Here is a 114,419-nt window from a genome sequence, read left to right as displayed (position 1 = left end):
TGGGCCGCCACGTCTTCCGGGGAAAAGCCTTCACGGGGGTCGAACCCGGCGCCGAGGCTGCGCTCCCAGCGGACTTTGCCCATCCAGCCGCCGCCCACTTCAAACAAGCCGGAGGTTTCCTGACAGTTTTCGCTGGCGAGATACACCACCAGCGGGCTGACCAGTTCCGGTTTGAGTTGTTCGAAGACTTGCGGCGGGATCAGGCCTTCAGTCATGCGCGTGCCACCGGTTGGGGCAATGGCGTTGACCAGGATGTTGTTCTTGCGGCCTTCAATGGCCAGGGTGCGGGTCAGCCCATACAGGCCGAGTTTGGCCATGCCGTAGTTGGACTGGCCGAAGTTGCCGTAGATGCCGGAGGTCGAGGCCGTGAAGATGACCCGGCCATAGCGTTGCTCACGCATATGCGGCCAAGCGGCGCGGGTGACTTTATAGGCACCTTCGACATGCACGCGGTAAACCAGGTCCCAGTCGCTGTCGTCCATTTTGTGGAAGGTTTTGTCCCGCAGGATTCCGGCGTTGTTAACAACTACGTCAACGCGGCCGAATGCATCCAGAGCGTTCTGGACGATTTTGTCACCGTCGGTGACCGAGTCGTGGTTGGCCTGGGCGATACCGCCGGCTTCACGAATTTCGGCCACCACCCGGTCAGCCGCTGAAGCGTTGGCGCCTTCGCCCTGTGCCGAGCCGCCGAGATCGTTGACCAGCACTTTTGCGCCATGTTTGGCGAACAGCAGTGCGTGAGCCCGCCCGAGGCCACCGCCTGCACCGGTGACGATCACGACTTTATCTTCGAAGCGCACAGACTCATTCATACGGAACTCCAGCAGGCCAATGGACAATAGGTTGAGTGTCAGGCACAGGCTTGCTGGTCACAATAAACACGGCGCGGGCTGAATGGTGCGTAATAAGGCAGGGGGATGATGGCCGCCAATAGAGAAAAACGTCGAACGGTTACGCGAACCGTAGCAGCTGCCGAAGGCTGCATTCGAGCTGGGCCGCATCCGGACGTAGCGGTCGCAATCCAGCCGCCGCATTGCACCTGACCCACCGCGGTGGCAGGTTTCGCGTCTGCTGCGCAGACGAACGCAGGCTTCGCCAGCTGCTACGGACGGCGTCGTCGCCTTAACTAACTGACATCAAGGTTTGCCCACGAAAGCTATTTCAGGAACAGGCCATTTTCCGGGGCGAGGAAATAAGCTGATCACGAAAATCCAGATAATGTTTGAGCACCTGCACCGGTGCTTCGGTCTGCGGGTAATGACCGATGCCCGCCAGCAGTACGGTGTCCGGCTCGGGGATCAGTTGCCGATAGCGCTCGACCATGTGCGCACCGGAAATCGGATCTACCTCACCATCAATCACCCGCAGCGGCACGTCACCACGTTGCATGGCACTGACCCAACGCACGCGCTGCACCCGACGCTCCGGGATGTAGCCGATCAATTTGTGCAGAATTCGAGGCCCATGGTTGTTATCGATCAGGCTCCAGAAGTCATCCAGCGCACTTTCGCTGGGTCGGGTTTGAGGACCGAAAATCTGACTGAAGCTTTTAACCAGCGCGTCACGACTGAACGCCCGACCGATCATCCAGCCCAAGGGGCTGAGTAAGAGCTTTTGCATCAACACCGGACGATGGGTTTCCGGAAACAGGCCACCGTTGAGGAACACGCAACTGGCGATTTGGATACCGGCTTCGTAATGGCGGGCGAGCAGTTCCTGGGCAACGCTATCGCCATAATCGTGGGCCAGCACATGCACCAGCTGCTCGATTCCCAAATGCTCCAAAAACGCCTGTTGCAGGTCAGCCTGCTCCAGCAGACTGTATTCATGATCCAGCGGTTTGGCCGAGTCACCGAAGCCAAGCATGTCGCAGGCGACCACCCGGTAGCGCTGAGCGAGCGGCTGCCAGAGATAATGCCAATCCCAACTGGCGGTCGGGAAACCATGAATCAGCAACAGCGGTTCACCCTGCCCCGCCATCCAATAGCGAATAGTCTGGCCGCGAAACACAAAGTTCTGCCCATGCTTGCGCCAGACACAAAGAGGGATCTCGGCGAGTAACATTAGAGTTTGTACCCCGAGTCTTGTTTATCGAGTTTGCGTAGCAGCGCTGGCCAGGCCAGTGCGCCACCCATCCCTTGGGCGCTTTTTGTAACCCCGGCGATCATGGCCTTGGCCCCCGCCAGAATCTGCGGCTCGATGGTGATCAGTTCCGCTGCGCCGCTCTGCGCCAGCACCTGGATCTCACAGGCTCGCTGGAAGGTGAACATCATCAGGAAGGTATCGGCAATTGTGCCGCCACAGGTCAGCAGCCCGTGGTTGTGCAGCATCAGGAAATTGTTCTCACCGAGATCGGCTTGCAGTCGCGCTTTCTCTTCATGGTTCAGCGCAACACCTTCATAGCCGTGATAGGCAAGGCTTGCGAGCACGAACAGCGATTGCTGGCTGATCGGCAACACACCCTGCTTCTGCGCCGAAACCGCCACGCCAGCGGCGGTATGGGTATGCAGGACGCACACCACATCGTGACGCACTTCGTGTACAGCACTATGGATGGTGTAGCCGGCGGGATTGATCTCGTAAGGGCTGTCCATCAGCTTGTTGCCCGCCTGATCGACCTTCACCAGACTGGACGCGGTGATTTCGTGAAACATCAAACCAAAGGGATTGATCAGAAAATCTTCAGTGCCCGGCACCTTGGCTGATATGTGAGTGAAGATCAGATCGTCCCAACCCTGCATCGCCACCAGCCGATAGCAGGCTGCCAGATCCACCCGGGTCTGCCACTCAGCAGCACTGACCTGATCTTTCATGCTCGGTGTCGATTGTACGGCTGATGCACTCACGGCAATGACCTCGGCAAGTTTTGATTTTTATTATTTTGCTAACGTCCTACCAGTCTAGTCAGCCCCTCGCATTAGGGTAGTTGCATTGGCAGCCAGCTTACTGGCCGAGCGAGTCAGAGCTGAGTTTCGTACTCATCAGTCCAACTTAGTATCAAAGCGTAGACGCCAACAAAGGCGCCGCGAACAAATTCAACAGCCCGGTGAGCACCATAACCAACCCAGCCACCGAGCCTTCTTCGCCACCCACTTCATGGGCGCGACTGACCCCTGCGCCGTGAGCGCCGACGCCAAACAGCGCGCCACGCGCCAAGGCACTGCGCAGCGGCAGCCACTTGAGCAGAACACCACCGAGCATGGCACCGAAGACGCCGGTAAACATCACGAACACCGCCGTCAGGTCCGGCACGCCGCCCAGTTCATGGGCCAATGGCATGGCGAAGGGCGTGGTGATCGAGCGCGGCACCAGCGACATCGTCACCGAGCTGTCCAGCGCCAGCGCCTTCGCCAAGCCATAGGAACTGCCGATGGACGCGATGCTGCCGGCCAGCATGCCGAGCAGTAACGCCGACCAATGGCGAATCAACAACTGCCGCTGCTGCCAGATTGGCACAGCGAAAGCGACCGTTACCGGCCCCAGGACTAACATCAGCCAGTGAGTGTTACTGGAGTATTCGGCATAGGCCGTGTGCAACGGGACGGCAGTCGCCAGAAGCAGCGCGGGAACCAGAATCAGCGGCGACAGCAGGTAGCGACCCGTGCGCCGATAGAGCCAGCGACTGAACACATACGCCGACAGCGTAAAAGCCAGCCAGAACATCGGCATCAGCTCAAGCTTCATGGCGCACTCGCAAGCGGCAGACCAGCTCCACGGTGAACGCCGTAACCAGCATCACCATCAGCGTACTGACACCAATCACCAGCAGGATTCGCCAACCGTCCTGGCGCAACAGACCGCCGTAATCGAGCAGGCTCATCAACGCCGGAATAAAGAACAAGAGCATTTCTGCCATCAGCAGGCCAGCGCCCAATTGCAACGCTGCCGGTTTGACCCAGCCGAAGGCAAACGCCAGCAGCAGTAGTGCCAGCCCAATGACCCCGCCGGGAATTGGCCAGGACAACCAGAGCGCCAGTTGACAGCCCAGCAGATAAATAGCCAACAGAATGAGCAGTTCGGACAACAGTCGGCCCACATGTTTCAAGGCGGGGTGTTTCAAGGTGGGATGTTTCAAGATGGAACGTTTCATTTTCATTCGCTCCTCGCAGGCGTTCATTTTAGAGACGCACCTACTATCCCCGAAGCGAATTGTTATACTGGACACTATTCCAAACTGGAATCATGAACATGGAATTCAAACAACTGCGCAGCTTCGTCGAAGTGATTCACCAAGGTGGGTTCACCCAAGCGGCCAAGACCTTGCACATCAGTCAGTCGGCCGTCAGCAAACAAGTCGCACACCTGGAACAAAGCCTCGGCACGCCGTTGCTGGAGCGGCTGGGCTCGCAGATTCGCCTGACCGCTGCCGGCAACGTGGTCCTGCAGCGCGCAGAAGGCATGCTGCGTCTGCGTAACGAGTTGCTCAGCGAGCTGGATGATCTGAGCCAATTGGCTCGGGGGGAGTTGCGACTGGGACTGCCGCTGCTTGGCAGCGACGCGCTGTTCGCCGGCCTGTTTGCCGAATACCGACGGCGTTACCCGAATATCACCGTGCATCTACTTGAAGGCGGCAGCCTGAACATCGAGCAGGCAGTAATGAGCGGTGAACTGGAACTGGGCGGCAGTCTGCTGCCCAAGGATCCGCTATTTGCCTTTCAGCCATTCTGCGACGAACCGCTGGACGCGCTGTTACCGACTGATCATCCACTGGCCATGAAGGCAGAGATTGGTCTGGAAGAGTTGGCGGACACGCCGTTTCTGCTCTATCAACGCAGTTTTGTGCTCAACGACCGTTTGCTCCAGGCGTGCCAGCAAATGGGCTTCACGCCGAAGGAAGGCGGACGCAGCGGTCAGGCGGACTTTCTCGCGGCGCTGGTGGCTGCCGGTCAAGGTGTGGTGTTGCTGCCCAGGGTCGTTGCGCGCGGGTTGGTCAGGCCAGGCGTCGTGCGCCTGACGCTGAAGGCGCCCAGCTATCTACGCTGGGACATCGCCTTCATCTGGCGTCAGGGCGCCTATCTATCGAAAGCCGCACAGGCCTGGCTGGCGCTGCTGCGCGAGCGCCCGGTCAGCCGCGCAGAGTGCTAGCGAACTGCGCCAGCCACGGCTCGGCGTCGGTTTCCGGGGTCACGCTTTCGCTGGCGTCCAGACGCAGCATGTCCTGGACCTCACGCAGACCCAGTTCGGCGAACAGCTCACGCATCTGCTCACCGCCACCGCAGAAGGTATCGCCGTAGCTCGCATCGCCCAAACCGATCACCGCGCAAGGCAGGCCGCGCCAGGCTGCAGGCAACTGATCACGAATCATCGAATAGAGCGGTTGCAGGTTATCCGGCAACTCACCCATGCCGGTGGTCGAGGTCACGGCAAGAAACGCTTCGGGGCCGAAAGCCAGAACGTCGGCCAGGCTCGCACGCGGGTTGTGCCAGGCCTCGAAACCCTCTGCATTTAAAAGGGTTGCGGCATGCCGGGCGACTTCTTCGGCCGTGCCGTACACCGAGCCGGAAAGGATGGCGACTTTCATCAATCTGATCCTGAAGCTGAGTAAAAGACCGGGATATTAACAGCACAAGCAAAAAACCTGCGATTGCCTCTTAATGACCGCTGGTGCCAAGTGAACAGCTGGAAAAACAATTAGCCGAGATGCATGCGGAACTCCAGGCATTAAAAGCGACGAACGGTTCAAACGAATCGTCGAGTTAATTGTCATTAACTACAATCACCAATGACTTTGTAACTATTTTTTTTCGAGCAAATCATGCACCGGAACACCCTCCTCACTCAGGATGAGCTGGATTTCATCCAGACCATGCAGCACAACCCGCAACTCAATGTGCGTGATGCGACGTCGAGCCTGTTGGTAAACGGTGGCTCACAGATTCGCGATCTGCTCACCCGTCTGGCTGCCCATGAGCAAGTCACCATCCAGGCACAATTCGAAAACCAGCAAATGACGTTTCCGCTGCATCTGGTGGAAGACGAGTTTCACGCGTTGCATCTACGCCTCGGCGTACCCAGCATTTATGAAGACGGGCCTATGGTTCGGCCATGGCGCTTGATGCTGGAGGAGCCGGTTGCGCTGGAAAACGCCAAGGGCCAACCCGGCACGCTGTGGGTCCACGAAATATCGTTCAAAGGGGTTTTGCTGGAAATTCGCAACCGAACCAAACCACCGAAACATTTCGCCCTGTGGTTCAGCCCTTCCGGTTACGAGCGCATTGCTTTGCGCGGCACCTTCGAACGGGAAACCGAGCACGGCTACTACGCGTATCGTCTAAGCCAGAGCGACAAGGATGAAACCGAACGCCTGCGTCAGTTCATCCTTCAGCAGCATCGCCTGACCCATCCCGCAATGCACGCCTGACGGCTTTTAGGTATCCAGCGCACCTGCCAGGAATCGCTGCAGGCGCTGCTGCATCAATTGGCCCTCGCTGCCCAGGCACCCAATCGACGAACCCGCCAGACTCTCTTGCGCCAGATCTGCCGCATCACCAGCCAGCATTACCGGGCAATTGAGGGTCATGGCCAGACGATTCAAGCGTCTTGGCAGCTCTGGTGCGGGTGCCTGGTTGGAGAACAGCACCAGCGCCAGGGGTTTGATTTTTTCGCAGACCAGGGTCAACTCTTCGAACGGCTGCCCTATCGTCAGCACCCTGACCTCAACCTGTGCACTGCCCATCAGCAAGGCTGCCACCAGCAATTCCAGCTCGCGGCACTGGCCAGCAATAGCTGCCAGCACTATGCGTTGTGGCTGAGAGCCGCGTAGCAACAGCAGCCGTCGCACGACTGTGGCACGCAGAAAGCCATCCAGAAGCAGCCATTCGCTGGTTTGACCAAATATCTCCTGCTGTTGCAGCAGCTGTTTCCAAAGCGGCATCAGAATGTCCTGGAACACGACATTCAGTGCGTAACTTGAAAACATTTGGCCGTAGACCCGCTCCAGCTGCAGGACATCAAACTCGCTGATCGCAGTCTTGAGTTGCGGCTGCCATTGCGCATATTCGTTGTGGACGATTTGACCAGGGATGGCGTTCGACAGAGCCTGAACTGTACTGATTTTGGCCAGGATCTTGCCGACTTTACTGACCGCAACGCCGCGCTCGATCCAACTGAGAATGTGGCGCACCGTCTCGATATCGGTCATTGAATACAACCGATGCCCACTGTCGGTGCGTGCGGGAACAATCAAACCGTAGCGACGCTCCCAGGCACGCAGGGTCACCGGGTTGATGCCCGTCAGTCGCGCCACTTCCCGGATCGGGAACAATTCTTCTTGTTCAAACGGGCGGGTGGTCAGCGAGGCGTGGGTACGTTCAGTTGTGGCGGGCATCAAAGCATAAACTTCCGATGTTTAATTGGATCCAACTATACACATCATCAGTACCGCTCATCCAAGATGCTGATAGTCGACCAATGTCGCTGGTGTATTGGATGAAATCAGGAATAATCCTTGCTTGTCCTTAAACGCAGCCCATCACCCCGGAGCTGCGTGCAGTGCGCCCCTTATCCTGGGGCTGCGCGCCTGTAATATGGAGATACACAATGTCTACCTCACCCGTCACTCTGATGGTGGCGCGTCGCGTCGCCAACGGTCGTTACCAGGACTTGATCGCCTGGCTTCGCGAAGGCGAATTATTGGCCACCGACTTTCCGGGCTATCTCGGCTCTGGCGTGCTTGCTCCGCCGCCCGATGATGACGAATTCCAGATCATCTTCCGCTTTGCCAATGAACAGACCCTGCATGCCTGGGAACACTCTGCTTCACGCAGTGCCTGGCTGGCGCGGGGCAGCGACCTGTTCGCTCATCCTTCGGAACATCGGGTCAGCGGCATCGATGGCTGGTTTGGCGCCGCCGGCCACCGCCCTCCCCGGTGGAAACAAGCCGTGGCGATCTGGCTGGCGTTCTTTCCGGTCTCGCTGCTGTTCAACCTGCTGCTGGGGCCTTTGTTGGGCGAATTCAGCCTGTTAAGTCGGGTGTTTTTCAGCACCCTGGCCTTGACGCCATTGATGGTGTACTTCTTTATTCCACTGTCGACCCATCTGCTGTCCGGCTGGCTGAACAGCACGCCAGTACGATCACTGCCTGCTCCCACCAACTCATAGGCTCCATGGCTGTACACCCATGGTCGCTGGTATAGTTTTTCCCTTACCAGCGAGCCGAGCCGTCAATGAACCTTTCCCCTGCCCCGATCCTGATCACCGGCGCCGGCCAGCGCGTTGGCCTGCATTGCGCATTGCGGCTGCTGGAGGAAGGTCATCCGGTAATCATCAGCTACCGCACTGAGCAGCCCGGCGTGCAGGCCCTGCGCGAACGCGGCGCCATTGCGCTGTTTGCCGACTTCTCCAGCGAGGCCGGCATCCTGACGTTCATTGCCGAGCTGAAATCTCACACCAGTAGCTTGCGAGCAATTGTTCATAACGCTTCAGCCTGGCTGGCCGAAACACCTGGCAGCGAAACGGCCGCATTTACCCAGATGATCAACGTGCATATGCTTGCACCCTATCTGATCAACCTGCATTGTGCTGACTTGCTGGAACGTTCAAGCCCCTCGGACATTGTGCATATCAGTGACGATGTAACCCGCAAGGGCAGCAGCAAGCACATCGCCTACTGCGCCAGCAAAGCCGGGATGGAAAGCCTGACCTTGTCCTTCGCGGCGAAATACGCGCCGCGAATCAAGGTTAACGGCATTGCCCCGGCCCTGCTGTTGTTCAACCCCGAAGATGACGCGGCGTACCGCGCCAAGGCCCTGGCCAAGTCCGCACTGGGTATCGAACCCGGCAGCGAAGTGATGTACCAGAGTCTGCGTTATCTGCTGGACAACCCTTATGTCACCGGCACGACCCTGACCGTCAACGGCGGACGGCACGTCAAATAAGCCGCCCCGCGAGGATGTTGTATGACGCTATCCCTGCCCCAAAATTACCGGGAAATCCTGATAGGCCTGGGTGAAAACCCGGATCGCGAGGGTTTGATCGAGACACCCGCCCGCGCAGCCAAGGCCATGCAGTACCTCTGTCATGGCTATGCGCAAAGCGTCGAGGAGATCGTCAACGGTGCACTGTTCGACTCTGATAACGACGAGATGGTGATCGTCGACGACATCGAACTCTACTCACTCTGCGAACACCATCTCCTGCCCTTCATCGGCAAAGCTCATGTGGCTTATATTCCAACAGGCAAGGTTCTGGGACTGTCGAAGATCGCGCGGATTGTCGACATGTTCGCCCGCCGCCTGCAGATCCAGGAGAATCTCACCCGGGAAATTGCCGAGGCGGTTCAGCAAGTGACCCAGGCCGCCGGTGTTGCGGTGGTGATCGAGGCCAAGCATATGTGCATGATGATGCGCGGCGTCGAGAAGCAGAATTCAACCATGAACACCTCGGTTATGCTCGGCGCCTTCCGCGAGTCGAGCACCACCCGCCAGGAGTTCTTGCAATTGATTGGACGGAGCAAGTAGCAATGCCACAACTTCAGCCAGGAATGGCACGCATCCGGGTCAAGGACCTGTGCTTGCGTACCTTCATCGGAATCAACGAGGACGAAATCCTCAACAAGCAGGATGTGCGAATCAATCTGACCATCCTCTATGCCGCGCAAGACGCCGTACGCGACAACGATATCGACCACGCACTGAATTATCGCACCATCACCAAAGCGATCATTGCCCACGTCGAAGGCAATCGTTTTGCCTTGCTCGAACGCCTGACCCAGGAATTGCTCGATCTGGTGATGACCAACGAATCGGTGCTGTACGCCGAAGTCGAAGTCGACAAACCCCATGCCCTGCGTTTCGCCGAGTCGGTGTCGATCACCCTTGCCGCGAGTCGGGCTACTTTGTAGCAGCTGCAAGCTTCAAGCGGTAAGCTTCAAGTCACCGCAATCCATCTTGCAGCTTGAAGCTTGTCGCTTGAAGCTGTCTCAGAGAGACCCTATGACCGAGCAACAACGCCTGGAACTCGAAGCCGCCGCCTTCCGCCGCCTGGTCGCGCACCTGGACAGCCGCAAGGATGTGCAAAACATCGACCTGATGAACCTCGCCGGCTTCTGCCGTAACTGCCTGTCCAAGTGGTACAAGGCCGAGGCCGATGATCGCCAGATCGAAGTCAGCCTCGACGATGCCCGCGAAGTGGTTTACGGCATGCCGTACGCCGAGTGGAAAGCCCAATACCAGCAAAAAGCCAATGCCGAACAACAAGCGGCGTTTGCCAAAGGAAAAACCCATGACTGATCTGAACACCCTGCGCGCCAGCCTTAAAAGCGGCGAACACGCCTTCGCCGAGACCCTGGCGTTTATCGCTGCTGGCTACGATTACCAGCCACAGGCCTTCAACAACGGCGGCGTAGACAATGCTGCGGGGCAGAACGAAGGTTCGTGCAAGACCCTGGGCCTTGCGCTGCTGGAAGGCTTGAGCGACGAGGAAGCCTTGCTGGCGTTCGGCGAGCATTACCGCTCGGTGGTTGCCACACCAGAAGGCAGCGATCACGGCAATATCCGCGCGTTGATTGCTCATGGTTTGGCGGGTGTGAAGTTCGAAGCACAGCCATTGCAGCGCCGTTGATCCCCTGTGGGAGCGGGCTTGCCCGCGAATGCTGACTGACATTCAACATTGATGTTTGCTGATCCACCGCTTTCGCGAGCAATCGAGCGTCGACCGGCTGCTCCCACATTTGAGCTTCATCGCCCGTGATATCGCGCGCATAAAAAAACCGGCTTTCGCCGGTTTTTTATTCCATCAGACTCAGAACTTAGCGTTCTGCAGATCGTCCAGATAACGCTCTGCGTCCAGTGCAGCCATGCAGCCAGCACCCGCCGAGGTGATCGCCTGACGGTAAACGTGGTCAGCCACGTCACCCGCCGCAAAGATACCCTCGAGGCTGGTCGCGGTGGCGTTGCCTTCACTGCCGCTTTGAACTACCAGATAGCCGTCTTTCAATGTCAGCTGGCCTTCGAACAACGAGGTGTTCGGCGTGTGGCCGATGGCGATGAACACGCCGTCGACTTTCAGCTCGTCGAAGCTGCCATCGTTGTTCTTCAGGCGTGCACCGGTCACACCCATATTGTCGCCCAGCACTTCGTCGAGGGTCGAGTTCAGCTTGAGGACGATCTTGCCCTCGGCAACCCGAGCGTGCAGCTTGTCGATCAGGATCTTCTCGGCGCGGAAGGTTTCGCGACGGTGGATCAGCGTGACTTTGCTGGCAATGTTGGCCAGGTACAGTGCTTCCTCAACAGCGGTGTTGCCGCCACCGACTACTGCAACTTCACGGTTGCGGTAGAAGAAACCATCGCAGGTAGCGCAGGCCGAAACGCCTTTACCCATGAAGGCTTCTTCCGAAGGCAGACCCAGGTAACGGGCACTGGCGCCGGTGGCGATGATCAGCGCGTCGCAGGTGTAAGTGCCGCTATCACCGGTCAGGGTGTAAGGCTTGGCCGCAAAGTCGACGGCGTTGATGTGGTCGAACACGATTTCGGTTTCAAAGCGCTCGGCATGAGCTTTCATGCGGTCCATCAGCGCCGGGCCGGTCAGGTCATGGACATCGCCCGGCCAGTTGTCGACTTCGGTGGTGGTGGTCAGCTGGCCGCCGGCCTGCATGCCGGTGATCAGCAGCGGCTTGAGGTTGGCGCGAGCGGCATAGACCGCAGCGCTGTAACCGGCAGGGCCGGAACCGAGAATAATCACTCGCGAATGACGTACATCAGACATGACTCACTCCTATTGACCGGCCCTGGGCATCTGGCGCGGAATGCCGGAATACCGGCTGGAATAAAAAAGGACTGCCAAATCACTTGGGGAAGCGAGACAGCCCTGAAAATATGGGTGCAGCGTATCGAGGAGGCGAAGATTAAGGAAATACGGATTAACAATCCAGCTCATAGGCGGTCTCTATCCCTGTGAGGCTGATTTAAGGACGCCTTTGTTACAGTTAATGTCGACGTCATTACTGCGCTTTCGCCTGTAGGGCAAAGCCGTTAAGGTCGGCGAGTTTTCTCATCGCAAGGAACACGTTATGCCCGCCCCCGTTCTGTCTGGCCCGCAATACCTGCGCGAAGGCCTGAAGCTGGTGCTCAGCCCAGGCCTGCGTTTGTTCGTCCTGTTGCCGCTGGCGATCAACCTGGTGCTGTTCGTCGGATTGATCTACCTGGCCGGCCATCAGTTCAGCCAATGGGTTGATACCTTGATGCCATCACTGCCGGATTGGCTGAGTTTTCTCAGCTACATACTCTGGCCGCTGTTCGTCGTATTGGTGGTGCTGATGGTGTTTTTCACCTTCACCATGCTGGCCAACGTCATTGCCGCGCCATTCAACGGTTTTCTCGCGGAGAAAGTCGAAGTGGTGGTGCGCGGCACCGACGACTTCCCGACGTTCAGTTGGGGCGAGTTGATCGCCATGGTCCCGCGCACCTTCGGCCGAGAAATGCGCAAACTCGGTTATTTCCTGCCGCGGGCCATTGGCCTGTTCATCCTCTCGTTCATCCCCATGGTCAACCTGATCGCCGCGCCGCTGTGGCTGCTGTTCGGGGTGTGGATGATGGCGATCCAATACATCGACTACCCGGCGGATAACCACAAACTGGGCTGGAACGAAATGCTCGCCTGGCTGCGCGCAAAGCGCTGGCAGAGCCTGAGCTTTGGCGGGAGTGTTTATCTGGTGCTGCTGATTCCGGTGGTCAACATCCTGATGATGCCGGCGGCGGTGGCCGGTGCGACGCTGTTCTGGGTGCGTGAGCGCGGGGCGGAAAACCTGGTGGCCAAGCAAGGTTCACCCACTGTCACAAATCCATCATCGCGATGACACAATGACGACATGGCCTCAGCCGACACTGAGGTCATGACGACAGCTCTGCGTATTACCCTGATTACCGAAACCTTCCCTCCGGAAATCAACGGCGTGGCCAATACCCTTGGCCGCTTTTACGATGGATTGCGCGCGCGTGGGCATCAGGTCGAACTGATCCGACCGCGTCAGGGCAGCGACCAAAGCCGACCGAATGACGAGCACCTGCTGCTCTGTCGAGGTTGGCCGCTACCCGGCTACCCCGGCCTGCAATGGGGGCATTCCTCGATGCACAAATTGCTGCGCCGCTGGAAGCGCCAGCGTCCCGATGTGCTGTACATCGCCACCGAAGGTCCACTGGGCTTGTCTGCACTGCGGGCCGCTCGACGCTTGGGCATCTCGGTAGTCAGTGGCTTTCATACCAATTTCCAGCAGTACTCCAACCAGTACGGCCTGAGCCTGTTGACCCGGTTGCTGACCCATTATCTGCGCTGGTTTCATAACCGTTCAAAATTGACTCTGGTGCCCAGCGCCAGCCAGCGCATGGAGCTGGAACGTCGGCACTTCGAACGCCTGGCGTTGCTTTCTCGTGGCGTGGACAGCCAGCTGTTTCACCCGGCCAAGCGCCTGAACGCATTGAGAGAAACCTGGGGCCTGGATGAGGATGATATTGCCGTCATCCACGTAGGACGCCTCGCGTCGGAGAAAAACCTCGGATTGCTCAAGCGTACCTTTACGACCTTGCAGACAACTTATCCACAGCGACGGATGAAATTGATCGTGGTCGGTGATGGGCCGCAACGCGCAGCACTGGAGAAGGAATTGCCGGAAGGGATTTTCTGCGGCTCACTGCGCGGGGAAGCGTTGGCCAGCCACTATGCGTCGGGGGATCTGTTTCTGTTTCCGAGCTTGACCGAGACTTTCGGCAACGTGGTACTCGAAGCCCTGGCGTCCGGATTGGGCGTGGTGGCTTACGATCAAGCGGCGGCGGCCCAGCACATTCGCCATGGTTACAACGGCGTATTGGCCATGCCCGGCGACGAAGACGCGTTCTGCGATGCCGCGTGTTGGTTGCTGGAGGAGCGGGAAAGCCTGCGTCGGGTACGACTCAATGCCCGCCAGCATGCCAGCCGACAAGGCTGGGCAGCGGTCATTGAGCAGTTTGAAGGTCAATTGCGTGGGGCTTGTGTTGGGGAGCAGGTAGCGCCGAATGCACCGACCTTGTCCTGAATCTTCGGTGTTTTTTAGCCAGCCATCGCGAGCAGGCTCGCTCCCACATTCAACCGTATTTCTCTGAAAGAACCCGGTCACCTGTGGGAGCGAGCCTGCTCGCGATGGCGTCAGTGCAGTAACCGCTTAAACCAGACTCATCAACGCATCACGGCTGAACGGCAGGATGTCCTGTTCGCGGCCTTCGCGGACCTTCAACGCCCAGTCCGGGTCGACCAACAGCGCTCGGCCGACGGCCACCAGATCGAACTCATCGTTGTTCAGACGCTCCAGCAGTTTTTCCAGGCTGGCCGGTTGCGCGACTTTGTCGGTGTTGACCATGAACTGCAGGAATTCGCCATCCAGGCCAACGCTGCCTACCGTGATGGTCGGTTTGCCCGTGAGCTTGCGGGTCCAGCCGGCCAGGTTCAGCTCGGAACCGTCGAACTCAGGCTCCCAGAAACGTCGCGTCGAGCAATGGAAGATATCCACACCGGCGTCGGACAGCGGCTGGAGGAACTCACCCAAGGCTTGCGAGGTGTGTACCAGGCGCGCGGTGTAATCCTGCTGCTTCCACTGGGAAAAGCGAAAAATGATCGGGAAACCCGGGCCGACCGTAGCGCGCACGGACTGGATCAGCTCGATGGCGAAACGTGAACGATTGGCCAGGCTGCCACCGTACTCGTCAGTGCGCTGGTTGCTGCCTTCCCAAAAGAACTGGTCCACCAGATAACCGTGGGCACCGTGAATCTCTACACCGTCCATACCGATGCTCTGAGCGTCTTTGGCGGCCTGGGCGAAGGCGGCAATGACCTCCTGGATATCTTGCTGGGTCATGCCGTGAACGACGACCTGACCGTCCTTGAGTTTTTCCGATGGGCCATAGCCCGGCACACTGGCGTCCGGCTCGGTGCCGATCCGCCGAACGCTACCGACATGCCACAGCTGCGGAACGATCTTGCCGCCTTCAGCGTGCACCGCATCGACGACTTTCTTCCAGCCGGCCAGCGCCGCTTCGCCATAGAAATGCGGAACGTTGGGGTAACCGTTGGAAGCCTTGTGAGCGACGGTGGTGCCCTCAGTGATGATCAGGCCTACGCCAGCAGCGGCACGACGACGGTAGTACTCGATCACTTTCGAATTCGGCACGCCACCCGGAGAAAACGAACGGGTCATCGGCGCCATCACTACACGGGTCGGCAGCTCCAGGGTCCCGAGCTGAAACGGTTTAAACAAGGCTTGAACAGGCATGCGGCACTCCACAGGGAAAGGGGCTCGAAGGGATGACAACTTTGGTGCACAGGCGACGTGCGAACCAACGCTTTATGACAGGCATAATATTGAGACTGCGGTGGATTGAATAGCACTATTGATTGCGGTGATTAAGGCTTAAAAGTCAGGGAGGTGAGAGGTGTATGCGCCAGGAGAAAGTCAAAAGATCGCAGCCTGCGGCGGTGTCCACAGGCACGTAGGAGCTGCCGAAGGTTCGGGCCGCGTTCGGACGATCTTTTGATCTTGATCTGAGTTTCAGCTCAGGGCTTTCTCGATTGCCTGTACAACTGCCGGATCATCGGGCGTGGTACGTGGCGAGAAGCGCGCCAGAACACGTCCGTCTTTACCCAGCAGGAATTTCTCGAAATTCCAGGTGATGTCACCCGGGAACTCCGCACCCTCGCCCGCCAGCAGGCGATACAACTGATGGCGATCATGACCGTTCACTTCCAGCTTGCTGGACAATGGAAACGTCACGCCATAGTTGAGGCTGCAGAACTCCTGGATCTCCTGCTCAGTACCAGGTTCCTGCCCGGCAAATTGATTGCACGGCAAACCCAGCACACTGAAGCCTTGATCCTTGTAGCGCTGATAAAGCGCTTCAAGTTCTTTATATTGCGGCGTCAAACCACATTTTGAGGCGACATTGACCACCAGCACGACATGCCCTTTGAAGGGCGCGAGAGGTAGGTCCTGGCCATCCAGAGCTTTCAATTTCAGGTCGTGAAAAGCACTCATGACGAACTCCAAATTTCCCGTGTTGTTCTCGAAACAGGCACTCGACAGCAAAACCGCTCTGCAGTCAGAAACAGCCGCGGACTAAAAAGGCGCCCTTGGGCGCCTTTCCAGCTATCTGAGCTTAGCGCAGAAAATCAGTGGTGATGGCCACCTTCGCCATGGACGTGGCCATGAGCGATTTCTTCCTGACTGGCGTCGCGGATATCAACGATTTTGACCTGGAAGGTCAAACGCTGGCCAGCCAACGGGTGGTTGCCGTCGACGGTAACGTCGTCGCCGTCCAGATCACGGATGGTGACGATCTGCATTTGGCCGTCCGGAGCGGATGCGTGGAACTGCATGCCCACTTCCAGTTCGTCGACGCCTTCGAACATGCTGCGGCTCAGGGTGCTGACCAGTTCTGCAGCGTATTCGCCGTAGGCATCTTCAGGTTCTACGGAAACAGTCAGTTCGTCACCGACTGTTTTGCCTTCCAGAGCCTTTTCCAGGCCCGGGATAATGTTACCTGCGCCTTGCAGGTAGACCAGCGGCGCGCCGCCGGCAGAGCTGTCGATGACCTCACCAGCGTCGTTGGTCAGGGTATAGTCGATGGAGACAGCCTTATTGGCGGCGATCAGCATGGGGGCGAGACCTTTTGCAAAAGAATGATGAATGGTCAAGTTTAGCGAAGCAAACGCCCGAAAGCGAACAGAACCCGGACGGACGGGTCGCTTCGAAAGGCTCGACGATCACCGGCTTTCGTCAAGATGAAGACGGACACTGGATTGCCGAGCTTTCCTGCGGCCATACCCAGCACCTGCGCCACCAGCCACCGTGGCAATCCCGGGCCTGGGTGACAGATCCTGCGCAACGTCAGAAAAAAATAGGCCAGCCCTTTGACTGCGGTTGGTGTGCTCAAGGCTCGGTTAGCGATAACCTTAGGGATTGATATCCGGTAGAGGGCCAGCCATAAGCCGTCACCCTTGCGCACATTCTGAGAATCTCGCATGCAAACTTTTTTTATCGCGCCCACCGATTTTGGTGTGGGTCTGACCTCCATCAGCCTCGGGCTGGTGCGTACCCTTGAGCGAGCCGGGCTGAAAGTCGGCTTTTTCAAACCCATTGCCCAGCCGCACCCCGGCGACACCGGACCTGAGCGCTCCACCGAGCTGGTGGCCCGCACCCACGGTTTGAAACCGCCTCAGCCGTTGGGCCTGGCCCACGTCGAGCGGATGCTCGGCGATGGCCAGCTGGATGAGCTGCTGGAAGAAATTATTACTTTGTACCAAGAAGCGGCCATCGGCAAAGACGTGCTGATTGTCGAAGGCATGGTCCCGACCCGTAGCGCCAGTTATGCGGCGCGGGTCAATCTGCATTTGGCCAAAAGCCTCGATGCCGACGTGATTCTGGTCTCGGCACCGGAAAACGAAGTACTGACTGAACTGTCCGGCCGGGTGGAATTGCAGGCGCAATTGTTCGGCGGGCCGAAAGACCCGAAAGTGCTGGGCGTGATCCTCAACAAGGTCAAGACCGACGAAAGCATGGAAGCCTTCGCCTCGCGCCTGAAGGAGCACTCCCCGTTACTGCGCAGTGGTGACTTCCGTCTGCTCGGCTGCATCCCGTTTCAACCGGAACTGAACGCGCCGCGCACCCGCGATGTGGCCGATCTGATGGGCGCTCAGGTACTCAACGCCGGCGACTACGAAACCCGGCGCATGACCAAAATCATCATCTGCGCCCGGACCGTTCGCAACACGGTCGAGTTGCTCAAGCCCGGCGTGCTGGTGGTGACCCCCGGTGATCGCGACGACATCATCCTCGCCGTCAGCCTCGCGGCCATGAACGGCGTGCCGCTGGCCGGCCTGTTGCTAACCAGCGACACCCTGCCCGATCCGCGCATCATGGATCTGTGCCGTGGTGCCTTGCAGGCAGGCCTGCCAGTGTTGTCGGTGAGCACCGGTTCCTACGACACCGCCAATCAGTTGAACGGCTTGAACAAGGAAATCCCGATCGATGACCGCGAGCGCGCGGAAATCATCACCGATTTCGTTGCCAGCCACCTGGATGCGAAATGGCTGCATCAACGCTGCGGCACGCCACGGGAAATGCGCCTGACCCCGGCGGTGTTCCGTTATCAATTGATCCAGCGCGCCCAGGCCGCCAACAAGCGCATTGTTCTACCAGAAGGCAGCGACCCTCTGACCGTGCAGGCCGCGGCCATCTGCCAGGCCCGCGGCATTGCCCGCTGCGTACTGCTGGCCAAGCCCGACGATGTGCAAGCGGTGGCACGCGCCCAAGGCATCGAGTTACCGGAAGGCCTGGAGATTCTCGATCCTGACCTGATTCGCGGACGCTATGTCGAACCGATGGTAGCCCTGCGCAAAACCAAAAGCCTTAACGCGCCGATGGCCGAGCAACAACTGGAAGACACCGTGGTAATCGGCACCATGATGCTGGCGCTGGACGAAGTTGATGGCCTGGTCTCCGGGGTCATTCACTCCACCGCCAACACCATCCGCCCGGCCCTGCAACTGATCAAGACCGCACCGGGCTGCACCCTGGTTTCATCGGTGTTTTTCATGCTGTTCCCGGAGCAGGTGCTGGTCTACGGCGACTGTGTGATGAACCCGCACCCAAGCGCCACCGAACTGGCCGAAATCGCCTTGCAAAGCGCCGATTCGGCGGCGGCATTCGGCATCACCCCGCGGGTGGCGATGATCAGCTACTCCAGCGGTGAATCGGCCAGCGGCGAAGAAGTCGAGAAGGTCCGCGAAGCTACACTCCTCGCCCACGAACAGCAAAATTCGCTGCTGATCGACGGCCCGCTGCAATACGACGCGGCCGCCAACGAAATCGTCGCCCGGCAACTGGCGCCCAACAGCCAGGTCGCAGGCCGTGCCACGGTGTTCGTGTTCCCGGATCTGAACACCGGTAACACCACTCATAAGGCGGTGCAGCGCAGCGCCGATTGCGTCAGCCTCGGACCGATGCTGCAAGGCCTGCGCAAACCGGTGAACGACCTGCCGCGCGGTGCACAAGTTGACGACATTGTTTACACCATCGCCCTGACTGCGATTCAAGCCGCCAACCGACCTATGGATCTTTAAATGCTGGATTTTCTACCTGCACCCATGCGCGGCGTGGTCGCCTCGCTGTTGTTGGCGCTGAACACTATCGTCTGCTGTACCCCGCTATTTATCGTGGCGATCTTCAAACTGCTACTGCCATTCCCGACCGCCCAACGCTTCACCGACTGGCTAATGGGCCACATCCACGAAGCCTGGATCAGCAACAACAAAGCCTGGATGAACCTGTTGCGCCGGACTCGCTGGCACCTCAGCGGCCTTGAAGGCCTGGACTATCAGCACTCGTACCTGATCACCAGCAACCACCAGAGCTGGGTCGACATCATGGTGCTGCAATACGTGCTCAACCGGCGTATCCGTCCGCTGAAGTTCTTCCTCAAGCAGGAGCTGATCTGGCTCCCGGTGATCGGTCTGGCCTGGTGGGCGCTGGGTTTCCCGTTCATGAAGCGTTACTCAAAGGCCTACCTGGCCAAGTACCCGGAGAAGAAAGGCAAAGACCTGGAAACCACCCGCAAGACCTGCGCGAAGTTTCGCAATAATCCTGTCGGGATTTTCAACTTCGTCGAAGGCACGCGCTTCACCAAAGGCAAACACGCGCAGCAAAATTCACCATTCCGCTACCTGCTCAAGCCCAAGGCCGGCGGCATCGCTTTTGTCCTGGATGCCATGGGCGAACAGCTGGAGTCGATCGTCAACGTCACCATCCACTACCCGTCCGGACGGCCGGGTTATTGGGATTTGCTGTGCGGCAAGGTGAACAACGTTGTGGTGCATTTCGAGGAATTACGGATTCCACCGCAATTCATCGGTAAAAACTACGACCAGGATGATAAATACCGCCTGGAGTTTCAGCAGTGGATCAATGTGTTGTGGGAAAACAAGGATGCATTGCTGGCGCAGATGCATCGGGAGTATCCAGCCGAACATAAAACGCACTGACGACGCAGTTCTGAATGTGGGAGCAAGCCCGCTCCCACATTTGAATATCGTCGTTCACTGGTTCGGTGAACACAAAAAAGCCCGCCGTTGATCACTCAACGGCGGGCTTTTTATTTGCAGCTAACGCTTAGATCGCGCCGCGCTTACGCAGCAGCTCCAGCACTTGCTTGACGCTTTCTTCCAGCGACAGCGACTGGGTGTCGACCACAAGGTCGGCGTTCAGCGGCACGTCGTACGGGAAGGAGTCGCCAGGGATGTTGTCCCCGCCCGCTGCGTACAAACCTTGCGGATCACGTTCGGCGCAGACCGTCGGCGAGGCCTGGACGTAGACCGTCAGCAGACGCTCCTTGCCGATCAGGTCCCTGGCCTGCTCACGACCTTCGGCACTCGGCGCAACGAAGGCTGCCAAAGTCAACAGACCTGCTTCGTTGAACTGACGCGCGACATGAGCCGCACGACGCCAGTTCTCGGTACGCCCGGAACGATCACTCGGCAGACCTTTGTTCAGGTCATGACGCAGGTTCTGGCCGTCGAGTACGAACACTGCACGGCCCATGTCGAACAACTTGCGTTCAACCGCATAAGCCAGAGTGCTTTTGCCCGCGCCGGACAAACCGCTGAACAGCACGGTAGCCGGTTGCTGGCCAAAACGCTGTGCGCGTTCTTCAGTCGCAACGTGTGCCAGCTTGCCGTGGTGAGTAACGCTGTCGTGAGCCAAAGGCTGGGCGATGATCATGCCCGCCGCGACAGTGCCATTGGTCAAACGGTCGATGACGATGAACGAACCGGTGGTGCGGTTGCTGTCGTAACCGTCCAGTGCGATAGCAGCATCGAGGCTGATCTTGACCCGACCGATCTCGTTCAGCTGCAACGCGCTGGCAGGACCTTCAGCCAAGGTGTTCACATCGACGCGATGGACGATGCTGGTGATCGAACCCGGCACGTAGGTGGTCGCGCGCTTGATGTCGTATTTCTTGCCCGGCAGCATCGGTTCTTCAGCCATCCACACCAACATGGCGTCGAAGGCGTCGGTCACTTGCGGCACATTGTCGGCATGCACCAGCAAGTCGCCACGGGAGATATCGATCTCGTCTTCAATGGTCAGCGTCACTGCCTGGCCTGGACCTGCGTGTTCCAGCTCACCGTCGAAGGTGACGATGGATTTGACGCGGCTGCTCTTGCCCGACGGCAGCACCACGACTTCATCGCCTTTGTGCACGATGCCGCTGGCCAGAGTACCGGCGAAACCCCGGAAGTTCAGGTTCGGACGGTTGACGTACTGCACCGGGAAACGCAAGTCGGTGTAGTTGCGGTCGTTGGCGATTTCGACGGTTTCGAGAATCTCCATCAGCGACTGACCGGTGTACCAAGGCGAGCGCTCGCTCTTGTTCACCACGTTGTCGCCCTTGAGCGCCGACATCGGAACGAATGCCATGGTGCTCGGCTTGAACGCAATGCCTTCGGCGAATTTCAGGTAATCGGCCTTGATCGACTCGAACACGTTTTCATCGAAACCGTTGAGGTCCATCTTGTTGATGGCGACGACGATGTGCTTGATGCCCAGCAGCGAGGCGATAAAGCTGTGACGACGGGTCTGGGTCTGCACGCCGTAGCGGGCGTCCACCAGAATGATCGCCAGGTCGCAAGTCGATGCGCCGGTGGCCATGTTACGGGTGTACTGCTCATGGCCAGGGGTATCGGCGATGATGAATTTGCGCTTGGCGGTCGAGAAGTAGCGGTAGGCGACATCGATGGTGATGCCCTGCTCGCGCTCGGCCTGCAAGCCGTCAACCAGCAACGCCAGGTCGATATCATCGCCCGTGGTGCCGACTTTCTTCGAATCGCGGGTGATGGCTTCCAGATGATCTTCGTAGATCATCTTGGAGTCGTGCAGCAGGCGCCCGATCAGGGTGCTCTTACCGTCATCGACGTTGCCACAGGTGAGAAAGCGCAGCATTTCCTTGCGTTCGTGCTGGCCCAGATAGGCGAGGATGTCCTCGCTGATCAATTCAGATTGATGCGACATGACAACCCCTTAGAAATAGCCCTGACGTTTCTTTTCTTCCATGGAACCGGCGCCATCGTGATCGATGACCCGGCCCTGGCGTTCGGAAGTTCGCGTCAGGAGCATTTCCTGAATGATGTCGGTAAGGCTGGTGGCCTCGGACTCGACCGCGCCCGTCAACGGGTAGTCGCCAAGTGTGCGGAAGCGGACTTTCTTCTTGACGATGCGCGCCTTGTCTTCATCGCTTAGATGATTGAGCAGACGCTCGTCGTCGATCATGATCCAGGTGCCGTTCATCTCGATGACATCGCGCTCGGCAGCGAAGTACAGCGGCACGATCGGGATGCCTTCAAGGTAGATGTACTGCCAGATGTCCAGCTCGGTCCAGTTCGACAGCGGGAATACCCGGATCGACTCGCCTTTGTTGACGTTGCCGTTGTAGACGTTCCACAACTCGGGGCGCTGGTTTTTCGGGTCCCAGCGGTGCTTGTTGTCACGGAAGGAATACACGCGCTCTTTGGCACGAGACTTCTCTTCGTCGCGACGGGCGCCACCGAACGCAGCGTCGAAGCCGTATTTGTCGAGGGCCTGTTTGAGGCCTTCGGTCTTCATGATGTCGGTGTGCTTGGCACTGCCGTGGGTCAGCGGGTTGATACCCTGCGCAACGCCCTCGGGGTTGACGTGTACCAGCAGGTCCAGGCCGAGCTCTTCGACCATGCGGTCGCGGAACGCGTACATTTCCTTGAACTTCCACTGGGTGTCGACGTGCATCACCGGAAACGGAAGTTTGCCGGGGAAGAATGCCTTACGCGCAAGGTGCAGCATCACGGCGGAATCTTTACCGACGGAGTACAGCATCACCGGGTTATCGAACTCGGCGGCGACCTCGCGGATGATGTGGATGCTTTCGGCCTCCAGCTGTTTCAGATGCGTCAGTTTGTCGACCATGGCTACTCACGAAAACGATCTTATGGACGGCCAGCGGGCCGTGTTCGAGCGAGGCATGCTAGCACAGCATCCTCTTCTATTGAGGGGCCCAAATAGATCGAAACGGTATATGAATATACCCCCGCGTTTGGGTGCCGGGACCGTAGCAGCTGGCGAAGCCTGCGTCCGGCCGCGCAGCGGTCGTAATCCATCCGACTGCGTCAATCTGATACGCCGCGTTCTGCATTCTACGACCGCTTCACGGCCGGACGCAGCCTGGCGGCAGCTGCTACGGGTTTTGCGTCAGTGCACCGGCTGATCTTTAAATCGGATTCGGGCAATCAATAAAGATGTGCTCGAGGGCAAAGCGCCGCGCCAGGTAATCCCCCAGCGCCTGCACACCATAACGCTCGGTGGCGTGGTGACCGGCGGCGATGAAACTGATGTCATTTTCCCGGGCGCTATGGAAGGTTTGCTCCGAGGCTTCACCGCTCAGGTACAGATCGACACCTGCTAACACGGCCTGGTCGATATAGCCCTGGCCGCCACCCGTGCACCAGCCGACACGACGGATCATCTCGCTGCCTTCAATCAGCAGTGGCTCGCGCCCCATCACTTCCTGTACACGACGGGCAAAGTCGCGCGGTGTCATGGGTTCGCTCAATGACCCCACCAGGCCGACTACCTTGAGGTCATTGGAGTCCAGCGGACCTTCGACAGTGATATCCAATTGGCGCGCCAGCTGCACGTTGTTGCCGACTTCGGGATGCAAGTCCAGTGGCAGGTGGTACGCCAGCAGGCTGATGTCGTGCTTGAGCAAGGTTTTCAGCCGACGCTGCTTCATCCCGGTAACGCACGGATTCTCGCCTTTCCAGAAGTAACCGTGATGCACCAGCACCAGATCAGCCTTGGCCTCCACCGCTGCGTCCAGCAACGCCTGGCTGGCGGTGACGCCGCTGACGATGCGCATGACCTGAGGCCGGCCTTCAACCTGCAAGCCGTTGGGGCAGTAATCGGCAATCCGCGAACTGTTGAGATAACGGTCCGCTTCTTCTACCAGTGTGCTCAGGGCAACGGCCATAAAAGACTCCTAAATATCCCGTTCAGACACGCTCGCGCGCCTCTATAATGCGCGACATTATGGGCCGTACGCGGTCCTTCGTAACCTCTCAGGACTTGCTTAATGCTCAAGGCGCTGCGTTTTTTTGGTTGGCCGCTGTTGGCCGGCGTGCTTATTGCGTTGCTGATTATTCAGCGTTACCCACAATGGGTCGGGCTGCCGAGCCTTGACGTCAACATGCAGCAAGCCCCGCAAACCACCACGTTTCAACAGGGACCGGTGTCTTACGCCGATGCCGTGACCATCGCCGCACCTGCGGTGGTCAACCTGTACACCACCAAGGTGATCAACAAACCTGCTCATCCGCTGTTCGAGGATCCGCAGTTCCGGCGCTTTTTTGGGGATAACTCGCCCAAGCAGAAACGCATGGAGTCCAGCCTCGGCTCGGGTGTGATCATGAGCCCAGAAGGCTACCTGCTGACCAACAACCACGTCACCACCGGCGCTGACCAGATCGTAGTGGCGCTCAAGGATGGCCGCGAAACCCTGGCCCGGGTGATCGGCAGCGACCCGGAGACCGATCTTGCGGTCCTGAAAATCGATCTGAAAAATTTACCCTCGATCACCGTCGGCCGCTCCGACAACATCCGCATCGGTGATGTTGCGCTGGCCATCGGCAACCCATTCGGCGTCGGCCAGACCGTCACCATGGGTATCATCAGCGCCACCGGACGTAACCAGCTCGGACTGAACAACTACGAAGATTTCATCCAGACCGACGCCGCGATCAACCCAGGTAACTCGGGCGGTGCACTGGTGGACGCCAATGGCAACCTGACCGGGATCAACACGGCGATTTTCTCCAAGTCCGGCGGCTCCCAGGGCATCGGTTTCGCTATCCCGATCAAACTGGCCATGGAAGTGATGAAGTCGATCATCGAGCATGGCCAGGTGATCCGTGGCTGGCTCGGCATCGAAGTGCAGCCTCTGACGCAGGAACTGGCAGAATCCTTCGGCCTCTCCGGACGTCCAGGCATTGTGGTCGCCGGAGTTTTCCGTGACGGCCCGGCGCAGAAAGCCGGCCTGCAATTGGGTGATGTGATCCTCAGCATTGACGGCGAACCGGCCGGTGACGGGCGCCGCTCAATGAACCAGGTGGCACGGATCAAGCCAACCGACAAGGTCACCCTTCAGGTCATACGCAACGGCAAAGAGCTCAAGTTCACGGCGGAAATCGGTCTGCGTCCACCGCCAGCACCTGTCAAAGAGGAAGAATAAGCCCTGGCGGCTAATGATCGTTATGATCGTTCCCATGCTCTGCGTGGGAATGCAGCCCGTGACGCTCCGCGTCACAACGCAGACGCAGAGCGTCCAGTGAGGCATTCCCACGCGGGAGCGTGGGAACAATCATCAAACAAACAGAATCAACTACAGGTCGCCGAGACCGTCGAGCAATGCCTGATTCTGCTCCGGCGTGCCGATGGTGATGCGCAGGAACTGGGCAATCCGTTCCTGTTTGAAATGGCGCACGATCACTCCCTGCTCCCGCAGTTTGGCTGCCAGACCGGCCGCGTCGTGTTGCGGATGACGGGCGAAGATGAAGTTCGCCGCCGACGGCAGCACTTCAAACCCCTTCGCTTGCAGTTGCTCAACCACATGCTCACGACTGTCGATGACCCGCTTGCAGGTCTTGTCGAAGTACTCACGGTCCTCGAACGCGGCTGCCGCACCGACGATCGCCAGACGATCCAGCGGGTAGGAGTTGAAACTGTTCTTGATTCGCTCCAGCGCCTCGATCAGGTCTGGATGACCGACCGCCAGACCAACCCGCAGCCCCGCCAGGGAGCGCGACTTGGACAACGTCTGAGTCACCAGCAGATTCGGGTAACGATCCACCAGACTGATCGCCGTCTCGCCGCCGAAATCGATATAAGCCTCGTCGACAACCACAACTGAATCCGGGCTTGCCTTGAGGATTTCCTCGACCGCGTCCAGCGCCAACAGGCAACCGGTGGGTGCGTTAGGGTTGGGGAAAATAATCCCGCCGTTAGGCTTGGCATAGTCCGAGACGCGAATCTGGAACTGCTCATCCAGCGCGACCGCTTCGAACGCAATGCCATACAGGCCGCAATACACCGGATAGAAGCTGTAACTGATGTCCGGAAACAATAGCGGTTGACCGTGTTGAAGCAAACCGTGGAAAACATGAGCCAGTACTTCATCGGAGCCGTTGCCGAGGAACACTTGGTTGCTCTGCACGCCGTAGTACTTGGCAACGGCCTGCTTGAGCAGATCGCTGTTCGGATCCGGATACAGACGCAGATTGTCGTTCAGCTCGGTCTGCATCGCCGCCAACGCTTTAGGCGACGGGCCATAAGGGTTTTCGTTGGTGTTGAGCTTGACCAGTTTCGCCAGCTTCGGCTGCTCACCCGGCACGTAAGGCACCAGATCCTTGACGAAGGGACTCCAGAATTTACTCATGCTTTTTCCCCCTGCCCTTCAATAGAGAGCTCGGCAATAATTCGGTATTCCGCGCTGCGGGCGTGGGCGGTCAAGGATTCGCCGCGAGCCAACACTGAAGCGGTCTTGCCCAGTTCGGACGCGCCCTGCTCCGAGCAAAAAATGATCGACGAACGCTTCTGGAAGTCATACACCCCCAGCGGCGATGAGAAACGCGCGGTGCCGGAAGTCGGCAACACGTGGTTGGGACCGGCGCAGTAGTCACCCAAGGCCTCCGAGGTGTGACGGCCCATGAAGATCGCGCCTGCGTGGCGGATCTGCGGCAGCCAGGCCTGCGGATCAGCGACCGACAATTCCAGGTGTTCCGGCGCGATGCGGTTGGCCACTTCAATGGCCTGCTGCATGTCGCGGACTTGAATCAGCGCACCGCGGCCATTGATCGAGGTCTCGATGATCTCGGCGCGGTCCATGGTCGGCAGCAGTTTGGCGATGCTCGCCGCCACCTTGTCGAGGAACTCGGCATCCGGGCTGACCAGAATGGCCTGAGCATCTTCATCGTGCTCGGCCTGAGAAAACAGGTCCATGGCGATCCAGTCCGGATCGGTCTGACCATCGCAGACCACCAGAATCTCGGACGGGCCGGCGATCATGTCGATACCGACCTGACCGAAGACGTGGCGTTTGGCGGTGGCCACATAGATGTTGCCCGGGCCAACGACTTTGTCGACCTTAGGCACGCTTTCGGTGCCGTAAGCCAACGCAGCGACAGCCTGAGCGCCACCGATGGTGAACACCCGATCGACACCGGCAATGCAGGCTGCGGCCAGCACCAACTCGTTGATTTCACCGCGCGGGGTCGGTACGACCATGACCACTTCGGTCACGCCTGCGACCTTGGCCGGAATTGCGTTCATTAATACCGAAGACGGATAGGACGCCTTGCCTCCGGGTACATACAGACCCGCGCGATCAAGCGGCGTGACCTTCTGGCCCAGCACCGTGCCGTCGGCTTCGGTGTAGCTCCAGGAATCCTGTTTCTGTTTTTCGTGGTAGCTGCGCACCCGCGAAGCGGCTTTTTCCAGGGCTTCACGCTGGGGCACGGTGATCCGGGTCAGGGCCAGTTCCAGGCGCTCGCGGGGCAGGATCAGATCCGCCATCGACGCCACTTCAAGGCCGTCGAAACGCTGGGTGAATTCCACCAGCGCCGCATCGCCGCGTTCGCGCACGGCTTTGATGATATCCAGCACCCGCTGATTGACCGAGTCGTCAGACACACTTTCCCAGCTCAGCAGATGATCCAGATGATGCGCGAAATCCGGGTCAGCAGCGTTGAGTCGGCGAATTGCAGTCGGTGCGGTCATAGCGAGAGCCTCATAGGAATGGCGAAAACTCAGGTACCCGAAGCTACCATCCATCCGCTTGGGCACCTGAGAATTCTGGCTATGAGGCGGATAGACGGGCGCGACTTAACGTCGCGCTGGTGAATCAGCCGCGGTGTCGAGACTCCACTGCTTTGCGCAGGGTGTCGATCAACGCCTGGATACGGGCGTGCTGCATTTTCATCGAAGCTTTGTTAACGATCAGCCGGGAGCTGATGTCGGCAATGAAGTCCTGGGGTTCCAGGCCATTGGCGCGCAGCGTGTTACCGGTATCGACGACGTCGATGATCTTGTCCGCCAGACCGATCAGCGGTGCCAGCTCCATCGAGCCGTAGAGCTTGATGATGTCGACCTGACGGCCCTGCTCGGCGTAATAACGCTTGGCGACGTTGACGAACTTGGTCGCCACTCGCAGGCGGCCCTTGGGCTCGACGTCACCAATACGACCGGCGGTCATCAGCTTGCACAGGGCAATTCGCAGGTCCAACGGCTCGTACAGGCCTTGGCCACCGTACTCCATCAACACATCTTTACCGGCCACGCCGAGGTCGGCAGCACCATGCTCGACGTAGGTCGGCACATCGGTGGCGCGCACGATCAGCAGGCGCACATCGGCCTGGGTCGTGGGGATGATCAGCTTGCGGCTCTTGTCCGGATTCTCGGTCGGTACAATGCCTGCTTCAGCCAGAAGCGGCAGGGTGTCGTCGAGGATGCGGCCCTTGGACAGTGCGATGGTCAACATGGGAAACGTAAGTCCTTATCAGGATACTTATGCCCGGTCGCAAACGGCGCCGGACAAACATCGAGCCTGAACATTACGGGCTCGACTTGAAACGAAACCAACTGTCGGGCACATCCTTGTGCCCATGACGCCAAAACTAGCCCGGTACGCGGCGGATCTTCGCGCCGAGCATCTGCAGTTTCTCTTCGATGCACTCGTAACCACGGTCGATGTGGTAGATGCGATCGATCAGCGTGTCGCCTTCGGCGATCAGTGCCGAGATGACCAGGCTGGCCGAAGCCCGCAGGTCGGTGGCCATAACTGGCGCGCCTTTGAGTTTCTCGGTACCGGTAACGATTGCGGTGTTGCCTTCGACCTGGATCTTGGCGCCCATACGGTGCAATTCATACACGTGCATGAAGCGGTTTTCGAAGATGGTCTCGATCACCGCGCCAGTACCTTCGGCAATCGCGTTCAGCGAGATGAACTGCGCCTGCATGTCGGTCGGGAACGCCGGGTACGGAGCAGTACGCACATTGACGGCTTTTGGCCGCTTGCCGTGCATGTTCAGCTCGATCCAGTCTTCACCGCAGGTGATTTCGGCACCTGATTCCCTGAGTTTTTCCAGTACGGCTTCAAGGATGGTCGGATCGGTGTCCTTGACCTTCACACGGCCGCCAGTTACAGCGGCCGCTACCAGGTAGGTACCGGTTTCGATGCGGTCCGGCATCACTTTGTAAGTCGTCGGGTGCAGACGCTCCACGCCATCGATGGTGATGGTGTCGGTGCCGGCACCAGAGATCTTGGCACCCATGGCGATCAGGAAGTTCGCCAGGTCGATGACTTCAGGCTCGCGAGCGGCGTTTGCCAGAACACTGCGGCCCTTGGCCAGAGCGGCTGCCATCATGATGTTTTCGGTACCGGTCACGCTGACGGTATCAAAGAAGAAGTGTGCACCGCGCAGGCCGCCTTCAGGCGCCTTGGCCTTGATGTAGCCGCCTTCGACATCGATGGTCGCGCCCATGGCTTCGAGGCCACGGATGTGCAGGTCGACCGGACGCGAGCCAATGGCGCAACCGCCAGGCAGTGCGACTTCGGCTTCACCGAAACGGGCAACCATCGGGCCCAGCACCAGGATCGAGGCACGCATGGTTTTCACCAGTTCGTACGGGGCGATCAGGGTTTTGATGGTACGTGGATCAATTTCGACGCTGAGTTTTTCGTCGATCACCGGCTCAATGCCCATGCGGCCAAACAGCTCGATCATGGTGGTGATGTCGTGCAGGTGCGGCAGGTTAGCGACCGTTACAGGACCATCGCACAGCAAGGTTGCAGCCAGAATCGGCAGGGCAGAGTTCTTTGCCCCGGAGATGCGAATTTCGCCATCAAGACGAATGCCGCCGGTAATAATCAATTTATCCATAAGAATCTCGACGCCCTTGGGCTCAGGTGCGCTCGGCCCAGGCCGCGCTGCTGAAAAATTTCATAGTGACCGCGTGGATGCTGCCATCAGCGATCCATGGGTTCAAATGGGCATAAATGCTCTGCTGACGCTTGACCGGGCTCAAAGCCACCAGTTCGTCACTAATCACGTTCAGCTGAAAGTTGCAGCCTTCGCCCTCAACTTCTACCTGCACTGATAGAAGAGTCTCGGACAGCTTTCCTTCAAGAAAGCTCTTCACTTCGTTGGCCTGCATGCTCAACCTCAATCGGCGCCCTGTGCGCACGGGTCGGACATCATACAAAAAAGCCCCGCGCCTGCGAACCCCGCTAAGCAGGACTCTGACGGGGGGCCTCTTTATAGATGATAGTTAGGGATGCGCCAACAGCTCGGTCAAACCTGAAACCTGAGCAATTTCACGCATGTCATCGGGCAGCGCACGAATGCTCAGCGCCTTGCCTGCAGCCGCTGCATCACGCATGAAGGCCAACAGCAGCGACAAACCGACGCTACTGGACTTCACAACCGCAGAGCAATCGACCACCAGCGCAGTCGCAGTGCTGGATTTGATCAAAGCCTGGCCCTCTTTGCGCAGCCCAGGGCCGGTGCGGAAATCCAGCACGCCACTGAGCAACAATTCACCGGCTTCGCCCAAAAGGACGGCCGACTCACTCATTGTTGCGACGCCTTATCGCCAGCTTCGGCGGTTTTTTCCTTGGCTTTGGCGACTTCACCGGCCCAACCATTAATGGTCTTGTCCAGGTCGTTGCCATTGCGCTGCATCGCGTCAGCGAACTGATCGCGGAACAGCTTGCCAATGTTGATGCCGTTGATGATCACGTTACGGACTTTCCACTCCCCCTGGATTTTGGTCAGGGTGTAGGAAACCGGATAGATCGAGCCGCTACTGCCTTTGACCTGCATATCAACAGTGGTGCGGTCCTTGCCTTCATCCTTGGCAGGGGAAACGGTAATGCCCTGGTTATTGTATTCGAGCAGGGCATTGCCATAGAACTGCATCAGGCTGCGCTTGAAGTTTTCCTGAAAGCGCGCCATCTGCTCCGGCGTAGCTTTACGCGAGAACTTGACGGTCATGATGCTGCGCGAAATACCGTCGGCATCGACCACCGGGCCGACGATACCGTTCAGGGCATCGTAGAACGCACTTGGGTTTTGCTTGTACTTCGCTTTGTTAGCCGCCAGATCGGCAAGCAACCGGTTGGTGGTGTCCTGTACCAGATCGTGCGCGGAGGGCGCAGCCACGGCGTTAGCCATCAACGGCAGCGCCGCGAGTAATACCAACAGGCCACGTCGCAAGGTAGAGATCATGAAAAAACTCCTCATTTGGCTTCTTTGCTAACGGTATTGAGCAGGAACTTACCGATCAGGTCTTCAAGCACCAGCGACGACTGGGTGTCATGGATGGTGGAACCATCCTTGAGCAGGGTCTCCTCCCCGCCCACGCTGAGGCCAATGTATTTCTCGCCCAACAGGCCAGAGGTCAGGATAGATGCAGTGGAGTCAATTGGCAGATTATCTACCCGCTTTTCCAGCTGCAGCGTGACTCTCCCTGTGAAACTGTCGCGATCCAGATCTATAGCCGTGACCTTGCCGATGGTCACACCGGCCATGGTCACTTTGGATCTGACAGTCAAACCGGCAATATTGTCGAAATACGCATAAAGTTTATAAGTGTCGCCGCTCGCGGCCGGGGACAGTCCACTGACCCGCAAGGCAAGCAGCAGCAAAGCCAGAATGCCAGCCAGCAAGAAAAGGCCGACACCGATTTCCAGGGTGCGGTTTTGCATCAGAAATCTCCAAACATCAAGGCAGTCAGAATAAAGTCGAGGCCGAGAATGGCCAATGAGGCATACACCACGGTCTTGGTGGTGGCACGACTGATCCCCTCGGATGTGGGCTCACAGTCATAGCCTTGAAAAACAGCAATCCAGGTCACTACAAAAGCGAAGACGATGCTTTTAATGATGCCATTGAGCACGTCACCGTTGAACGTCACGCTATTTTGCATGTTCGACCAGTAGGAACCTTCATACACGCCAAGCCAGTCGACAGCCACCCAGGAACCGCCCCAAATCCCCACCACGCTGAAAATCATCGCCAGCACCGGCAGGGAAATGAAACCCGCCCAGAGGCGCGGGGCGATGATGTACTTGAGCGGGTCCACGCCAATCATTTCCAGACTGGAGAGTTGCTCGGTGGACTTCATGTTGCCGATTTCGGCAGTCAAGGCCGAACCCGCACGCCCGGCGAACAGCAAGGCCGTAACCACCGGCCCCAGCTCACGCAGCAACGTCAGCGCAACCATCTGCCCGACCGCCTGCTCCGAACCGTAACCGGACAGGATATTGAAGCCTTGCAGCGCCAGCACCATACCGATGAATATCCCGGAGACCACAATGATCACCAGGGACATCACACCCACCGAGTGCAATTGCTTGACCAGCAAGCCGAAACTGCCTCCAATGCCGCCACGACCGAGCAGAGCATGAAACAGAAACAGCGTCGAACGCCCCAACACCTCGACAATGTCGATAGCTGAGCGACCGAAGAGGCGAACCCTCTCTATTAGTGATTTCTTGCGCATCAGCGCTTCCCCAGAAGATCTGCGCGGTAATCCGGCGCCGGAAAGTGGAACGGTACCGGGCCGTCCGGATCGCCTTTCATGAATTGACGAATGCGCGGGTTGTCGGTGTTCATCAACTCCTCAGGAGTCCCCTGCCCCAACACCTGTCCATCACCGACCACATACAGGTAATCGGCAATGCTCGCGGTTTCGGCCAAATCGTGGGAAACCACAATACTGGTGATCCCCAGCGCGTCGTTGAGCAGACGGATGAGGCGCACCAGCACGCCCATAGCGATAGGGTCCTGCCCGACAAAGGGCTCGTCATACATGAGAATTTGCGGATCGAGGGCAATGGCTCGCGCCAATGCGACGCGACGCTTCATGCCGCCCGACAATTCGTCGGGCATCAGATCGATGGCACCCCGCAGCCCAACCGCCTGCAATTTCAGCAGAACGATGTCGCGGATCATTTCATCGGGTAATTGGGTATGAACGCGCAACGGAAACGCGACGTTCTCGAAAACGTCCAGGTCCGTGAACAGTGCACCGCTCTGAAACAACACGCCCATTTGCTTGCGCGCGTCGAACAGGTCGCTACGCGAAAGCTTCGGCAGATTCTGCCCATTGACCCAAACTTCGCCGCCACTGGGCCGCAACTGCGCACCCATCAGGCGTAACAGTGTGGTTTTGCCGCAGCCGGAAGGTCCCATGATGCCGGTGACCTTTCCCCGCGGAATACGAATATCAACGTTATTGAAGATGCTGCGCGTACCGCGCTTGAAGGACAGTCCCTTCAGCTCGACCGCGTAGGCGTTATCGGCACTCATCTAAACTCCTTGCGATGCAGCCTCTCACTCGGACGCCTGGCTCCCTACCGGAAGCACATACATCCTGGGCAGGCCGAACTGGCGGCGAACTATATCACTGCTGATGCGGAGCGCCCAAGGCCGAAGCCGTGCCAGTTCAGGGTCAAGACAGGCGAAAAGCAGGCAAATAGAACGGTTCAAGGAGTTGTAGCAAAACAATGCCTGACGAACTAGCGTGAGGGAATTGATCATTACCGTTATAATCGCCGCCTTTTCACCAGGGTATACGACTTCTGTCATGAGCCAATCCAGTGACCTGATTCAATCAGCACAACGCACAGTCCGCCTCGAGCTGGAGGCCGTAGAAGGCTTGCTGGCCCATATCGATGCAGACTTCGTACGCGCTTGCGAGATGATTCTGGCCAGCAAAGGCCGCGTGGTTGTGGTCGGCATGGGTAAGTCCGGGCACATCGGCAACAAAATTGCTGCGACTCTGGCCAGCACCGGCACCACGGCATTTTTTGTCCACCCGGCAGAAGCCAGCCACGGTGACATGGGCATGATTACCCGCGATGACATCATCCTCGCGTTGTCCAACTCCGGCTCCACCAATGAAATCGTCACCCTGCTGCCGCTGATCAAGCGCATGGGCATTCAGTTGATCAGCATGACCGGTAATCCTGATTCAGTGCTGGCCAAGACCGCCGAGGTCAATCTAAATGTAAATGTCGAGCACGAAGCCTGCCCGCTGAACCTGGCTCCGACGTCCTCGACCACCGCCGCCCTGGTAATGGGCGACGCATTGGCGGTCGCCTTGCTTGAAGCACGGGGTTTTACCGCCGAAGACTTCGCCTTCTCCCACCCGGGCGGCGCCCTGGGTCGTCGCCTGTTGCTGAAAGTGGAAAACGTCATGCATGCAGGCACGGAACTGCCTCAAGTGCAGCGTGGCACCCTGCTGAAAGAAGCATTGATGGAAATGACCCGCAAAGGTCTTGGCATGACAATGGTGCTTGAGGCCGACGGACGTCTGGCCGGGATTTTCACTGACGGTGATTTGCGTCGCACACTGGATCGCTCCATTGACATCCACAGCGCCACCATCGATGAAGTGATGACCGCCCACGGCAAGACCGCCCGTGCCGAAATGCTCGCAGCCCAAGCCCTGAAGATCATGGAAGACAATAAGATCAACGCACTGGTGGTGGTCGACAGCGATGATCGCCCGGTTGGCGCTTTGAATATGCATGACTTGCTGCGTGCGGGAGTAATGTAATGAATACCGATCTGTTGCAACGCGGCAAAAACATCAAACTGGCGGTTTTCGACGTCGATGGTGTGCTGACTGATGGTCGCCTGTACTTTCTCGAAGACGGCAGCGAGTTCAAAACCTTCAACACCCTCGACGGCCAAGGCATCAAGATGCTGATGGCCACGGGTGTGCAAACGGCTATTATCAGCGGCCGCAAGACCCCAGTGGTCGAGCGTCGCGCGAAAAATCTCGGCATCCCCCATCTTTATCAGGGCCGCGAAGACAAACTGGTCGTACTCGACGAGCTTCTTGCTCAACTCAACCTAAGCTATGAACAAGTCGCCTACCTCGGTGACGATCTGCCCGACCTGCCGGTGATTCGTCGCGTCGGCCTGGGCATGGCTGTTGCCAACGCCGCCAGTTTCGTCCGTGAACATGCGCACGGCATTACACAGGCCCGTGGTGGCGAAGGGGCGGCACGCGAATTTTGCGAGTTGATCCTGCGCGCCCAAGGCAGCCTTGAAGCGGCCAACGCCGCCTACCTGTAGAGTCCCTATGTCGATCAAAAAGATTCGCAACATTTTGATTTTCGGAGTCATCGCCGCCCTGTTCGCGGCCGTTGGCTACTGGAACATCAGCCCGGAACGCTTTATGGAGCGGCCGACGGCGGTCGTCGACGAAAGCGCCATTGACTACTACGCCATCAACGCCCACAGCGTACAGTTCCTGCCCGATGGCAAGTTGCAGTACGAAATGACTTCCGACAAGGTCGAACACCTGAAAGCAACTGAAGTGACGTTGCTGACCAAGCCCGACCTGCAAATGTATCGCGGCACGACATTCCCCTGGCACGTCCAGAGCGAACGCGGCGAGGTCAATCCGGACGGCACTGAAGTTGAATTGATTGATTCAGTACGTATTGCACGTACCGATGAGAAAAACCGCGCGACGATTATTACCAGTAGTCGTATGACTGTATTCCCTCAGAAGCAATATGCGCAGACCGAGCAAGCCGTTAGAATCGACGGCGCCGGTGGCGTGTCTACGGGCAAGGGAATGAAAGCGTATTTGGAAGAAGGCAGGATGCACCTGCTATCGAACGTAAGAGGACAGTATGAGGCTCGTTAAAACCCTCCCTATTTTGCTCAGCCTGAGCGCAGCACTGGGAAGCGTGAGCGCCTGGGCTCTGCCGACTGATAGCCAGCAACCCATCCGCATTCAGGCCGACGACGCCCAACTCGATGACAAACAAGGCATAGCCACTTACAAAGGCGACGTCATCATCACTCAGGGTTCGATGAAGATCACCGGCAATACCGTGACCATCACCCGCACCCCGGCAGGCGAAATCGACGTGGTGACCTCGGTGGGCAACCTGGCTTACTTCGAACAGCTGCAGAAGGCGACAGATCCAAAGCCTGTCCAGGGTTATGCCGTGACCATTCAGTATCACGCCGCGCAAAACCGGATCGTGCTGATCGACAGGGCCAAGGTGATCAACGAAGGCAACACCACCGAAGGCGAAAAAATCGTCTACGACACCGTCAAGCAGGTCGCTAACGCCGGCCGCGCCACCGGCACTTCGGTCACGGCTCCACGCCCGCGGATCGACATGGTCATCCAGCCGAAAAAGAAAACCGACGAGCAGAAGGCCCAGTAATGGCAACTCTGAAAGCTCAGCATTTGGCCAAGAGCTACAAGAGCCGTCAGGTCGTGCGCGACGTCAGTCTGTCCATCGACAGCGGCCAGATCGTCGGCCTGCTCGGCCCTAACGGCGCCGGCAAGACCACCTGTTTCTACATGATTGTCGGACTGGTTCAGGCCGATCAGGGCCGCGTCCTGATCGACGACCTGGATGTCAGCCACCAGCCGATGCACGGTCGTGCACGGGCAGGTATCGGCTATCTTCCGCAAGAAGCATCGATCTTCCGCAAACTGTCGGTAGCCGACAACATCATGGCCATTCTCGAGACCCGCAAGGAGCTCGACAAGGCCGGCCGTCGCAAGGAGCTGGAAAGCCTGCTGCAGGAGTTCCACATCAGCCACATTCGCGACAACCTCGGCATGAGCCTCTCCGGTGGTGAACGCCGCCGCGTGGAAATCGCCCGCGCCTTGGCCACCGCACCGAAGTTCATCCTGCTCGACGAACCTTTTGCCGGTGTGGACCCGATCTCCGTGGGCGACATCAAGCAGATCATTTATCACTTGAAGGCCAAGGGCATCGGCGTACTGATCACCGACCACAACGTCCGTGAAACCCTGGATATCTGCGAGACCGCTTACATCGTCAATGACGGCCAACTGATTGCCGAAGGCGATTCAGAAACCATCCTGGCCAACGAACTGGTCAAGGAAGTGTATCTGGGCCATGAGTTCCGCCTGTAAGCGTTGAGGTGCCTGGCTAGTCGCCAGAGCGTCGGTAGCAATAAGATCCTTTAAAATTTTATTGTTACAGCGCTCTAGGCAAACACTCCAGTTTCAGGCATATAATTTGCTTATGTTTGGCGCTTCGGCGCCCTGTAGTGGATGGCGCATGCGCGCCGGCGAATAAGGTGTTAAGCCCCTGCCATGAAACCATCGCTAGTCTTGAGAATGGGCCAGCAGCTGACGATGACACCGCAGCTGCAACAGGCCATCCGCCTGCTCCAATTGTCGACCCTGGACCTGCAACAGGAAATTCAGGAGGCACTGGAGTCCAATCCGATGCTCGAACGCCAGGAAGAGGGCGACGACTTCGATAACACCGACCCTCTGGCCGACAACGTCGAGCAGAAACCCAACGCAGATGTTCAGGAACCTTCCTACCAGGAATCCGCCCCGACAGTGGATAACCTCGAGGAAGGCGACTGGAACGAGCGTATCCCTAACGAACTGCCGGTCGACACTGCCTGGGAAGATGTCTACCAGACCAGCGCCAGCAGCCTGCCGAGCAACGATGACGACGAGTGGGACTTCACCACCCGCACATCGGCTGGTGAGAGCCTGCAGAGCCATTTGCTCTGGCAACTCAACCTCGCGCCTATGTCCGACACCGATCGCCTGATCGCCGTAACCCTGATCGACTGCATCAACAATCAGGGCTACCTGGACGAGACCCTCGAGGAAATCCTTGAAGCCTTCGACCCGGAACTGGACATCGAACTAGACGAGATTGAAGCCGTCCTGCATCGCATCCAACAATTCGAGCCGGCCGGCATCGGTGCGCGCAACCTGGGCGAGTGCCTGTTGCTGCAACTGCGCCAATTGCCAGCCAAAACACCTTGGCTGACTGAGGCAAAACGCCTGGTCATCGACTTCATCGACCTGCTCGGTAGCCGCGACTACAGTCAGCTGATGCGCCGCATGAAGCTTAAGGAAGACGAGCTGCGCCAGATCATCGAGCTGGTGCAAAGCCTCAACCCGCGCCCGGGCTCGCAAATCGAGTCCAGTGAAGCCGAATACGTCGTCCCTGACGTGATCGTGCGCAAGGACAACGAACGCTGGCTGGTAGAGCTTAATCAGGAATCCGTGCCACGCCTGCGGGTCAACCCGCAGTACGCCGGTTTCGTGCGTCGCGCCGACACCAGCGCCGACAACACCTTCATGCGCAACCAGTTGCAGGAAGCCCGCTGGTTCATCAAGAGCCTGCAAAGTCGCAACGAAACCCTGATGAAAGTTGCCACCCAGATCGTCGAGCATCAGCGCGGCTTTCTCGAGTACGGCGATGAGGCGATGAAACCGCTGGTGCTGCATGACATCGCCGAGGCGGTCGGCATGCACGAGTCGACGATTTCGCGGGTCACCACGCAAAAATTCATGCATACCCCGCGCGGTATCTACGAACTGAAATACTTTTTCTCCAGCCACGTAAGTACCTCTGAAGGCGGTGAATGCTCGTCCACGGCGATCCGCGCGATCATCAAAAAACTGGTTGCCGCGGAAAATCAGAAAAAGCCGTTGAGTGACAGCAAGATCGCTGGTTTACTGGAGGCACAAGGCATTCAGGTAGCCCGCCGCACCGTCGCCAAGTACCGCGAATCCCTTGGAATCGCGCCTTCGAGCGAACGCAAGCGGTTGATGTAACGGGCCACGCCACAGCGTTCCAGGGTGTGTTTGAAAACCCAGAAAGTTTTCGGACACAGCCTAGTGGCAGGCAAACCAGCCTGCCGCCTTATGCACTGGCAACGAAGGAGAAGCTGTATGCAAGTCAACATCAGTGGACACCAACTGGAAGTGACCGAACCTCTGCGCGCCTACATCGGCGAAAAGCTTGAGCGATTGGAAAGGCATTTCGACAAGATCACTAACGTGCAAGTCACGATGACGGTCGAGAAGCTGAAGCAGAAAATCGAAGCTACCTTGCATATCCCCGGCAATGAAGTGGTCGCCAACGCCGAGCATGAAGACATGTATGCGGCGATCGACGCACTCACCGACAAGCTGGATCGCCAACTCAAAAAGCATAAGGAAAAGACCCAAAGTGTCCTCCAGGGCGCAACAGGTCGTTAACACTCCCAACCCATGATCCGACTTGAAAACATCCTGACCCCCGGCCGTTCTTTGGTGAACGTGCCGGGCGGCAGTAAAAAGCGCGCCCTTGAACAAATTGCCAACCTGATCAGCCGCGAAGTGCCGGATCTGGAGATGCAAGATGTCTTCGAGAGTCTGATTGCCCGTGAAAAACTCGGTTCCACCGGTTTTGGCAACGGCATCGCCATTCCCCACTGCCGCCTCAAAGGCTGCGAGTCGCCCATCAGTGCCTTGATGCACCTGGACGCCCCCATAGATTTCGACGCCATCGATGGTGCCCCGGTCGACCTGCTGTTTGTCCTGCTGGTCCCGCAAGCCGCTACCGATGCGCACCTGGAACTGCTCCGGCAGATTGCCAGCATGCTGGACCGCAAGGAAGTGCGCGAAAAACTTCGCAGCGCCGCAACCAATGAAGCCCTGTACCAGGTTGTCCTGGACGAGCAGAACGGTCACTAATCATGCGCTTGATCATCGTCAGTGGCCGCTCCGGCTCGGGTAAAAGCACCGCCCTCGATGTATTGGAGGACAACGGTTACTACTGCATCGACAACCTGCCAGCCGGCCTGCTTCCGGAACTGGCCGAACGCGCGTTGATTCACACTGAACTGGCACAACCGCTGGTTGCGGTTTCCATTGACGCCCGTAACTTGCCCAGCCATTTGTCGCGTTTTCCCGAACTTCTGGAGGAGGTGCGCAGCCGGCACATCCAATGCGACGTGCTGTATCTGGACGCCGACGAAGAAACCCTGCTCAAGCGCTTCTCGGAGACCCGTCGACGCCATCCCCTGAGCAACGCCAATCGATCTCTCGCCGAAGCCATTGACGATGAAACCAACCTGCTTGGGCCGATTGCTGACCTCGCTGATCTGAAGGTCAACACCACCCATCTGAACCTGTATCAGCTGCGCGACACTATCAAGCTTCGCCTGCTGAACCAGCCGGAGCCCGGCACAGCATTTCTGGTCGAATCTTTCGGTTTCAAGCGCGGTATGCCGGTCGACGCCGACCTGGTGTTCGACGTGCGTTGCTTACCCAATCCGTACTGGAAACCGGAGTTGCGCGATCAGTCCGGGCTGGATCAGCCGGTTGCCGACTATCTGGCCGCACAACCGGACGTCGAAGAAATGTTCCAGGATATCTCTACCTATCTGCTGAAGTGGCTGCCCCGTTTTGCCGCCAGCAACCGCGCTTACGTCACCATCGCCATTGGCTGCACCGGCGGGCATCACCGCTCCGTCTACCTGACCGAACGTCTGGGCCAGGCTCTGCAAAAGTCCCTGAAGAACGTCCAGGTTCGCCACCGCGACCTAAGCTAAAGGATCCACACCGCGATGCCCGCTCTGGAAATTGAAATTATCAACAAGCTGGGTTTACATGCCCGAGCATCTGCCAAGTTCGTCGGCGTCGCCGGTCAGTTCAAGGATTGCACGATCAGAGTAGGACGCACGCCCGATTCCACGGTCGACGGTAAAAGCATCATGGCCATGATGATGCTGGCTGCTGGCAAAGGCACCAAAATCCATCTCCTCACTGAAGGTGAGCAAGAGCAGGAAGCGTTAGACGCGTTGGTCGATTTGATCAACCGCTACTTCGACGAAGGCGAGTAAAAGTAGGCTCGCCCTTGTCTACGCAACGCTCCACTACGCCAACGCTGTATCCATCACCATCATCAAACAAAACCCGATGCACAGACCTCCAACAAAAAAAGGCGCGTCACCCATTGGATGACGTGCCTTTTTTTGAAGCTGTGGCCGTTTAGCTACCGGCGACAGTCATCCGCTCGATTAACACCGAACCCGTGCGGATATTGCTGCGCAGTTCCAGGTCATTACCGACCGCGACAATCTGCTGGAACATATCGCGCATGTTGCCGGCAATGGTCACTTCCTGCACAGCGAACTGGATCTCGCCGTTTTCCACCCAGAAGCCCGCAGCACCACGGGAATAATCGCCGGTAACCATGTTCAAGCCCTGGCCCATCAACTCAGTGACCAACAGACCGCGTCCCATCCGACGCAACAACGCAGCCTGGTCTTCGTCGCCATGGGTGACGAACAGGTTATGTACGCCGCCAGCGTTGGCGGTGCTTGGCATGCCCAGTTTGCGACCGGAGTAAGTGCCCAGCACGTAAGAAACCAAATGGCCGTTTTCAACGAAAGGCTTGGCGTAAGTCGCCAGACCGTCGCCATCGAACGCCGAGCTGGCCAGGCCACGCATCAAGTGCGGGCGCTCATCCAGGGTCAACCATTCCGGGAACAACCGCTGACCCAGTGTGCCTTCGAGGAACGACGATTTGCGGTACAGGTTGCCGCCGGAGATCGCCCCGAGGAAGCTGCCGAACAGACCACCGGCCAGTTCTGCGGAAAACAGCACCGGCACTTCGCAGGTGGGAACCGGACGTGACCCCAGACGGCTCGCCGCCCGTTGCGCAGCACGCTGGCCGATGCTGACCGGATCCGCGAGCAATTCGCCCTGGCGATTCACGTCATACCAGTAATCACGCTGCATCTGACCGTCGGCTTCGGCGATCATCACGCAGCTCAGGCTGTGTCGGGTCGACGCGTAACCGCCGATAAACCCGTGACTGTTGCCATACACACGGCAGCCCTGATGGGTGCTCAGGGTGGTGCCATCGGCGTTCTTGATCCGGCTGTCGGTGGCAAACGCTGCCGCTTCACAGGCCAATGCCTGCTCGATGGCTTGTTCCGGCGTGATGTCCCAGGCATGGAACAGGTCGAAATCCGGCAAGTCCTTGGCCATCAAGGCGGCATCAGCCAGACCCGAGCTTTCATCTTCCGAAGTGTGTTTTGCGATGGCCAGAGCGGCGGCGACGGTTTCGCGAATCGCCTCCGGACCGCTGGCCGAGGTGCTGGCCGAGCCTTTGCGCTGGCCGACATACAAGGTGATGCCAAAGCCCTGGTCACGGTTGAACTCAACGGTTTCGACTTCCCGCTGGCGAACCGAGGTCGACAGACCCTGCTCCAGAGACACTGCGACTTCGCAGGCGCTGGCGCCCTGGCGTTTAGCCTCGGCGATGATCTGCTCGACTTGTTCCTGCAGTGCCGGCAAAGCTTGTGGGCCGACGCTTTCTGCTGCACTCATGGTGTTCTCCACTCAAATTCTGCTTTCGGTTAAGGCCTTCGAGCGACCGGGCCGGACAAGCGGCCCCCGACTGGTTATCATGGCGGCGTTTCTTTGCGGACTGCCACCATGGTTGATTCTTACGACGACTCCCTCGACGGGGGAGAAAAAAGCAAATCCCAGGTCAAACGTGAGCTGCATGCTCTGGTTGATCTTGGCGAGCGCCTTACAACACTCAAGCCTGACTTGCTGGCAAAACTACCATTGACCGACGCCTTGCGCCGGGCTCTGAACGATGCGCCCAAGCACACCGCGAATATCGCGCGTAAACGGCACCTCATGTTCATCGGCAAACTGATGCGCGATCAGGACACTGACGCCATTCTGATGTTGCTTGATCAACTCGATGCCTCCACTCGGCAGTACAACGAACGTTTCCACGGCCTTGAACGTTGGCGCGATCGCTTGATCGCGGGCGATGACGGCGTCCTGGAGAAGTTCGTCATCGACTACCCGGACGCGGATCGCCAGCAAATGCGTTCCTTGATCCGTCAGGCCCAGCATGAACTTGCGCAAAGCAAGCCACCTGCTGCCAGCCGAAAAATCTTCAAGTACATCCGTGAGCTGGACGAGACACAACGCGGTCTGCGTTAGTCTTCGACCCCGGGTGGGTTGTACCGCAATGCGGTTCGCCCACCCAAGGCTCCCTCTCAAGCGCCCGTGCCACCCACGGTGATCGCGTCGATTTTCAATGTTGGCTGGCCGACACCCACCGGCACCGACTGCCCATCCTTGCCACACGTCCCCACACCACTATCCAGCGCCAGGTCGTTACCGACCATCGACACTCTGCTCATGGCTTCCGGACCGTTACCAATCAACGTTGCGCCTTTGACCGGCGCGGTAATTTTGCCGTCTTCGATCAAATAGGCCTCGCTGGTGGAGAACACGAACTTGCCGCTGGTGATGTCCACCTGACCACCGCCGAGGTTGGCGCAGTAGATGCCCTTTTTCACCGAGGCAATGATTTCGGCCGGATCGCTTTCGCCCGCGAGCATGTAGGTGTTGGTCATCCGCGGCATCGGCAAGTGCGCGTATGACTCGCGACGGCCGTTGCCGGTACGGGCCACGCCCATCAGGCGGGCGTTGAGCTTGTCCTGCATATAGCCTTTGAGTACGCCGTTTTCGATCAGCGTGGTGCACTCAGTCGGAGTGCCTTCGTCGTCGATGCTCAAGGAGCCACGGCGACCCGCCAGGGTGCCGTCGTCGACGATGGTGCAGAGCTTGGAAGCAACCATTTCGCCCATACGCCCGCTGTAAGCCGAGCTGCCTTTACGGTTGAAGTCGCCTTCCAGACCGTGACCTACCGCTTCATGCAACAGTACGCCAGACCATCCAGAACCGAGAACTACCGGCAAAGTGCCGGCCGGTGCCGGGATCGCTTCGAGGTTGACCAACGCCTGACGCAGCGCTTCACGGGCATAGCCCATGGCGCGGTCTTCGCCGAGGAAGTAACGGTAATCGGTACGCCCGCCACCGCCGTGACCACCGCGTTCGCGGCGACCATTCTGTTCGACGATGACGCTGACATTGAACCGCACCAATGGACGCACGTCAGCCGCCAGGCTGCCGTCGGTGGATGCCACCAGAATCCGCTCCCAGACCCCGGCCATGCTCACCGTGACTTGTTGAATGCGCGGGTCCAGCAACCGGGTCGCAGCATCAACGCGCTTGAGCAACTCAACCTTTTCAGCGCGGCTGATGACCTCCAGCGGATTGTCCGGCGCGTAGAGTTGAGCGACGTCCTGAGTACTGAAAGCCTGCACGGTGCCATTCTGCCCGGCACGGGAGATCGAACGGGCGGCACGGGCGGCCAGGCCCAGGGCTTCGAGGGTGATGGCGTTGCTGTAGGCAAAACCGGTCTTCTCACCCGATTGCGCGCGCACACCAACCCCTTGGTCGAGGTTGAAGCTACCTTCCTTGACGATGCCGTCTTCCAGCGCCCAGGACTCGGAAATCTGCCCCTGGAAATACAGGTCGGCGGCATCGATGCCCGGCCCAGCCAGGTCGCCGAGCACGGCTTGCAGGCTTTCGATGGTCACGCCGCCGGGCGCTAAAAGGTGTTCACTGACTGAGGACAACAACTCGCTCATATGCTTTGCGCCTTAAATTCATTGTTCTGAGACAGGTCGCTGCGCGCCCTGTGAGAAAAAGCGCCGATGGCTCGCCACCGGCATCCGCGCCCTGATGGACGCCTGTTCGCTGCTATCGCGTTCGGCCAGCAGCACGGCCTCGCCTTGATCCTGTTCAGCCAGCACACGCCCCCAAGGGTCGATAATCGCAGCATGACCAAAGGTTTCTCGCGGTCCCGGGTGAGTCCCACCCTGGGCGGCCGCCAACACGTAACACTGAGTCTCGATCGCCCGTGCGCGGATCAGCACTTCCCAATGAGCCGCACCAGTCACCGCAGTAAACGCAGAGGGTGCGGTAATCAACTCGGCACCGGCTGCGCGCAACTCGCTATACAACTCCGGGAAGCGCAAGTCGTAACACACCGTCAGGCCCACTCGGCCGACTGGCGTGTCCGCAACCACTACCGCGTCTCCATGAGCATAGTCATCCGACTCACGATAACGACCGCGATTGTCGGCAACATCCACATCGAACAAATGCAGTTTGTCGTAACGCGCTACCGCCTCACCGTGTTCGTCGATCAACAAGGAGCAAGCGTTGACCTTGCCGCCGGGTTGATCCTTTGGAGGCAACGGCAAAGTGCCTGCCACTATCCATAAGGTGAGGTCACGAGCGGTCTGTTTCAACCAGGGCAGGATCGGGCCGTCACCCAGCGCTTCGGCACGCCCAATGTCGGCGATATCCCGACGGCCCATGGCCGCGAAGTTTTCCGGCAGCACCGCGAGCCGGGCGCCGCCAGCCGCTGCTTGCTCGAGCAAGCGCCGGGCCTGGGCCAGATTGGCCAGCACGTCGCTCTGGCTGACCATTTGAATCACCGCAAGAGACATGGAGCACTCCTTGAAAGGGATGCAGCCATGCTACTCCATAGGCTTGTATCGTGGTTTTTCAAAAAGGCTTGTCGTAGGTGATTTTCGGTTCTTTCCACGGACCCTTGACGTTGTATTTCACGCTGGCGAAACGCGCGACGCGATCACCGATCAGCTTATCGATGAGAAACAACGCACCGCCAATCGCCGGCGCACCGACGATCAAAGCGGCGATCGGCAGGTTGTTGGTCACCGGCAATGTCACCAGCAGCTTGGCATCGACCTGATCGGCGACCAGGTCCAGCGTGCCATTAAGCTCCAGATTGCTCGACGGCCCGGTCAAAGTGATCGGTTCACGGGTCACATACACCCCATTACTGGCCACCAGCAGACCTTTTACCCGATCGTAGCTCAAGCCTTTGCCGAACAGGTCAGAGAAGTCCAGGCGCAAGCGCCGACCGATCGAATTGAAGTTGAGCAGGCCAAACACCCGCAAGGCCTGGGCACCGCCTTCGACCTCGACGAACTGACCTTTGCGCAAGGTTGCATTGAGACTGCCGGAAAAACGCTTGAGCCCGACCCAGGCCGGTGAACCGGGCCAACGACCGTCCACATCCATATGAAATTCTTCGCTGGTCACGGTAGGCGCAAAGCCCCAGCCCTTGAGCACATCTGCAAGATTTTTGCCGCCCAAACGGCCTTTGTACCAACTGTTGCTGGCCCCAGGCAGGCCTTCCCAGCCACCGGTACCCTGCAACACCATGCCCTTGAGGCCCAGATCCAGGTTATTGAGTGCGATACCTTTGGCGGTTGGACGCACCTTGAGCGACCAGGCGCCGATTAGATCATTACCCTGGAACAACTGGCCGATTGAGATATCCAGCGCCGGAATTTTCGTAGGATCGACTGACGCCAGAGGGTCTGGAGAGTTTTCGTCGGCCTGAACCGTCGGATCTACTGCAGGCAAACGTACATATTGCAAATTGATCGCCACTGGCGCGGCCTTGGCGTCGGGGATGCCGACACTACCTTTGGCCTGCTGGCTATCGATCTGCAACGCCCAAGCGTCCGCTTTTCGATTCAACTGCAGCGAAACCTTATCGAGTGTGGTGCCAAATGCGATGAGCTTGCCCACCTGAAAGTCGGCACTGCTCAGCAGTTGCTTGGCGCTGCCACCGGGGTCTTGCCCGGCATAGCGATCGACCAAGGCTTTCCAGGGTTCTACATCAAGCTCGGACAGCGTGCCGCGCACCCGCAAGCCTTTAGCATCCGGCAACACCGCATTGCCAGCGCCCAGAAACAGCTCGCCCCGACCATCGGCAATGCCGCCGCTCGGCGCAGCAAAGGTAAAGTTGGCGAGGTCGCCGTAGTTGACCCAGTAACGCCGCTCAGGCCCTTGCAGGGTCATGCGAAACATGGTGTCTCGGCCTTCACTGGCCTGCATGCCGAAAGGTGCAGGCAAATCCACCGCGACACCTTTGAGACTGGAATTGACCGCGAGCTGGCTTTCAGCTCCGTTGAGCGTCAGCTGCAATTGATAAGGAATGTCGCCGGAAACTGGCAACGGTTGGCTGACTTTCAGCCAGTCAGTGAGTGTCTTCACCGCCACCTGGCCCTTGGCGACGACACGGGTGTTGAGGCTGCCCTCTCTGCCATCAGCAAAAATCTGCGCGGTAATGGGCCGTTCGAAGGCTTGCGCAGTGATGCCCTGCCCACTCAAGCCTTTGCTGCTGTCAAAGCGGAAATCACCCTTGAGCTGAGTCAGCTCAAGCTCTGGCTCGCTCAGCTTCAGGCGTGCCTTGGCGGTTTTGAAGTCCACGAGGATTTTCGGCAACTCACCTTTGGCCAGCGGAATATCCAGTTTCAGCTTGCCCTGCAAATCACCCTCGCCCTGCCAACCGGCAAAGGTCGAGGCGGTACCGATCGGCGCTTCCTGCAGAATTTTCAATCCGTCGCCCAGGCCACCCGCGAATTCGCCATCGAGAAACAGGCGACTGGTTTGGCCAGTGGGCACATGGGGAATATTGACGTAGATATCGCGAACCTGAGTGTCGAGCAATTGCCCCTTGCTGGCCAGGATCCGTACGCCGCTGCCCTCAATGAACACTTCACCGCTGACCTTACTGACGTGCGGCCAACCCGGTTGGAACGCCAATTCGGCGTCATGAACCTTGAAGAACAGGCTGATGCTGCGCGCCCCATCAGGGGCGCCATGGTGCAGCGAGCCCTGGTACTGAAAGAAACCTTCGTCTACCGCGCCTTTGAGAATTGCCGTGCGCAACCACTCATCCAGGGCCGGGCTGAGGACTGCGGGAAGGTACTTGGCGGTATAGCGGCCATCGCCGTCGACCAGGCCGACCCGCAGATCCATGTAGTCTTCCTGGGTGTGATCGAAATGCAGGCGGATCAAAAAATCGCCGGCAATCTTGCCCTCCTCGCCCAGCACTTTCAGGTACGGCGCGATCAGGGTGAAACCTTCTTTGTCGAGCTTCCAGGTCAGCCGCGCATTGGCTTGAATGTACTGCCATGGTTTGGCGAAGAGCGGGTCCAGATGCAAGGAAAAGTCCTTGCTGTCCATGCGCAGCTCGCCTTGCCCCAGATCACCGCTGATGCTGCCACTTACGTTTCGAGCCGCCGGCGCGCCGTGGTAGGCGTTGAAGCCGACCCGATCAAGATTGGCGGCAAAGCTGACGCGCTGGTCGTCGGTCGCCTGCGGGCGGTAGTCGAGCAGCACGTTGCGCAGGATGCCGGTGACTTTAAGATTGTCGATGACCACCGCGACTTTTTCCGGCACCGGTACCAAGGCGTCCAGAACCGGTGTGATCGGGGTGAGATCAAGGCGATCGGCCTGAACATGCCAGCGTTCCTGGGCTTTGTCAGTGGCCGCGAACTGTTGGAGCTGCAGGTGCGACTCCCAGCGGGTTTCGCCAAGGTTCATGGCCAGCGAATCGAGCGACACGTTAAAACCTTCATCGCTGCGCTGGAACCAGGCGTTGAGCGCCAGATTCTCTATCTTGATGGGTTTGCGCTCGGCATAGGCGCCTTTCATTTGTGGCGCATTGAGGCGCACGGCAGCACTTTGCACAGCGCCCTTGCCCCAGCTCAACCAAAGTTCACCACCGGCCTTGAGCTCGGAAAACTTCCACTGCCGGGTCAACCGCATCGGCAGCCAGCGCGACCAGTCACTTTGCGGCAGGCTCAGGTAAGCATCCGCTCTACCCTCGCGCCATTGGCTGGCGCGCAGACGAGTGCGCAAGCTCAGGGCCATGGGCTGGCCGTCAGGCAGGGTCAAACGAGCGTCTAGACGCTGGCGAGATTCGCCGGTTTTGAGGTTCAGGCCGACATACGTCAGGGTCAGCGGGGTGTCATTGAACGGCTGCAAGGTGACCTGGCTGTCCAGTACCGACAGCTGAGTAATCATTTGCATGCGATTGAGCAATTGCTCGGGATCGAAGGACTGATCCTGCTGAACCGGCAATCCTTCAAGCGCCCAATGGCCGTCCTGGTCTTCCTTCAGGCTCACTTTCAGACCGTTGAGTTCGAGATGGGCGATACGGACTTCGCGCGCCAGCAGGCTGGCCCAGACATCCGGCACCACCCGCACGCGATCCAGGCGCAACGCATTGGCGCCCTCGCCGACCATCACATCACGGGCAAGAAGAATCGGCGCCAGACCACTCCAGCTGCCTTCAAGGCTGCCGATGCTCAATGGCATATCCAATGTGTCGCGTGCCTTGGCCTCGACCTCACCGCGATACTCGGCGACCAGCGGAATGAATTCACGGCCAAGGCTGACGTACAGCGCAGTCAACACCAACAACAACGCGCAAAGCCCCAGACTCCAGCGGGTCAAAGCAACGAAAAAGCGTATCAGACGCTCCATGTCAGGTGACCCCCAAAGCGATAGTCATGCAAAACGCTGAAGCCAGCCGCTTCCAATAAAAGTAAAGCATGCCGTTTCAGAGCAGCACCACGTCATATTGTTCCTGGGAGTACATGGTCTCGACCTGGAAGCGGATGGTCCGCCCGATAAACCCTTCCAGTTCCGCGACGTTCCCCGACTCTTCGTCGAGTAACCGATCAACCACTTTCTGATTGGCCAACACTCTGTAGCCCACGGCCTGGTATGCCCGAGCCTCACGCAGGATCTCGCGAAAAATCTCGTAGCACACGGTTTCCGGGGTTTTCAACTTGCCGCGGCCCTGACAACTGCTGCACGGTTCACACAGCACCTGCTCGAGGCTTTCACGGGTACGCTTGCGGGTCATCTGCACCAGGCCCAACTCGGTGATACCAATGATGTTGGTCTTGGCGTGATCACGTTCCAGTTGTTTCTCCAGCGTACGCAACACCTGACGCTGGTGTTCTTCATCTTCCATGTCGATGAAGTCGATGATGATGATTCCGCCCAGATTACGCAGACGCAGCTGGCGGGCAATCGCCGTAGCGGCCTCAAGGTTGGTCTTGAAGATCGTCTCTTCGAGGTTGCGATGGCCGACAAAAGCCCCGGTGTTGACGTCGATGGTGCTCATGGCTTCCGCCGGGTCGACCACCAGATAGCCGCCGGATTTGAGCGGTACTTTGCGCTCCAGGGCTTTCTGGATCTCGTCTTCGACACCGTACAGATCGAAAATCGGCCGCTCGCCGGGATAGTGCTCAAGGCGGTCTGCTATTTCCGGCATCAGCTCAGCGACGAACTGTGTGGTTTTCTGGAAAGTTTCCCGGGAATCGATGCGGATTTTCTCGATCTTAGGGCTGACCAGATCGCGCAAGGTGCGCAAGGCCAGACCCAGATCTTCATAAATAACGCTCGGCGCGCTGATGGTCTTGATCTGCTCTGCAATCTGATCCCAGAGTCTTCGCAGGTAGCGGATGTCCATCAGGATCTCATCGGCCCCGGCGCCTTCAGCGGCCGTACGCAGGATGAAGCCACCGGCTTCCTTGATGCCTTCCTTCGCCACGCAGTCGCTGACCACCTGTTTCAGACGCTCGCGCTCGGCTTCGTCTTCAATCTTCAGGGAAATGCCGACGTGAGCGGTACGCGGCATGTACACCAGATAACGCGACGGAATCGACAGTTGGGTGGTCAGGCGTGCACCTTTGGAACCGATCGGGTCCTTGGTGACTTGCACGACAAGGCTCTGCCCTTCATGGACCAGGGAGCCGATGCTTTCCACCGCCGGACCTTCACGCATGGAGATTTCCGAGGCGTGAATAAATGCAGCGCGATCCAGGCCGATATCGACAAATGCCGCCTGCATGCCCGGCAAAACCCGGACCACCTTGCCTTTATAGATGTTGCCGACGATCCCGCGTTTCTGGGTGCGCTCGACATGGACTTCTTGCAGAACACCGTTTTCGACCACCGCCACGCGCGATTCCATCGGCGTGATGTTGATCAGAATCTCTTCACTCATGGCAGGGTCTCGCTCAAGCATATTCACGATAATGGCCGCGTCATTCAGGTACGGCGCTTAGCGCACTGTAAGGTTTTGCCAACAGGGTATGCCGAAATGGCCGAGCAGTTCTGCGGTTTCGCACACTGGCAGGCCAACGACCGCTGAATAACTGCCATTGAGCCCTGCGACAAACACCGCACCCAACCCCTGAATCCCGTAACCACCGGCCTTATCCTGCGGCTCGCCGCTGGCCCAGTAGGCCGCAGCCTCTTGGCGACTGATCGACCGAAACCGCACCAGGCTGCGGACCACCCGCGACTCACAACGCTGGCCGTCGAGTACGGCTATTGCGGTCAGGACCTCATGCTCACGATCGGACAAGGCCATCAGCATGGCCAGAGAGTCGGCTTCATCAACCGGTTTGCCGAGAATGTTCCCATCCAGTACCACGGCGGTATCGGCACCCAACACACAAATCGGTGCGCCGGATTCGCTGACCGCAAGCTTGGCGCGCCCGGCTTCGGCCTTGCCGCGCGCCAGACGCTCGACATAGGCCGCTGGGGATTCGTCAATCAGAGGAGTTTCATCGATGTCCGCACTGATGGCGGAAAAAGGCACGCCGATCTGCGTTAGCAGTTCACGTCGACGTGGTGAGCCGGAAGCCAGATAGAGCGGGTTCATCAAGACATCTCCCTGTCGAGGTATGCGTAGCGTCTGTTGACGTTTGGTGACGAACCGCCCAGCGTCAACAGACCCTAAGCCTGACCGGATCAATTGATTTTGTAGCGGCGACTCAACCCACGCAAACCGAAGCTGACCCACGGCCAGAGCAAGGCGCTGACCAATGCGGGCAATACCAGCGCCAACGTCGGTTGGCGGTTACCGGTCAGCGCACTGAGCCACAACTGAGCCAGTTGAGCCAGACCGAAGATCACCAGTATCACCAGGCTTTGCTGCCACATCGGGAACATGCGCAAACGCTGTTGCAACGACAACACCAGGAAAGTGATCAGGGTCAGAATCAACGCGTTCTGCCCCAGCAACGTGCCGTACAGCACGTCTTCCGCCAGACCAAGACACCAGGCAGTGACCATGCCGACTTTCTGCGGCAACGCCAATGCCCAGAAGGCCAGCAACAATGCCAGCCACAGCGGACGCAGAATCTCCATGAACTGCGGCAACGGCGAAACACTGAGTAACAGGCCAATGGCGAAGGTCAGCCAGACCATCCAGCCGTTGCGCGAATGAACTGCCATTATTGCCTCTCCCGAGTGGTAGTCGCCGGTGCCGCCGCAGGCGGTTTCGCCGCTGCCGGGGTGGCCGGTTTAACGGGACGCGAGCGGGTATGAGCAGCCGGTTTGGCGGGCACGACAGCAGGCGCTGGCGTTGCAGCAACCGGAGCCGGAGCCACCGCAGGCGCTGGCGGCGTGACAGTTTTGGGGACGGTTGCCGGAATAATCGGGGCTGCGCCGTTTTGCTGATCCTGCGCTTCCTGAGCCTGCGCAGCGTCGTTGGCACGTTCTTCGGCAGTACGGTTATCGCTGAACACCAGCAACAGATAACGGCTACGGTTCAGTGCGGCAGTTGGAACGGCCCGGACGATAGCGAATGGCTGGCCAGAGTCATGAATCACTTCCTTGACCGTGGCCACCGGGTAGCCCGCCGGAAAACGCTGCCCCAGACCAGAGCTGACCAGCAGGTCGCCTTCCTTGATGTCCGCGGTGTCCGCCACATGGCGCAACTCCAGGCGTTCCGGATTACCGGTTCCGCTGGCGATGGCGCGCAGACCATTACGGTTCACCTGAACGGGGATACTGTGGGTGGTGTCGGTCAACAGCAGCACACGAGAGGTGTACGGCATCAACTCAACCACCTGCCCCATCAGGCCGCGAGCATCGAGCACCGGCTGACCGAGAACCACACCGTCGCGCTCACCTTTGTTGATGATAATGCGATGGGTGAACGGATTGGGGTCCATGCCGATCAACTCGGCCACTTCGACCTTCTCGTTGACCAATGCGGAAGAGTTGAGCAACTCGCGCAGCCGAACGTTCTGCTCGGTCAAGGCAGCCAGTTTTTGCATGCGGCCTTGCAACAGCAGGTTTTCAGTCTTGAGTTTTTCGTTTTCGGCGACCAGTTCGGTGCGGCTGCCAAATTGGCTGGCCACACCTTGCCATAGCCGCTGCGGCAGGTCGGTGATCCAGTAAGACTGCATCAGCACCAGCGACATTTGGCTACGCACTGGTTTGAGCAGTGTGAAGCGGGCATCGACCACCATTAGCGCGACCGATAGCACGACCAGCACCAACACGCGCACGCCCAGTGAGGGGCCTTTGGCGAAAAGCGGTTTAATAAGCCGCTCCTCCCAGGCAAATGTTCTCGTTATTCATACGGCATCAAACCGGCCTGGAGCAGATTGACAGAAGATAAACGCCAACAGGCAGCACTGCAAAGTGCTGCCTGAGAGCGGAACAGCATAGAAGCTCTTGGCGAAATTACTCGCTGGAGAGCAGATCCATGGTGTGTTTATCCATCATTTCCAATGCACGGCCACCGCCGCGAGCAACACAGGTCAGCGGGTCTTCGGCGACGATTACCGGCAGACCGGTTTCCTGAGCCAGCAGTTTGTCCAGGTCACGCAGCAGTGCACCACCGCCGGTCAGTACCAGACCACGCTCGGCAATATCGGAAGCCAGTTCAGGAGGCGATTGCTCCAGAGCGCTTTTCACGGCCTGAACGATGGTTGCCAGAGACTCTTGCAGAGCTTCCAGTACTTCATTGGAGTTCAGGGTAAATGCGCGTGGAACGCCTTCAGCCAGGTTACGGCCGCGAACATCGACTTCACGGACTTCGCCGCCCGGGTAGGCAGTACCGATTTCCTGCTTGATGCGCTCTGCGGTGGACTCACCGATCAGGCTGCCGTAGTTACGACGCACATAAGTGATGATCGCTTCGTCGAAGCGGTCGCCGCCAACCCGTACGGATTCGGCGTAAACCACACCGTTGAGGGAGATCAGTGCGATTTCAGTGGTACCACCACCGATATCGACGACCATCGAACCGCGGGCTTCTTCAACCGGCAGACCGGCACCGATCGCAGCAGCCATTGGCTCTTCGATCAGGAACACTTCACGGGCACCGGCACCGAGGGCCGATTCACGGATGGCACGACGCTCAACCTGGGTGGATTTGCATGGAACGCAGATCAGTACACGAGGGCTAGGCTGCAAAAAGCTGTTTTCGTGAACCTTGTTGATAAAGTACTGCAGCATCTTTTCGCAAACGCTGAAGTCGGCGATCACGCCGTCCTTCATCGGACGAATGGCAGCAATATTGCCCGGTGTACGGCCGAGCATGCGCTTGGCCTCGGTGCCGACAGCAACGACACTTTTCTGGTTACCGTGCGTCCGAATGGCCACAACTGATGGTTCATTCAGGACGATTCCGCGCTCGCGCACGTAAATAAGGGTGTTGGCAGTGCCCAGGTCAATGGAAAGATCGCTGGAAAACATGCCACGCAGTTTCTTGAACATGGGGAAAGGACCCTAGGCAACGCGTGGGTAAAAAAGTGCGGCAAACTCTAACAACGACAGGGATTTTGGGCAAGGCGCCAATATGTTAAATTGACCGCTTTTCTGTGCACCAACCCCCACAATCGCGGCCTTATGACCGTAGAAATGCGGTAGTGTTCCGACAATCTAACACACGGACAGCATCCGTTCTGTTTTCCACTGGAGAATCCCATGGCGCTTGAACGCTCCGACGTGGAAAAAATCGCTCATTTGGCCTGCCTTGGCCTCAATGATGCCGATCTTCCACATATTACCTCCGCCCTGAACAGTATTCTCGGCCTGGTCGATGAAATGCAGGCTGTGAATACCGACGGTATCGAGCCTCTGGCCCACCCACTGGAAGCCAGCCAACGCCTGCGCGCAGACGTCGTGACTGAATCCAATCATCGCGAGGCCTATCAGTCCATCGCACCAGCGGTCGAAAACGGCCTGTATCTGGTTCCGAAAGTCATCGACTAAAGGGAAAGAGCCTGCAATGCATCAATTGACTCTGGCCGAGATCGCCCGCGGACTCGCCGACAAAAAGTTTTCTTCCGAAGAGCTGACCAAAGTGTTGCTGGCGCGTATCGCCCAGCTCGACCCTCAGCTCAACAGTTTCATCAGCATCACCGAAGATCTCGCGCTGACGCAGGCCAAGGCCGCAGACGTACGCCGCGCGAACGGTGAGAGCGGCACCCTGCTCGGCGCGCCGATCGCCCATAAAGACTTGTTTTGCACTCAGGGCATTCGCACCAGTTGCGGCTCGAAGATGCTCGACAACTTCAAGGCGCCGTACGACGCCACTGTGGTCGCCAAGCTGGCCGCTGCCGGGGCTGTGACCCTGGGCAAGACCAACATGGACGAATTCGCCATGGGCTCGGCCAACGAATCGAGCTACTACGGCGCAGTGAAAAACCCGTGGAATCTGGAACACGTTCCAGGCGGCTCGTCCGGCGGTTCGGCCGCAGCGGTTGCCGCTCGTCTGTTGCCTGCGGCGACCGGCACCGACACCGGTGGCTCGATCCGACAGCCGGCAGCACTGACCAACCTCACCGGCCTGAAACCGACGTACGGTCGCGTTTCGCGCTGGGGCATGATCGCTTACGCCTCCAGCCTCGATCAGGGCGGCCCGTTGGCGCGCACCGCTGAAGACTGCGCAATCATGCTGCAAGGCATGGCCGGCTTCGACCCGCAGGATTCCACCAGCATCGACGAGCCAGTGCCCGATTACAGCGCCAGCCTCAACGGTTCGCTCAAAGGTCTGCGCATCGGTGTGCCGAAAGAATACTTCAGCGCCGGTCTCGACCCGCGCATTGCCGAGCTGATCCACAACAGCGTCAAAGAGCTGGAGAAGCTCGGCGCGGTGATCAAGGAAATCAGCCTGCCGAACATGCAGCACGCGATCCCCGCGTACTACGTGATCGCCCCGGCGGAAGCGTCCTCCAACCTCTCGCGTTTTGACGGCGTGCGTTTCGGCTATCGCTGCGAAGACCCGAAAGACCTGACCGACCTTTATAAGCGTTCGCGCGGTGAAGGATTCGGTGCGGAAGTGCAGCGCCGGATCATGGTCGGTGCCTACGCGCTGTCGGCCGGTTACTACGACGCCTACTACCTGAAGGCGCAAAAGATTCGTCGCCTGATCAAGAACGACTTCATGGCGGCCTTTAATGAGGTCGACATCATCCTCGGCCCGACCACGCCTAACCCGGCCTGGAAAATCGGCGCCAAGAGCAGCGACCCGGTCGCTGCATATCTGGAAGATGTCTACACCATCACCGCCAACCTCGCCGGTCTGCCGGGCTTGTCCATGCCAGCCGGTTTTGTCGACGGCTTGCCGGTCGGCGTGCAATTGCTCGCCCCGTATTTCCAGGAAGGCCGCCTGCTCAACGTTGCGCACCAGTACCAGTTGAACACCGACTGGCACACGCGCACCCCAACAGGCTTCTGAGGAGAAACACATGCAATGGGAAGTCGTGATCGGGCTGGAGATTCATACCCAGCTCGCCACCCAATCGAAGATTTTCTCCGGTAGCGCCACCACGTTTGGCAACGAGCCCAACACCCAGGCCAGCCTGGTAGACCTGGGGATGCCCGGCGTTTTGCCGGTGCTGAACCAGGAAGCGGTGCGCATGGCGGTCAAGTTCGGCTTGGCCATCGATGCCGAAATCGGCCAGCACAACGTGTTCGCCCGTAAAAACTACTTCTACCCGGATCTGCCCAAGGGTTATCAGATCAGCCAGATGGAATTGCCGATCGTCGGCAAAGGTCATTTGGACATCGCGCTGGAAGACGGCACGGTCAAACGTGTCGGCATCACCCGCGCGCATCTGGAAGAAGACGCCGGCAAAAGCCTGCATGAAGAGTTCAACGGTGCCACCGGCATCGACCTGAACCGCGCCGGCACGCCGCTGTTGGAGATCGTCTCCGAGCCGGACATGCGCAGCGCCAAGGAAGCCGTGGCTTACGTCAAGGCGATCCACGCGCTGGTGCGTTACCTGGGCATCTGCGACGGCAACATGGCCGAAGGTTCGCTGCGCTGCGACTGTAACGTCTCGATCCGCCCTAAAGGCCAGGTTGAGTTCGGCACGCGCTGCGAGATCAAGAACGTCAACTCGTTCCGCTTCATCGAAAAGGCGATCAACACTGAAGTACGTCGTCAGATCGAGCTGATCGAAGACGGCGGCAAGGTCATTCAGCAGACCCGCCTGTACGATCCGAACAAAGACGAAACCCGCGCCATGCGCAGCAAAGAGGAAGCCAACGACTACCGTTACTTCCCCGATCCGGACCTGTTGCCGGTGGTCATCGAGGATTCGTTCCTCGCCGACATCCGCGCCACCTTGCCGGAATTGCCACCGCAGAAACGCGAGCGCTTCCAGGAACAGTTCGGTCTGTCGGTCTACGACGCCAGCGTATTGGCTACGAGCCGTGAGCAAGCGGATTACTTCGAGAAAGTCGTGAGCATCGGTGGCGACGCCAAACTGGCGGCCAACTGGGTCATGGTCGAGCTGGGCAGCCTGTTGAACAAACAGGGCCTGGAAATCGACGAAGCCCCGGTTTCGGCCGAGCAGTTGGGCGGCATGCTGCTGCGCATCAAGGACAACACCATCTCCGGCAAAATCGCCAAGATGGTCTTTGAAGGCATGGCTAACGGCGAAGGCAGTGCGGACGAAATCATCGAGAAACGCGGCCTGAAGCAAGTGACCGACAGCGGCGAAATCTCCAAAGTGCTCGACGAGATGCTCGCGGCCAACGCCGAACAGGTCGAACAGTACCGCGCGGCTGATGAAGCCAAACGCGGCAAGATGTTCGGTTTCTTCGTCGGTCAGGCCATGAAAGCCTCGAAAGGCAAAGCCAACCCGCAACAAGTCAACGAACTGCTGAAAAGCAAGCTCGAAGGCTGACCAGTATGGGGCCAGAACTAAAGCCTGGCTCAACCCCTGTGGGAGCGAGCTTGCTCGCGATAGCGGTTTGGCATTCAACATTAATGTTGGCTGTCAGGGCGCCATCGCGAGCAAGCTCGCTCCCACATTCGTTTCGGGAGCTCCTCTCTATGAAGCGTCTACTTAGCGCTTGTGCCCTGCTCTCTCTGCTGGCCGGTTGTGCCAGCCATGACATCGATCCGCGCGGCTATGACGAAACGGGCAGCGCGTCCTACTACGGTGCCAAACATCAGGGTAAACGTACCGCCAGTGGCGAGCGTTTCAACCAACATTCCTTGACCGCCGCCCATCGCCAGTTACCGTTCGGCACGCGGGTGAAGGTCACCAATCTGAGCAACGACAAGACCGTGGTGGTACGCATCAACGACCGTGGGCCGCATACCCGCGGCCGTTTGATCGACCTGTCACACGAGGCCGCCGAACAACTGGGGATGCTGCGCAACGGCACTGCCCGGGTTCGTGTGCAAAGCCTCAGCGATTGACCCTGGAGCCCCGACCATTTTCGGATTAACCGGCTTACCGCTGCTCAGCGTGATTCAGTTACTCAGCGGCCTGGTGTTATTGATCGCTGGTGCCGAGCTATTGGTGCGCGCCGCCGTACGCCTGGCCGCTCGACTGAAAGTTCGTCCGCTGATTATCGGCCTGACCATCGTCGCCTTCGGCAGCAGCGCACCGCAGATGGCTGTGAGCTTGCAAGCGACCCTCTCGGAAAACACCGACATCGCCGTCGGCAGCGTAATCGGCAGCAGCATCTTCAACGTCCTCGTCACTCTGGGCCTGTCGGCACTGATCGTTCCTCTGCGGGTTTCCCGGCAACTGGTGCGGCTGGACATCCCGCTGATGATCGGCGCCAGCCTGTTGGTATTCGTACTGGCCTACGACGAAGAGCTGACGCCACTCGATGGCCTGGTGCTATTGACGGCACTGGCGCTGTATCTCGGGTTGTTGCTGCGCCAGTCGCGGCATTCCGCCCGCCCTCAGCAAAGCCACGACGACGGTACCGCCAAGGCTCGCGCGCCGTGGTTGCGCAGCCTGGTAATCATGCTCTGCGGCTTGGCGCTGCTGGCGTTTGCTGGCCATCTGCTGCTCGGTGCTGCGGTCGAAGTGGCTACCAACCTTGGGTTATCAGAACGGATCATCGGGCTGACCATCATTGCCGTCAGCACCTCACTGCCGGAACTTGCCACCTCGCTCATCGCGGCCGTGCGCGGTCAACGCGATATTGCCGTGGGCAATGTGATCGGCAGTAACCTGTTCAACCTGCTGGGGGTTCTGGGTATCACCGCGCTGGTGGCGCCAACACCATTATCCGTGTCGCCCAATGCGCTGGATTTCGACCTGCCGGTGATGCTCGGGGTCTCCGTACTGTGTCTGCCGGTGTTCTATTCGGGCTATCGGATTACCCGCGCGGAAGGCTTGCTGTTTCTGAGCTTGTATCTGGCCTATGGGCTGCATGTGGTGTCGTTCACCACCGGCATGCCGCTGGCCGGCAAGCTGGAACACTTGATGCTGTTTTTCGTTCTGCCGGCGCTGGTGGCGTTTTTGTTGTTCACGTCACTGCGCGCCTGGCGTCGCCAACACAAGAGGGAATCGCAATGACCGATAACAAGCCTGCACCTTCAAGAACGGCCGGCGTTGAAATGCGCCGCCAAGTGATGGGCGATGCCTTCGTCGACCGTGCACTGGGCAATGCCACTGAGTTCACCCAGCCACTGCAGGACTTCGTCAACGAGCACGCCTGGGGCAGCGTTTGGAACCGCGAAGGCTTGCCGCTGAAAACCCGCAGCCTGATCACCCTCGCCGCCCTCACCGCGTTGAAGTGCCCGCAGGAATTGAAAGGCCACGTGCGCGGCGCACTGAATAACGGCTGCACCGTGGAAGAGATTCGTGAAGCGCTGCTGCACTGCGCGGTGTATGCCGGTGTGCCGGCTGCAATCGATGCATTTCGTGCGGCACAGGAAGTGATTGATAGCTATCAAAAGCCTGAGTAACAGGCTGGCATTTGTGCTGGATGTAACATTGCTATCGCGAGCAAGCTCGCGATTGGATCTAAAGAACAATGAAGATCCGAGGGCTTAAATCCACCCACCCCACTGCAACAAGAAGATCCCGATATTGGTTGTCACCGCCGCCATCAGCGTGGTGATCACAATAATCGCGGCCGCCAACTCGTGATTGCCGTTGGCCTGCCGGGCCATGACGAAGCTGGCGGCGGCAGTCGGGCTGCCGAAGTACAGAAACAGAATCCCCAACTCCGACCCGCGAAACCCGCACAACCAGGCGCCGAATGTCGCCAACACCGGCAAACCGATCATCTTCACCAGGCTTGCGCTCAACGCCAGCTCACCACTTTTGCGCAATGCCGCCAGCGATAGCGTGCCACCGATGCAGATCAGTGCCAGTGGCAACGTCGTCTGCGCCAGATACCCGCCGGAGGTTTCCAGCCAGTGGGGCAATCCAATCTGGAACCAGGCAAAGGGCGCGGCGGCAAACACGCTGATGATCAGCGGGTTACTGAGCACGCTTTTAAAGATGCTCCACGGATCAGACTTGATCACCGGGCTGTAGACCGCCAGCACAATGCTCGAGAGGGTGTTGTAGAGCAGGATCACCAGCCCTGCGAGAATCGCCCCGAGGGAAATCCCATTGTCGCCATACATGCTCGCAGCCAAGGCGAGACCGATGACGGCGTTATTGCCGCGAAAAGCGCCCTGCGTGTAGATCCCGCGATCTTCCAGTGGGCAACGCCAGATCGCCCAGCCCCATGCAATGGCAAAACCGATCAGCGTAGCGATGGCGAAATAGATCAGTAATGACGGCCGCAACGCTGAGTGCAGATCAGCATGCAGGATGCCCAGAAACAACAACGCCGGCATGGTGACGTTGAACACCAGGGCCGACGCGGTATGGATAAAATTGTCGTTGATCCAGTCAATGCGCTTGAGCAGCACACCCAAAAACAACATGGCAAACACCGGCGCGGTGATGTTCAGCGTTTCGAGAAAGATTGCCAGCATGCCTGGTGAACCTTGTGCCTGTCGTTAGGGGGCTAATGATAAGCCAGCAAGGACGCTTGCGTCTGGTAGACCGCTATCGTCGGAACGCCGCCCGGAGCAAGCCCGCTCCCACATTAAATCTTCGGTGTGCACACAATTTGTGCCCAAAGCAGATCGAGTGTGGGAGCGGGCTTGCTCGCGATGCGGGCGACCCGGTCTCAGGTAATCGGCGCGGGATTAAACAGCGTGATGTCGTTGTGCAGTTTGTGCTGTTCAGCCCAGGTCTGTTTCTTACCGCTGGCCACATCCAGATAGAAGTGGAACAACTCCCAGCCGAGCTCTTCAATAGAAGCTCGCCCCGTCGCAATACGCCCGGCATCGATATCGATCAGGTCTGGCCAACGCTGAGCCAGTTCGGTGCGGGTCGAGACCTTCACCACTGGCGCCATGGCCAGACCATAGGGCGTGCCGCGCCCGGTGGTGAACACATGCAAGTTCATCCCGGCTGCCAGTTGCAAGGTACCGCAGACAAAATCACTGGCCGGCGTCGCACAAAAAATCAGCCCTTTGCGCTTGAAGCGTTCTCCAGGGCCGAGCACCCCGTTGATCGCGCTGCTGCCGGATTTGACGATGGAGCCCAACGACTTCTCGACGATATTCGACAACCCGCCCTTCTTGTTGCCCGGCGTGGTATTGGCGCTGCGATCCGCTTCACCCTTGGTCAGGTAACGGTCGTACCAGTCCATCTCGCGCACCAGCTCTTTCGCCACTTCCTCGGTTTCCGCGCGCGAGGTCAACAAGTAGATGGCATCGCGCACTTCGGTCACTTCGGAAAACATCACCGTCGCACCCGCTCTTAACAGCAAGTCCGAGGCATAACCCAGCGCCGGATTGGCGGTGATCCCGGAAAACGCGTCACTGCCGCCACACTGCATGCCGAGAATCAACTCGGATGCCGGCACAGTTTCGCGGCGACGTTGATCGAGCTTCTTCAAACGGATTTCGGCCAATTCCATGATCTGTTCGATCATCTCGGTGAAACCGTGGCTGGAGTCCTGCAGGCGATACAACCATGGCTCACTGAGGTCCACCGAGCTGTCGTTGTCGTGCATCACCTGGCCGGCCTGCAATTTCTCACAGCCAAGGCTGATGACCAACGCTTCGCCACCCAGATTCGGGTTGCGCGCCAGATTACGCACAGTGCGGATCGGGATGTAGGCATCGGTGGCGGTAATGGCCACACCGCAGCCGTAGCTGTGGGTCAGCGCCACGACATCATCGACATGCGGATATTTGGGCAACAGCTCATCGCGGATACGCTTGACCGCATGGTTCAGCACGCCGGTCACGCACTGCACGGTGGTAGTGATGCCGAGAATATTGCGCGTGCCGACAGTGCCATCGGCGTTGCGATAGCCCTCGAAGGTGAACCCCTCCAGTGGCGCCTGCGCAGCCGGCACATCGGTGGACAGCGGCAGGCTGTCCAGCGGTGGCGCAGTGGGCATGCGCAGTTGATCTTCCTTGACCCAACTGCCGCGCGGGATTGGCTGCAAGGCATAGCCGATGGTCTGGCCGTAACGAATCACCTGACCACCTTCGGGAATGTCCACCAGCGTCACCTTGTGGCTCTGCGGGACGAAATCCACGGTGACCAGGCCGTCCGGGAACTCGGTCCCGGCCGGCACACCCTGGTCGTTGACCACAATCACCACGTTATCCAGCTCGTGCAAACGGATGTAGCGCGGCGAGTCGGAATGTTCAATCAACTGCATGACGCCGCTCCTCAGGAGTGAGCTTGAGAAAGTTTGGTAAGTTCCGGACCGTTACTCGGCGGCTCTTTGAGCACCACACGCTTGATCGGGCCGACGATCACCAGGTAACTGAACACCGCCACCAGCGCGTTGCAACCGACAAACACCAGCGCCCATTTGAACGAGCCGGTAGAGCTGATGATGTAGCCGATCACAATCGGCGTGGTGATCGAAGCGATGTTGCCGAACATGTTGAACAGGCCACCACTGAGGCCGGCGATCTGTTTCGGTGAGGTGTCGGACACCACCGCCCAACCGAGCGCGCCAACGCCTTTACCGAAGAACGCCAGAGCCATGAAGCCCACCACCATCCATTCGATGTCGACATAGTTGCAGGCGACGATACTGGTGGACAGCAGCAAACCGCCAATGATCGGTGCCTTGCGGGCGAAGGTCAGGGAATGGCCCCTGCGCAGCAGGTAGTCGGAAATGATCCCGCCCAACACGCCACCGATAAAGCCGCAAATCGCCGGCAAAGAGGCAATGAAACCGGCCTTGAGAATGGTCATGCCGCGCTCCTGAACCAGGTACACCGGGAACCAGGTCAGGAAGAAGTAGGTGATGCCGTTGATGCAGTATTGGCCCAGGTACACGCCGAGCATCATGCGGTTGGTCAACAACTGACGCATGTAGTCCCATTTCGGACCGTCGGTGCGCTTGCCCTTGTCCTGATCCATGTCGACCAGGCCGCCGTTGTCGGCGATGTGCTTGAATTCGGCTTCGTTGATCATCGGGTGCTGGCGCGGGCTGTGGATAATTTTCAGCCAGACCAGCGAGAACACGACACCGATCCCGCCCATCACCACGAACACATGCTGCCAGCCGAAGCGGTAGACGATCCAGCCCATCAGTGGGGCAAAGATCACCGTGGCGAAGTATTGCGCCGAGTTGAAGATTGCCGACGCCGTGCCGCGCTCCGCCGTAGGAAACCAGGCGGCGACAATGCGTGCGTTACCGGGGAAGGATGGCGCTTCGGCCAGGCCCACCAGAAAACGCAGCATGAACAGCGCAACGATCGCGGTGGAAACACCGAACTCACCGACATAGCCTTGCAGCACGGTGAACAGTGACCAGGTGAAGATGCTCAGGGCATAGACTTTTTTCGAGCCGAAACGGTCGAGCAGCCAGCCGCCGGGGATTTGCCCGGCCACGTAGGCCCAGCCAAACGCAGAGAAGATATAGCCGAGAGTGACCGCGTCGATGCCGAGGTCTTTTTGCAGGCTGGAGCCCGCGATGGCAATGGTGGCGCGGTCAGCGTAGTTGATCGTGGTCACCAGAAACAGCATGAGCAAAATCAAATAGCGGACATGCGTCGGCTTGGTCGCTTGCATGTAGATGTACTCCCACTGATTATTTTTATGCGCGGGTGAATCTTGTATTGTGGGAGCGAGCTTGCTCGCGATGGTCGTCAACGATAACGCGGGGCATCAGGAGTACCGCGGTGCTTTTGAGTACATCGCGAGCAAGCTCGCTCCTACAGGGTCGTGCGTGTTACAAACCGACGTAGCTGGTTTTCACCACGGTGTAGAACTCCTGCGCATAGCGACCTTGCTCACGCGAACCATAGGATGAACCTTTTCGACCACCGAACGGTACGTGGTAATCAACGCCAGCGGTCGGCAGATTGACCATCACCATCCCGGCCTGGGAGTGGCGTTTGAAGTGGTTGGCGTACTTCAGCGACGTGGTGGCAATGCCCGCCGACAGACCGAATTCGGTGTCGTTGGCCATGGCAAGTGCCGCTTCGTAATCCGCCACGCGGACGATGTTGGCCACCGGGCCGAAAATCTCTTCACGGCTGATGCGCATCTCGGCTGCGCTGTCGGCAAACAGCGTCGGTGCGAGGAAGTAGCCTTCGGTATCGCAGGTCACCAAGCCACCGCCGCTGACCAGTCGCGCACCTTCGGACTGGCCAATGTCGATGTACTTCATGTCCTGTTCAAGCTGTGCTTGCGAGACTACCGGACCGATATCAGTCCCGGACTTCAACGCATGGCCGACCTTGATCGAACGCATGCGCTCGGCCATGGCGTCGACGAACGTGTCGTGAATCCCTGCGGTGACGATAAAGCGGCTGGACGCTGTGCAACGCTGGCCGGTGGAGTAAAACGCGCTCTGCACCGACAGCTCGACCGCTTGCTTGAGATCAGCATCGTCGAGAATGATCTGCGGGTTCTTGCCGCCCATTTCCAGCTGCACTTTGGCCTGACGCGATACGCAATTGACCGCGATCTGCCGACCCACACCCACGGAACCGGTGAAGCTGATGCCGTCGACTTTCGGGCTATTCACCATGGCATCGCCGATCACGCGGCCGCTGCCCATCACCAGGTTGAATACGCCGGCCGGGAAGCCTGCACGGGAGATGATTTCCGCCAACGCCCAGGCACAACCCGGTACCAGCTCGGCCGGTTTGAGTACCACGCAATTGCCGTAGGCCAAGGCAGGGGCGATCTTCCAGGCGGGGATTGCAATCGGGAAGTTCCAAGGCGTGATCAGACCGACCACACCCAACGCTTCGCGGGTCACTTCAACGTTGACGCCCGGACGCACTGACGGCAGGTAGTCACCCGACAAACGCAGGCATTCACCGGCAAAGAACTTGAAGATATTGCCGGCGCGAGACACTTCACCGATGGCTTCGGGCAGGGTCTTGCCCTCTTCCCGGGCGAGCAGCGTGCCGAGTTCTTCGCGACGAGCGAGGATCTCACTGCCGACTTTATCCAGCGCATCACTGCGCGCTTGAATGCCGGACGTCGACCAGGCCGGGAACGCAGCGCGGGCAGCGTCGATGGCGGCGTTCACCTGAGCCAAATCGGCCTTGGCGTACTCGCCGATGACATCCGTCAACTCGGACGGATTGATATTGGTCGAGTAGTCGGCACCAGCGATCCATTGGCCGCCGATGTAGTTATCGAATCGTTTGGTATCTGACACGAGCAATCTCCTTACGCGAAGGCCGCTGATTGCTCGGCGGCCCTGGTGAATTATTTACTGCGGACCTTGCTTGTCCATCAAAGCAGCCAATGCTTCGAATTCTTCTGGCAGCAGATCAGTCAGCGGGGTGCGCACAGGGCCGGCGTCGTAGCCGGCAATTTTTGCCCCGGCCTTGACGATGCTCACCGCGTAACCGGCCTTGCGGTTGCGGATGTCCAGGTACGGCAGGAAGAAGTCATCAATGATCTTGCCGACGGTGGCGTGATCTTCGCGGGCGATGGCGTGATAGAAATCCATCGCAGTTTTCGGGATGAAGTTGAACACCGCCGAGGAGTAAACCGGTACGCCCAGTGCCTTGTAAGCGGCAGCGTAGACCTCAGCGGTCGGCAGGCCGCCGAGGTAACTGAAGCGATCGCCGAGGCGACGACGGATCGACACCATCAACTCGATATCGCCCAGACCGTCCTTGTAGCCAATCAGGTTCGGGCAGCGCTCAGCCAGGCGCTCCAGCAGCGGCGCGGTCAGACGGCAGACGTTGCGGTTGTAGACAATCACACCGATTTTTACCGATTTGCACACGGCCTCAACATGGGCGGCAACGCCGTCCTGGCTGGCTTCGGTCAGGTAATGCGGCAACAGCAGCAAGCCTTTGGCGCCCAGGCGCTCGGCTTCTTGAGCGTATTCGATGGCCTGGCGAGTGGCACCGCCGACACCGGCGAGGATCGGCACGCTGGTCGCGCAGGTGTCGACAGCGGTCTTGATCACTTGCGAGTACTCGCTGGCTGCCAGGGAGAAGAACTCACCGGTGCCGCCCGCCGCGAACAAAGCCGAGGCGCCATACGGGGCCAGCCATTCGAGACGTTTGATATAGCCCTCGCGGTGGAAATCACCCTGGGCATTGAAATCGGTTACCGGGAAAGACAGCAGCCCGGAGGAGAGGATGGACTTCAGTTCTTGTGGATTCATTATTCGAACACCCTGGGAAGCACGTTGTGATGAAAAAGTACGTCAGCCTTGGCTGATGTCGTACGTCATCGTACAACTAAAATTATAATCGTCAACTGCATTTCATCGTCGAAGCTGAGATCCGGGCAGGAACTGCTTTCCAATGGCGTTCCCGATTGCCAAGGGCGACACAAGGGGCGTGTGGTGTTCTAGGCCAAGCCAGGCGCAGGGCCATTGGCGGGTGAGAGCGGACCGTTCGATACTGAGGACTGGCTGACGCTATTGCTTGATGGCTGCCGGCCCCATCGCGAGCAAGCCCGCTCCCACACTAAATCTGCGTTTGGTCACGATAAGGTGATCGACGCAGTTCAAATGTGGGAGCGGGCTTGCTCGCGATGGCGGTCTGCGAGGCGACAAATTTCTTGCGCCTTGACCTCCAAAACCTACCCCCGCTGCGCCTCTGCCTCTTCATGGGCATGGCGCAGACGTTCACGGCTGTTGGTCAGGTGCAGACGCATGGCCGCACGGGCTGCGTCCGAATCCTGGCGGGCAATCGCTTCATAAATTTCTTCGTGTTCACGACTCAAACGACTCATGTAGTGCTGCTGGTCATCATGGGCCAGACGCGCTGAGTTGAGCCGGGTGCGCGGAATGATACTGGTGCCCAGGTGAGTCATGATGTCCGTGAAGTAGCGGTTGCCCGTGGCCAGCGCGATCTGCAAATGAAACTGAAAGTCCGACCCCACTGCATCTCCGGCACGGGCCGCACTTTCATTCAACGCATCCAGCGCTGCCCGCATCAACGCCAACTGCTCGGCACTGCGGCGTTGCGCTGCTAATCCAGCGGACTCCACTTCCAGGCTGATGCGCAGCTCAAGAATCGCTAACACATCGCGCAAGGTCACCACGGTCGCCGGATCGATACGGAAGCCGCTCGGGCTCGGTGTGTCCAGCACAAAGGTGCCGATACCGTGGCGAGTCTCGACTTGCCCTGCGGCCTGCAAGCGGGAAATCGCTTCGCGCACCACCGTGCGGCTGACGCCATGAGCCTCCATGATCGCCGACTCGGTGGGCAACTTGTCGCCACGTTTGAGCAAGCCATCGCGAATCTGCTCGGACAGTACCGTCACCAGCTCCTGCGCAAGGCTGCGGCGCTTGCGTGGAAGGCGTGGCGCGTCGATCTGGTTTTCCATGGTGAACATCTTTCTCGGCAAACGGCTGAACCCGCATCATAGCTCAACCGGGTTGTACGATCACCGCCCCCGTGAACCATCCTCCCTACGCCGTCACAGTTTGCTCGACCAAGTGACCACCTTCGATGCGCACATGCCGTGGGTGGAAACGTTTGAGACTGCTGCGATGCCCGACGCTGACGATGCTCAAGCCCGGCAACTGATGAATCAAGGCTTGATAGAGCGCCGCTTCGTCCTCTTCGTCCATCGCCGAGGTGGCTTCATCCATGTACAACCAATGCGGTGCATAGAGCAGCACACGGGCAAAGGCCAGACGTTGCTGCTCGCCCGGCGACAACATGCGCTGCCAGTGATTGCTCTCATCCAGGCGCGGAATCAGGTGCGGTAAACGACAAGTCTCTAGCACTTGCACATAACGCTCGTGAGGATAAACGTCACCCGGCTGTGGATAACTCAGGGCATCACGCAGGCTGCCAATCGGTAGATAAGGCTTTTGCGGCAGGAACAAATAACGCTGAGCCGGCACACGGATACTGCCGTGGCCGTTGGGCCAAAGATGCCCCATGGCCCGCAGCAAAGTACTTTTGCCGCTACCGGAACGACCGCTGAGCATCAGACGCTCACCGGCCGCAACGCTCATATTGGCGCCGGCGAGCAAGTGACGGCCATCAGCCAGGTCCAGCCCCAGGTTATGCACTTTCAGCTCATCGCCCTGGCTCTGCACATCGATTGCCGGCGCCCGCTCTTCGTTTTCGGTCATGGCCTGATGGAAGCTCAGCAACCGGTCACAGGTGGCGCGCCACGCCGCGAGATCGGAGTAAGCGGTAATGAACCAGCTGAAGTTCTCCTGAACGTTGCCGAACGCCGAGTTGATTTGCATCAGCTCGCCGAGCTCGATCTTGCCGGTGAAGTAGCGCGGTGCCGCGACAATGAACGGGAAGATAATCGCGATTTGCCCATAGCCGGCGGTGAAGAATGTCAGGCGTTTGGACACCCGCATGATGTCCCAGAAGTTGTGCCAGACCATGCCGAAGCGGGTACTCAGCCGCTTGTTCTCGTTCGGTTCGCCGTTATACAGCGCAATGCTCTCGGCATTTTCACGAACCCGGACCAGGGAAAAACGCAGGTCGGCTTCGAAGCGTTGTTGTTGGTTGTTCAAGCTGATCAAGCGCTTGCCGATCAGGTGGGTCAGCCAGCTGCCGACCACCGCATACACCAGCGCACACCAGAACATGTAGCCGGGAATCGTATAGCCGAAGACCTCGATACTGCCCGACACTCCCCAAAGAATGATCGAGAACGACACCAGACTGACCACAGTGCGGATCAACCCCAACCCAAGGCTCAGTGTGTTGGTGGTGAAACTGTTGAGGTCTTCGGAAATCCGTTGGTCCGGGTTATCGGTGTAACCACCCTGCTCCAACTGGTAGTAGTTCTTGTCGCCGAGCCAGCGGCCGAAATGCTGTTCGGTCAGCCAGGCCCGCCAGCGAATGGTCAGCATTTGGGTCAGGTACAACCGATACACCGCCCCCAGGATCGCCACTGCGGCGATCCCGCAGAAATACAGAATCAACTGCCAGAACGCCGCGTCGTCTTTCTTTTGCAGCGCGTTATAGAAATCTTTGTACCAACTGTTGATCCACACCGAAATCGCCACGCTAAACAGCGACAGCGCGATGACGGCTATTAACAGCGTCCAGGCCTTGCCCTTCTCCTCACTGCGCCAGTACGGCGTAGTCATGCGCCAGACCCGGCGCAGGAATTGCCCACGCACGGCATCATTGACCGCGGAATATTCAGCGTTCTGATTCATTGTTCAGGCTCTATAGGGAAAAGAACACGCGTCGAACCGATCATAGATGATCGGCCCGGGTTATCGCGAGTCTGAAGATAGTCGTTCAGCGCCCGTTCAGCGACGAACGGGACGTTTCTGCAGTTTGCGCTGCAGGGTGCGACGGTGCATGCCCAAGGCGCGGGCTGTGGCGGAGATGTTGCCTTCGTGTTCGGTCAGCACGCGCTGGATGTGTTCCCATTGCAGGCGGTCCACCGACATCGGGTTTTCCGGCACCAGGGTGTCGAGGTCGGCATGCTCGGAGAGCAGCGCGGCCAGCACGTCATCGGCGTCCGCCGGTTTGCACAGGTAATTGCAGGCACCGCGCTTGATGGCCTCGACCGCGGTCGCGATGCTCGAATAACCGGTCAGGATCAACACACGCATTTCCGGATCGAGTTCGAGCAGCTTGGGCAGCAGCACCAGTCCTGAGTCGCCGTCCATTTTCAGGTCCAGCGCAGCGTAGTCCGGAATGTCCTGCTGGGCGATGGTCAGACCTTCTTCTGCGGAACCGGCAGTGCTCACGCGAAAGCCGCGGCGGCTCATGGCGCGCGCCATGACGCGGGTGAAGGTAGCGTCGTCGTCTACCAGCAATAAATGCGGCAGTTCTTCGCCTTCGACTTGGATCTCGTCACTCATGTTCGTCTCCTCGGGCGACACGAGGCAGGCGCAGCTCGGTGAGCGTACCGCCTTCCTCATGACTGTAGAGTTTCACTGAGCCGCCGGCGCGTGTCACGCTGGCCTTACTCAAAAACAGGCCCAGGCCGAAACCTTTGCCCTTGGTGGTAAAAAATGGCTTGCCGATTTGCTCGGCAATCGCCAGCGGCACGCCAGCGCCGTGGTCGCGAATGCTGATGGTGAGGTTCTCGGCATCCCAATCCAGATGCACCTCCAGCCCTTCAGGGCAGGCATCGGCGGCATTGTTCAGGAGATTGAGCAAGGCCTGGGTAAGGTCTGGTGGTGGCGCCAGACGCGGCACCTCGCCTTGGCCCAAGCGCTGAAGGCGATAACTGGCCTCCGGGCGCATCAGGTGCCAGCGGTTCAGCGCTTCATCGAGCCAGTCGGTGACGTCCTGCATGTCCACCGCCAAGCGGCGATTGGCTTCAGCGGCGCGGACCAATTGCTGCAAGGTCTCTTTGCACAACTTGACCTGGTCCTGGAGTACGCTCAAATCGTCCTGTAACAGCGGGTCGTGATGATCCTGACGCATCTCCTTGAGCAGCACGCTCATGGTTGCCAGCGGCGTGCCCAATTCATGGGCGGCCCCGGCGGCTTGCGTGGCCACAGCCAACAATTGCTGATCGCGCAGGCCTTCTTCGCGGCGGATCGCTCGCAACTCTTCCTGACGACGCAATTCTTCGGCCATTCTCGCGGCGAAGAAGGTAATCACTGCCGCGGCCAACGCGAAACTCAGCCACATGCCGTAAATCTGCATTTTTTCCCGAGCGATCGGGAAGGTCTCCAGCGGGTAGAACTGCGCCAGCAGCAAGGTGTACATCGCCAAGGCGATGCCGGAGAGAATCACCGAATAGCGCCAAGGCAAGGTCACGGCGGCAATAGTCAGCGGCACCAGGTAATAGGAAACGAAGGGGTTGGTCGAGCCACCGGAGAAATACAGCAAGGCACTGTGGATAAACAGGTCGCAGGCCAGTTGCACGGCGTACTCCAGTTCCGTCACCGGCCACGTGGTGCGCAGGCGAATGGCAGTGAAAGTACACAGCAACATCGAGCAACCGAGGGTCGCCGCCAGTTGAAACCAGGGTAACGGCAGCAGATCGAACCAGTAGGCGAGCCCCACCGAACCGGCTTGGGCGGCCAGTACCAGGGTGCGGATGAAGGTCAGACGCCAAAGGTTCTGGCGAGTGGCGGAAAGTAGTTGAACGGGGGCGAGCATGAGCTCTCCTGATGAGCGCTCCAGGCGGATCGCGACGAGTATAACCAAGCCGCGCCTTCCACAGGCAAACTGCGGCAAACGGCCACATGGCATATTCGTTCCCCTGTGGCGAGGGAGCTTGCTCCCTCGCCACAGGGGAACGATCGGCCGTTGCTACTTGTATAGAAGTTGTAACCAGGTGAACCGGATAATAAAAGCTACAGTCTGATGGTTTCACGCAGGCCCGGACCCTAATCCCTGCGGATCGCACTCAAGGAGTTTTCATGCATACATTCAGCCGCAGCGCCGCCCTTCTCGTCCTCAGCGTTGGCACCCTCGCCAGCCTACCGGCCCTGGCCGCCGATGAGCTTCATTACAACCAGATTTCCCTGCGCGCCGAAGTCAGCCAGGAAGTGGCCCGCGACCTGATGATCGTGACCCTCTACACCGAAGAACAAAACACCGACCCGGCCAAACTCGCCGCTGACGTCAGCACCACCATGAACAAGGCGCTGGCCCAGGCCAAACAGGTCAAGGACATCACCCTGCGCCAGGGCAGCCGCAACAGCTACCCGATCTACGACACCAAGGGCCAGAAAATCACCGGCTGGCGCGAACGTGCCGAACTGCGCCTGGAAAGCTCGGACTTCGCCGCCCTGTCGAAACTGACCGGCGAACTGCTGACAGACCTGAAAATGGGCGGCATGGACTTCGCCATCGCCAACCCGACCCGTAAGGCCAGCGAAGATGCGTTGCTCAAAGAAGCCGTCGGCGCCTTCAAAGCCCGCGCACAATTGGCCACCGATGCGCTGGGCGGCAAAAGCTACAAAATCGTCAACCTGAACCTCAACACCAGCGGTTACCCACAACCGTACATGCGCGCCCCCATGATGATGAAAGCCGCCAGCATGGATTCAGCGCCTGTGACCCCGGAAGTCGAAGCCGGCACTAGCCAGGTCAGCATGACGGCCGATGGTGCGATTGAAGTGTTGATGCCTTAAACGCCATCCATTGATCGTTCCCACGCTCCCGCGTGGGAATGCAGCCCGTGACGCTCTGCGTCACAGTCGAAGCGATTGCTGCACGTCCAGTCTGGCATTCCCAGTCTCGCGCTACGGACTAACCCGGTACGTCTGATCCACCTGATCCAGCGCTTTATCCACCAACAACTTGCTCAACTCGATCATCTGGTAAATCCCCAACACCACACTGCGTTGCGAGCCTTCGAGATCGAAGGCCAGGTCGCAGGCGATAGCATTGGCGCTGGCGAGCGTCTCGGAGGCGTTGGTCAGTAGCATTTCGGTGTCGAGGTTGGAGGCTACGGTGAAGATATTCACCGGCTGGGTGTCAGGGCGTCTGGGCTTGTCGAGTGGTGGCGCCAGGTAGTGATCAAGGGCTCGATCCGCAGCGGCACGGTCCTTGAGCAGGTCTTCGGCGCTCAGGGCATCGCAAAGGGGTGTAGTTTTATTGAAGGTTTGCTCTGGAATTATCTTGTCCATGTATCTGCTCCTAATCTAAATGGAGCCGTCACTTGCCGTTATGGTGGTGAGGCTATGCCCCTACTGATTTCAGGATCCCACGTCTGATCGCCGACCTGCAGCGACGGCCAAAGATTAGACGCCCGCCCAAAACCAACGCAACCGCCAAAACTCGTCGGAAAATCCCCCACCGTGGCCTCGGCCGACAGCACTTTCTGTAGGAGCTGCCGAAGGCTGCGATCTTTTGATCTTCGTTCACGCAACAACTTCGGTGCCTATGAAACAGCCAAAATCGCAGCCGTCGGCGGACCCTCCTACGGGGGGAAATGCGTACACCCTACAGACAGGCCGGCCGGTAGGCCGCCGTGATTTTGATCTGCCCGCCCCTTCGGAAGGCCGGAGCAAGGGAACGCCGAGCCTTAGCGAGGTGCCGTACGCTCGGGGCGAAGCGTTTTGCTTACTTTTGGGCGTCTGCAAAAGTGAGTTGCTATAAAAGCGAACCCTAAGTGGCCGTTACCGCAGGAATGGATATGTACGCCAGTCAAGAGATAGGCCGGCTGTCAGGCCGCCTTCGCGGGCAAGCCCGCTCCCACAGGGTATAAATAAGTAACACCCTAGCCCCAACCGGGTGCACCAAACGCCCCCGACTGCCCTCATCCGGTGCACCCAACGCACCGAAAAAATAGCTCGCAAACGGTCAAATGCGTCAATACTTATACGAATGCGACATTCGTGTACGTTCGTTCCACTGTTTAAGGCTTGTGGCCTCCGAGGATCTTGCATTGGGTACGGGCCCTGCATAAGTATCCGCAAGTCGACTCACGAGGTCGTCCTATAATTCCAAAAATGACAACAAATCATGAGGCAACCATGCTCAAACACGCGGTCATTCCGTTTTTAGTCGGCGCAAGCTTATTAGCTAGCGCACCTTTCGCCCAAGCGGCGACTAACCTGGTGTTTTGCTCCGAAGGGAGCCCGGCCGGTTTTGATCCTGGCCAGTACACCACCGGAACCGACTTCGACGCCTCTGCAGAAACCATGTTCAACCGTTTGAGCCAGTTCGAACGTGGCGGCACCGCCGTTGTTCCTGGCCTGGCCACCAGCTGGGACATTTCCCCGGATGGCCTGACTTACACCTTCCATCTGCGTGAAGGCGTCAAGTTCCACACCACCCCGTATTTCAAGCCAACTCGTGAGTTCAACGCCGACGACGTGCTGTTCACCTTCAATCGCATGATTAACAAGGATGACCCGTTCCGTAAGGCGTACCCGACCGAATTCCCGTACTTCACCGACATGGGGATGGACACCAACATCACCAAGATCGATAAAGTCGACGATCACACCGTCAAGTTCACCCTCAAAGAAGTTGATGCCGCGTTCATCCAGAACATGGCCATGAGCTTCGCTTCGGTCCAGTCCGCCGAGTACGCTGCCCAGCTGCTCAAGGAAGGCAAAGCCGCCGATATCAACCAGAAGCCGGTCGGCACTGGTCCGTTCGTATTCAAGAGCTACCAGAAAGACTCCAACATCCGGTACACCGGGAACAAGGACTACTGGAAGCCTGACGACGTCAAGATCGACAATTTGATCTTCGCCATCACCACCGACCCGTCGGTGCGTATTCAGAAGCTGAAAAAGAACGAGTGCCAGATCACTCTGTTCCCACGCCCGGCCGACCTGAAGGCGCTGAAAGAAGACAAGACTCTGAAGGTGCCTGACCAGGCTGGTTTCAACCTGGGTTACATCGCCTACAACGTGATGGACAAGATCAAGGGCAGCGATCAGCCGAACCCGATGGCTCAACTGAAAGTGCGTCAGGCATTGGACATGGCCGTCAACAAGCAGCAGATCATCGACTCCGTGTACCAGGGCGCCGGCCAACTGGCGGTCAACGCCATGCCGCCAACCCAGTGGTCTTACGACACCACCATCAAGGATGCGCCGTACAACCCTGAGAAAGCCAAAGAGCTGCTCAAGGAAGCCGGCATCAAGGAAGGCACCGAGATCAACCTGTGGGCGATGCCGGTGCAGCGTCCGTACAACCCGAACGCCAAACTGATGGCTGAAATGCTGCAGTCCGACTGGGCCAAGATCGGTATCAAGGCCAAGATCGTGACCTATGAGTGGGGCGAGTACATCAAGCGCTCCAAAGGCGGCGAAAACGGCGCGATGCTGATTGGCTGGAGCGGCGACAACGGGGACCCGGACAACTGGCTGAACGTGCTGTTCGGCTGCGATTCGCTGCAGGGCAACAACTTCTCCAAGTGGTGTGACAAGAAGTTTGACGGCATCGTGAAAGAAGCCAAGCGCACCACCGATCAGGCCAAGCGCACCGAACTGTACAAACAGGCGCAACACGTCCTCAAAGACGCCGTTCCAATGACACCTATCGCTCACTCGACGGTGTTCCAACCCATGCGCGACAACGTGCAGGACTTCAAGATCAGCCCGTTTGGCTTGAACTCCTTCTACGGCGTCAGCATCAGCAAATAAGGTCTGGCAACGGCGGCGTCCCTGACGTCGCCATTGCTTTACCTGCCGGGACCGAAGAATCCGCCTACATCCGAAACCGCTGCGTACTACAGCAGCGGCGCTAGGACGTATTGCCTTTTCCTACGCGCCTATCAGGCCTTACGCATTTACTGCCCAGCCTGCGACTCATACCGTCGAGGTACGGCAGTTCTGCGATTTTGGCCGGCACTGCTGCACGCGATGGTTTGGGATCAGTGATACCCGCACGTCCCATGGACGGGACGATTGCTCGCTGATCAAGACACTAAAAAGAGAGGGAGCGTCATGCGCCATACCTTGGTTTTATCCGCATTGCTGGGCACCGGTCTGTTGGCCGGTACCTCGATCAGTCAGGCCGCCGGCAATAGCCTGGTGTTTTGCTCGGAAGGCAGCCCGGCTGGTTTTGATACCGCGCAGTACACCACTGCGACCGACAACGATGCCGCCGAGCCGATCTACAACCGGCTGGCCGAGTTCGAAAAAGGTGCCACCAGCGTCGTACCTGGCCTGGCGACAAGCTGGGATATTTCCGAGGACGGTCTGAAATACACGTTCCACCTGCGCGAAGGGGTGAAGTTTCATACGACCCAGTACTTCACACCGAGCCGCGATTTCAACGCCGATGACGTGCTGTTCACCTTCAACCGCATGCTCGACCCCGAGCAACCCTTCCGTAAGGCTTACCCCACCGAATTTCCGTACTTCAATGGGATGAGCCTGAACAAGAACATCGCCAAGGTCGAGAAGACCGGGCCGCTGACCGTGGTGATGACGCTGAACTCGGTAGACGCCGCGTTCATTCAAAACATCGCCATGAGTTTCGCCTCGATCCTCTCGGCCGAATACGCCGACCAACTGCTCAAAACCGGCAAGCCCAGCGATATCAATCAGAAGCCGATTGGTACCGGGCCGTTCGTGTTCCAGCGCTATCAGAAAGATTCGCAGATCCGTTACGCCGGCAATAAACAGTACTGGGACCCAAGCCGGGTCAAACTCGATCAGCTGATTTTCGCGATCAATACCGATGCCTCGGTGCGCGTGCAGAAGCTCAAGGCCGGTGAATGCCAGGTCACCCTACACCCGCGCCCGGCCGATGTCGACGCGCTGAAAAAAGACCCGAAACTGCAGCTCATCGAGAAGCCCGGGTTCAACCTCGGCTACATCGCCTACAACGTTCAGCACAAACCTTTCGACCAGCTCGAAGTGCGCCAGGCTCTGGACATGGCGGTGAACAAGCAAAGCATCCTGAACGCGGTGTATCAGGGCGCCGGTCAACTGGCGGTCAACGCCATGCCGCCAACCCAATGGTCCTATGACGACTCCATCAAAGATGTCGCCTATAACCCGGAAAAAGCCAAAGAGCTGCTCAAGGCCGCCGGGGTCAAGGAAGGCACTGAAATCACCCTTTGGGCCATGCCGGTGCAACGCCCTTACAACCCCAACGCCAAACTGATGGCTGAAATGCTTCAGGCCGATTGGGCGAAGATTGGACTCAAGGTCAAGATCGTCAGCTATGAATGGGGCGAATACATCAAGCGCACCAAGAATGGCGAGCACGACATCAGCCTGATCGGCTGGACTGGCGACAACGGTGACCCGGACAACTGGCTCGGCACCCTTTACAGCTGTGACGCGATTGGCGGTAACAACTACTCCATGTGGTGCGATCCCCAATACGACAAGCTGGTCAAGCAAGCCAAGATCGTGACTGATCGCGAGCAACGCACGGTGCTCTACAAACAAGCCCAGCAACTGCTCAAGCAGCAAGTACCGATCACCCCTATCGCCCACTCGACGGTCAACCAGCCGTTGAGCGCCAAAGTCGAAGGCTTCAAGGTCAGCCCCTTCGGCCGCAACGTCTTTTCGGGTGTCGGCATCACTCCATAAATAACTAACCGGATCCAAGGAGAGCGGATTTCGCTCTCCCGCAATCGTGTTGCCTGAAATCGGCGAACCAGCCTCCAGCAAACGTTTGCGATGCCTTGATTGAGTTCAAAACCAATAGCCGGATCACCAAAAAAGACCGGCATTAAAAAAAGAAAGTAAGGAGCTTCACCCATGAAACTGAGCAGCACCGCGTTACTGGCCTTGGCCATCAGCAGCGTAACCGCCACGGCTTACGCAGAAACCCAGAGCCAGGAATTCACCCCGGTTACGGTCAACACCAGCAGCGCTCAAGCCGACGCAACAGGCTTTGTCGAAGGCTCGAAGGTCGACGGCACCACACGTAACTGGTACGCCAACGAACAACTGAAACGTGGCGGCAAGTTCACCTACCGCAAAGACGGTGTGGCGACGCCAACCGACCGCCGTATCAACTGGGTTCAGGGCACTATCGTCAAGTACAACTCCGGCTTCACTCAAGGCACCGTCGGTGTCAGCACTGAAGTGGCCGCCTACAACGCCGTAGCACTGGAGCGCGATCGCAAGGATCTGGCGTCCAACAACGGTGGCGCACCGGGCTCTCGTCCAGGCGCGGGCAACAACCGTACCCTGACCACAGAAGGCGGCGATGCCCAAGGCCAGTGGAGCAAACTAGGCCTGGCCAACGTCAAGTTCCGCGTATCGAACACGACGCTGACCGCCGGTCGCCAGAACTTCAGCACCCCGATTGTCGACACCATCGGTAACCGTGCATTGCCTTCGAGCTTTGAGGGCGTGACCCTGCACAGCGAAGAGCTGAACAACCTGTCGTTCGACGCGGGTTCCTTCGACCGCGTATCCCCGCGGACCGAAGAGAGCCTGTCGAAATTCCGCACCGAGTACACCAACAACAACGCCGAAACCGATCGCGTGAACATCGTTGGTCTGAACTACCAGCCGTTTAAAAGCCTGAAGACCAGCCTCTACGCCTCCAACGTTGAAGACTTCTGGAACCAGTACTACTTCGGCGCCACTCACGAACTGGGTGACAGTTCTGTCCTGAGCCTGACCACCGGCCTGAACTACTACAAAACAGTCGACACCGGCAAAAAAGAGATGGGTGAAATCGACAACGACACCTACTCCCTGTCGTTTGGTCTGACTCACCAGGCTCACAGCCTGACCTTCTCGTACCAGGAGGTGGCCGGTGACGAGTACTTCGACTACCTGCACGAAACCAACGGTATCTACCTGGCTAACTCCTTGCTCTCGGACTTCAACGGCCCGAACGAGAAGTCCTTCCAGATCGCCTATGGCCTGAACATGGCTGAATACGGCGTGCCAGGTCTGAAGTTCAACATCTACCAGGCTCGCGGCTGGGGCATCGACGGTACTCACTACACCGGCACCGCCTACGACGTTAAAAACATGGATGGCGAGAGCCACTATGAATACGGCATCGGTGCTTCGTACGCCGTACAGAGCGGCCCGCTCAAGGCCACCGCCATCCGCGCAACCTACACCGCGCACCGTGCCACCCAAAACCAGGCTGACGGCAGCCTCAACGAGTTCCGTCTCGTGACCACCATCCCGTTCAACATTCTGTAAAAACACTGCCAAACGGCTGACTCACGGCGAGTCGGCCGTCTGGTTTTTTCCTGTTCAAGCGATTGCAGAGGGCTCTTGATGAAAATGCTTCCCCTACGTGCGGCCATCGCCGCCGCGTTGCTGAGTGTCGCTGTCGGCGCCTCGGCCAAACCCTTGGTGGTCTGTACCGAAGCCAGCCCGGAAGGCTTCGATATGGTCCAGTACACGACTGCAGTCACAGGCGATGCGGTGTCCGAAACCATCTTCAATCGTCTGGTGGACTTCAAACCGGGTACTACCGAAGTGATACCGGCCCTTGCCGAGTCGTGGGAAATCAGCCCGGACGGACTGAGCTACACCTTCCACCTGCGACCAGGGATCAAGTTTCACACCACCGATTACTTCAAGCCGACCCGTGACATGAATGCCGACGACGTGGTCTGGAGTTTCCAGCGTCAGCTGGACCCGAAGCACCCGTGGCATGACAAATCCAGCGTGGGCTTCCCGTATTTCGAAAGCATGGGCTTCAAGGAATTGCTGAAAAGCGTCGAGAAAGTCGACGACAACACCGTTGTATTCACCCTGACCCGCCGTGAAGCGCCATTCCTGGCCGACCTGGCCATGGCCTTCTCCTCGATTTTCCCGGCGGAATACGCTGACCAGTTGCTCAAGGCCGGCAAGACCAACGACCTGAACAGTAAGCCGATTGGCACTGGGCCCTTCGTCTTCCAGCGCTACAACAAAGACGCCCAGGTGCGCTTCAAGGCCAACCCGGATTACTTCCGTGGCAAACCACCGGCCGACACACTGATCCTGGCCATCGCCACCGACAACAACGTGCGTTTGCAGAAGCTCAAGGCCAACGAGTGCCAGATCGCGCTGTATCCAAAACCGGATGACATCCCGAGCATCAAGGCCGACCCGAACCTGAAGGTCGACGAACTGGCGGCCATGACCACTAGCTATACGGCCATGAATACCACCCGCAAATACATGAGCGACGTGCGAGTCCGGCAGGCCATCAACATCGCCTTTGACAAGGAAGCCTACGTCAACAGCCTGTATGGCAAGGGCAATGCGGTCGTTGGCACCGGCCCTTATCCGCCAACCCTGCTAGGCTTCAATGACACATTGAAGAACCCGCCTCGCGACCTGGACAAAGCCCGTGCGTTGCTCAAGGAAGCCGGTATGCCCGAAGGGACGGCCCTCACCCTGTTCACCCGCAACGGCGGCGGCCCGACCAACCCCAACCCGTTGCTCGGTGCACAGATGATGCAGTCGGACCTGGCAAAGATTGGCATCAAGCTCGACATCCGCGTCATGGAATGGGGCGAAATGCTCAAGCGCGCCAAGAATGGCGAACATGACATGGTCTCGGCCGGCTGGGCTGGCGACAACGGTGACCCGGATAACTTCCTGACCCCGAACCTGAGTTGCGATGCAGCGAAAAACGGCGAAAACTACGCCCGCTGGTGTAACAAAGCGTTTCAGGATTTGATCGACAAGGCCCGCGCTGGAACTGAACCGGTAGAACGTGCGGCACTTTATGAAAAAGCGTTGGCGACGTTCGATCAGGACCAACCATGGATCCCCATGGCTTACCCGAAAATGTTTACCGCAATGCGCAAGAACGTAGAGGGCTATCACATTAGCCCCCTCACCACTAATAACTTCGCTACCACCCAAGTGAAGTAGATAAGAAACTCCCGGCATCGTTGACCCCAATGATGCCGGGCACGCCTAACCGGCTGATGAGGTACACCACAAGATGTTTAGTTTTATTGCCCGCCGCGTGGGGTTGTTGATACCCACCTTTTTCGGCATCACCTTGCTGACATTCGCTTTGATTCGCATGATCCCCGGCGACCCCGTGGAAGTGATGATGGGTGAACGTCGGGTCGACCCTGAGATGCATGCCCAGGCAATGGAACGCCTTGGATTGAACAAACCGCTCTATGCCCAGTATCTGGACTACATCGGCAAACTCGCCCACGGCGATCTTGGCGAATCTCTGCGTACCCGTGAGAGCGTCTGGACCGAGTTCACCTCACTGTTCCCGGCAACTCTGGAGCTGTCCTCAGCTGCCCTGCTGTTCGCCGGTGTCCTTGGGCTGCTGGCCGGGGTCATTGCTGCCTTGAAGCGAGGATCCCTATTCGACCATGGGGTGATGGGCATCTCCCTTGCGGGCTATTCGATGCCGATCTTCTGGTGGGGCCTGATCCTGATCATGTTCTTCTCGGTATCCCTGGGCTGGACGCCCGTCTCCGGGCGGATCGACCTGCTGTACGACATCGAGCCGAGAACCGGCTTCATGCTGATCGACACCTTGCTGGCCAATGACACCGGGGCCTTCTTCGACGCCCTGCATCACTTGATTCTCCCAGCCATCGTGCTCGGCACCATTCCACTGGCGGTGATCGCCCGGATGACCCGCTCTTCGATGCTCGAAGTACTGCGTGAAGACTACATCCGCACCGCCAGGGCCAAAGGCCTGTCGCCGTCGCGCGTGGTATTCATTCACGGCCTGCGTAACGCCTTGATCCCGGTGCTGACCGTGGTCGGCCTGCAAGTCGGCACCCTGCTGGCCGGTGCAGTGCTGACCGAAACCATCTTCTCCTGGCCCGGCATCGGCAAATGGCTGATTGAAGCCATTGGCGCCCGGGACTATCCAGTGGTGCAAAACGGCATCCTGTTAATCGCCTGCCTGGTGATCATGGTCAACTTCGTGGTGGACATCCTCTACGGCTTTGCCAACCCACGCATCCGTCACCAGCGCTGAGATCTTACTAATGAGCACTCTAACTACCTCAGTAGCAGTCGACCAAAGCCTGCTTTATCCATCGCCGTACAAAGAGTTCTGGCAAGCCTTCTCGAAGAACAAAGGTGCCGTCGCCGGCCTGCTGTTCATGATCATCGTGGTGTTTTGCGCGCTGTTCGCACCCTGGGTTGCCCCACACAACCCGAGCGAACAATTTCGTGACTTCCTGCTGACCCCGCCCGCCTGGCTCGAAGGCGGCCAGCTGCAGTTCCTGCTCGGCACCGATGAGCTAGGGCGTGACCTGCTGTCACGGCTGATCACCGGTTCACGCCTGTCGCTGCTGATCGGTCTGTCGTCGGTGGTCATGTCGCTGATTCCGGGCATTCTGCTGGGGCTGTTCGCCGGGTTCTTCCCGCGCCTGCTTGGCCCGACCATCATGCGTCTGATGGACATCATGCTGGCCCTGCCGTCCTTGCTGCTGGCTGTGGCGATTGTCGCCATCCTCGGCCCTGGCCTGATCAACACCGTCATCGCCATCGCCGTGGTTTCTTTGCCGTCCTATGTCCGTCTGACCCGCGCAGCGGTAATGGGCGAGCTGAACCGCGACTACGTCACCGCCGCACGTCTGGCCGGTGCCGGTCTGCCTCGTCTGATGTTCATCACCGTGCTGCCAAACTGCATGGCACCGCTGATCGTTCAGGCGACCTTGAGCTTCTCCTCGGCGATTCTCGATGCCGCAGCCCTGGGTTTCCTCGGCCTTGGCGTACAACCGCCAACCCCTGAGTGGGGCACCATGCTGGCCTCGGCTCGCGACTACATCGAACGCGCCTGGTGGGTGGTGAGCCTGCCTGGTTTGACCATTTTGCTCAGCGTGCTGGCAATCAACCTGATGGGCGACGGTCTGCGCGATGCGCTGGACCCGAAACTCAAGAACGCCGCCTGAGGAGATTCCCATGTCACTGCTAGAAATCAAGAATCTCAATGTCCGCTTTGGCGACGCCAATGCCGTACCGGTGGTCGACGGTCTCGACCTGTCTGTGGACAAAGGCGAAGTACTGGCCATCGTGGGCGAATCGGGTTCCGGCAAGTCCGTGACCATGATGGCGCTGATGGGGCTGATCGAGCATCCCGGCATCGTCACTGCTGACTCGCTCATCTTCGACGGCCAGGACATGCTCAAGCTCAGCGCTCGCCAGCGCCGACGCATTGTCGGTAAAGACCTGGCCATGGTTTTCCAGGACCCAATGACCGCGCTGAACCCGAGCTACACCGTCGGCTTCCAGATCGAAGAAGTGCTGCGCCTGCACCTCAAACTGTCCAGCAAGGCCGCCCGCAAGCGCGCCATTGAGCTGTTGGAAAAGGTCGAAATTCCTGGCGCCACCAGCCGTATGGATGCCTATCCGCATCAACTGTCCGGCGGTATGAGCCAGCGTGTGGCGATTGCCATGGCGATTGCCGGTGAACCGAAACTGCTGATCGCTGACGAACCGACCACCGCCCTGGACGTGACCATTCAGGCCCAGATCATGGAGCTGCTGCTCAACCTGCAACAAGAGCAGAACATGGGCCTGGTGCTGATCACTCACGACCTGGCCGTGGTGGCCGAAACCGCACAACGAGTGTGCGTGATGTACGCCGGCCAAGCCGTAGAGGTGGGTCATGTTCCTCAGCTGTTCGACATTCCGGCGCACCCGTACAGCGAAGCGCTGCTAAAGGCCATCCCGGAACACAGCCTGGGTTCAGACCGTCTGGCGACCTTGCCGGGCATCGTTCCGGGTCGCTATGACCGTCCGCAAGGTTGCCTGCTGTCACCACGTTGCCCGTATGTGCAAGACAACTGCCGCCAGCAACGTCCAAGCCTTGACCCTAAAGCCAACAGCCTCGCCCGCTGCTTCTACCCCTTGAATCAGGAGGTGGCGTAATGAGCGTCGTTCTCACCGCCCGCGACCTTACCCGTCACTACGAAGTTTCCCGCGGCCTGTTCAAAGGCACCGCCCTGGTTCGCGCCCTCAACGGCGTGTCGTTCGAACTGGAAGCCGGCAAGACCCTCGCTGTCGTAGGCGAGTCGGGCTGCGGCAAGTCGACCCTGGCCCGCGCCCTGACGTTGATCGAAGAGCCCTCCTCCGGCTCGCTGAAAATCGCCGGCCAGGAAGTGGCCGGCGCCAACAAGGCCGAACGCAAGCAACTGCGCAAAGACGTGCAGATGGTGTTTCAAAGTCCCTACGCCTCGTTGAATCCACGGCAGAAAATCGGCGATCAGCTCGCTGAACCGCTGCTGATCAACACTAAGCTGAGCGCCTCCGAGCGTCGCGAGAAAGTCCAGGCGATGATGAAGCAGGTGGGCCTGCGTCCTGAGCACTACCAGCGTTATCCGCACATGTTCTCCGGCGGTCAGCGCCAGCGGATTGCCTTGGCTCGGGCAATGATGTTGCAACCCAAAGTGCTAGTGGCAGACGAACCGACTTCAGCCCTCGACGTGTCGATTCAGGCGCAGGTACTCAACCTGTTCATGGATCTGCAGAAAGAGTTCAACACCGCCTATGTGTTCATCTCCCACAACCTTGCGGTGGTGCGTCACGTCGCCGATCAGGTGCTGGTGATGTACCTCGGCCGTCCGGTGGAAATGGGCCCTAAAGAAGACATCTATACTCGTCCTCTGCACCCTTACACCCAGGCACTGCTGTCGGCTACGCCAACGATCCACCCGGATCCGACCAAGCCGAAAATCAAGATCGTCGGCGAACTGCCCAACCCACTCAACCCGCCGTCCGGCTGCGCCTTCCACAAGCGCTGCCCGTACGCCACCGAGCGGTGCAGCACCGATGAACCTGCACTACGCTCACTCGACAACCGCCAGGTGGCCTGCCATTACGCCGAGCAATTCGTCGTTTAATCAGGGCATAAAAAAAACGCTCCCGGGATTTATTCGGGAGCGTCTTTCACGCGTTAACCAACCCTTGCTGCCGGATTGCGCATCAGTCCGGCAGCAAGGGTTTTCTTTTAGCTGAAACTCAGTAGATCAACCCTGGGTATCGTCCTCCTCGTCGCCTGAATCATCCCCGCCCTCGGTACCACTCTTGCCTTCGTCCTGGCCCTTAGGATCGGAGTCATCTGCGTAGATCGCATGAAACCCACTGCCCGCCATGCCCGTCGAGAAGCCCGCGCCGTGATCCTGCGCCGGATAACTGGCCCATGCCGCTGAAGTACCCAGCGAAAGCATGACCAGCACTTTGATCAGCAACACAATGCGTTGAAAGATTTTCATAGCCGATTCCATCCTTTCGTAGGTGAATCACTGATGGCTACAGGCCTTGATTGCAACAACCGTAGCGCTGTCTGAAAACTAGCCCCGTTACGCGGAGTTTTCCAGATAGGCAGCTACCAATAGGCCGAAACACTCCGATGCAGATAGACCGGTTTCGACTAACGGTTAAACCGAAAAACTCTCTCTAGTCGCTCGCGATCAAAAAAAAGGCGAAGCCCGAAAGCTTCGCCTTTTCTGTACTTACTGCCTCAACCCTTAATGATGCTCTCGGGTCGCGCGGAATTTCACATCCGGCCAGCGCTCTTCCATCAGGGCCAGGTTGACCCGGGTAGGGGCCAGGTAGGTCAGGTGACCGCCGCCGTCGATCGCGAGGTTTTCCACGGCCTTGACGCTGAACTCTTCAAGCTTCTTCTTATCGCTGCAATCGATCCAGCGGGCGGACCACACGGTGATCGGCTCGTAAGCGCACTCGACCTTGTATTCCTCTTTCAGACGGCTGGCGACCACATCGAACTGCAGCACACCGACGGCGCCAAGGATGATGTCGTTGCTGCGTGTCGGGAAGAACACCTGGGTCGCGCCTTCTTCGGCCAGCTGTTGCAGGCCCTGGCGAAGTTGCTTGGACTTGAGCGGATCCTTCAGGCGCACGCGACGGAACAGTTCCGGGGCGAAGTGCGGGATGCCGGTGAAACCCAGTGCTTCGCCTTCGGTGAAAGTGTCGCCGATCTGGATCGTGCCGTGGTTGTGCAGGCCGATGATGTCGCCGGCGAAGGCTTCTTCCAACTGCTCACGCTCGGAGGAGAAGAAGGTCAGCGCATCGCCGATCCGCACGTCTTTACCAGTCCGTACGTGGCGCATTTTCATGCCCTTGTCGTACTTGCCGGAGCAGATACGCATAAAGGCAATCCGGTCGCGGTGTTTAGGGTCCATGTTTGCCTGGATCTTGAACACGAAGCCGGTGAATTTATCCTCAACCGGTTCAACCGTACGCTCGTTGGCCACACGGGCCAGCGGCTTGGGTGCCCAGTTGACCACGGCGTCGAGCACGTGATCGACACCGAAGTTGCCCAGCGCGGTCCCGAAGAACACAGGAGTCAGTTGGCCGTCCAGGAATTCCTGTTGATTGAATTCGTGGCAAGCGCCCTGCACCAGTTCCAGTTGATCGACGAAACGGTCGTACTCATCGCCCAGATGCGCGCGGGCTTCATCGGAGTCGAGCTTCTCGATAATTTTCACATCGGTGCGCTCGTGGCCGTGGCCTGCGGTGTAGACAATGATGTAGTCGTCGGCGAGGTGGTACACGCCCTTGAAGTCGCGGTAGCAACCGATCGGCCAGGTGATCGGCGCAGCTTTGATCTTCAGGACTGCCTCGATCTCGTCGAGCAGTTCGATCGGGTCACGGATGTCCCGGTCGAGTTTGTTGATGAAGCTGACAATTGGTGTGTCACGCAAACGGCAGACGTCCATCAGGGCGATGGTCCGTGGTTCAACGCCTTTACCGCCGTCGAGCACCATCAGCGCCGAGTCCACCGCAGTCAGGGTGCGGTAGGTGTCTTCAGAGAAGTCTTCGTGGCCCGGGGTGTCGAGCAGGTTGATCATGTGATCGCGATACGGGAACTGCATGACCGACGTGGTAATGGAAATACCACGCTGCTTTTCCATTTCCATCCAGTCGGAGGTGGCATGACGGTCCGACTTTCGGGATTTCACCGTACCGGCAATAGCAATGGCCTTGCCCATCAGCAAGAGTTTCTCGGTGATGGTGGTTTTACCCGCATCCGGGTGGGAAATAATGGCGAAAGTGCGGCGTTTCGCGACTTCGGCGGCCTGTTTGGTCATGGGAAATCGCCTGGCAGGTGATTCAAAAAAGGGCGGCGATTATAGCCCAAACTCAGTCCAGAACCGAACCATTGAGCGCATTAAGAGAGGCTAAATGCCGCACATGATGGGAACCTTTTAGACCGTGGAGGCGTCCACTCCCCTGTTACCAGCTCGTCTCAGGGGCTGAAATATCAGCAAGCTGGTCTGACGAGGCTGCGCTTATGGCTCGACTTCATGCCGCTTTGCCGGCATTTACGAGCTGCTTTTCGCGAACATATCTTCCGGTAGCCAGGAATGGTCACACACCACACGGGAATATGTCCGCCGACGAAATAAAGGAGTCCGCCTGTGGCTATTCGCTATGGCAAAGGGCTGATGGGGTGCGCGGTTGTCATCGCCCTCCTGGCCCTGCTGGTCCACTGGATCGGCATTAATACGATCGAACACTACCGCGACGATTTGTTGTTTTACCTGCAAGCTCATCTGATTCTCGTCCTCGCCTCCATGCTGGCCGCCCTCGTCACAGGCATCCCCGCCGGTATCCTGCTCAGCCGACCGAACATGGTCGGGCGCGCCGAACGCTTCATGCAGATTTTCAACATCGGCAACACCGTCCCACCTCTTGCCGTACTGGCCATCGCCCTGGGAGTTCTCGGGATTGGCAGCGGCCCGGCGATATTCGCGTTGTTCCTCGCCTCCCTGTTGCCCATCGTGCGCAACACCTACGAAGGCCTGAAAAACGTTCAGGGCTCACTCAAGGAAGCCGCCGTCGGCATTGGCATGACCCCAGGCCAGGTGCTTTGGCGGGTCGAATTACCGAACGCCGTGCCGATCATCATGGGGGGTGTTCGAGTCGCGCTGGCGATCAATGTCGGTACCGCACCGCTGGCATTCCTGATCGGCGCCAACAGTCTGGGCAGCCTGATTTTCCCCGGCATTGCCCTGAACAATCAGCCGCAACTGCTCCTCGGCGCGGCCTGCACCGCCCTGCTGGCACTGCTGCTCGACGGTTTGGTGACACTTGCCAGCCGCCTCTGGCTCGAACGCGGCTTGCGCCCGTCTTAAGCCTCGGCAAAGGAATATTCATGAAGAAATCAAGTCTATTACTAGGCTGCGTCCTGCTGTTCGCAGGAATCGCCCAAGCCGCTGAAAAACCCGTGATCCGCATTGGCGCTCGCGTCTTCACCGAGCAAACCCTGCTGGCGGAAATCACCTCCCAATACTTGCGCACCAAGGGCTATGACACCCAGGTCACTGGCGGTCTGGGCAGTAATCTGGCTCGCAGCGCTCACGAAAGTGGCCAACTGGACATGCTCTGGGAATACACCGGCGTCTCGCTGGTGGCCTACAACCATGTGACCGAAAAGCTCGACAGCGAACAGTCCTACGCTCGGGTTAAAGAACTCGATGGGAAAAAAGGCCTGATCTGGCTCACGCCGTCGAAGTTCAGCAACACCTATGCCCTGGCCCTGCCAAAAAACATCGCCGACCAATACCCGCAGATCAACACCATCAGCGAGCTGAACACCGTGCTCACGGCGCAGGCGAAGAAAAACCATCTGGTGGCGCTGGACACCGAGTTCGCCAACCGCTCCGACGGTCTGGAGGGCATGGTGAAGAGGTACGGTATGAACCTCACCCGTCACAACATTCGCCAGATGGATGCGGGGCTGGTCTACACCGCGTTGCGTAACGGCCAGGTGTTCGCCGGATTGGTCTACACCACCGATGGGCGACTCAACGCCTTCAAGTTGAAGCTGCTGGACGACGACCTGCATTACTTCCCGGACTACACCGCCGCCCCCGTGGTGCGCCAGGCCTACCTCGACGCTCATCCACAACTGGCGGCCGAGCTCAAACCGCTGGCCGAACTGTTCGATAACCAAACCATGCGCCAGCTCAATGCGCGGGTCGACGTCGACCATGAAAGCCCATCCGCGGTTGCCGCAGATTTCCTGCGCCAGCATCCACTGCCTCCCATTCAATAAAAGAGGAGAAGACATGGAATTCCTGAACGCCTTTTCCCATCTGGACTGGCCGCTCGTCCTGCACCTGACCTGGCAGCACATCACCCTGGTCGGGATCGCCGTGACCCTGGCGATCCTCGTCGGCGTGCCGCTGGGCATCCTGATGACGCGCTTCCCGACCCTGGCAGGTCCCCTGCAAGCCAGCGCCACGGTGCTGCTGACCGTCCCGTCGATCGCGCTGTTCGGCCTGCTGTTGCCGTTCTACTCCAAATTCGGCCAGGGCCTTGGGCCGATGCCGGCGATCACCGCGGTGTTTCTCTATTCCCTGCTGCCGATCATGCGTAACACCTACCTGGCCCTGACCGGCGTCGAACCGGGCATCCGCGAAGCCGCTCGCGGCATCGGCATGACCTTCGGCCAGCGCCTGCGCATGGTCGAGCTGCCCATCGCCGTGCCGGTGATCCTCGCCGGAGTGCGCACCGCCGTGGTGATGAACATTGGCGTCATGACCATCGCTGCGACCATCGGCGCCGGTGGCCTCGGTGTACTCATTCTCGCTTCCATCAGCCGCAGCGACATGTCGATGCTGATCGTCGGCGCCATGCTGGTCAGTCTCCTGGCCATCTTCGCCGACCTGCTTCTGCAATGGCTGCAACGCACGCTGACTCCAAAAGGACTGCTCAAATGATCGAACTTCAAAACCTCAGCAAGACCTTCCAAAGTAACGGCAAAGATGTGAAAGCCGTGGACTCGGTAAGCCTGACCGTCAACGAAGGCGAGATCTGTGTGTTCCTTGGGCCTTCTGGTTGCGGCAAAAGCACCACGCTGAAAATGATCAACCGCCTGATCAAACCGACCTCGGGCAAAATCCTGATCAACGGCGAAGACACCACCGACCTCGACGCAGTAACGCTACGCCGCAACATTGGCTATGTGATCCAGCAGATCGGTCTGTTCCCGAACATGACCATCGAGGAGAACATCACCATCGTTCCGCGCCTGCTCGGTTGGGACAAACAGAAATGCCACGACCGCGCCCGCGAATTGATGAGCATGATCAAGCTTGAGCCCAAGCAGTACCTGAGCCGCTACCCGCGTGAATTATCCGGTGGCCAGCAGCAACGTATCGGCGTAATCCGCGCATTGGCGGCGGACGCTCCGCTGTTGTTGATGGACGAACCGTTCGGCGCGGTCGACCCGATCAACCGCGAAATGATCCAGAACGAGTTCTTCGACATGCAACGGGCGCTGGGTAAAACCGTGATCATGGTCAGCCACGACATCGACGAAGCGATCAAGCTCGGTGACAAGATTGCGATCTTCCGTGGCGGCAAGCTGATTCAGTTCGATCACCCGGACACCCTGCTGGCGCATCCGGCGGACGACTTCGTCAGCAGCTTCGTCGGCCAGGACAGCACCCTCAAGCGTCTGTTGTTGGTGAAAGCCGAAGACGCGGCGGACAACGCGCCGTCGGTGAGCCCGGAAACGCCAGTGGCCGAGGCCCTTGAGTTGATGGACGAACTGGACCGTCGCTACGTGGTGGTCACCTGCGCCGATAATAAAGCCCTGGGCTACGTGCGTCGCCGCGACCTGCACCGCCAAACCGGCACTTGCGCGCAATACCTGCGCGAGTTCAACGCCACTGCGGCCTACGACGAGCATTTACGCATCCTGTTGTCGCGGATGTACGAGTTCAACCGTTCGTGGTTGCCGGTGATGGATGCCGAACGGGTGTTCCTTGGTGAGGTGACGCAGGAGTCGATTGCCGAGTACCTCAGCTCCGGACGTTCGCGCGGCGGCAAGACCAGCATCGTTTCGCCCGCCGAGACAGCGGCGGCCTGAATAAAGCCTCAAGCAAGTTGCCTTGTTCCCTGTGGCGAGGGAGCTTGCTCCCGCTCGGCTGCGTAGCAGTCGCAAAACGGCGAGTGCGGTGTGCCTGACAAGATGCGGTCGCAGATTTCGGGACTGCTTCGCAGTCCAGCGGGAGCAAGCTCCCTCGCCACAAAAGCTGCATAAATCCCGCCGAAAATCCTCGATCGGGGAACATCAGCCTGTCATCTGGGTCGGTTACATAAGTGGCTGACCGAGGCCACGCGACGGACGTGTGCAAAAACGCGACATTTTTTGTTGATCTCAAGCCCCTCACGTCCTAAAGTTCGCGCCGAACGTCCATGCTGGAAACGATCCATCCGGCTCAAGTACTGACGACGAGACAGCAAGGTCACCCGTAGCGCTCTGCACGGTTGACCTTTTTGCTTTCGGCGGACATGCCTTGGGAAGTAGGCGAACCAAAGTGGGGATACGGAGGACGTTCATTTGCACCCATTGTTTAATTTAGTTTGCCAGTAGGAGTTCCCAGCATGTCGATCCAGGTCGAAGACTATTACGCGCGCGAAACCTTCGAGAAAATGAAGGCCTTCGCCGACACGCAAGAAACTCCATTTGTGGTCATCGACACCGCGATGATCAGCCAAGCCTACGACGACCTGCGTGCAGGCTTCGAATTTGCCAAGGTGTATTACGCCGTCAAGGCCAACCCGGCCGTTGAAATCATCAACCTGTTGCGCGACAAAGGCTCGAGCTTCGACATCGCTTCGATCTACGAGCTGGATAAAGTCTTGAACCAGGGCGTCAGCCCGGATCGCATCAGCTACGGCAACACCATCAAGAAATCCAAGGACATCCGCTACTTCTACGAGAAGGGCGTGCGCCTGTACTCCACCGACTCTGAAGCCGACCTGCGCAACATCGCCAAGGCAGCCCCGGGTTCGAAAGTCTATGTGCGGATCCTCACCGAAGGCTCGACCACCGCTGACTGGCCGTTGTCGCGCAAATTCGGTTGCCAGACCGACATGGCCATGGACCTGCTGATTCTCGCTCGCGACCTGGGCCTGGTGCCTTACGGCATCTCCTTCCACGTCGGTTCGCAACAGCGCGACATCAGCGTCTGGGACGCGGCGATCGCCAAGGTCAAAGTGATTTTCGAGCGTCTGAAAGAAGAAGACGGCATTCACCTCAAGCTGATCAACATGGGCGGTGGCTTCCCGGCCAACTACATCACCCGCACCAACAGCCTGGAAACCTACGCTGAAGAAATCATCCGTTTCCTCAAGGAAGACTTCGGTGACGACCTGCCGGAAATCATCCTCGAGCCAGGCCGTTCGTTGATCGCCAACGCCGGCATTCTGGTGAGCGAAGTGGTACTGGTCGCACGTAAATCGCGCACCGCCGTCGAGCGCTGGGTCTACACCGATGTGGGCAAATTCTCCGGTTTGATCGAAACCATGGACGAAGCCATCAAGTTCCCGATCTGGACCGAGAAGAAAGGCGAGATGGAAGAAGTGGTCATCGCCGGTCCAACCTGCGACAGCGCCGACATCATGTACGAGAACTACAAGTACGGCCTGCCACTGAACCTGGCCATCGGCGACCGCCTGTACTGGCTGTCCACCGGCGCCTACACCACCAGCTACAGCGCTGTTGAGTTCAATGGCTTCCCGCCGCTGAAGTCGTTCTACCTGTAAACGCTGATCGCACAAGCAAAAAGCCCATGACTCGTCATGGGCTTTTTGCTTTGTAAGCTCGATCATCAGGCTGAGATGCTATCGATCTTCACGCACATGCCACAGTCGCAAAATGTAGAGCGTGGAGCCCTGGATCTCGTAACGCATCTCGTAGTGACCGACTAAAAGCCGTCGCACATCTCGAGGCTCAAACTCTTCAAGTCGCTCACCGATACGCGGGTTACTCAACAAGGTTACCGGTGCCAGAGAGAGCGACTGCACTGTGCGCGCAGCCGCGACGCGATTTACCACTGCCAGGAATTCGAAGAGCCGAGTCAGATCCGACAACGCTTTACTTGTCCACTTCAACTCCATCAATGCGGCACCGGCAACGGATTGTCGGTACTCAAACTATCCGCCCATGCCTGAACAGCCTGCTGGTCGATCACTCGCCCAGCATCAACATCCGCCATAGCCTCGCGAGTAAGACGGCTTCGTTCTTCTTCCTGATCCACCCAGTCAGCAAGGGCTTGCTTGACGATCCAGCCACGTGAACGCTCCATCCGAGTCGCCATTTGATCGATTTTGTTGGCGAGCTCCATCGGTACGTGTGCCGTAAGTACTTTGGTTTCGGCCATGATTTTCGTCTCCACAAGCAGTGTGCGGCGAGATGATGAGAAATGATTAAGTTCCAATCATTATGATTTAACCACAGCGACAAGCTCTGCCACATCCCGCTCATCGCCCAATTGCATTGCTCGGCGGTGATAATCCTTGGCCAAACCTCGAATCTGGGGATGGGTGGCATTTAACAGGGTCTTGCAAGCAACTCGCAGGAAATTCAGATTTCCGCCCACCAGAGCCTTACGCAGCCACACCAACGCTTCTTCGACTCGCCCATCATCGGCCAGAACAGCCGCATAACTGAACTGCCCGCGAAAATCCCCACCCTCAGCCGAACGCCGATACCACTCAAAAGCTGCAACCGGATCAGCCGGACAAAACCGTCCTTCTTCCAGATAACGCCCCAGCAGATTCATTGATTTTGCATGTCCGAGTTCAGCGGCGCGCCGATAGCAAGCCAGCGCTTGCGCCTGATCCTCGACCACGCCACGACCGGTGGCGAGTAGGTTGGCGTAGTTGTACAAACCCCAATCCAGCCCGGCATCAGCAGCCTGACGGTAGTGCGACGCCGCGACAACCGTATCGGCCGTGCAACCCCAGCCATGCTCGTGACAACGACCGAGCATGTTGCGCGCCATCAGATGCCCGCCATTGGCCGCGATCTCGAACCAGCGCAGGGCCAGTGTCTGATCTTGAGCGATTCCCAGTCCATCCAGAAGTATCTGCCCGAGCAAGGCCTGAGCATCGAGGACACCTTCTTTGGCCGCGATCAAAATGGCCTGGGCCGCGCGCGCCGGGCTTTCTTCGAGCATGGCCTTGAGCCGATCGCCATCGAGGATTTCTTCGCGATGCAGCAAATGAAAACTCACGGTTTACACCTCGACCCAGCGACGCAACAGGTTGTGATAGGTGCCGGTAAGGCGGATCAGCGACGGGTGATCCGGCATGTCCTGGGTCAGTTGCTGGATCGCGCCATCCATCTCGAACAGCAACGCACGCTGGCTGTCTTCGCGCACCAGGCTTTGCGTCCAGAAGAACGAGGCGTAGCGCGCGCCGCGAGTGACGGCGTTGACTTTGTGCAGGCTGGTGCCGGGGTACAGCACCATATCGCCCGCCGGAAATTTCACCTGACGAGTGCCAAAGGTGTCCTGAATTTCCAGCTCGCCGCCGTCATATTCGTCCGGATCGCTGAAAAACAACGTGGACGACAAATCAGTGCGCACACGTTCAGCGCTGCCCTTGGGTTGGCGCACTGCGTTGTCGATATGAAAGTCGAAACTACCCCCGGCGGTGTAGCAGTTCAGCAGTGGCGGGAACACTTTGTGCGGTAACGCCGCTGACATGAACAGCGGATTTTTCCACAGGCGGTCCAGCATGGCGGCGCCGATTTCCTGCGCCAACGGATGCCCTTCCGGCAACTGCAAATTGTGTTTGGCCTTGGCCGATTGGTAGCCGGCAGTGATCTTGCCGTCCGCCCAGTCCGCCTGCTCCAGGGCCTCGCGAATGCGCAGCACTTCTTCACGGGAGAACAAGCCGGGAATATGCAGCAGCATGAGGCGATACCTGAGAGCGAAAGGATCGCAATGATATTGATTCTTATTGTCTCTGTAAAACCCGAGCGACGAATGAGACCGTAAAAACCGTAAAGATAAAGTGTAAAGAATGTAAATTAAGTACGAATAGAAATATTTCGCAATTGATACAGATACGTATTTACCCTATATTCCGCGGCCTCAAATCCCTGGGGAGGGGAATTCACATGTCGCGCCAACCATCACAGTTACCTGTCAGCTCACCGCGTTTGCTCGCGTCTGCAATTGGCGTGGCCATCACCGCCGCCTCCGCAGCCCACATGGCTCACGCGGCTGAAAAAACTGACGAAAAAGCACCGCGTAATGCTATTTCGCTGGACGCTACCAGTGTCACCGGCGAGGCCCAGGACCAGACCTCCTATCAAGTCGAGAAAGCCTCTTCGCCTAAGTACACCGCACCGCTGGTAGACACTCCGCGTTCGGTAACGGTGATTCCACAGCAAGTCCTCAAGGACACTGGCGCCCTTTCCATGCAGGATGCGCTGCGCACCGTGCCTGGCATTACCTTCGGCGCCGGTGAGGGCGGCAATCCACAGGGTGACCGACCGTTCATTCGTGGCTTCGACGCGCAAGGCGACACCTATCTGGATGGCGTGCGCGACACTGGCTCCCAGAGCCGCGAGATATTTGCCGTTGAGTCGATTGAAGTCAGCAAAGGCCCGAACTCGGCCATGGGCGGTCGTGGCGCCGCGGGCGGCAGCATCAACCTGGTGAGCAAAAAGGCTCACTTGGGCGACTCGTTTGATGGCGGCTTTACCTGGGGTTCGGATCAAACCCAACGCTACACCCTGGACAGCAACTATCAGTTCAGCGACAGCGCCGCCGGCCGTCTCAACCTGATGAGCCATGAAAGCAATGTCGCCGGGCGTGACAAGGTCGATTACGACCGCTGGGGTATCGCTCCGTCGCTGGCGTTCGGGCTGGGCACCGACACTCGGGTCAACCTCGATTACTACCACCTGGAAAACAACGACTTGCCGGACTCGGGCATTCCGTACACGGTGCCCACCTCAGGTCTGACCGCCGATCGCACCAAAAACAATCCGGACAAACCCAACGCCGGCGGCAACAGCAGCAACTTCTATGGCCTGACTGACCGCGACTTCCGTAAAGGTCGTACCGACACCGCGACTTTCGCCATCGAGCACGACCTGACCGACTCGCTGACCGTGAAGAACACCTTGCGCCACGGAACCAGCATGCAGGACTACATCCTGACCCAGCCGGACGACAGCAAGGGCAACGTCAACAACGGTAGCGTCTGGCGTCGAGCCAACACCCGGGTCAGCAACACCGACACCACCACCAACCAGACCGATCTGTTTGGCGATTTCTACGTGGCCGGGTTCAAGAACAGCTTCTCCACTGGCGTCGAGTTCAGCCGCGAAAAAAGCAAAAAGTCTTCGTACAACGTCAATACCGATACCACGCCAGGAACAGCCGCCGCGACCACCAACTGCACGCCATCCATGATCGGTGCACCGAGCGGTTACAACTGTACCTCGCTGTCCAATCCGAATCCTGATGATCCGTGGAATGGTGCTATTTCGCGCAACTACGCCGGTACCGACACCTCCGGAACCACCCGGGCGCTATACGTGTTCGACACCCTGGAACTGTCGCCTCAATGGCTGGTGAACATGGGCCTGCGCTACGACCACTTCGACACCAAGTTCAAGACCTTCGACGCTGCTTCCGTCACCACCGCCAAAGGCGACGACACCAGCGAGTTCGTCACCGGTCAGCTGGGTCTGGTCTGGAAACCGGCGGAAAACGGCAGCATCTATGCCTCCTACGCGACGTCCGCCATCCCGCCCGGCGCCGTCCTTGGTGAAGGCGTGGACGGCAATCCGCTGTCCGGTACGAAGGATCGCAATGGCAACCTGCTGAGCAGCGACATGGAGCCGGAAGAAACCACCAACTACGAAGTCGGCACCAAGTGGGATCTGCTCAACGATCGTCTGTCACTGACCGCGGCAGTGTTCCGCACCGAGAAGGAAAATGCCCGGGTTCAGGTCGACACCACTTCCTTCCAGAACGTCGGCAAGACCCGTGTTGACGGCTTCGAACTGTCGGCCACCGGCAAGCTCACCGACAAGTGGCAGGTCTTCGCCGGTTACAGCTTCCTCGACGGCAAGCAAGTGGATGGCGGCCCGCTGAACAAGGCCACCGATGGCAATCAACTGCCTAACACCCCGAAAAACAGCGCCAGTGTGTGGACAACTTACGCCGTCACTCAGAAGCTGACCGTTGGCGGCGGCGCGTTCTATGTCGACGAAGTATTCGGCAGTGTGGCCAACACCACCATGGTTAACTCCTACGTGCGCTACGACGCTATGGCCAACTACAAACTGACCAAAAACGTCGACCTGCAGCTGAACGTGCAGAACCTGACCGACGAGACGTACTACGACAAAGCCTTCCAGAACCACTTCGCCAACCAGGCGCCAGGTCGTACGGCATTGCTGAGCACCAACTTCCACTTCTAATAGAGTCGGGAGTTCAAGAAGCCCTGCTCATGTTCATGAGCGGGGCTTTTGCGTGTAATAACGAATGCTTCTCGACAACACACGGCATAATGCGCGCCGTAATAATTACTTATGAATGAGGAAGGCGGTCGACGTGTTGAAGAAAACACTGTTCCAGCTGCACTGGTTTTTCGGCATCAGCGCCGGACTAGTCCTGGCCCTGATGGGTATCACCGGAGCCACGGTGTCGTTTCAGGACGAGATCCTGCGCGCGCTCAACCCGTCGGTGCTGCACGTCGAGAAGCGTACTGCCGGTGTGTTGCCGCCTGCTGAGCTGGTGGAAAAAGTCGAAGCCGCTGAAGGCAAAAAGGTCTCGATGCTCTGGGTAGATACCGACAGCGGCAACGCCGCGCGGGTGTTCTTCACTCCACCGCCCGGAGAGCGTCGCGGCCAGATGCGCTACTTCGACCCGTACACCGGCGACTTCATGGGTGATGCCACGGGTCAGGACTTCTTTGGCCTGATGCTGCGGTTGCACCGCTTTCTGGCGATGGGCGATACCGGTCGGCAAATCACCGGCGCCTGCACGCTGATTTTGATTTTCTTCTGTCTGTCCGGCCTCTATCTGCGCTGGCCGCGTCAGGTCGCCAGCTGGCGCGCCTGGCTGACCTTCGACTGGGCCAAAAAGGGCCGCAGCTTCAATTGGGACCTGCATTCGGTGGCGGGTACCTGGTGCCTGATTTTCTATCTGCTGGCAGCATTGACCGGGTTGTCCTGGTCTTATGAGTGGTACAACAAAGGGCTGAACAAGCTCCTCTCCGACGCGCCGCAAAATGAGCGGGTCAAAGGGGGGCGCGGTGCCCCGCCTTCAGGTCCGGCACCGACCGCCGATTACAGCGCAATGTGGAGCAGCATCTACAGCGCCGCCGGCCCTGGTTTGAGCGCCTACAACATCCGCATGCCGCCAGTGGCCGGGCAACCGGCGACAGTGTTCTACCTGCTGAAGAACTCACCTCACGACCGTGCGCTGAACCAGATCATCCTCGATCCGGCCAACGGCACCGTCAGCCGCCATGATCGCTACGCCGACAAGAGCTTCAAGGCGCAACTGCTGACCAGCCTCTATGCGCTGCATGTCGGCAGCTACTTCGGGATTGTCGGGCGCATTCTGCTGACCCTCGCCGCCCTGACCATGCCGCTGTTCTTTATCACCGGCTGGCTGTTGTACCTGGATCGTCGACGCAAGAAACGTCAGGTGAGGGACGCTCGCACAGCTCTGGAAAAAAACAGCAGCGACGCACCGGCATGGCTGATTGGTTTTGCCAGCCAGAGCGGCTTTGCCGAACAACTCGCGTGGCAGACCGCCGGCCAATTGCAAGCAGCGGGGGTGCCGGTCAAGGTGCAGCCGCTGGCGGATGTCAGCGAGCAGGACTTGTGCGAGTCAAACCACGCCTTGTTCGTGGTCAGCACCTTCGGCGACGGCGAAGCGCCGGACAGCGCCCGCGGCTTCGAGCGCAAATTGCTGGGGCGTGCGTTGACGCTGGACGGACTCAAGTACGCGGTGCTGGGCCTCGGCGATCGGCAGTATCAGCACTTCTGTGGGTTTGCTCGCCGTCTGCACGCCTGGCTCGCAGAGCATGGCGGCACCACGTTGTTCGCTCCGATTGAAGTCGACAGCGGCGATCCCTATGCCCTACGACACTGGCAGCAGCAACTTGGCCAACTGACCGGGCATGCACCGGTGGACACCTGGCAAGCTCCGAGCTTCGACAACTGGACGCTGAGCCAGCGCAGATTACTCAACCCCGACAGCAGCGGTTCAGGCGTGTACTTGCTCGGCCTGACCGCACCAACCGCCAGCAGTTGGTTGGCCGGTGACCTGGTGGAGGTACTCCCACGCAACAGCAGCGCTGCCATCGAGTATTTTCTGAAGGGGCTGGGCCTCGCGGCGACCACTCCCGTACAACTCGATGGTTTGCAGGAAACCCTGGCGCAGGCATTGGCGGGTCGCCAGTTACCAGAGAATCGTACCCATCTGGTCGGCCTGCATGCCCAAGCATTGGTCAATGCGCTGGTGCCGCTGGCCATGCGCGAATACTCGATTGCCTCGATCGCCAGCGACGGCCTGTTGGAACTGATCGTGCGTCAGGAACGTCACGCCGACGGCAGCCTGGGCCTGGGCTCTGGCTGGCTGACCGAACATGCGCCGCTGGGCGCGGCGATCAGCCTGCGGGTGCGGCGCAACAGTGGTTTCCACCTGCCTGCCGAGCCTCGGCCGATGATCCTGCTGGGCAACGGCACAGGACTGGCGGGGTTGCGCAGCCTGCTCAAGGCACGAATCGCCGACGGCCAGCAACGCAACTGGCTGCTGTTTGGTGAGCGCAACATCGAGCATGACTTCTATTGCCGTGACGAGCTGCACGAATGGCTGGCGTGCCGCGATCTGGTACGTCTGGACCTGGCGTTCTCGCGGGATCAGGCAGAGAAGATCTACGTGCAGGATCGACTGCGTAATGCCGCCGACGAATTGAAAAAATGGCTGGCCGACGGTGCCGCGATTTATATCTGCGGCAGTTTACAGGGGATGGCGGCGGGGGTGGATCAGGTGCTCAATGAGGTGCTGGGTGTTGAAGAGGTTGAGAGGTTGATTGAGCAAGGGCGTTATCGACGGGATGTTTATTGATTATCCAAGCATAGATGATCGTTCCCACGCTCCCGCGTGGGAATGCATCCCGTGACGCTCCGCGTCACATCCAAGGCGGACGCGGAGCGTCCATGGCGGCATTCCCACGCAGAGCGTGGGAACGATCATCCATCAAACCGGCTGCAGCTTCTGCTCAAACACCGCCACCCCATCCAGGTCACGCAAGATAACGCTCATCTCGCCACTGCGCCCCTCGATCTGCACTTCACCAAAGAACTGAAATCCGGCAAACGGCGAGGCGTTCTGCACTGGAGCGGCTTTTTCGAAGATCACTTCGGGGCCAAAAGTCTTATCCAGCGAATCGGGACCAAAACTCCCAGCGTTCAAGGGACCTGCGACAAACTCCCAGAACGGTTCAAAGTCCTGAAACGCCGCGCGGTCCGGGTGGTAATGGTGAGCCGCGCAGTAATGCACATCAGCCGTCAGCCACACGTAATTGCGCACCTGCTGCGCCCGTAGAAAGCCCAGCAGCTCAGCGATTTCCAGCTCTCGGCCCTGAGGTGGCCCCGGGTCACCGTTGGCCACCGCCTCCCAGCGCGGCACACCGGGGCTGACTTCACCGTCTGGCGCACCAAGGCCGATCGACATGTCGGCGGCGATGACTTTCCACTGGGCGCTGGAGCCCTTCAACTCGCGCTTGAGCCAGTCCAGTTGCTCGCGACCGAGAAAGGGCTTTTCGCCGCCGAGATTGTCGTCGTTGGCACCGCGATAGCTGCGCATGTCCAATACGAACACGTCCAGCAACGGCCCATAACTCAACTTTCGATAGATCCGCCCGCCTTCATCAGCGCTTTGTAAACGCATCGGCGCGTATTCGAGCCAGGCCTGACGGCCGCGCTTTACCAGGCTGTGGATATCTTTGTCTTTGTAGCGCTCATCCAGTTGCTTGCCCGGTGACCAGTTGTTGACCACTTCGTGATCATCCCATTGCCAGATCTGCGGGACTTCGGCGTTGAAGCGACGAATGTTTTCATCCATCAGGTTGTAGCGGTAGTTGCCGCGATATTCGTCGAGGGTTTCAGCGACTTTGCTTTTGGCTTCAGTGGTGAGATTGCGCCAGATACGACCGCTCTCGGTGGTGATTTGCGCCGGCACCGGGTTATCGGCATAGATGGTGTCGCCGCTGTGGATAAAAAAATCCGGCAAGCGCAAGCGCATGGCTTCATAGATGCGCATGCCGCCGATATCGGGGTTGATGCCGAAACCCTGGCCAGCCGTATCACCACTCCAGACGAAACGAATATCGCGCCGCAGCTGCGGCACGCTGCGCAGGTGGCCAAACCAGGGTTCGCTGGCGACACCGGTCTGGGCATCTTCGAAAAACACCCGATAGAAGATTGCCTGATCAGCGGGCAATCCGCTCAGTTCGACACGGGCGGTGAAGTCGCTACGGGCGTCGGCCAGTGGCGAAACGAAGCGTCGAGGGTTGCTGAACAGGCTGCGCGTGTCCCACTCCACCACCATCCGCGCCGGGCGGTCGCTGCGGCTCCAGATCATCGCCCGGTCACCCAGCAAGTCACCGGACTGCACGCCATCGGTGAGTTGCGGGCGATCCTTGACCGAGGCGATCACCGCCGGCGCCAGGCCGGGCAACAAGAGTCCGGCACCCACGGCCTGCATCACCCGACGGCGGCCCGGATCGAATTTGCTCATGGTCTTCTCCCTGAAAGGGAAACTTAATCATGAGCATATTAATGGGGTGTGACAAGAACCTGTGGGAGCGGGCTTGCCCGCGAAAGCGATGGTCGCCCCAATACATCTATCGCCTGAGATGACGTCTTCGCGGGCAAGTCGGATCGCCGCACCGCTGCTCCCACATTTTGCTTTACGCCTTGACCGGCTCCAGCGCCAACTCGACCACTTCAGGCCGTTTGATCAGCGCATACGTCACTGCCGTCACCACACTCCCCGCAACAATCGCGAACAGATACAACAACGCATGGTTGATCGCATTCGGGATCAGCATCACAAAGAGCCCACCGTGGGGCGCCATCAGCTTGCAACCGAAGTACATCGACAGCGCGCCGGTCAATGCCCCGCCGGCGATGCTCGCCGGGATTACCCGCAACGGATCCTTGGCGGCAAACGGAATCGCCCCTTCGGAGATAAAGCACAGGCCCAGCACGAACGCCGCTTTGCCGGCTTCACGCTCGCTCTGGGCAAACTTGCGGCGGGCGATGAAGGTGGCGATGCCCATACCAATTGGCGGCACCATACCGGCAGCCATGGTCGCGGCCATCGGTGCATAACTTTGCGACGCCAGCAGACCGACAGAGAACGCATAGGCGGCTTTGTTGATCGGCCCGCCGAGATCGACACACATCATGCCGCCGAGCAACACACCGAGCAGAATCGCGTTGGTAGTGCCCATGCTGTCGAGGAAGTGAGTCAGGCCTGTGAGCATCCCGGCAACCGGTTTACCCACCACGTAGATCATCACCAGACCCGTGAACAGGCTCGCCAGCAAGGGGATGATCAGAATCGGCTTCAACGCTTCGAGACTTTGCGGCAATCGTGCCCAGCGATTGATCGCCTGAGCGGCGTAACCAGCGATGAAACCGGCAATGATCCCGCCGATAAAACCCGCCCCCAGGGTGCTGGCCAGCAAGCCGCCAATCATCCCCGGCGCCAGGCCCGGACGGTCGGCGATCGAATAGGCGATGTAACCCGCCAGGAGCGGCACCATCAGTTTGAACGCGGTCTCGCCACCAATCTGCATCAGCGCCGCGGCCAATGTGCCGGGCTCTTTGAACGCGGTGATACCGAAGACGAACGACAGCGCGATCATCAATCCGCCGGCCACCACCATCGGCAACATGTACGACACGCCGGTCAGCAGGTGTTTGTAGGCGCCCGTCTTCTCTTGCTTGGCCGGGCCCTTGGCGCCAGTCGAAGCACTTTCCTGTTTACCTTCAGCCAGAGCTTTGTTCAGCGTGGCTTCGGCCTGTTTCAAGGCGATGCCCGTGCCGCAGCGGTAAATCTTCTTGCCGGCAAAACGTTCGGTGGCGACCTCGATGTCCGCAGCCAGCAACACCACATCGGCGTCGGCAATTGCCGCCGCGCTCAAGGGAGTGCGCGCACCGACCGAGCCCTGGGTTTCCACTTGCAGGTCATAGCCAAGACGCTTGGCTGCTTGCTGCAAGGCCTCGGCCGCCATAAAGGTGTGAGCGACGCCTGTCGGGCACGCAGTCACCGCAACCAGGCGCGGCGCGTTTTTACTGACGGCAGCAGGTTGGGCAACCACTTCGGGCGCAACATAGATCTGCGCCTCCTCGGCACCGCGTCGCAACACGGCTTCGACGTCTTGCAGGGCTTGAGCCGGGGTACTCTGGAACACCCGCTTGCCGACGAAACGCGACATATCCACAGGCGTACTGCTGACCACCAGCACCCACTCGGCGGCTTCGATAGTCACGGCCGACAACTGGCGCTCCGGATGCGCAGCATCGTGCACTTCGACGCTGGTGCTCCAGCCCTGGCGTTGCGCTGCAGCATCGAGCAAACGCGCGCAGAGCACACTGGTGACCATGCCGTTCGGGCAGGCTGTAACAATGGCTAATTTCATTACAAACCCTCTTATTGTTCTGTCAGGGGGTGAACACGTACACCCTGTTCGAGCTGCGCCAATTGCGCGGCGTCGCTGATTCCGAAGCCGATCTGGGTCACGGCCATAGCGGCGATAGCCGTGGCCGTGCGCAAGGTCCGTTCAGGGGTATGAGCACTGAGCAAACCATGCAGCATCCCTGCCAGCAATGAATCGCCGGCACCGACAGTACTGGCGACGCTGACCTTCGGTGGCAATGCCTGTAAGGCCGTACCAACGCTGAACCAGTTCACCCCGTCGGCGCCGTGGGAAATCACCACATGCTCGACGCCTTGAGCCCTTAACCGGCTCGCTGCCTGGGTTTGTGCTACCACCGAAACGACCGGGTTATCCAGCGCTTCAGCCAGTTCTTCGGTATTGGGCTTGATCAGCCATGGACCCGCCGCAAGCCCTGCCCGCAAGGCTTCGCCGCTGGTGTCCAGGGCAACTTTCAAACCGAGGTTCTTCAGGCGGATCAGCAACGCTTGAAACCACTGCGGGCTGACACCCTGCGCCAGACTACCGGCGACCACCACTGCGTCATGCCCGGCGGCGATTTGATCGAGACGATCAAGCAGTGCTTGTTGAGCGGCTTCGCTGACCCGCGGGCCCGGGCCGTTCAGGTCGGTGATACGCCCATCGCTTTCCGCCAGTTTGATATTGCTGCGGGTTTCTCCAGGCACGCGAATGAACGCATCGACAAAACCACGCCGGGCAAACAGCGCTTCGAAAGCCTGTGGATTGTCTTCACCGAGAAAACCACTGACGGTCAGCTGATGCCCGAGATCCGCCAGCACCTGCGCCACGTTCACGCCCTTGCCAGCGGCATGGGTGTGCATCGCGTCGCTGCGGTTGACCTGACCTGGTTCCAGGCGCGTCAACTGGACGGTGAGGTCCAGCGCCGGGTTCAGGGTCAGGGTAAGAATCCTCGCCATTACAACGCCTCCACTAATGCGCGCACTTCATTGGCGCTGCCCACGGCCAAGGCCTGCTGAGCAAGAATTTTAGTCTGGTTCAAGCTGAGCTCGCGAACCCGCGCCTTGACCTCGGGAATGCTGCGCGCCGACACACTCAACTCATCCACGCCAAGGCCAACCAGCACCGGCACAGCCAACGGATCAGCCGCCAGCTCGCCGCAAACGCCGACCCATTTGCCATGGGCATGGGCCGCACGCACGGTGATGTCGATCAGTTGCAAGACCGCTGGATGCAAGCCATCGGCTTGAGCCGACAAGGTCGGATGACCGCGATCGATGGCCAGGGTGTATTGAGTCAGGTCGTTGGTGCCGACGCTGAAGAAGTCGACTTCCTTGGCCAGTACCGGAGCGAGCAGCGCTGCCGACGGTACTTCGATCATGATCCCCAGTTGCAGATCGGCCACCGGAATTTCCAGACGCAGGCGTTCGGTCATGTCCCGGGCCTGACGCCACTCATCGACGCTGCCGACCATCGGGAACATGATCCGCAACGGCCGGTTGTCGGCGGCGCGCAACAAGGCACGTAACTGGGCTTCCATGATGTGTGGACGTTGCAGCGTCAGACGAATGCCGCGAACACCGAGGAAGGGGTTTTCTTCCTTGGCGATCGGCCAGTAAGGCAATGGTTTGTCGCCGCCGACATCCAGCGTGCGCACCACCAATGGCCGGCCGGCCAAACCATCGAGCACGCGACGGTATTCAGTTTCCTGGGTCGCCTCATCCGGCGCTTGCGTGTGGGCCATGAAAATCAGTTCGGTACGCAACAGACCAATGCCTTCGGCGCCCTGCTCCACTGCGCTGACAACACCTGCGCTTTCGCCAATATTGGCGAACACTTCGACGGCGTGGCCATCGGTGGTCAGCGCCGGTTCGTGACGTTGGGCTGCTGCGGCTTGCAGACGTTGTTCGCGGGTGTCGCGCTCTTCGATGGCGCGCTGCAAAGTCGCCGTATCGGCGTCCACATGCAGGCGACCGCGCTGACCGTCAAGCAACAGCGGCGTGCCCGGCGCCAGCAGCAATACCGCAGCGCCAGCACCGACCAGCGCCGGAATGCCCAAGGCCCGGGCGACAATCGCGCTGTGGGCGGTGGCACCACCCCGAGCGGTCAGAATGCCTGCAACCCGCGCGGGATCGAGACGCGCCACGTCCGAGGGGCCGACCTCATCCATCACCAGAATGTACGGTTGCTCAGGTTCCGCCGGGGTTTCGACACCACACAGCTGCGCCAACACACGACGACCGACATCCCGCAAATCCGCCGCACGCTCAGCCAGCAAGGCGTCATGCAGCGATTCCTGTTGTTTGGCCGCGGCCTCGACCACCGCCATCCATGCAGCCTCGGCGCTTTCGCCTTGCTTGAGACGGGTGTCGACTTCGTCGGTCAGCTCCGGGTCGTCGAGCATTTCCTGGTGGGTGATGAAAATCTCGCGGATCGCCTTGGCCTTGCTGCGCTGGATCAGCCCTTCGATGTCGCCACGAACATCAGTCAGCGCCTGTTTCAGACGCTCGCGCTCGATGGCAGCGGACTCACCACGCAGCGGGTAATCGATCGGCTGCAGCACATGAATGTGGGCCGGGCCAATGGCAATCCCGGGCGATGCGGCAATCGCCTGAATCAGGCTTCCCGAAGCTGGAGCCACCAGCACCTGTGCGACTTCAGCAATGACTTCACGGGGTGCACTGACCGCCGGCAACGGCTCGACCTCTTCGCCAAGCCCCTCTTCAATGGCCGCCAGCAAGGCTGGCAAGGCGTCAGCAGCGATGCTCGGTTCAGCGATGAGCTCCAGAACCTGGCCGCGACGGGCACCCAGGCTGAGCAGCTTGCTCAGGCTCTTCACCGACACCGCACTGTCCTGACCATCGACGATTCGCACGCGAATTTCGCCTTCAAAACTTTTCGCCAGTTGCGCCAGAATCTTCGCCGGCCGCGCATGCAAGCCGTGGGCGTTGGCCAGTGCGATCCGGGCACTAGGCCAGTCGGCCGGCAGTTCACCGCCCAGCACTTCCAGCACCGCACGACTGCTGGTGGCGCGACCCAGTTCATGGCCGCGACCTTCAATCAGCAAAGCGCAGAGGCGTTCGAGCAAGGCTTGATGAGCCTCGCCCAGACTGGCCAGACAGAACAGACCGCTCAGCGGTTGGCCCAGGTAGCGGATCGGCTTGTCCGGTGTAACGAACGCCAGACCCGGACGCTTGACCGTCTGTTCGCTGTGCAACCACCACAGACCATCGCCCAGCGGCAGTGCATCAACCTGCTGCAATACCGCAGAAAACCCATTGCTGACGCAGTCGGCCTGACGCAGCAACCGCGCGCCACGCCAAACCAATTCTTCAAAATCGTCGGCGGACACGCCCAACCCGATCATCTGCGCATCCAGCGCCAACTCTTGCGGCGCGCCTTGCAGCAGCTTCAGCAAGGCTTCGGCGGAGCTGGCGCGGCGCAGGGCCTGGCCCAGATCGGTTTCACCGAGGGCGCGGGTGAGTAATTGCAGCAAGCGCAGGTGTTCATCGGATTTGGCGGCAATGCCGATCGCCAGATAGACGATCTGACCATCGCCCCAGTCCACCCCTTCGGGAAACTGCAGCAGACGCACGCCGGTGGCGAATACCTTATCGCGGGTTTCGGGAGTACCGTGGGGAATCGCAATACCTTGACCGAGAAAGGTCGAGCCCTGGGACTCTCGCGCCTGCAAGCCACTGAGGTAACCCTCTTCGACCAGGCCATCAGCGACAAGATTTTCGGCGAGCAGGTGCAGTGCCGCGGACTTATCCACAGCCGACTGGCCCATGGATATCTGCTCTATGGTGAGCTCGAGCATGCTTTCTCCTATTTAGCGCAATTTTGCGCTAGGTATTGTTTTGAATGAATCAGCTTAGGCTTATTGTCAGAACAGCCTCGGGCGGCTTCTCGGCAGAACCGGCCCAGTTCCTTTATACCCCTGAAAATACGCTTGCTGAAACGTTTAATCTAGAATGTTTGGCACGTTACTCGATAATCGCTCATCCTTGAAGCCCTACCCGTCGATTGCAGTTACGACAAGGGTCCTCTCCCCATATCGGTTACGATTGGACAAAATGTCGGGGCAAGCTCCAAAACAACAAGGAAATCCCGGGTTGAAACTCAGTGATATCGCCCAACTGGCCGGTGTGTCTGTTACCACCGCCAGCTATGTCATCAACGGCAAGGCCGAACAACAACGGATCAGCCGCAGCACCGTCGAGCGTGTGCAGGCGGTGGTCGAACAGCATGGCTTCACGCCTAACCCACAAGCGGCCGGGCTACGCAGCCGGCACACCCGCACACTGGGTTTCATCCTGCCGGACCTGGAAAACCCCAGTTACGCGCGGATAGCCAAACTACTTGAACAAGGCGCTCGCGCTCGCGGCTATCAATTGTTGATCGCCAGCTCCGACGATGCGCCGGACAGCGAGCGGCAATTGCTGCAGCTCTTCCGCGCCCGGCGTTGCGATGCGCTGTTCGTCGCCAGCTGCCTGCCGCCCGATGATGACAGCTATCGTCAGCTACAGGCCAAGGGCTTGCCGATCATCGCCATCGACCGGGTCATGGAGCCTGAGCATTTCTGCTCGGTGATCAGCGATGATCGAGAAGCCAGCCTGCAACTCACCCGCAGCCTGCTGCAGCCCGTGCCTCGGCAGATTGCGCTGATCGGTGCACGGCCCGAGCTGAGCATCAGCCAGGAGCGTGCTGCAGGCTTCAAACAGGCTTTGTCCGGGTTTGAAGGCCAGATTCTGATCGAACAGGGCGAAGCCTTCAGCCGCGACTGCGGACGGCAATTGATGGAAGAGTTACTCCAACGTCTCGGCCACTTGCCGGATGCGCTGGTTACCACCTCCTACGTGCTGCTTCAGGGCGTGTTCGATGCCCTGCATGACTTCCCGCTCAAATCCCGACCGCTGCGCCTCGGTACGTTCGGTGACACACAGTTGCTGGACTTCCTGCCGCTGCCGGTGAACGCCATGGCCCAGCAGCATCAACTGATCGCTGACAAAGCCCTGCAGCTGGCCCTGGCGGCCATTGAAGAACAGCATTACCAACCGGGCGTACAGGCCATCGCGCGGACCTTCAAGCAGCGCATTCACGAGGCGTGAACGTGGAGCTGATCGACAGCCACACTCATCTGGATTTTCCGGATTTCGACGACGATCGCGAGGCGCTGTTGGCTGACAGCCGCGCCCTCGGGGTGCGGCGAATGGTGGTGTTGGGGGTTTATCAGCGTAACTGGCAGCGGGTATGGGATCTGGTGCAAAGCGACCCGGACCTGCATGCCGCGTTCGGCCTGCATCCGGTCTACCTCGATGAGCATCGCCCGGCGGACTTGACTGAACTGGGCGACTGGCTGACGCGTCTGGCCGGTCATCCACAGCTGTGCGCAGTAGGCGAGTTCGGGCTGGATTATTTTCTCGAACAGCTCGACCGCGAGCGCCAACAAACGCTGTTTGAAGCACAATTGAAACTGGCAGCGGACTTTCAGTTACCGGCGCTGCTGCATGTCCGTCGCAGCCATGCAGCCGTGATCGCCACACTGAAGCGTTTTCGGCTCAAACGCAGCGGCATCATCCACGCCTTCGCCGGCAGTCAGGAAGAGGCCCGCGAATACATCAAACTCGGTTTCAAACTTGGGCTGGGTGGCGCCGCGACCTGGCCTCAGGCGCTGCGCATGCACAAAGTGCTGAAAGAGTTACCACTGGATGCCGTAGTGCTGGAAACCGACTCGCCGGATATGGCGCCCGCCATGTATCCCGGTCAACGCAACAGCCCGCAACATCTGCCGGCGATTTGTGCTGCACTGGCCGACATCATGGCGGTCAGCCCCCAGCAACTGGCCACTGCCAGCACCGCCAACGCCTGTGAGTTGTTCAACTGGTAATCAGTCGGCATGAGCCTTGGCCGCTTGCAGGATCAACGTCATGCGCTGCCTGTGCCGGGCGAAGCCCAGGATGATGAAGTAGAGAAAGACGGCGATCAGCGAAAAGTTGAGCTGTTCCACCACACTGATCACCCCCACCCATTCCATCACCAACGCCACCAATAAGGTCGTTGAGACCAACAGGATCATGCTCGCTCGCAGCATGGTCAGCGAATCCAGCGACTTGAGGCGTTTGAGCTGTTTCGGGCAACGGAGCTGCAAGGCTTTCTGGCAGTGCGCACAAGCGAAGGCTTCATTGATCGCGATGGCATTCAGTTGCCACGGTTTGAGCGCCAGTGTGATCTGGCAATGGGCGCATTGCCCTTTGATTCCGATGATTGCAGAAGTCATAACCTGGTTCCCTCAGGGGTACGGCGGGCATAGCCGGCGGGTCAAGAGGTGCGAATCTTCCCCCATTGCAGAGGAAAAATCAGGCCGAGGAGGAAAACAGGAAATGTCTCACTGGAAAAGAGAAAAAGCCCGACAGATTATATTTACAAAAGCTGCCTTCTGCTGCTCAGAAAAAACCCACTGAACGTGGGCCTTTCCCTGTCAAACCCGGAACGCGCTGATCAACTGCTTCAGCTGTACCACCTGCGCCGACAACTGACGACTGGCATCTTCGGTCTGGTGCGCGCCTTCGGCAGTACGCTCACCCGCGCGATTGATCTCGACGATATTCTGATCGATATCGTGGGCCACCGCGGTTTGCTGCTCGACTGCCGCAGCGATTTGCTGGTTCTGATCGACGATCATCCCCACCGCGCCGAGGATGTTTTCCAGCGCCTGCTGAACCTTTTCTGATTGGCTGACCGTACCACTGGCCATCTGGTGGCTGACGCCCATGGCTTTCACCGCCGCGCCAACACCGCTGTGCAGCTTGGCAATCATCTGCTCGATTTCTTCAGTCGATTGCTGAGTTCGCTTGGCCAAGGTGCGGACCTCATCGGCCACCACCGCAAAACCGCGTCCCTGCTCACCGGCACGCGCCGCCTCGATGGCGGCGTTGAGCGCCAACAGGTTGGTTTGCTCGGCGATGCTTTTGATCACGTCGAGAACGCGGCTGATGGACTGGCTGTCACTGGCCAATTGATTGATCACCAACACTGACTGGTCAATCTCGCCGGCCAACTGGGCGATGCTGCCCTGTTGCGACGCCACCAGACCACGGCCGCTGACCGTTTCGTCGTTAACGCTGTGAGCGCTACTGACCGCCGCTGCCGCGCTACGGGCCACTTCCTGGGCAGTCGCCGACATCTGATTCATCGCGGTGGCAACTTGCTCGATCTGGCTTCGCTGACTGGCCACCGCCTGATTGCTCTGAGCCGATACCGACTCCACCTGACCTGCCTGACGCTCAACTTCAGTGACAGTCTTGCCCACCAGTTCAATAAGGTCATGGATCTTCGCCACGGTGCCATTGAACACATTGCCCAACTCACCCAACTCGTCACGACTTTGAGCCGTGAAAGAGACGGTCATGTCCCCCGCAGCTACCTTGTCCATCACCTCACCCAGGCGTTTGAGGGTGGTTCGGGTCGACGCGTAGAAACCGCCGTAGAGGTAAACGATCAACAAGAACACCGCCGCCAGCGCCATCACCAACAACACCATGTGCGTGCGGTTCTGCTCCAGACGTTGCTGCAATTGCACGCCTAGAAACGTCAACGTGGCCTCATTCAGTTGGTAGGTTTGCGCCATCAAACCGCTGACCTGATCGTAAAAAGCTTGCCAGGGCGCATCCAGGGTATCGGCCATCACCACCTGTTCTTCGAACAGTTCGCTGGCCTGTTTGAGCGTGCTTCTACTGGCACTGGCCAATGGATCCAGAGCGTCGTGAGCCGCTTTGCTCGAGCCCAATGCATCCTGCAACTTCAAGCCGTACTCGGCCTGGAGCTTTTCAATCTGCTGTAACAGCTCATCGAAGCGAGTGCTCGAGGTCGAATTGAGGAAACCGAGCCCCAACGAATAGCTGCCAATGGCCCGGCCTTCGCCCAGAATTTGCGTAACGCGCGGGGTGACACTGGTGATCAGCTCACTCAACTGGCGCATGTCACTTTGATTGTCTCGACTCAAGCCGGACTGGCTGGCGACGATCTGGCTGAAAATTTGCGCACTGCCGAGTAACTTGCCGATCAACGCACTTTTGCTTTGCACAGACTTTTCGGCTTGCTGAGCCTTGAAGGCCGCAATCATTTCATCGCGCTTGCCATCGAAAACGCTGACCTGCTCAGGGTCGATAATCACAGCCGCCAGCCCTTGCATGCGCTCCAGGACGCTCTGTTCGAGGGCGCTGATCCTCGGCTCGACATCCCCCGCTTTGCCGGATTGGCCAAGGCTGACGTTAATCTGCACCAGGTTATTCAGGGTTTCCAGATCACGCCGAAGCGTCAGACTGCTGCCCAACAGGTCAAGGCTTTGCAATTCGACCTGAGTGCCCTGGAATTCGCGATAGGAGTCGCGGACCAGATAGAAATTGGTCACCAGCATCGGCAGGAAAAACAGAACACTGATCAGGCTGAACTTCATCCCGAAGCTCAGGCGATTCATCAGTGCGACGGCGGGATAGAGCAAGCTCTTCACTGGAAGTCTCCCTTTTCTTTTATTTTTATTGGCAGGCACGCGAAGAAAGCAGATAGCCACTATTCGGCGCTACGCCTGTATAGCTCAAATCAAAGGGAGGTTTTGTAACTTAAAGTTAACCGCAAAAAGATCGCAGCCTACGGCGGCGATCTTTTCAGGCTGCACACTGAACTCAATTGACTATGGCAACACCGTCCACAGCGCAAAACCCGCATACCAGAGCACCGCAGCACGGAGCAGCAGGTCCCACAACCGGTCCAGACTGGTAATGCCATCAGCGCCGACCATCGGTGCAGGGATCTCACTGGCCACCAGGCCGACTTTTTCCACCAATTGCGCAGCGCCGATGTTCCAGTTGAGCAACTCATGCAACATCACACGGCTGACTGCTACAAAGTTGCCGACCAACGCAAAGCTTGCCGCCAACAACCGCACGGGTAACCAATCGAAGGCATGACGCAGTTGCGCGGCGCGCTCGACCAGCGCCGGGTTTTTGCTGTGTTCAGCCGCCAACGCCAGCAAGCGATAGCTCAACGCAGCGACCGGACCCAGAAGGAAGTACCAGAAAATCACCGCAAAAAAGCTCTGATAGGCCTCCCACAGCAAGTGTCCTTGAACCCGTTCGAGCAACTGCTCACCGCTATCGGCGCAGATATCCAGGTCACGCTTGGCAACGTGAGCGGCGGCCTGCAGGTCTTCACGGCGCCAGGCATCGCGAAACGGCCCCAGACCGGCCAACAAGTCACCGCGTCCCAGGCTGTAAATCACCACCAACAGATGGACAGGCAACGCCAACAAACCGTAGGCCACCGGTTCCAGCACCACCAGCAGCAACCCCAGCACTGCGACGGGCAGCAGAACCAGCAGCGTCAGCACAAGCCAAGGCCGGTTCGAAAATCGTGGACTGGCCTCGAGTTTGGCCAACTCGCGCAACCATCCGCTGTCGCGTTGGACCCGGTGACGCAAGGCCGAGAACTTCTCGATCCAGACCGCCAGCAGTAACACCAGAAAACTCATTGTCCTTCCCCTTTTTCCAAGGCCCCGCGAAAGCGTGCCCAGTCGAACTCCGGCCCCGGATCAGTCTTGCGCCCGGGTGCAATATCGCTATGGCCACAGATGCGTTGCACAGTGATCGCCGTGAAGGCCTCCTGCAATTGCCGGGTCAAGGCAATCAACGCCTGATATTGAGCATCGGTGAACGGCAGATCGTCAGTGCCTTCCAATTCGATGCCCAAGGAAAAATCATTACAGCCTTCCCGCCCATCGAAGCGTGAGACTCCCGCGTGCCAGGCACGCTCAAGACAGGAGACAAACTGAGTGATCGCGCCGTCACGCTCGATCAAAAAATGAGCAGACACACGCAGGTCGGCTATCCCTGCAAAATAGGGATGCTCCGTGACGTCCAGACGATTTTGAAAAAACTCCTGCACTTTGCCCGTCGCGAACTGCGCCGGCGGCAGGCTGATGTTGTGGATTACCAGCAGGGAAATTTCGTCCGTGGGGCGCGCATTGAAGTTGGGCGATGGGCAATGACGAACGCCTTTACACCAACCGCTAGCCGGGTCCAACTGCATACAGGTTCCTTCAACAACGACTGTGATGACCCAGTATGCCGTGATCCGCACTCAGGTTGCGATCACTTGCCACGATTGAGTTGACGTAAGTTACCAAGCACCGACGCAAGCGCTCGGTCGAACAACAAGGTGTCATCGAGTTTACGAACAGCCCCACAGCCGATCTTTGAGCGAGTGCCTATGCACCGCACTGCACGTCATAGATCGAAAAACAACGTCAAATCTATGACGTCAATTACAAGGCAGATTATCTTGCAAAAGATGTCACTTGTGCTAGCAGACCCTGAACTTCATTTTGAAATAGCCTCTCAAACTCGGACCTTTGCCCGAGCCTGACGGCTCAGCTGAAACGACCAAATGCATGTTTCAGAGCAACGCGAAGGTGTTTGCCGCCTTGGGTTAGCTCGCAGCATGGCCCTATAATCGGGCCACTTTGTTTGTGGAGCCCGTTATGCCGAATTTACGCCTCGCCGACCTGACCGCTGAAATCGAAGCCAACGTGCGCCGTGCGTTGCTTGAAGACATCGGTAGCGGCGACATCACCGCACAACTAATCCCGGCTGAACGCCTGGCCAAAGCCACCATCATCACTCGCGACGCGGCCGTCATCAGCGGCACCGCTTGGGTTGACTCAGTATTCCGGCAACTGGACCCGCGAGTTGCGGTGCACTGGCAAGTGCGTGACGGCGAGCGAGTCAGCCCCAATCAAGCGTTGTTCCACCTTGAAGGCCCTGCTCGCTCGCTGCTTAGCGGAGAGCGCTGCGCACTGAATTTCCTGCAATTGCTGTCTGGGATCGCCACCCGTGCGCAGCATTACGCCGACCAGGTCGCGGACACTCAAGTAAAACTGCTGGATACGCGTAAAACGTTGCCTGGCCTGCGTCTGGCGCAGAAGTACGCCGTCACCTGCGGTGGCTGCCACAATCATCGCATCGGCCTGTATGACGCCTTCCTGATCAAGGAAAACCATATTGCTGCCTGCGGTGGCATCGCTCAGGCAATCACCGCGGCGCACAAAATCGCCCCGGGCAAACCGGTGGAGGTAGAGGTGGAAAGTCTTGAGGAGTTGAAACAAGCGCTCGCTGCCGGCGCCGACATCATCATGCTCGACGAACTCAGCCACGACGACATGCGCGAAGCTGTGCGCCTTAACGCTGGCAAGGCCAAACTCGAGGCAAGTGGCGGGATCAACGACAGCACCTTGCGCCCAATCGCCCAAACCGGCGTGGACTACATCTCTATCGGTGCGATGACCAAGGATGTGAAGGCAGTGGATCTGTCGATGCGTTTGAGTCTCTGATAATCGAGTAGGAGGCGGATTTACATCCGCCGTCCTCTCACACCACCGTACATACGGTTCCGTATACGGCGGTTCAGGTTAAGCGGCTAAGCCGGGTTATCGTGTCCAGTATTGAGACCAGCCCGAGTC

At 58.8% G+C, this 114,419-nt stretch carries 106 protein-coding genes and 1 pseudogene (1 of these 107 running past the window's edge); 50 read left to right on the top strand and 57 right to left on the bottom strand.

What is annotated here, in order from left to right; all coding sequences use genetic code 11:
- From ACN1C3_RS23565 to ACN1C3_RS23545, 5 genes are all read right to left on the bottom strand, one after another.
- A protein-coding gene (locus ACN1C3_RS23565; RefSeq protein ID WP_419118149.1) for an SDR family oxidoreductase crosses the window boundary here: on the bottom strand, positions 1–812 show its 5' portion. 100 nt of this gene lie to the left of the window's left edge; 812 of the gene's 912 nt are visible here — the first part of the coding sequence; the start codon lies at positions 810–812; the stop codon falls past the left edge of the window.
- Positions 813–1,161: 349 nt separating this feature from the next.
- Complete coding sequence (locus tag ACN1C3_RS23560) at positions 1,162–2,064, bottom strand: alpha/beta fold hydrolase (RefSeq protein ID WP_419118148.1); 903 nt, start codon at positions 2,062–2,064, stop codon at positions 1,162–1,164.
- Positions 2,064–2,813, bottom strand: coding sequence for a class II aldolase/adducin family protein (locus ACN1C3_RS23555; protein WP_419118147.1), 750 nt, complete (start codon positions 2,811–2,813; stop codon positions 2,064–2,066). Before ACN1C3_RS23555 ends, ACN1C3_RS23560 begins: the two co-directional genes overlap by 1 nt.
- Before the next feature lie 184 nt (positions 2,814–2,997).
- Complete coding sequence (locus ACN1C3_RS23550; protein WP_419118146.1) at positions 2,998–3,684, bottom strand: LrgB family protein; 687 nt, start codon at positions 3,682–3,684, stop codon at positions 2,998–3,000.
- On the bottom strand, positions 3,674–4,090 hold the full coding sequence (locus ACN1C3_RS23545) for a CidA/LrgA family protein (protein ID WP_419118145.1): 417 nt from the start codon (positions 4,088–4,090) through the stop codon (positions 3,674–3,676). The genes ACN1C3_RS23550 and ACN1C3_RS23545 overlap by 11 nt, the downstream gene beginning before the upstream one ends.
- Positions 4,091–4,188: 98 nt before the next feature.
- Between ACN1C3_RS23545 and ACN1C3_RS23540 the strand changes: the two genes are divergently transcribed.
- A complete protein-coding gene (locus ACN1C3_RS23540; RefSeq protein ID WP_419118144.1) occupies positions 4,189–5,085 on the top strand; it encodes a LysR family transcriptional regulator in 897 nt (298 codons plus the stop codon).
- On the opposite strand, the gene ACN1C3_RS23535 is transcribed toward ACN1C3_RS23540, so the two are convergent.
- A complete protein-coding gene (locus tag ACN1C3_RS23535) occupies positions 5,066–5,521 on the bottom strand; it encodes a flavodoxin (protein WP_419118143.1) in 456 nt (151 codons plus the stop codon). The genes ACN1C3_RS23540 and ACN1C3_RS23535 overlap by 20 nt on opposite strands.
- Positions 5,522–5,755: 234 nt before the next feature.
- Here ACN1C3_RS23535 and ACN1C3_RS23530 point away from each other — a divergent pair, with 234 nt between their 5' ends.
- Complete coding sequence (locus tag ACN1C3_RS23530; protein ID WP_419118142.1) at positions 5,756–6,361, top strand: hypothetical protein; 606 nt, start codon at positions 5,756–5,758, stop codon at positions 6,359–6,361.
- Positions 6,362–6,367: 6 nt separating this feature from the next.
- Here the strand turns inward: ACN1C3_RS23530 and ACN1C3_RS23525 are convergent, their stop codons facing one another.
- Positions 6,368–7,327 (bottom strand): MerR family transcriptional regulator, encoded by a 960-nt coding sequence (locus ACN1C3_RS23525; protein WP_419118141.1) that lies wholly within the window; start codon positions 7,325–7,327, stop codon positions 6,368–6,370.
- Between the two features lie 212 nt (positions 7,328–7,539).
- Here ACN1C3_RS23525 and ACN1C3_RS23520 point away from each other — a divergent pair, with 212 nt between their 5' ends.
- The 6 genes from ACN1C3_RS23520 to ACN1C3_RS23495 all read left to right on the top strand — a co-directional run bounded on the left by ACN1C3_RS23520 (position 7,540) and on the right by ACN1C3_RS23495 (position 10,560).
- Positions 7,540–8,100 (top strand): antibiotic biosynthesis monooxygenase, encoded by a 561-nt coding sequence (locus ACN1C3_RS23520; RefSeq protein WP_419118140.1) that lies wholly within the window; start codon positions 7,540–7,542, stop codon positions 8,098–8,100.
- A gap of 65 nt (positions 8,101–8,165) precedes the next feature.
- The gene (gene folM / locus ACN1C3_RS23515; protein ID WP_419118139.1) at positions 8,166–8,876 is read left to right on the top strand and encodes a dihydromonapterin reductase; all 711 of its coding nucleotides are present in this window, start codon (positions 8,166–8,168) and stop codon (positions 8,874–8,876) included.
- 21 nt (positions 8,877–8,897) lie between these two features.
- Positions 8,898–9,458, top strand: coding sequence for a GTP cyclohydrolase I FolE (gene folE / locus ACN1C3_RS23510; RefSeq protein WP_419118138.1), 561 nt, complete (start codon positions 8,898–8,900; stop codon positions 9,456–9,458).
- 2 nt (positions 9,459–9,460) lie between these two features.
- Entirely contained in the window at positions 9,461–9,841 is a 381-nt protein-coding gene (folX, locus tag ACN1C3_RS23505; RefSeq protein ID WP_419118137.1) for a dihydroneopterin triphosphate 2'-epimerase, read from the top strand.
- 91 nt (positions 9,842–9,932) lie between these two features.
- Positions 9,933–10,229 (top strand): DUF1244 domain-containing protein, encoded by a 297-nt coding sequence (locus ACN1C3_RS23500; protein ID WP_419118136.1) that lies wholly within the window; start codon positions 9,933–9,935, stop codon positions 10,227–10,229.
- Positions 10,222–10,560 (top strand): HopJ type III effector protein, encoded by a 339-nt coding sequence (locus tag ACN1C3_RS23495; protein WP_419118135.1) that lies wholly within the window; start codon positions 10,222–10,224, stop codon positions 10,558–10,560. The genes ACN1C3_RS23500 and ACN1C3_RS23495 overlap by 8 nt, the downstream gene beginning before the upstream one ends.
- A 180-nt stretch (positions 10,561–10,740) precedes the next feature.
- On the opposite strand, the gene trxB is transcribed toward ACN1C3_RS23495, so the two are convergent.
- Positions 10,741–11,703 (bottom strand): thioredoxin-disulfide reductase, encoded by a 963-nt coding sequence (gene trxB, locus ACN1C3_RS23490; RefSeq protein WP_419118134.1) that lies wholly within the window; start codon positions 11,701–11,703, stop codon positions 10,741–10,743.
- A gap of 304 nt (positions 11,704–12,007) precedes the next feature.
- Between trxB and cysZ the strand changes: the two genes are divergently transcribed.
- Together cysZ and ACN1C3_RS23480 are read left to right on the top strand one after the other, a co-directional pair.
- Positions 12,008–12,793, top strand: a complete 786-nt coding sequence (gene cysZ, locus ACN1C3_RS23485) for a sulfate transporter CysZ (RefSeq protein WP_419118133.1) — start codon at positions 12,008–12,010, stop codon at positions 12,791–12,793.
- Positions 12,794–12,805: 12 nt separating this feature from the next.
- Entirely contained in the window at positions 12,806–14,005 is a 1,200-nt protein-coding gene (locus tag ACN1C3_RS23480) for a glycosyltransferase family 4 protein (protein WP_419118132.1), read from the top strand.
- 126 nt (positions 14,006–14,131) lie between these two features.
- On the opposite strand, the gene ACN1C3_RS23475 is transcribed toward ACN1C3_RS23480, so the two are convergent.
- The 3 genes from ACN1C3_RS23475 to ACN1C3_RS23465 all read right to left on the bottom strand — a co-directional run bounded on the left by ACN1C3_RS23475 (position 14,132) and on the right by ACN1C3_RS23465 (position 16,614).
- On the bottom strand, positions 14,132–15,235 hold the full coding sequence (locus tag ACN1C3_RS23475) for an NADH:flavin oxidoreductase (RefSeq protein ID WP_419118131.1): 1,104 nt from the start codon (positions 15,233–15,235) through the stop codon (positions 14,132–14,134).
- Positions 15,236–15,511: 276 nt separating this feature from the next.
- On the bottom strand, positions 15,512–15,994 hold the full coding sequence (locus tag ACN1C3_RS23470) for a glutathione peroxidase (RefSeq protein WP_419118130.1): 483 nt from the start codon (positions 15,992–15,994) through the stop codon (positions 15,512–15,514).
- Between the two features lie 134 nt (positions 15,995–16,128).
- Positions 16,129–16,614 carry an FKBP-type peptidyl-prolyl cis-trans isomerase gene (locus ACN1C3_RS23465; RefSeq protein WP_419118129.1) on the bottom strand — a complete coding sequence of 162 codons (486 nt, stop codon included), beginning with the start codon at positions 16,612–16,614 and terminating at the stop codon, positions 16,129–16,131.
- Between ACN1C3_RS23465 and ACN1C3_RS23460 the strand changes: the two are divergent.
- The 3 genes and pseudogenes from ACN1C3_RS23460 to ACN1C3_RS23450 all read left to right on the top strand — a co-directional run bounded on the left by ACN1C3_RS23460 (position 16,583) and on the right by ACN1C3_RS23450 (position 19,998).
- Positions 16,583–16,922 (top strand): annotated as a pseudogene (locus ACN1C3_RS23460) (DUF3565 domain-containing protein). The gene ACN1C3_RS23465 and the pseudogene ACN1C3_RS23460 sit on opposite strands and share 32 nt — an antisense overlap.
- Before the next feature lie 58 nt (positions 16,923–16,980).
- Positions 16,981–19,080 (top strand): phosphate acetyltransferase, encoded by a 2,100-nt coding sequence (pta, locus tag ACN1C3_RS23455; RefSeq protein ID WP_419118128.1) that lies wholly within the window; start codon positions 16,981–16,983, stop codon positions 19,078–19,080.
- Positions 19,081–19,998 carry an acyltransferase gene (locus ACN1C3_RS23450; protein WP_419118127.1) on the top strand — a complete coding sequence of 306 codons (918 nt, stop codon included), beginning with the start codon at positions 19,081–19,083 and terminating at the stop codon, positions 19,996–19,998.
- Positions 19,999–20,125: 127 nt separating this feature from the next.
- Here the strand turns inward: ACN1C3_RS23450 and cysN are convergent, their stop codons facing one another.
- From cysN to ACN1C3_RS23435, 3 genes are all read right to left on the bottom strand, one after another.
- Entirely contained in the window at positions 20,126–22,024 is a 1,899-nt protein-coding gene (gene cysN / locus ACN1C3_RS23445) for a sulfate adenylyltransferase subunit CysN (protein ID WP_419118126.1), read from the bottom strand.
- A gap of 9 nt (positions 22,025–22,033) precedes the next feature.
- Entirely contained in the window at positions 22,034–22,951 is a 918-nt protein-coding gene (cysD, locus tag ACN1C3_RS23440; protein WP_419118125.1) for a sulfate adenylyltransferase subunit CysD, read from the bottom strand.
- A gap of 301 nt (positions 22,952–23,252) precedes the next feature.
- Positions 23,253–24,011, bottom strand: a complete 759-nt coding sequence (locus ACN1C3_RS23435) for a Nif3-like dinuclear metal center hexameric protein (RefSeq protein WP_419118124.1) — start codon at positions 24,009–24,011, stop codon at positions 23,253–23,255.
- Positions 24,012–24,113: 102 nt separating this feature from the next.
- On the opposite strand from ACN1C3_RS23435, the gene algW reads away from it, so the two are divergent.
- The gene (algW, locus tag ACN1C3_RS23430; protein ID WP_419118123.1) at positions 24,114–25,268 is read left to right on the top strand and encodes a Do family serine endopeptidase AlgW; all 1,155 of its coding nucleotides are present in this window, start codon (positions 24,114–24,116) and stop codon (positions 25,266–25,268) included.
- A gap of 150 nt (positions 25,269–25,418) precedes the next feature.
- Here the strand turns inward: algW and hisC are convergent, their stop codons facing one another.
- From hisC to ACN1C3_RS23380, 10 genes are all read right to left on the bottom strand, one after another.
- A complete protein-coding gene (gene hisC, locus ACN1C3_RS23425; RefSeq protein WP_419118122.1) occupies positions 25,419–26,471 on the bottom strand; it encodes a histidinol-phosphate transaminase in 1,053 nt (350 codons plus the stop codon).
- Positions 26,468–27,811, bottom strand: coding sequence for a histidinol dehydrogenase (gene hisD, locus ACN1C3_RS23420; RefSeq protein ID WP_419118121.1), 1,344 nt, complete (start codon positions 27,809–27,811; stop codon positions 26,468–26,470). Before hisD ends, hisC begins: the two co-directional genes overlap by 4 nt.
- A 124-nt stretch (positions 27,812–27,935) precedes the next feature.
- On the bottom strand, positions 27,936–28,571 hold the full coding sequence (gene hisG, locus ACN1C3_RS23415) for an ATP phosphoribosyltransferase (RefSeq protein WP_150805872.1): 636 nt from the start codon (positions 28,569–28,571) through the stop codon (positions 27,936–27,938).
- 136 nt (positions 28,572–28,707) lie between these two features.
- The gene (gene murA / locus ACN1C3_RS23410; protein ID WP_419118120.1) at positions 28,708–29,973 is read right to left on the bottom strand and encodes a UDP-N-acetylglucosamine 1-carboxyvinyltransferase; all 1,266 of its coding nucleotides are present in this window, start codon (positions 29,971–29,973) and stop codon (positions 28,708–28,710) included.
- 22 nt (positions 29,974–29,995) lie between these two features.
- Positions 29,996–30,247, bottom strand: coding sequence for a BolA family protein (locus ACN1C3_RS23405; protein ID WP_095077854.1), 252 nt, complete (start codon positions 30,245–30,247; stop codon positions 29,996–29,998).
- Positions 30,248–30,361: 114 nt separating this feature from the next.
- Complete coding sequence (locus ACN1C3_RS23400; RefSeq protein WP_419118119.1) at positions 30,362–30,667, bottom strand: STAS domain-containing protein; 306 nt, start codon at positions 30,665–30,667, stop codon at positions 30,362–30,364.
- Complete coding sequence (locus tag ACN1C3_RS23395; RefSeq protein ID WP_419118118.1) at positions 30,664–31,320, bottom strand: MlaC/ttg2D family ABC transporter substrate-binding protein; 657 nt, start codon at positions 31,318–31,320, stop codon at positions 30,664–30,666. Before ACN1C3_RS23395 ends, ACN1C3_RS23400 begins: the two co-directional genes overlap by 4 nt.
- Before the next feature lie 11 nt (positions 31,321–31,331).
- Complete coding sequence (gene mlaD / locus ACN1C3_RS23390; protein ID WP_419118117.1) at positions 31,332–31,799, bottom strand: outer membrane lipid asymmetry maintenance protein MlaD; 468 nt, start codon at positions 31,797–31,799, stop codon at positions 31,332–31,334.
- Complete coding sequence (gene mlaE, locus ACN1C3_RS23385) at positions 31,799–32,596, bottom strand: lipid asymmetry maintenance ABC transporter permease subunit MlaE (RefSeq protein WP_419118116.1); 798 nt, start codon at positions 32,594–32,596, stop codon at positions 31,799–31,801. The genes mlaD and mlaE overlap by 1 nt, the downstream gene beginning before the upstream one ends.
- On the bottom strand, positions 32,596–33,405 hold the full coding sequence (locus ACN1C3_RS23380; RefSeq protein ID WP_419118115.1) for an ATP-binding cassette domain-containing protein: 810 nt from the start codon (positions 33,403–33,405) through the stop codon (positions 32,596–32,598). Before ACN1C3_RS23380 ends, mlaE begins: the two co-directional genes overlap by 1 nt.
- Before the next feature lie 277 nt (positions 33,406–33,682).
- On the opposite strand from ACN1C3_RS23380, the gene ACN1C3_RS23375 reads away from it, so the two are divergent.
- The 10 genes from ACN1C3_RS23375 to ACN1C3_RS23330 all read left to right on the top strand — a co-directional run bounded on the left by ACN1C3_RS23375 (position 33,683) and on the right by ACN1C3_RS23330 (position 40,749).
- Positions 33,683–34,657: a KpsF/GutQ family sugar-phosphate isomerase gene (locus ACN1C3_RS23375; RefSeq protein WP_419118114.1), complete on the top strand. Its 975-nt coding sequence runs from the start codon at positions 33,683–33,685 to the stop codon at positions 34,655–34,657.
- Positions 34,657–35,181 carry a KdsC family phosphatase gene (locus tag ACN1C3_RS23370; RefSeq protein ID WP_419118113.1) on the top strand — a complete coding sequence of 175 codons (525 nt, stop codon included), beginning with the start codon at positions 34,657–34,659 and terminating at the stop codon, positions 35,179–35,181. The genes ACN1C3_RS23375 and ACN1C3_RS23370 overlap by 1 nt, the downstream gene beginning before the upstream one ends.
- 7 nt (positions 35,182–35,188) lie before the next feature.
- Positions 35,189–35,761: an LPS export ABC transporter periplasmic protein LptC gene (gene lptC, locus ACN1C3_RS23365; protein ID WP_419118112.1), complete on the top strand. Its 573-nt coding sequence runs from the start codon at positions 35,189–35,191 to the stop codon at positions 35,759–35,761.
- The gene (gene lptA, locus ACN1C3_RS23360) at positions 35,748–36,293 is read left to right on the top strand and encodes a lipopolysaccharide transport periplasmic protein LptA (protein WP_419118111.1); all 546 of its coding nucleotides are present in this window, start codon (positions 35,748–35,750) and stop codon (positions 36,291–36,293) included. Before lptC ends, lptA begins: the two co-directional genes overlap by 14 nt.
- Positions 36,293–37,018: an LPS export ABC transporter ATP-binding protein gene (lptB, locus tag ACN1C3_RS23355; protein ID WP_419118110.1), complete on the top strand. Its 726-nt coding sequence runs from the start codon at positions 36,293–36,295 to the stop codon at positions 37,016–37,018. The genes lptA and lptB overlap by 1 nt, the downstream gene beginning before the upstream one ends.
- A 183-nt stretch (positions 37,019–37,201) precedes the next feature.
- Complete coding sequence (locus ACN1C3_RS23350) at positions 37,202–38,695, top strand: RNA polymerase factor sigma-54 (RefSeq protein ID WP_419118109.1); 1,494 nt, start codon at positions 37,202–37,204, stop codon at positions 38,693–38,695.
- 117 nt (positions 38,696–38,812) lie between these two features.
- Complete coding sequence (gene hpf / locus ACN1C3_RS23345; protein ID WP_150805857.1) at positions 38,813–39,121, top strand: ribosome hibernation-promoting factor, HPF/YfiA family; 309 nt, start codon at positions 38,813–38,815, stop codon at positions 39,119–39,121.
- A gap of 12 nt (positions 39,122–39,133) precedes the next feature.
- On the top strand, positions 39,134–39,598 hold the full coding sequence (gene ptsN / locus ACN1C3_RS23340) for a PTS IIA-like nitrogen regulatory protein PtsN (RefSeq protein ID WP_419118108.1): 465 nt from the start codon (positions 39,134–39,136) through the stop codon (positions 39,596–39,598).
- A 2-nt stretch (positions 39,599–39,600) separates the two neighbouring features.
- A complete protein-coding gene (gene rapZ / locus ACN1C3_RS23335; RefSeq protein WP_419118107.1) occupies positions 39,601–40,458 on the top strand; it encodes an RNase adapter RapZ in 858 nt (285 codons plus the stop codon).
- A gap of 15 nt (positions 40,459–40,473) precedes the next feature.
- Positions 40,474–40,749, top strand: a complete 276-nt coding sequence (locus ACN1C3_RS23330) for an HPr family phosphocarrier protein (protein WP_419118106.1) — start codon at positions 40,474–40,476, stop codon at positions 40,747–40,749.
- 148 nt (positions 40,750–40,897) lie between these two features.
- On the opposite strand, the gene pmbA is transcribed toward ACN1C3_RS23330, so the two are convergent.
- Positions 40,898–42,244, bottom strand: coding sequence for a metalloprotease PmbA (gene pmbA / locus ACN1C3_RS23325; RefSeq protein ID WP_419118105.1), 1,347 nt, complete (start codon positions 42,242–42,244; stop codon positions 40,898–40,900).
- A 108-nt stretch (positions 42,245–42,352) separates the two neighbouring features.
- On the opposite strand from pmbA, the gene yjgA reads away from it, so the two are divergent.
- Entirely contained in the window at positions 42,353–42,877 is a 525-nt protein-coding gene (gene yjgA / locus ACN1C3_RS23320) for a ribosome biogenesis factor YjgA (protein WP_419118104.1), read from the top strand.
- A gap of 56 nt (positions 42,878–42,933) precedes the next feature.
- Here the strand turns inward: yjgA and tldD are convergent, their stop codons facing one another.
- The 8 genes from tldD to mreB form a co-directional block, all read right to left on the bottom strand.
- On the bottom strand, positions 42,934–44,376 hold the full coding sequence (gene tldD / locus ACN1C3_RS23315) for a metalloprotease TldD (protein ID WP_419118103.1): 1,443 nt from the start codon (positions 44,374–44,376) through the stop codon (positions 42,934–42,936).
- 18 nt (positions 44,377–44,394) lie between these two features.
- Positions 44,395–45,243 carry a carbon-nitrogen hydrolase family protein gene (locus ACN1C3_RS23310; protein ID WP_419118102.1) on the bottom strand — a complete coding sequence of 283 codons (849 nt, stop codon included), beginning with the start codon at positions 45,241–45,243 and terminating at the stop codon, positions 44,395–44,397.
- A 58-nt stretch (positions 45,244–45,301) separates the two neighbouring features.
- Entirely contained in the window at positions 45,302–49,105 is a 3,804-nt protein-coding gene (locus ACN1C3_RS23305; RefSeq protein ID WP_419118101.1) for a YhdP family protein, read from the bottom strand.
- Positions 49,106–49,181: 76 nt separating this feature from the next.
- Positions 49,182–50,639 (bottom strand): ribonuclease G, encoded by a 1,458-nt coding sequence (gene rng / locus ACN1C3_RS23300; RefSeq protein ID WP_419118100.1) that lies wholly within the window; start codon positions 50,637–50,639, stop codon positions 49,182–49,184.
- 57 nt (positions 50,640–50,696) lie between these two features.
- The gene (locus ACN1C3_RS23295) at positions 50,697–51,302 is read right to left on the bottom strand and encodes a Maf family protein (RefSeq protein WP_419118099.1); all 606 of its coding nucleotides are present in this window, start codon (positions 51,300–51,302) and stop codon (positions 50,697–50,699) included.
- Between the two features lie 89 nt (positions 51,303–51,391).
- Positions 51,392–51,877: a rod shape-determining protein MreD gene (mreD, locus tag ACN1C3_RS23290; RefSeq protein WP_419118098.1), complete on the bottom strand. Its 486-nt coding sequence runs from the start codon at positions 51,875–51,877 to the stop codon at positions 51,392–51,394.
- On the bottom strand, positions 51,877–52,974 hold the full coding sequence (gene mreC, locus ACN1C3_RS23285; protein ID WP_419118167.1) for a rod shape-determining protein MreC: 1,098 nt from the start codon (positions 52,972–52,974) through the stop codon (positions 51,877–51,879). Before mreC ends, mreD begins: the two co-directional genes overlap by 1 nt.
- Before the next feature lie 142 nt (positions 52,975–53,116).
- The gene (gene mreB / locus ACN1C3_RS23280; protein ID WP_002555108.1) at positions 53,117–54,154 is read right to left on the bottom strand and encodes a rod shape-determining protein MreB; all 1,038 of its coding nucleotides are present in this window, start codon (positions 54,152–54,154) and stop codon (positions 53,117–53,119) included.
- 210 nt (positions 54,155–54,364) lie between these two features.
- Between mreB and gatC the strand changes: the two genes are divergently transcribed.
- From gatC to ACN1C3_RS23250, 6 genes are all read left to right on the top strand, one after another.
- Positions 54,365–54,652 (top strand): Asp-tRNA(Asn)/Glu-tRNA(Gln) amidotransferase subunit GatC, encoded by a 288-nt coding sequence (gatC, locus tag ACN1C3_RS23275; RefSeq protein WP_007915356.1) that lies wholly within the window; start codon positions 54,365–54,367, stop codon positions 54,650–54,652.
- A 16-nt stretch (positions 54,653–54,668) separates the two neighbouring features.
- Entirely contained in the window at positions 54,669–56,120 is a 1,452-nt protein-coding gene (gene gatA, locus ACN1C3_RS23270) for an Asp-tRNA(Asn)/Glu-tRNA(Gln) amidotransferase subunit GatA (RefSeq protein WP_419118097.1), read from the top strand.
- A gap of 10 nt (positions 56,121–56,130) precedes the next feature.
- Positions 56,131–57,576 carry an Asp-tRNA(Asn)/Glu-tRNA(Gln) amidotransferase subunit GatB gene (gene gatB, locus ACN1C3_RS23265; RefSeq protein ID WP_419118096.1) on the top strand — a complete coding sequence of 482 codons (1,446 nt, stop codon included), beginning with the start codon at positions 56,131–56,133 and terminating at the stop codon, positions 57,574–57,576.
- A 149-nt stretch (positions 57,577–57,725) separates the two neighbouring features.
- A complete protein-coding gene (locus tag ACN1C3_RS23260) occupies positions 57,726–58,097 on the top strand; it encodes a septal ring lytic transglycosylase RlpA family protein (protein ID WP_419118095.1) in 372 nt (123 codons plus the stop codon).
- 49 nt (positions 58,098–58,146) lie between these two features.
- Positions 58,147–59,214: a calcium/sodium antiporter gene (locus ACN1C3_RS23255; protein ID WP_419118094.1), complete on the top strand. Its 1,068-nt coding sequence runs from the start codon at positions 58,147–58,149 to the stop codon at positions 59,212–59,214.
- Positions 59,211–59,606 (top strand): carboxymuconolactone decarboxylase family protein, encoded by a 396-nt coding sequence (locus tag ACN1C3_RS23250; RefSeq protein WP_419118093.1) that lies wholly within the window; start codon positions 59,211–59,213, stop codon positions 59,604–59,606. Before ACN1C3_RS23255 ends, ACN1C3_RS23250 begins: the two co-directional genes overlap by 4 nt.
- 84 nt (positions 59,607–59,690) lie before the next feature.
- Here ACN1C3_RS23250 and ACN1C3_RS23245 read toward each other — a convergent pair whose 3' ends face one another.
- From ACN1C3_RS23245 to ACN1C3_RS23205, 9 genes are all read right to left on the bottom strand, one after another.
- Positions 59,691–60,632, bottom strand: coding sequence for an AEC family transporter (locus ACN1C3_RS23245; RefSeq protein ID WP_419118092.1), 942 nt, complete (start codon positions 60,630–60,632; stop codon positions 59,691–59,693).
- A gap of 197 nt (positions 60,633–60,829) precedes the next feature.
- Positions 60,830–62,383 carry a galactarate dehydratase gene (gene garD / locus ACN1C3_RS23240; RefSeq protein WP_419118091.1) on the bottom strand — a complete coding sequence of 518 codons (1,554 nt, stop codon included), beginning with the start codon at positions 62,381–62,383 and terminating at the stop codon, positions 60,830–60,832.
- Between the two features lie 11 nt (positions 62,384–62,394).
- Positions 62,395–63,801: an MFS transporter gene (locus tag ACN1C3_RS23235; protein WP_419118166.1), complete on the bottom strand. Its 1,407-nt coding sequence runs from the start codon at positions 63,799–63,801 to the stop codon at positions 62,395–62,397.
- A 112-nt stretch (positions 63,802–63,913) separates the two neighbouring features.
- Positions 63,914–65,359, bottom strand: a complete 1,446-nt coding sequence (locus ACN1C3_RS23230) for an aldehyde dehydrogenase family protein (protein WP_419118090.1) — start codon at positions 65,357–65,359, stop codon at positions 63,914–63,916.
- A 54-nt stretch (positions 65,360–65,413) separates the two neighbouring features.
- Entirely contained in the window at positions 65,414–66,325 is a 912-nt protein-coding gene (gene kdgD, locus ACN1C3_RS23225; protein WP_419118089.1) for a 5-dehydro-4-deoxyglucarate dehydratase, read from the bottom strand.
- Between the two features lie 422 nt (positions 66,326–66,747).
- Entirely contained in the window at positions 66,748–67,497 is a 750-nt protein-coding gene (locus ACN1C3_RS23220) for a FadR/GntR family transcriptional regulator (protein ID WP_419118088.1), read from the bottom strand.
- Between the two features lie 85 nt (positions 67,498–67,582).
- The gene (locus ACN1C3_RS23215; RefSeq protein WP_419118087.1) at positions 67,583–69,310 is read right to left on the bottom strand and encodes an ABC transporter ATP-binding protein/permease; all 1,728 of its coding nucleotides are present in this window, start codon (positions 69,308–69,310) and stop codon (positions 67,583–67,585) included.
- A 96-nt stretch (positions 69,311–69,406) separates the two neighbouring features.
- The gene (locus tag ACN1C3_RS23210; RefSeq protein ID WP_419118086.1) at positions 69,407–69,967 is read right to left on the bottom strand and encodes a response regulator transcription factor; all 561 of its coding nucleotides are present in this window, start codon (positions 69,965–69,967) and stop codon (positions 69,407–69,409) included.
- Positions 69,960–71,222 (bottom strand): ATP-binding protein, encoded by a 1,263-nt coding sequence (locus ACN1C3_RS23205; RefSeq protein ID WP_419118085.1) that lies wholly within the window; start codon positions 71,220–71,222, stop codon positions 69,960–69,962. Before ACN1C3_RS23205 ends, ACN1C3_RS23210 begins: the two co-directional genes overlap by 8 nt.
- Positions 71,223–71,485: 263 nt before the next feature.
- Between ACN1C3_RS23205 and ACN1C3_RS23200 the strand changes: the two genes are divergently transcribed.
- Complete coding sequence (locus ACN1C3_RS23200) at positions 71,486–72,202, top strand: SIMPL domain-containing protein (protein WP_419118084.1); 717 nt, start codon at positions 71,486–71,488, stop codon at positions 72,200–72,202.
- 111 nt (positions 72,203–72,313) lie between these two features.
- Here ACN1C3_RS23200 and ACN1C3_RS23195 read toward each other — a convergent pair whose 3' ends face one another.
- Positions 72,314–72,700 carry a DUF6124 family protein gene (locus ACN1C3_RS23195; protein WP_419118083.1) on the bottom strand — a complete coding sequence of 129 codons (387 nt, stop codon included), beginning with the start codon at positions 72,698–72,700 and terminating at the stop codon, positions 72,314–72,316.
- A gap of 849 nt (positions 72,701–73,549) precedes the next feature.
- On the opposite strand from ACN1C3_RS23195, the gene ACN1C3_RS23190 reads away from it, so the two are divergent.
- The 8 genes from ACN1C3_RS23190 to ACN1C3_RS23155 all read left to right on the top strand — a co-directional run bounded on the left by ACN1C3_RS23190 (position 73,550) and on the right by ACN1C3_RS23155 (position 84,294).
- The gene (locus ACN1C3_RS23190; RefSeq protein WP_419118082.1) at positions 73,550–75,175 is read left to right on the top strand and encodes an ABC transporter substrate-binding protein; all 1,626 of its coding nucleotides are present in this window, start codon (positions 73,550–73,552) and stop codon (positions 75,173–75,175) included.
- 303 nt (positions 75,176–75,478) lie between these two features.
- Positions 75,479–77,080, top strand: a complete 1,602-nt coding sequence (locus ACN1C3_RS23185; protein ID WP_419118081.1) for an ABC transporter substrate-binding protein — start codon at positions 75,479–75,481, stop codon at positions 77,078–77,080.
- Positions 77,081–77,251: 171 nt separating this feature from the next.
- Positions 77,252–78,664, top strand: coding sequence for an OprD family porin (locus ACN1C3_RS23180; RefSeq protein WP_419118080.1), 1,413 nt, complete (start codon positions 77,252–77,254; stop codon positions 78,662–78,664).
- Between the two features lie 78 nt (positions 78,665–78,742).
- The gene (locus ACN1C3_RS23175) at positions 78,743–80,338 is read left to right on the top strand and encodes an ABC transporter substrate-binding protein (RefSeq protein WP_419118079.1); all 1,596 of its coding nucleotides are present in this window, start codon (positions 78,743–78,745) and stop codon (positions 80,336–80,338) included.
- Between the two features lie 73 nt (positions 80,339–80,411).
- Positions 80,412–81,422, top strand: coding sequence for an ABC transporter permease subunit (locus ACN1C3_RS23170; protein WP_419118078.1), 1,011 nt, complete (start codon positions 80,412–80,414; stop codon positions 81,420–81,422).
- A 10-nt stretch (positions 81,423–81,432) separates the two neighbouring features.
- Positions 81,433–82,344: an ABC transporter permease subunit gene (locus tag ACN1C3_RS23165; protein ID WP_419118077.1), complete on the top strand. Its 912-nt coding sequence runs from the start codon at positions 81,433–81,435 to the stop codon at positions 82,342–82,344.
- A gap of 10 nt (positions 82,345–82,354) precedes the next feature.
- On the top strand, positions 82,355–83,323 hold the full coding sequence (locus ACN1C3_RS23160; protein WP_419118076.1) for an ABC transporter ATP-binding protein: 969 nt from the start codon (positions 82,355–82,357) through the stop codon (positions 83,321–83,323).
- The gene (locus tag ACN1C3_RS23155; protein ID WP_419118075.1) at positions 83,323–84,294 is read left to right on the top strand and encodes a peptide ABC transporter ATP-binding protein; all 972 of its coding nucleotides are present in this window, start codon (positions 83,323–83,325) and stop codon (positions 84,292–84,294) included. The genes ACN1C3_RS23160 and ACN1C3_RS23155 overlap by 1 nt, the downstream gene beginning before the upstream one ends.
- Positions 84,295–84,420: 126 nt before the next feature.
- Here ACN1C3_RS23155 and ACN1C3_RS23150 read toward each other — a convergent pair whose 3' ends face one another.
- Together ACN1C3_RS23150 and ACN1C3_RS23145 are read right to left on the bottom strand one after the other, a co-directional pair.
- Positions 84,421–84,666 carry a hypothetical protein gene (locus tag ACN1C3_RS23150; RefSeq protein WP_419118074.1) on the bottom strand — a complete coding sequence of 82 codons (246 nt, stop codon included), beginning with the start codon at positions 84,664–84,666 and terminating at the stop codon, positions 84,421–84,423.
- A 255-nt stretch (positions 84,667–84,921) separates the two neighbouring features.
- A complete protein-coding gene (locus ACN1C3_RS23145; RefSeq protein ID WP_419118073.1) occupies positions 84,922–86,505 on the bottom strand; it encodes a peptide chain release factor 3 in 1,584 nt (527 codons plus the stop codon).
- Positions 86,506–86,862: 357 nt separating this feature from the next.
- Between ACN1C3_RS23145 and ACN1C3_RS23140 the strand changes: the two genes are divergently transcribed.
- The 5 genes from ACN1C3_RS23140 (at position 86,863) to ACN1C3_RS23120 (ending at position 91,978) form a co-directional block, all read left to right on the top strand.
- Entirely contained in the window at positions 86,863–87,552 is a 690-nt protein-coding gene (locus ACN1C3_RS23140; protein ID WP_419118165.1) for an ABC transporter permease, read from the top strand.
- Between the two features lie 20 nt (positions 87,553–87,572).
- The gene (locus ACN1C3_RS23135) at positions 87,573–88,475 is read left to right on the top strand and encodes a glycine betaine ABC transporter substrate-binding protein (RefSeq protein ID WP_419118072.1); all 903 of its coding nucleotides are present in this window, start codon (positions 87,573–87,575) and stop codon (positions 88,473–88,475) included.
- A 13-nt stretch (positions 88,476–88,488) separates the two neighbouring features.
- Positions 88,489–89,142 carry an ABC transporter permease gene (locus ACN1C3_RS23130; protein WP_419118071.1) on the top strand — a complete coding sequence of 218 codons (654 nt, stop codon included), beginning with the start codon at positions 88,489–88,491 and terminating at the stop codon, positions 89,140–89,142.
- Positions 89,139–90,296 carry a betaine/proline/choline family ABC transporter ATP-binding protein gene (locus ACN1C3_RS23125; protein ID WP_419118070.1) on the top strand — a complete coding sequence of 386 codons (1,158 nt, stop codon included), beginning with the start codon at positions 89,139–89,141 and terminating at the stop codon, positions 90,294–90,296. Before ACN1C3_RS23130 ends, ACN1C3_RS23125 begins: the two co-directional genes overlap by 4 nt.
- Before the next feature lie 518 nt (positions 90,297–90,814).
- Positions 90,815–91,978 (top strand): type III PLP-dependent enzyme, encoded by a 1,164-nt coding sequence (locus tag ACN1C3_RS23120; protein ID WP_419118069.1) that lies wholly within the window; start codon positions 90,815–90,817, stop codon positions 91,976–91,978.
- A 78-nt stretch (positions 91,979–92,056) separates the two neighbouring features.
- Here ACN1C3_RS23120 and ACN1C3_RS23115 read toward each other — a convergent pair whose 3' ends face one another.
- From ACN1C3_RS23115 to ACN1C3_RS23100, 4 genes are read right to left on the bottom strand one after another with little or no spacing between them, the layout of a single operon-like run.
- Positions 92,057–92,332 carry a type II toxin-antitoxin system RelE/ParE family toxin gene (locus ACN1C3_RS23115; protein ID WP_419118068.1) on the bottom strand — a complete coding sequence of 92 codons (276 nt, stop codon included), beginning with the start codon at positions 92,330–92,332 and terminating at the stop codon, positions 92,057–92,059.
- Positions 92,332–92,595 (bottom strand): CopG family ribbon-helix-helix protein, encoded by a 264-nt coding sequence (locus tag ACN1C3_RS23110; protein WP_419118067.1) that lies wholly within the window; start codon positions 92,593–92,595, stop codon positions 92,332–92,334. Before ACN1C3_RS23110 ends, ACN1C3_RS23115 begins: the two co-directional genes overlap by 1 nt.
- A 60-nt stretch (positions 92,596–92,655) precedes the next feature.
- The gene (locus ACN1C3_RS23105) at positions 92,656–93,393 is read right to left on the bottom strand and encodes a tetratricopeptide repeat protein (RefSeq protein WP_419118164.1); all 738 of its coding nucleotides are present in this window, start codon (positions 93,391–93,393) and stop codon (positions 92,656–92,658) included.
- A gap of 60 nt (positions 93,394–93,453) precedes the next feature.
- Positions 93,454–94,134 carry a Fe2+-dependent dioxygenase gene (locus ACN1C3_RS23100; RefSeq protein ID WP_419118066.1) on the bottom strand — a complete coding sequence of 227 codons (681 nt, stop codon included), beginning with the start codon at positions 94,132–94,134 and terminating at the stop codon, positions 93,454–93,456.
- A 206-nt stretch (positions 94,135–94,340) separates the two neighbouring features.
- Here ACN1C3_RS23100 and ACN1C3_RS23095 point away from each other — a divergent pair, with 206 nt between their 5' ends.
- Entirely contained in the window at positions 94,341–96,662 is a 2,322-nt protein-coding gene (locus tag ACN1C3_RS23095) for a TonB-dependent receptor (protein ID WP_419118065.1), read from the top strand.
- 133 nt (positions 96,663–96,795) lie between these two features.
- Entirely contained in the window at positions 96,796–99,324 is a 2,529-nt protein-coding gene (locus tag ACN1C3_RS23090; RefSeq protein WP_419118064.1) for a PepSY domain-containing protein, read from the top strand.
- Positions 99,325–99,456: 132 nt separating this feature from the next.
- Here ACN1C3_RS23090 and ACN1C3_RS23085 read toward each other — a convergent pair whose 3' ends face one another.
- The 4 genes from ACN1C3_RS23085 to ptsP form a co-directional block, all read right to left on the bottom strand.
- Positions 99,457–100,998 (bottom strand): alkaline phosphatase D family protein, encoded by a 1,542-nt coding sequence (locus ACN1C3_RS23085; protein WP_419118063.1) that lies wholly within the window; start codon positions 100,996–100,998, stop codon positions 99,457–99,459.
- 172 nt (positions 100,999–101,170) lie between these two features.
- Positions 101,171–102,910, bottom strand: coding sequence for a PTS fructose-like transporter subunit IIB (locus ACN1C3_RS23080; protein ID WP_419118062.1), 1,740 nt, complete (start codon positions 102,908–102,910; stop codon positions 101,171–101,173).
- An 11-nt stretch (positions 102,911–102,921) separates the two neighbouring features.
- Positions 102,922–103,863 (bottom strand): 1-phosphofructokinase, encoded by a 942-nt coding sequence (gene pfkB, locus ACN1C3_RS23075; RefSeq protein WP_419118061.1) that lies wholly within the window; start codon positions 103,861–103,863, stop codon positions 102,922–102,924.
- Positions 103,863–106,724, bottom strand: coding sequence for a phosphoenolpyruvate--protein phosphotransferase (gene ptsP / locus ACN1C3_RS23070; protein ID WP_419118060.1), 2,862 nt, complete (start codon positions 106,722–106,724; stop codon positions 103,863–103,865). The genes pfkB and ptsP overlap by 1 nt, the downstream gene beginning before the upstream one ends.
- A gap of 295 nt (positions 106,725–107,019) precedes the next feature.
- On the opposite strand from ptsP, the gene cra reads away from it, so the two are divergent.
- Together cra and ACN1C3_RS23060 are read left to right on the top strand one after the other, a co-directional pair.
- Positions 107,020–108,015, top strand: coding sequence for a catabolite repressor/activator (gene cra / locus ACN1C3_RS23065; protein WP_419118059.1), 996 nt, complete (start codon positions 107,020–107,022; stop codon positions 108,013–108,015).
- 2 nt (positions 108,016–108,017) lie between these two features.
- On the top strand, positions 108,018–108,794 hold the full coding sequence (locus ACN1C3_RS23060; protein WP_419118058.1) for a TatD family hydrolase: 777 nt from the start codon (positions 108,018–108,020) through the stop codon (positions 108,792–108,794).
- On the opposite strand, the gene ACN1C3_RS23055 is transcribed toward ACN1C3_RS23060, so the two are convergent.
- From ACN1C3_RS23055 to ampD, 4 genes are all read right to left on the bottom strand, one after another.
- Complete coding sequence (locus ACN1C3_RS23055) at positions 108,795–109,184, bottom strand: hypothetical protein (RefSeq protein WP_419118057.1); 390 nt, start codon at positions 109,182–109,184, stop codon at positions 108,795–108,797.
- Positions 109,185–109,385: 201 nt separating this feature from the next.
- Positions 109,386–111,416 carry a methyl-accepting chemotaxis protein gene (locus ACN1C3_RS23050; RefSeq protein ID WP_419118056.1) on the bottom strand — a complete coding sequence of 677 codons (2,031 nt, stop codon included), beginning with the start codon at positions 111,414–111,416 and terminating at the stop codon, positions 109,386–109,388.
- 180 nt (positions 111,417–111,596) lie between these two features.
- Positions 111,597–112,433, bottom strand: a complete 837-nt coding sequence (gene ampE / locus ACN1C3_RS23045; RefSeq protein ID WP_419118055.1) for a regulatory signaling modulator protein AmpE — start codon at positions 112,431–112,433, stop codon at positions 111,597–111,599.
- Positions 112,430–112,990 (bottom strand): 1,6-anhydro-N-acetylmuramyl-L-alanine amidase AmpD, encoded by a 561-nt coding sequence (ampD, locus tag ACN1C3_RS23040; RefSeq protein WP_419118054.1) that lies wholly within the window; start codon positions 112,988–112,990, stop codon positions 112,430–112,432. Before ampD ends, ampE begins: the two co-directional genes overlap by 4 nt.
- Before the next feature lie 451 nt (positions 112,991–113,441).
- On the opposite strand from ampD, the gene nadC reads away from it, so the two are divergent.
- Positions 113,442–114,290 carry a carboxylating nicotinate-nucleotide diphosphorylase gene (nadC, locus tag ACN1C3_RS23035; protein WP_419118053.1) on the top strand — a complete coding sequence of 283 codons (849 nt, stop codon included), beginning with the start codon at positions 113,442–113,444 and terminating at the stop codon, positions 114,288–114,290.
- Positions 114,291–114,419: the final 129 nt, after the last annotated feature.

Origin of the sequence: Pseudomonas sp. H11T01 (assembly GCF_048515765.1) — a bacterium.
Classification (GTDB): domain Bacteria; phylum Pseudomonadota; class Gammaproteobacteria; order Pseudomonadales; family Pseudomonadaceae; genus Aquipseudomonas.
This window is presented reverse-complemented; position numbering and strand designations above follow the sequence as displayed.

Coding starts and splice junctions, on each gene's coding strand:
- ACN1C3_RS23560 (WP_419118148.1), bottom strand. CDS start 2,064: ATGTTACTCGCCGAGATCCCTCTTTGTGTCTGGCGCAAGCATGGGCAG.
- ACN1C3_RS23555 (WP_419118147.1), bottom strand. CDS start 2,813: ATGAAAGATCAGGTCAGTGCTGCTGAGTGGCAGACCCGGGTGGATCTG.
- ACN1C3_RS23550 (WP_419118146.1), bottom strand. CDS start 3,684: ATGAAGCTTGAGCTGATGCCGATGTTCTGGCTGGCTTTTACGCTGTCG.
- ACN1C3_RS23545 (WP_419118145.1), bottom strand. CDS start 4,090: ATGAAACGTTCCATCTTGAAACATCCCACCTTGAAACACCCCGCCTTG.
- ACN1C3_RS23540 (WP_419118144.1), top strand. CDS start 4,189: ATGGAATTCAAACAACTGCGCAGCTTCGTCGAAGTGATTCACCAAGGT.
- ACN1C3_RS23535 (WP_419118143.1), bottom strand. CDS start 5,521: ATGAAAGTCGCCATCCTTTCCGGCTCGGTGTACGGCACGGCCGAAGAA.
- ACN1C3_RS23530 (WP_419118142.1), top strand. CDS start 5,756: ATGCACCGGAACACCCTCCTCACTCAGGATGAGCTGGATTTCATCCAG.
- ACN1C3_RS23525 (WP_419118141.1), bottom strand. CDS start 7,327: ATGCCCGCCACAACTGAACGTACCCACGCCTCGCTGACCACCCGCCCG.
- ACN1C3_RS23520 (WP_419118140.1), top strand. CDS start 7,540: ATGTCTACCTCACCCGTCACTCTGATGGTGGCGCGTCGCGTCGCCAAC.
- folM (WP_419118139.1), top strand. CDS start 8,166: ATGAACCTTTCCCCTGCCCCGATCCTGATCACCGGCGCCGGCCAGCGC.
- folE (WP_419118138.1), top strand. CDS start 8,898: ATGACGCTATCCCTGCCCCAAAATTACCGGGAAATCCTGATAGGCCTG.
- folX (WP_419118137.1), top strand. CDS start 9,461: ATGCCACAACTTCAGCCAGGAATGGCACGCATCCGGGTCAAGGACCTG.
- ACN1C3_RS23500 (WP_419118136.1), top strand. CDS start 9,933: ATGACCGAGCAACAACGCCTGGAACTCGAAGCCGCCGCCTTCCGCCGC.
- ACN1C3_RS23495 (WP_419118135.1), top strand. CDS start 10,222: ATGACTGATCTGAACACCCTGCGCGCCAGCCTTAAAAGCGGCGAACAC.
- trxB (WP_419118134.1), bottom strand. CDS start 11,703: ATGTCTGATGTACGTCATTCGCGAGTGATTATTCTCGGTTCCGGCCCT.
- cysZ (WP_419118133.1), top strand. CDS start 12,008: ATGCCCGCCCCCGTTCTGTCTGGCCCGCAATACCTGCGCGAAGGCCTG.
- ACN1C3_RS23480 (WP_419118132.1), top strand. CDS start 12,806: ATGGCCTCAGCCGACACTGAGGTCATGACGACAGCTCTGCGTATTACC.
- ACN1C3_RS23475 (WP_419118131.1), bottom strand. CDS start 15,235: ATGCCTGTTCAAGCCTTGTTTAAACCGTTTCAGCTCGGGACCCTGGAG.
- ACN1C3_RS23470 (WP_419118130.1), bottom strand. CDS start 15,994: ATGAGTGCTTTTCACGACCTGAAATTGAAAGCTCTGGATGGCCAGGAC.
- ACN1C3_RS23465 (WP_419118129.1), bottom strand. CDS start 16,614: ATGCTGATCGCCGCCAATAAGGCTGTCTCCATCGACTATACCCTGACC.
- pta (WP_419118128.1), top strand. CDS start 16,981: ATGCAAACTTTTTTTATCGCGCCCACCGATTTTGGTGTGGGTCTGACC.
- ACN1C3_RS23450 (WP_419118127.1), top strand. CDS start 19,081: ATGCTGGATTTTCTACCTGCACCCATGCGCGGCGTGGTCGCCTCGCTG.
- cysN (WP_419118126.1), bottom strand. CDS start 22,024: ATGTCGCATCAATCTGAATTGATCAGCGAGGACATCCTCGCCTATCTG.
- cysD (WP_419118125.1), bottom strand. CDS start 22,951: ATGGTCGACAAACTGACGCATCTGAAACAGCTGGAGGCCGAAAGCATC.
- ACN1C3_RS23435 (WP_419118124.1), bottom strand. CDS start 24,011: ATGGCCGTTGCCCTGAGCACACTGGTAGAAGAAGCGGACCGTTATCTC.
- algW (WP_419118123.1), top strand. CDS start 24,114: ATGCTCAAGGCGCTGCGTTTTTTTGGTTGGCCGCTGTTGGCCGGCGTG.
- hisC (WP_419118122.1), bottom strand. CDS start 26,471: ATGAGTAAATTCTGGAGTCCCTTCGTCAAGGATCTGGTGCCTTACGTG.
- hisD (WP_419118121.1), bottom strand. CDS start 27,811: ATGACCGCACCGACTGCAATTCGCCGACTCAACGCTGCTGACCCGGAT.
- hisG (WP_150805872.1), bottom strand. CDS start 28,571: ATGTTGACCATCGCACTGTCCAAGGGCCGCATCCTCGACGACACCCTG.
- murA (WP_419118120.1), bottom strand. CDS start 29,973: ATGGATAAATTGATTATTACCGGCGGCATTCGTCTTGATGGCGAAATT.
- ACN1C3_RS23405 (WP_095077854.1), bottom strand. CDS start 30,247: ATGCAGGCCAACGAAGTGAAGAGCTTTCTTGAAGGAAAGCTGTCCGAG.
- ACN1C3_RS23400 (WP_419118119.1), bottom strand. CDS start 30,667: ATGAGTGAGTCGGCCGTCCTTTTGGGCGAAGCCGGTGAATTGTTGCTC.
- ACN1C3_RS23395 (WP_419118118.1), bottom strand. CDS start 31,320: ATGATCTCTACCTTGCGACGTGGCCTGTTGGTATTACTCGCGGCGCTG.
- mlaD (WP_419118117.1), bottom strand. CDS start 31,799: ATGCAAAACCGCACCCTGGAAATCGGTGTCGGCCTTTTCTTGCTGGCT.
- mlaE (WP_419118116.1), bottom strand. CDS start 32,596: ATGCGCAAGAAATCACTAATAGAGAGGGTTCGCCTCTTCGGTCGCTCA.
- ACN1C3_RS23380 (WP_419118115.1), bottom strand. CDS start 33,405: ATGAGTGCCGATAACGCCTACGCGGTCGAGCTGAAGGGACTGTCCTTC.
- ACN1C3_RS23375 (WP_419118114.1), top strand. CDS start 33,683: ATGAGCCAATCCAGTGACCTGATTCAATCAGCACAACGCACAGTCCGC.
- ACN1C3_RS23370 (WP_419118113.1), top strand. CDS start 34,657: ATGAATACCGATCTGTTGCAACGCGGCAAAAACATCAAACTGGCGGTT.
- lptC (WP_419118112.1), top strand. CDS start 35,189: ATGTCGATCAAAAAGATTCGCAACATTTTGATTTTCGGAGTCATCGCC.
- lptA (WP_419118111.1), top strand. CDS start 35,748: ATGAGGCTCGTTAAAACCCTCCCTATTTTGCTCAGCCTGAGCGCAGCA.
- lptB (WP_419118110.1), top strand. CDS start 36,293: ATGGCAACTCTGAAAGCTCAGCATTTGGCCAAGAGCTACAAGAGCCGT.
- ACN1C3_RS23350 (WP_419118109.1), top strand. CDS start 37,202: ATGAAACCATCGCTAGTCTTGAGAATGGGCCAGCAGCTGACGATGACA.
- hpf (WP_150805857.1), top strand. CDS start 38,813: ATGCAAGTCAACATCAGTGGACACCAACTGGAAGTGACCGAACCTCTG.
- ptsN (WP_419118108.1), top strand. CDS start 39,134: ATGATCCGACTTGAAAACATCCTGACCCCCGGCCGTTCTTTGGTGAAC.
- rapZ (WP_419118107.1), top strand. CDS start 39,601: ATGCGCTTGATCATCGTCAGTGGCCGCTCCGGCTCGGGTAAAAGCACC.
- ACN1C3_RS23330 (WP_419118106.1), top strand. CDS start 40,474: ATGCCCGCTCTGGAAATTGAAATTATCAACAAGCTGGGTTTACATGCC.
- pmbA (WP_419118105.1), bottom strand. CDS start 42,244: ATGAGTGCAGCAGAAAGCGTCGGCCCACAAGCTTTGCCGGCACTGCAG.
- yjgA (WP_419118104.1), top strand. CDS start 42,353: ATGGTTGATTCTTACGACGACTCCCTCGACGGGGGAGAAAAAAGCAAA.
- tldD (WP_419118103.1), bottom strand. CDS start 44,376: ATGAGCGAGTTGTTGTCCTCAGTCAGTGAACACCTTTTAGCGCCCGGC.
- ACN1C3_RS23310 (WP_419118102.1), bottom strand. CDS start 45,243: ATGTCTCTTGCGGTGATTCAAATGGTCAGCCAGAGCGACGTGCTGGCC.
- ACN1C3_RS23305 (WP_419118101.1), bottom strand. CDS start 49,105: ATGGAGCGTCTGATACGCTTTTTCGTTGCTTTGACCCGCTGGAGTCTG.
- rng (WP_419118100.1), bottom strand. CDS start 50,639: ATGAGTGAAGAGATTCTGATCAACATCACGCCGATGGAATCGCGCGTG.
- ACN1C3_RS23295 (WP_419118099.1), bottom strand. CDS start 51,302: ATGAACCCGCTCTATCTGGCTTCCGGCTCACCACGTCGACGTGAACTG.
- mreD (WP_419118098.1), bottom strand. CDS start 51,877: ATGGCAGTTCATTCGCGCAACGGCTGGATGGTCTGGCTGACCTTCGCC.
- mreB (WP_002555108.1), bottom strand. CDS start 54,154: ATGTTCAAGAAACTGCGTGGCATGTTTTCCAGCGATCTTTCCATTGAC.
- gatC (WP_007915356.1), top strand. CDS start 54,365: ATGGCGCTTGAACGCTCCGACGTGGAAAAAATCGCTCATTTGGCCTGC.
- gatA (WP_419118097.1), top strand. CDS start 54,669: ATGCATCAATTGACTCTGGCCGAGATCGCCCGCGGACTCGCCGACAAA.
- gatB (WP_419118096.1), top strand. CDS start 56,131: ATGCAATGGGAAGTCGTGATCGGGCTGGAGATTCATACCCAGCTCGCC.
- ACN1C3_RS23260 (WP_419118095.1), top strand. CDS start 57,726: ATGAAGCGTCTACTTAGCGCTTGTGCCCTGCTCTCTCTGCTGGCCGGT.
- ACN1C3_RS23250 (WP_419118093.1), top strand. CDS start 59,211: ATGACCGATAACAAGCCTGCACCTTCAAGAACGGCCGGCGTTGAAATG.
- ACN1C3_RS23245 (WP_419118092.1), bottom strand. CDS start 60,632: ATGCTGGCAATCTTTCTCGAAACGCTGAACATCACCGCGCCGGTGTTT.
- garD (WP_419118091.1), bottom strand. CDS start 62,383: ATGCAGTTGATTGAACATTCCGACTCGCCGCGCTACATCCGTTTGCAC.
- kdgD (WP_419118089.1), bottom strand. CDS start 66,325: ATGAATCCACAAGAACTGAAGTCCATCCTCTCCTCCGGGCTGCTGTCT.
- ACN1C3_RS23220 (WP_419118088.1), bottom strand. CDS start 67,497: ATGGAAAACCAGATCGACGCGCCACGCCTTCCACGCAAGCGCCGCAGC.
- ACN1C3_RS23215 (WP_419118087.1), bottom strand. CDS start 69,310: ATGAATCAGAACGCTGAATATTCCGCGGTCAATGATGCCGTGCGTGGG.
- ACN1C3_RS23210 (WP_419118086.1), bottom strand. CDS start 69,967: ATGAGTGACGAGATCCAAGTCGAAGGCGAAGAACTGCCGCATTTATTG.
- ACN1C3_RS23205 (WP_419118085.1), bottom strand. CDS start 71,222: ATGCTCGCCCCCGTTCAACTACTTTCCGCCACTCGCCAGAACCTTTGG.
- ACN1C3_RS23200 (WP_419118084.1), top strand. CDS start 71,486: ATGCATACATTCAGCCGCAGCGCCGCCCTTCTCGTCCTCAGCGTTGGC.
- ACN1C3_RS23195 (WP_419118083.1), bottom strand. CDS start 72,700: ATGGACAAGATAATTCCAGAGCAAACCTTCAATAAAACTACACCCCTT.
- ACN1C3_RS23190 (WP_419118082.1), top strand. CDS start 73,550: ATGCTCAAACACGCGGTCATTCCGTTTTTAGTCGGCGCAAGCTTATTA.
- ACN1C3_RS23185 (WP_419118081.1), top strand. CDS start 75,479: ATGCGCCATACCTTGGTTTTATCCGCATTGCTGGGCACCGGTCTGTTG.
- ACN1C3_RS23180 (WP_419118080.1), top strand. CDS start 77,252: ATGAAACTGAGCAGCACCGCGTTACTGGCCTTGGCCATCAGCAGCGTA.
- ACN1C3_RS23175 (WP_419118079.1), top strand. CDS start 78,743: ATGAAAATGCTTCCCCTACGTGCGGCCATCGCCGCCGCGTTGCTGAGT.
- ACN1C3_RS23170 (WP_419118078.1), top strand. CDS start 80,412: ATGTTTAGTTTTATTGCCCGCCGCGTGGGGTTGTTGATACCCACCTTT.
- ACN1C3_RS23165 (WP_419118077.1), top strand. CDS start 81,433: ATGAGCACTCTAACTACCTCAGTAGCAGTCGACCAAAGCCTGCTTTAT.
- ACN1C3_RS23160 (WP_419118076.1), top strand. CDS start 82,355: ATGTCACTGCTAGAAATCAAGAATCTCAATGTCCGCTTTGGCGACGCC.
- ACN1C3_RS23155 (WP_419118075.1), top strand. CDS start 83,323: ATGAGCGTCGTTCTCACCGCCCGCGACCTTACCCGTCACTACGAAGTT.
- ACN1C3_RS23150 (WP_419118074.1), bottom strand. CDS start 84,666: ATGAAAATCTTTCAACGCATTGTGTTGCTGATCAAAGTGCTGGTCATG.
- ACN1C3_RS23145 (WP_419118073.1), bottom strand. CDS start 86,505: ATGACCAAACAGGCCGCCGAAGTCGCGAAACGCCGCACTTTCGCCATT.
- ACN1C3_RS23140 (WP_419118165.1), top strand. CDS start 86,863: ATGGGGTGCGCGGTTGTCATCGCCCTCCTGGCCCTGCTGGTCCACTGG.
- ACN1C3_RS23135 (WP_419118072.1), top strand. CDS start 87,573: ATGAAGAAATCAAGTCTATTACTAGGCTGCGTCCTGCTGTTCGCAGGA.
- ACN1C3_RS23130 (WP_419118071.1), top strand. CDS start 88,489: ATGGAATTCCTGAACGCCTTTTCCCATCTGGACTGGCCGCTCGTCCTG.
- ACN1C3_RS23125 (WP_419118070.1), top strand. CDS start 89,139: ATGATCGAACTTCAAAACCTCAGCAAGACCTTCCAAAGTAACGGCAAA.
- ACN1C3_RS23120 (WP_419118069.1), top strand. CDS start 90,815: ATGTCGATCCAGGTCGAAGACTATTACGCGCGCGAAACCTTCGAGAAA.
- ACN1C3_RS23115 (WP_419118068.1), bottom strand. CDS start 92,332: ATGGAGTTGAAGTGGACAAGTAAAGCGTTGTCGGATCTGACTCGGCTC.
- ACN1C3_RS23110 (WP_419118067.1), bottom strand. CDS start 92,595: ATGGCCGAAACCAAAGTACTTACGGCACACGTACCGATGGAGCTCGCC.
- ACN1C3_RS23105 (WP_419118164.1), bottom strand. CDS start 93,393: ATGCTCGAAGAAAGCCCGGCGCGCGCGGCCCAGGCCATTTTGATCGCG.
- ACN1C3_RS23100 (WP_419118066.1), bottom strand. CDS start 94,134: ATGCTGCTGCATATTCCCGGCTTGTTCTCCCGTGAAGAAGTGCTGCGC.
- ACN1C3_RS23095 (WP_419118065.1), top strand. CDS start 94,341: ATGTCGCGCCAACCATCACAGTTACCTGTCAGCTCACCGCGTTTGCTC.
- ACN1C3_RS23085 (WP_419118063.1), bottom strand. CDS start 100,998: ATGAGCAAATTCGATCCGGGCCGCCGTCGGGTGATGCAGGCCGTGGGT.
- ACN1C3_RS23080 (WP_419118062.1), bottom strand. CDS start 102,910: ATGAAATTAGCCATTGTTACAGCCTGCCCGAACGGCATGGTCACCAGT.
- pfkB (WP_419118061.1), bottom strand. CDS start 103,863: ATGGCGAGGATTCTTACCCTGACCCTGAACCCGGCGCTGGACCTCACC.
- ptsP (WP_419118060.1), bottom strand. CDS start 106,724: ATGCTCGAGCTCACCATAGAGCAGATATCCATGGGCCAGTCGGCTGTG.
- ACN1C3_RS23055 (WP_419118057.1), bottom strand. CDS start 109,184: ATGACTTCTGCAATCATCGGAATCAAAGGGCAATGCGCCCATTGCCAG.
- ampE (WP_419118055.1), bottom strand. CDS start 112,433: ATGAGTTTTCTGGTGTTACTGCTGGCGGTCTGGATCGAGAAGTTCTCG.
- ampD (WP_419118054.1), bottom strand. CDS start 112,990: ATGCAGTTGGACCCGGCTAGCGGTTGGTGTAAAGGCGTTCGTCATTGC.
- nadC (WP_419118053.1), top strand. CDS start 113,442: ATGCCGAATTTACGCCTCGCCGACCTGACCGCTGAAATCGAAGCCAAC.